Origin of the sequence: Collimonas sp. OK242, from assembly GCF_900107095.1 — a bacterium.
Lineage (GTDB): Bacteria > Pseudomonadota > Gammaproteobacteria > Burkholderiales > Burkholderiaceae_D > Collimonas.
This window is the reverse complement of the sequence record NZ_FNOR01000009.1, coordinates 1-113,116: the sequence shown is the minus strand read 5'-3', so window position 1 is coordinate 113,116 and position 113,116 is coordinate 1. Positions and strand designations below refer to the sequence as shown.

Below are 113,116 nucleotides of genomic sequence, written 5' to 3'. Positions count from 1 at the left end.
TTCCGGCAGCGCTGCGCGCCGCCGGCCTGACCCAGGACCAGCTGGACTGGATCGAGCTGAATGAAGCATTCGCAGCGCAAGCGCTGGCAGTGATTCAGGATCTCGGTCTGGATCCATCCAAGGTCAACCCGCTGGGCGGCGCCATCGCCCTCGGCCACCCGCTGGGCGCAACCGGCGCGATCCGCGCCGCCACCACAATCCACGGTATGCGCCGTCGCAACCAGAAGTACGGCATGGTCACCATGTGCGTTGGTGCGGGCATGGGCGCTGCAGGTATTTTCGAGCGCATGTAATTGTTTGAATCAAGCAGATTGTCATAAGCAATCGTCAGAAACGAAAAAGCCGTACAGCCACCGCCGTGCGGCTTTTTTGTCTTCGAATTCATATGAGGCGCGATAACTGCGTTGCATGGCCTTGCCGTACTGGCGTACTGCCTGCGGCACATGCGCCTTGTTCTCGCACCTCATATGAATTCGAAGGCTAGGGCTTGGCGATTTTTATTTTTAGGTGCACTGTGCGTTATTGACTGGAGTAGCAGATGGATATATTGACTAGTAAAGAGAATGGCATCCTGACGATTGAATTCAACCGTCTCGAAAAAAAGAATGCGATCACCGCAGCCATGTACCAGACCATGGTCGACGCCTTGAAAGACGCAGAGACAGACAGCGCTGTACGCGCCATCCTGTTCGTCGGCAAACCGCAGATCTTCAGCGCCGGCAACGACCTCGAAGATTTCATGAAAAACCGGTCGACCGGCAGCGACAGCCCGGTGTTCCAGTTCCTGTGGCAGATCAGCCATGCCAGCAAGCCGATGGTAGCGGCAGTTGCCGGCGCCGCGGTGGGCATCGGCACCACCTTGCTGATGCATTGCGACCTGGTCTACGCAGCCGACAACGCCCGTTTCTCGATGCCGTTCACGCAGCTGGGCTTGTGCCCGGAAGCCGCCTCCAGCCTGATCCTGCCGCAGATCGCCGGTTATCAGCGCGCTGCTGAAAAACTGCTGCTGGGCGAAGCCTTCACTGCGGACGAAGCCGCCGCCATGGGCCTGGTCAACAAGGTCTTGCCGGCGCAAGAACTGCTGGCGTTTGCGCAGGCGCAGGTGGCCAAGCTGGTGGCTCTGCCTGCGGCCTCGATCCGCATCACCAAGAGCCTGATGAAAGGCGGCCAGACCGCAGCAGTGGAAGCGCGCATGAAGCAGGAGATCGCGCATTTCGGCGCGATGTTGACTGCGCCGGAAGCGGCAGAGGCATTCATGGCTTTTTTCGAAAAACGAAAGCCGGATTTCAGTAAATTTACCTGATGCAAGGTTGTGGCTGGGCTTTGGCAGCGTGAATAAAAAACCCGACGCCAGGTCGGGTTTTTTATTGTCAGAGGAATCCTGCGAAAGCTACGGCAAATTACATTTTCTGTTGCACGTCCTGAGCCGCGTCTTTTACCTTTTCGCCGCCGGTTTTTACGTCCTGGCCCATGCCGGCAACCGTATTGCAAGCTGATAGTGCGCCCAGCACGCCAAACATTGCCGCAATTACCATTATCTTCTTCAGCATCGTGTGCTCCTTAATGGGTTGGTAAGGCAATAATCTTATCACTAGAATTCCGCAGGGCGTAAAAATGAATTAATGTGCTTGCCACAACAGCAGGAGGCCGCTGACCCCGTCCCACAGGATTTGCACGCCTATGCAGAGCAAGATGAACGAAGTCATGCGCTGCATCACAGTGGTGCCGGTGTCGCCCAGCAGGCGTATCAACACGCCCGCAAAACGGTTGCAGAGATAGACGATCAATGCCGCTATGGCGAGGCCGGCGACGGCTGCGATCAGGGACAGCGGCAGCGGCACGTTCGGCACGCGTACGCCGGCGCCCAGGGTGATGGCGACCGAGATCGAACCGGGGCCGACGGTGAGTGGGAACGCCAGCGGATAAAAAGCTTTCTTGGAGGCGAGCGCCTCAGTCCAGAGCGATTCAGGCACGGCCTCTGCCATAGGCATTTCATCGGAGTTCAGCATCTTCCAGGCGGTGGCCACCACCAGCAGGCCACCGGCAACTTTCACCACGGGCAGCGACAGGCCGAAAAAAGCCAGTACGTGGGTGCCGATGAACATGCCTCCCATCAGCAGCAGGAAGGAATTGATGGCTACTCCGCGCGCCAGTGCGTTGCGGGTGGCGTCGGATGCGGTGATGGTCAACGCGTGGAAAATCGGCGCGCCGCCGGGCGGGTTCATGATCGGCAGCAACGCCGCCAGCACGAACAGCACGGTCTTCAGGAAGCTCAGTAAGTGGAATTCCATGTGCGCATGTCGTCAGTAGTCATCGGTGGCCCGATTCTAGACTGACGGCATGGCGGCGGCAAGCAATGCCGCGCATAATGGGGAAGGAACAGGAAGCAGGCTTACCAGCCGAAACGTTCGCAGGCGCGGCGGTAGACCAGGCCGGACAGAGCGATATCTTCGAGGCCGACGCCAATCGCCTTGTAGATCACCAGATCGTTTGGCTGGCGTTGGTAAGTGCTGCTGCCATCGATAATTTGCCCCAGTTCCCATACTTGTTCCCAGGCGAAAGTGCCAGGCTGGCACAGCAGTAGATCGCCGGCTTCCTGCTGTGCCTGCGGTTTCCATTCAACGACCAGGGCGTTGGCGCGGGCAATCGCGCGATCGTCGAGTTCACGCAGATTGCCTTTGCTGGCGCCGACCGCCGCCACGAAAGCGCCCGCTTTCAGCAAATCGCCGGAAAACAGCGGTTCGGCCGAACGCGTTACCGTGACCACGACATCGCCGTCCTGAGCTGCCTCATCGATACTGACGGCGCGCGCCGGAATCCCGGTTTGCTGCGTGATCTGTTCTGCAAACTGCTGTTGGCCGCTGCGGCCCGCAATCAGGATTTCCTTGAATTTGCGCACCTCCAGCAAAGCCGGCACATGTGCATGCGCCTGGACCCCGGTGCCGATTACCGCCAGCGTGGCAGCATCCTGGCGGGCCAGGTGATCGGCGGCGACTGCGGTAGCAGCGGCGGTACGCAAGCCGGTCATGGTGTCGGATTCAATCGCCGCCAGCGGGCGTCCATCTTCGGTAGAAAACAGCACGGTGACAAAATGGAATTTGCCGTTGATCGTGGTGTAGATCTTGTAACCGGCGATGCCGGCGGCAGGCAGCAATGCGCCCATGCTGGACATCATGACGGGGCCGGCGCTGGTGCGGATTCTAGCCTGTTGCGCGCCCTGTCCTATGCCGGCGAAGGCTTGGCGCATGGCGGCTATGGCGTCGCCGGTATTGATCAGCTCGGCGACTTGCTGGTTGGTGATGAGTTTCATGGTTTCATTCCTTTGGGTTTTCGCGAGTTTCCGTTGCTAAGCGCTAAATGAAAAAGGGCTGGCGTCGATGGCGGTGGCCCGGCCTGCAATCAATTGCGTCAACAGGGTTGCGCTGCCATGGGCCAGGGTCCATCCGAGGCTGCCATGGCCGACATTCAGATACAGGTTCTTGACCGGAGTCGCGCCAATCAGCGGCACGCCGCTTGGCGTGGCGGGGCGGAATCCGCTCCATGGCGACAAGCTGGCGCTGTCGGACAGATCGCCGCAACCGGGGAACAATTCACTGACGCCGCGCTTCAATTCATCGATGGCTGCGGCCGGTATGCTGCGATCCATGCCGACCAATTCTACTCGTCCGGCAACCCGCAGGCGCTCGCCCAGCCTTGCGTAAACGATTTTCTTGGCGAGATCGGTGATGGATACCTGCGGCGCGGCAGCCTGATTGGCGCTATCGATTAAGGGCACCGTGATGCTGTAGCCTTTGAGCGGGTAGAGCGGCAATGAAAAGCCGGCGCGCCGTGCAAAATCGGCGCTGGCTGAACCTAGCGCCAGGACGAAAGCATCGGCGTCGATTTGTTCCTGGCCGGCATGCACCGCGGTCAAGGCGCCGTTGCGCATTTCCAGTTGATGGATACGTTGCGAATGCGCGAAGCGGAAGCCGGACTGTTGCGACATGGCGCCTACCAGCTGCCGGCAAAACAGTGCGCAATCGCCCGCTTCCTCGCTCGCGGTGTACACGCCGCCGGCCCAGTCGCGCTTGGCGTTAGCCAGCGCCGGTTCAATTTCCACGCAGCGCGCGGCGTCGATGATTTGCTGCTGGCAGCCATGCTCGGCCTGAAACGCAATTTGCTTGCGGGCGCTGTCCAGACCTTTGGCATCGCCGTACATCACCAGCTTGCCGGCGCTGCGATACTGGAAGTCTAGCGGGACGGCTTGCGTCAGTTGCTGCAATTGTTCGCGGCTGAAGAACGCCAGCCGCAACAGATCGACAGTGGTTTGCCTGACGCGTTTGGTATTGCAGGCGGCCAGGAATTTGAGCAGCCAGCGCCATTGTGCGGGATCCATTTTCGGCCGCAAGGTCAGCGGCGAGTCCGCGCCGAACAAGTATTCCGGCCAATGGCTCCAGACCGATGGATCGGCCAGCGGCGCGACATACGAATAACTCAGTTGTGCGCCGTTGCCCAGGCTGGTCTCGCTGCCTGGCAGCGCCGCAGCGTCGACCAGGGTGACTTGGTGGCCTGCTTCCAGCAGCCGATAGGCGGAAGTGACGCCGATGACGCCAGCACCTAATACGCAAATGTGCATTTGTTCTGTCCTGTTGCGGAAAACGATGTTGCTTGCCGATGTAGCCGATGCGGCCGGTGTCGTGATTTTGCAGTGCAAAAAAGCTTCAAATACTATACGTATGCGCGGGTGTTCTGTCTCATGCTGTTTTGGCATCATCCGGCCTAAGCCCTCGGCCGCAATGAAAAACCGCGAGTTGAGGCCCTCATTGCGGTAGAATGCCGCCTGAAGTAAGCCAGACAGCCGCTGGCCGACGTTGCAATGCGTCGGCGGGAGGAAGGTCCGGACTCCATAGAGCAGGGTGACGGTTAACGGCCGTCCGCCGTGAGGCGAGGAATAGGGCCACAGAGACGAGCGTATTAAGTTACGGTGAAACGCGGTAACCTCCACTCGGAGCAATTCCAAATAGGCACGCGTTGATGTTGCTCGCGGAGCGTGCGGGTAGGAAGCTTGAGCGCTGGAGTAATCCAGCGCCTAGAGGAATGGTTGTCATAACGCGAGGGCGCAAGCTTGAGCGTCGTAACAGAATCCGGCCTATCGGCTTACTTCATTTTCTTTCGGCGAGTTGTCTGCAGTTTTTTCTGCATTTGTACGGTTGCAACCGGCGAATGCTGCTTCGCCAGCCCATTACCACCCCATCGCATTCCATCTTTTGCGTGATGTCGTATCGCTTGAATCCAGTTTTCGGTCAGTCGCGTATATGACTGTGCAGGCTCCGAAAATTGACTCTTTCAAGGAATTATCATGCGCAAACTCAGCTACGCTTTAACTTTATCCGCTGCTCTGATCGCCGCCAGCGCGGCCTATGCAGAAGATACCGTGATGGTCGGCGGACAAAACATGTATCCCAGCAAGGACATTGTCGACAACGCTGTCAATTCAGCAGATCACACCACCCTGGTAGCCGCAGTGAAGGCCGCCGGCCTGGTGGAAACGCTGAAAGGCAAGGGCCCATTCACCGTATTTGCTCCAACCAATGCCGCCTTCGCCAAACTGCCGCCTGGCACGGTGGAAACCTTGGTCAAGCCGGAAAACAAGGCAACCCTGACCAAAATCCTGACTTACCACGTGGTGCCGGGCCGATATGGCTATGCCAAGCTTGAAAACGCCATCAAGCAAGGTCATGGCAAAGCCGAATTGCCAACCGCCAGTGGCGGCATGTTGACCTTTACGCAAAATGGTCCACGCAATATTGCCGTCACGGACGACGGCGGCCATGTTGCCAATATCAGCACCTATGACGTGAATCAGTCGAATGGCGTGATCAATGTGATTGATACCGTGTTGCTGCCTAAATAATATCAGCCAATATCGGCCGCGCAAGCGGTGGTGCCGGTGGCGACATGCAGTCCAGCGGGAGTGAGTCAGGGCAACGTCATTCAATTGACGTTGCTTTTTTTGTCCAAATGGATTGGGTGACGTTTACGTTAACGTCAATTATTGCTATTCTGCGGAGATAGATATTGCCGACAGCAGTAATACAAACTACCCATCAGCATTGGAGACAGACCACCATGGATTTCGAATTATCAGAAGATCAGCGCGCATTTCAGCAGACCGCGCGTGATTTTGCCGCCGGAGAGCTGGCGCCGCATGCCGCCAAATGGGATGCCGAAGGCATCTTCCCTACCGATGTCATCGCCAAAGCTGGCGAGTTGGGTTTCTGTGGTTTGTATACGCCGGAAGAAGTGGGCGGCCTGGGTTTGTCGCGGCTGGACGCCACCATCGTATTCGAGGAGCTGGCGCGCGGCTGCACTTCGACCACGGCCTATCTGACGATACACAATATGGTGAGCTGGATGATTGCCAACTGGGCCACGCCGGCAGTACGCGCAGGCTGGTGCGAGAAACTGGCGAGCGGTCAAAAGCTCGGCTCCTACTGCCTGACCGAGCCGGGCTCGGGCTCGGATGCCGCATCCTTGAAAACCACTGCGCAACTGGTTAACGGCGAGTACGTAATCAACGGTTCCAAGGCGTTCATTTCCGGCGCCGGCGCTACCGATGTCCTGGTCTTGATGGCGCGCACCGGCGCCGGCGGCGCACATGGGGTGTCGGCATTCGTGGTGCCGGCTGATACGCCAGGCATCAGCTACGGCCGCAAGGAAGAAAAGATGGGTTGGAATAGCCAGCCGACGCGCACCATCAGTTTCGACGATGTGCGGATTCCTGCCGATCACCTGCTGGGGCAAGAAGGCGAAGGCTTCCGCCTGGCCATGCGCGGCCTGGACGGCGGCCGTATTAATATCGCCACCTGTTCGGTCGGCACTGCCCAGGCGGCGCTGGATGCGGCACATGCGTATATGGGCCAGAGGCGGCAATTCAACCGGCCGCTGTCGGATTTCCAGGCGCTGCAATTCAAGTTGGCCGATATGCAGACCGAGCTGGTTGCCGCGCGCCAGATGGTGCGCCTGGCAGCCTGCAAGCTGGATGCCAAAGATCCGAATGCGACGACCTACTGCGCGATGGCGAAACGGTTCGCCACCGACATCGGTTTCCAGATCTGTAACGAAGCGCTGCAAATCCACGGCGGCTATGGTTACATCCGCGAATTTCCGCTGGAACGCCATTTCCGCGATGTCCGCGTACATCAGATCCTGGAAGGCACCAATGAAATCATGCGGGTGATCATCGCCCGCCAGTTGTTGAGCAATGCATCCAATGAGGACATCCGATGAACAATGCTACCGGCACTTACACCAACCTGCGGCTGGAAATCATCGGCCACACCGCTGTTGTCACGATGGCCAACCCGCCGGCCAATACCTGGACCGGCGCTGCCTTGCGCGATTTGACGCGGCTGGTGCAGACGCTGAACCAGGATAAAAATATCTATAGCCTGGTGCTGACCGGCGCCGGCGAAAAATTCTTTTGCGCCGGCGCCGACCTGAAACTGTTCGCCGATGGCGACAAGGTCATGGCGCGCGAAATGGCACGTCGTTTTGGCGAGGCCTTCGAAACCTTGTCCAGCTTCCGCGGCGTCTCCATCGCCGCCATCAATGGTTATGCCATGGGTGGCGGCCTGGAGTGCGCGCTGGCCTGCGATCTGCGCATCGCCGAGGAGCACGCGCAGATGGCCTTGCCGGAGGCCGCGGTGGGTTTGTTGCCTTGCGCCGGCGGCACCCAGAATCTGCCGTGGCTGGTTGGCGAAGGCTGGGCCAAGCGCATGATCTTGTGCGGTGAACGGGTCAATGCCGAAACGGCATTACGCATCGGTCTGGTCGAGGAGTTGGTTAAAAAAGGCGAAGCCAGGCAACGCGCCCTGGCGCTGGCCGAACAAGTCGCCAAGCAAAGTCCGTCCAGCGTCACCGCCTGCAAGAAATTGATTCAAGGCGCACGCAGCAATCCTTTGGCGAGCTTGCTGCCGGTGGAGCGCGAATTGTTCCTCGATCTGTTTGACACTCAGGATCAAACAGAGGGCGTGAACGCCTTCTTGCAAAAACGTCCCGCGGTCTGGAGCAACCAATGAAAGCAGAAGCAAAGATGGCAGAAATGAATTTAACCGCAGCTGCAGCGCCGGCCTTGTTTGAAGAACTGACGACCGATAACGGCAAGCGCATCGGCATCGCCACGTTGAATGTCGAAAAGACGCTGAATGCGATATCGCTGGAGATGGTGGATTTGCTGGATCAGCAATTGCGCGCATGGGCCGCCGATCCGCAACTGGCGATGGTGGTGTTGCAGGCGGCCGGCGACAAGGCCTTTTGCGCCGGCGGCGATTTGCAAGGCCTGTACCGCACCATGCTGGATCAGCATGCGGCCGGCCGGCAAGAGGATATCCGGAGCAATCCCTACGCCTGCGATTTTTTCGAACGCGAATACCGGCTGGACTATCTGATCCATACCTATCCTAAGCCGATTCTGGCCTGGGGGCATGGCATCGTGATGGGCGGCGGGATTGGTTTGATGGCAGGCGCCAGCCATCGCGTGGTGACCGAGAAATCACGGCTAGCCATGCCCGAGATCACGATCGGCCTGTATCCGGATGTCGGCGGCACCTGGTTCCTGAACCGCATGCCGGGCCAGATCGGTTTGTTCCTGGCTTTGAGCGGCGCCTCGATCGGTGCTGCCGACGCCATCTTTGCCCGGCTGGCCGACCATCGAATCAACCATGCGCAAAAACAGCCGGTGCTTGCGGCATTATTAAGCCAGCCTTGGGATGGCCGGCAGGACGACGTCCTGTTAAGCAGAGTATTGCAAAATGCCGAGCGCCAAGACGCTCAGACGTGGGTGGCGGGGCCGACACCGTTGCATCAGCATTTTGAGTTGATTAACCAGCTGTGCAGTGCGCCGACCCTGGCCGAGGTTGTGCACAATATCGTTGAATTGAAAACGGAAGATCCCTGGCTGCAAAAAGGAATCGCGACGCTGCTAGCCGGCAGTCCGGCATCTGCCTGGCTGTCGCATGCCTTGCAAAAGCGGGCGCGGCACATGTCGCTGGCGGAAGTGTTTCGGCTGGAATACGTGGTTTCCCTGCATTGCGCCGCCCGTGCAGATTTCGCCGAGGGCATCCGGGCGCTGATTATCGACAAGGATCGCCGGCCGCGCTGGCAACCCGCAACTTTGGCAGCTGTCACCGACGATTGGGGCAACGGCTTTTTCGATAACCCGTGGCCGGAGAAAAATCACCCCTTGGCCGATCTGGTGTAATGTTGATGCGCGATACTGATGCGTGAATACGTCCAGGATAAATCGACTCTATCCTTCGACTCCATCCTGTTTGCTTATTTTTCCAGCCGAGAGCCAATATGCAGCGACGCAACATTCTGTGGACAATGTTTTCATCAATCGGTGCGGCGGCAGTCCTTGCCGGAACCGCGTCACGTGCAAATGCGGCAAATGCTGCGGGCGTGGACAAAGCCAAGGTGGCCTATCACCTGAGCGAACTTGACAGGGTCAATTTCGTGCTCGGCAATATCCAGAGTCATTTCGATGGCATGGGCGGGCCGGACAAGGTGAAAATCAATCTGGTCATACATGGCTCGGCGCTCAAGGCGTTTCACACCGCGCTGGCAAGCCCGGAATTCAGCCAGCATGTCGCCCAGCTGGAAAAAACGGGGCTGGAGATGAGTGCCTGCATCAATACGATGAAAGCGCAGAATATATCGTTAAAAGAGCTGCTGCCGGGTTTTACGGTTGCCGACAAAGGCGCAGTTGTGTTGCTCGCTGATTTGCAGTCGCAAGGCTATGCCTATTTGAGGCCCTGATGGCTGTCTCTTTGAGCGCTTGAAAAACCAATCTGAAAATGTCGGCGGGTTGGTGGAAATAAATCGACTCTGACCCCAATTGATTTTTGTTGGTCGATGGAAAAGCCTTGTCGGGCGAGGGCGGGGCTGGATGGTGGAGTTCGATGTGCATTGTCAATTCGCTACATTTCTGTCAGTTTGATCCCATTTTAGTATGATAAATTTCTTATATGAAACATATAGGGTGAGCGATAACGCGCCGGTACTCCAGAGGGCAAATCGGCGTCGTATAAGGGGAAAAGCGCGGTTGCGCGGGTAGGCGCGGGGCTAGTATGGCGTACTTGATTCTCCTTGATAACATCTTCGGTTACCCCTTATACTTCGAAGGTTTTAGCTTGTGCGTGTAGGCAACTTGCCAGGTGTCGATAGTGCATCATGATTAAGCGAGAATGGGACTTGAGGCGTAACTGCGCAATCGCGCCGCGCCAACTTGGTTTTTTCTATGCAATCCTCTGTGCCACGTCGTTTGCCGTGGCAATCGGCTTTACCTTGCGCGGCGCCTGGTTCGTATTGCTGTTTGCGGTATTGGAAATGTCTGCGGTAGCTATCGCATTCCTGATCTATGCGCGACATGCCACGGACCGCGAGCACATAGCGATGCTGGACGATTATCTGCTTGTGGAATTGATACAGGCGCAGGAAATTCGACAATTCAAGCTGGATTTGCGTTCAATCCGGATTGCGGTGCAAGAGACGAACAAGGGCCTCATCGGTATCGAGGCGCTTGGCACCAGGGTTGAGGTAGGTCAGTTTTTGACGGAATGGAAGCGGCGCGAGTTTGTTCTGGAGCTGCGACAGGAGCTACAGCGCAGCCAAAAGGCTTGTGCTTGACATAATTATAATTTTGGGCTTTTGAGGAAATCATGGAATATGCGAAGCGCCTTATATCGTTGATGCTCGGTGCGTTGCTCTTGTCGGCAGCAATGCCGTCTTGGGCGGTGGTCGATAGCCCGGGTGGTCCAGCGGTACTGGAAATGAACTTTCAACCGCCGATAACGCAGATTGCTCAGCAAATCTATGATCTGCATAACTTGATGCTGATCATTTGCCTGGTGATCTTCCTGGCGGTTTTCGGGGTGATGTTCTACTCCATTCTCAAGCATCGCAAATCGCTCGGCCACAAATCGGCCAGTTTCCACGAAAGCACAGGCGTCGAAATCGCCTGGACCGTGATTCCTTTCCTCATCGTTATCGGCATGGCCCTGCCTGCGACCAAAACGGTGGTGGCGATGAAGGACACTTCCAATGCCGACATCACGATCAAGGTCACCGGCATGCAGTGGAAATGGGGCTACGACTACCTCAACGGCGATGGCTCCGGGATTTCCTTCCTGTCCAACCTGTCGACGCCGCACGAACAAATCGTCGATACGACCAAGGTCAAGAACGACAATTATCTGATCGAAGTCGACAATCCGATGGTGGTTCCGGTCAACAAGAAGGTTCGCATCATTACCACGGCCAACGACGTGATCCACTCCTGGGGCGTTCCTGCATTCGGCCTCAAGCAAGATGCGATTCCCGGATTTGTCCGCGATACCTGGTTCAAGGCTGAGAAGGTCGGTACTTACCGCGGCCAATGCGTTGAACTGTGCGGTAAAGACCACGCCTTCATGCCGATCGTTGTCGAGGTCCTGAGCGAGGCCGATTACAAAGCCTGGGTCGACGGCAAGAAAAAGGAAATGGCTGCCCAGGCAGACGATCCGACCAAGACCTGGACTATCGACGAGTTGAAACAACGCGGCGAAAAGGTCTATACAGCCAATTGCGCAGTTTGCCACCAGGCTACCGGCAAGGGCGTGCCCGGCGCCTTCCCGCCGCTCGATGGCGACCCGGTCGTCAACGGTCCGCGTGCCGAACAGATCAATGTCGTGTTGAACGGCAAGATCACCGGCAGCATGCAAATGCCAGCCTGGAAAGCCGTGTTGTCGGATACCGAAATTGCTGCGGTGATTACCTACACCCGTAACAACTGGTCCAACAAAGCCCAGGAAAATATTGTCCAACCAGCTGAAGTGCTGGCTGCGCGTAAATAAAAACTTTTGGGGGCAGAGTTTAAGAGTCGGCAAGCGAAGCTTGTGACGAATTACTCTGTCCTCCACTGAATCAGGAGATTGAGATGAGCACTACCGCAGTCGATCACGCACACGATCATTCTCACGACGACCACGCGCACCATGACCATCCACACGGCTGGCGGCGCTGGTTGTTTGCAACCAATCACAAGGACATCGGTACCCTGTACCTGTGGTTCTCTTTCACCATGCTGCTGTCCGGCGGCGTGCTGGCATTGCTGATCCGCGCCGAGCTGTTCCAGCCCGGCCTGCAATTCTTCAAGCCGGAATTCTTCAATCAGCTGACCACCATGCACGGTTTGATCATGGTGTTCGGCGCGATCATGCCGGCTTTCGTCGGCTTCGCCAACTGGATGATCCCGCTGCAAATCGGCGCCTCCGACATGGCCTTTGCGCGGATGAACAATTTCTCGTTCTGGCTGATGCCGCCGGCCGCCTTGCTGCTGGCGACTTCCTTCCTGGTTCCTGGCGGCGCAACCGCTGCCGGCTGGACGCTGTACGCGCCGCTGTCGACGCAAATGGGGCCTGGTATGGACATGGCGATTTTCGCCGTCCATATCATGGGTGCATCGTCGATCATGGGTTCTATCAACATCATCACCACCATCCTCAACATGCGCGCGCCTGGCATGACGCTGATGAAGATGCCGATGTTCTGCTGGACCTGGCTGATTACCGCTTACCTGCTGATCGCCGTGATGCCTGTTCTGGCTGGCGCGATCACCATGACGCTGACCGACCGTCATTTCGGCACCTCTTTCTTTAACGCTGCCGGCGGCGGCGATCCGGTGATGTATCAGCACATCTTCTGGTTCTTCGGTCATCCAGAGGTGTACATCATGATTCTGCCGGCGTTCGGCATCGTGTCGCAGATCATCCCGGCGTTCGCCCGCAAGCAATTGTTCGGTTATGCGTCGATGGTGTACGCCACTGCCTCAATCGCGATCCTGTCGTTCATCGTCTGGGCTCACCACATGTTCACCACCGGCATGCCGGTGACTGCGCAGCTGTTCTTCATGTACGCAACCATGCTGATCGCGGTGCCGACCGGCGTCAAGATTTTCAACTGGATCGCTACCATGTGGCGCGGTTCGATGACTTTCGAAACCCCGATGCTGTTCGCGATCGGCTTCATTTTCGTGTTCACCATGGGCGGCTTCACCGGCTTGATCCTGGCGGTAACCCCGATCGACATCCAGATGCAGGATACCTACTATGTGGTGGCGCATTTCCACTACGTGCTGGTGGCCGGTTCCCTGTTCGCCCTGTTCGCCGGCTACTACTACTGGAGTCCAAAGTGGACTGGCTTCATGTACAACGAAACCCGCGGCAAGATCCATTTCTGGAATTCGCTGGTCTGGTTTAACGTGACGTTCTTCCCGATGCACTTCCTCGGCCTGGCCGGTATGCCGCGCCGCTACGCCGATTATCCGGCGCAGTTCACCGACTTCAACATGCTGGCTTCGATCGGCGCCTTGGGCTTCGGCCTGACCCAGGTCTACTTCCTGTTCTTTGTGATCATTCCATCGATCAAGGGTGGCAAGAAGGCCGTCGACAAGCCTTGGGATGGCGCCGAGGGCCTGGAATGGACTGTTCCCAGCCCGGCACCTTTCCATACTTTTGAAACGCCACCGGTCTTTAAATGATGGCAGCGGCGGGTGGCCGGCAAGAGCCAGTCCAGGCCCGCCAATTCTGTGCGATTGAGCAAAATGAGTAACCCGAAAAAGCCTAATAACGTACGTACCGGATTGCTGGTAGGTCTGCTTGCCTTGAGCTTCTTCATCGCGATCTTCGTCAAGATGTTGTGGTTCAAGTAGATGGCCAATCCTGCAGACAAGGGTGCAAATGGAAGCGCCAAGGCCGAATCGAGAAAACTGAATTGGCAGATGCTCGGCAAGCTGACGGTGATTGCGGTGATGATGTTCGGCTTCGGTTATGGCCTGGTGCCGGTGTATAAAAAGATTTGCGAAATTACCGGCGTCAATTACCTGACGCCGAAAGATGCAACGGTGGAAGCGCCGACCAATACCCAGGTCGACAAGAACCGGACGATTACTGTTGAATTCGACGGTAATTCGCAAGGCCCGTGGCGCTTCCGGCCGACAGTCAGCAGCCTGCAGGTGCATCCGGGTGAAATGACGCAGGTGGTATATGAAGTGGTGAACAAACAATCGCGCAAGATGGATGCACAGGCGATTCCGAGTTATGCACCGCAGCAGGCAGCGGCTTTCTTCAAGAAAGTCGAGTGTTTCTGTTTCACCCAGCAAACTCTTGGGCCGAACCAGGCCAAGGAAATGCCGGTGGTGTTTTACATAGATCCTGCTATACCTAAAGATGTGAAGGTAATCACGCTGTCGTATACGTTTTTTGAAATTACGGGGCAGCCGGATAAGCCGACCTGAATAAGCCGGCCTGAATCCGGGTAACCTGGCAGAGCAACTTGGGGTATCAAATGTCGGATCTGAAGGAAGCAAGTCGTCGCAAAGCCTCATTCGGCGCCACCATGAAGGCCGTATTCTGGTCGTTCTTCGGGGTCCGTAAGCGGAAAGATTACGAAAGCGATGCAGCCGGTTTGAATCCGGTGCATGTAGTGATAGCCGGCATACTCGGCGCCTTGATTTTTATTGCGATCCTGATCACGATTGTGAAACTGGTTGTCGCTAAATAAGTGCAGCAAAATATTTTTACTCGGTTGAGGATGGAGTAATTCGGCGCGAAATTTTATCCAGGCGCCACTTACGCTCTGTCCCGCAAATAATGAAATAACTAATTAAATTTGTATCGGGAGATGGAAATGAGTTCTCAACAAGGTAGTGCACCTTACTATTTCGTCCCTGGCCCATCCAGGTGGCCAGTGTTGGGAGGTGCATCGCTATTGGCGACGATGGCTGGCGCCGCAGCGTGGGTCAATAGCGTTGTGTGGGGTCCGGAGCTGTGCGTGATCGGCATCCTGTCTTTCCTGGTCGTGCTATTCAAATGGTTCGGCGACGCCATCCGTGAATCCGAAGGCGGCTTGTACAGTGCCCGCATCGATACCTCGTATCGCTGGAGCATGAGCTGGTTCATTTTTTCCGAAGTGATGTTTTTCGCCGCGTTCTTTGGCGCCTTGTTTTACGCACGCAGCATTTCCATGCCGTGGCTGGGCGACCTCGACAACAAACTGTTGTGGCCAGACTTTGCCGCCCATTGGGGCAATGCCGGCCCGGCCGGTACGATCGAATCCTTCAGCACCATGGGACCATTCCCGATCCCGACTATCAATACCGCTCTGCTGCTGACATCGGGCGTCACGTTGACGATTTCGCATCACGCCTTGCGTTCCGGCCATCGCGCCAAGACTGCATTCTGGCTGTTCGCAACGATTGTGCTGGGCGCCACCTTCATGGGTTTCCAGGCTGCCGAATACATTGAAGCGTATAGCGATTTCAATCTTAAACTGAGTTCCGGCGTCTACGGTTCCACATTCTTCCTGCTGACCGGTTTCCACGGCTTCCATGTGACCATCGGCGCCATCATGCTATCGGTAGTGCTGTACCGCGTACTGAAGGGGCATTTCACCCCGGAACACCATTTCGCATTTGAAGGCGCGGCCTGGTACTGGCACTTTGTGGACGTGGTCTGGCTTGGCTTGTACGTCGTGGTGTACTGGCTGTAATAGTAAAAGCGGATTAGACGGATCGATTAAGCGCATTAAATTAATCAAGCGTGTAAACGAAAGGCCGCACCTCGGTGCGGCCTTTTTTACTGCGGATCCTAAGGAGAGTTCCGGAAATAATGCGCTACAGCAACGATGCGATGCTTAGTGCAGTCCGGTCGGCTGAATATACCCGAATTTGTACAAGACCAGCAGCAGGATGAACAGGGCGACCGAAAAGCCGACACGCATGGTCAAAGCCTGTACCGTACGGTTGCTTTTACCTTTGTCGCGCATCAGGAAAAGCAGTGCCGAGAACAGGCTGCCGATGATCAGGATGAAAGCAATGGCAACGACGATTTTCATTTTATGGGCCAGGAAAATAGAGACTAAGGCGGTATTGTAATGCCAATCAGATTCCGTTTTCGCTTGATTCCGTTTGTAGTGACTGTATTGCTGGTGGTGCTGGGCATAGCGTTGGCACAATGGCAAACGCGGCGCGGCGATCAAAAGCAGGCGATCGAAACCAAGTTGCTGCAACGCGAAGCCGATGCTACTGTCAAATTCGGCGACGGATTGCAGGATATCGATCAACTTGAATATAGACACATGGCGTTGCGCGGTGAATTTATTGCCGGCTGGCCGGTCTATCTCGACAATCGTCCCTTGAACGGCGTCGCCGGGTTTTATGTGCTGATGCCGTTCAAACTTGCGGCGTCGGACACGATGGGTGATAGTTACATACTGGTAGCACGCGGCTGGTTGCCGCGCGATCCGGCGGATCGCAGCAAGTTGCCGTCCTACCCGACGCCGGCCGGCATGATTGAGATAGAAGGGCTGGTCAGGCGCGATTTCGGCCATGTTTTGCAGCTGGGCGATGCGGCCCCGCCGCAGCCTCAGGCAATTATGCAAAATCTGGGAATAAACGAATTTGCAGCGGCCAGCAAGTTGAAGCTGCAGCCGTTCGTAATCGAGCAAACCAGCAACACCGAAGACCATCTGCTGCGCGATTGGCCGCGGCCTTCGCTCGGTATCGAAAAGCACCGCGGCTACGCATTCCAATGGTATGCGCTGGCCGTGATGGCGTTCATTTTTTTTGTTGTGACAGGATTTAGACGTGGATCAGAAAACACCAGCAAGCCAGCCGCTCAACGTCCTGGCTGATAATAATATGGTCGGCAATCAGGCTGAAAATAAGCAGCGCCAGAGCGGCCGCTGGAAATTGTTCGCGGTGATTGCGATATGCGCAGCGCCCATGATTGCCTCCTATTTCACGTACTACGTCATCAAGCCGCAGAGCCGCAATAATTATGGCGCGCTGCTCGATCCGCGCGATTATCCCGTGCCAGAGCTGGGCAGCACCGCGCTGGACGGCAAGCCGCTCGCCCTGGATGCCTACAAAGGTAAATGGCTGATGGTGCAAGTTGATGGCGGCGACTGTCAGAAAGCTTGCCAGGACAAGCTGTTCGAAATGCGTCAGCTGCGCCTGATGCAAGGCAAGGAAATGGAGCGGATTGAGCGCGTCTGGCTGATTACCGATGACCAGCCACTGCCAACCATGGTTATGCGTGAATACGACGGCACCAGGCTGCTGCGGGTGAAGCCGGATTTGCTGAAAGCCTGGTTGCCGACCGAGGCCAATACCAGCGCCGCCGATCATATCTATCTGATCGATCCGCTCGGCCATCTGATGATGCGTTTCCCCAAGGATGCAGATCCAAGCCTGGTCAAAAAAGACCTGTCCAAGCTGCTGCGGGCTTCGGCGATAGGATGAGCCGATGACAACGCCAATGCTAGTTCAGCTCGGCAGCATGGGATTGCTGGTTGCCTTGCTGGCGTTCTGCGTGGTCTGGGTTTCCAGCGACGCCAATAAATATCGCAAGCTGGTATGGGTGACGCTGTTCCTCACGTTTGACCTGATCATGTTCGGCGCCTTCACCCGGCTCACCGATTCCGGCCTCGGTTGCCCTGACTGGCCGGGGTGCTACGGACATTCCAACCCGCTGCAGGCGCATGCGCATATCAGCGCGGCCCAGGCAGCGCTGCCGGATGGCCCTGTGACGGTGATGAAGGCCTGGATCGAAATGACCCATCGTTATTTCGCGATGGGCGTCGGCGTGCTGATCATTGCCTTGATGGTGATCGCCTGGGTGCGGTGGCTCAAGGCCGGGAATTCTGCGACTGGGAAAAATAAGCAGGAAAGCAAGTTTTCGCCATGGTTTCCAACTGTGCTGTTTTTATTCGTCTGTCTGCAAGGCGCTTTCGGCGCCTGGACCGTGACGCAAAAACTGCAGCCCGTGATCGTGACTACGCATCTGTTGCTTGGCCTGACCTTGCTGGCGATGCTGACCTGGCTCGGCGCGCGTCAAAGCGCGCATGCACCGGTGGCCGCCAGCGCCGCCGCCTTGGTGAAGCCGGCCTTGATCGGCATGTTGTTATTGGTGCTGCAGATCGCCCTGGGTGGATGGGTAAGTACTAACTATGCCGCGCTTGCCTGTACCGATTTCCCTAGTTGCCATGGCGCACTGGTGCCGCAGATGGATTTCGCCAATGGTTTTACCTTATGGCGTCATCTGGGCATGACCGCCGACGGCGAGTTCCTGTCGTTCCAGGCATTGACGGCGATACACTGGACCCACCGCAGCTTCGCTTTCGTAGTGATCGCCTTCGTCGTCTGGCTGGCCTGCAAAGCCTTACGCACCCAGGGCTTGCAAAAAACCGGCCGCTGGCTGCTGATTATTGTCGGCTTGCAATTGATTACCGGCTTGTCTACTATTTTTCTGAACTGGCCGCTGGCGATTGCCGTGGCGCACAACGGTGGGGCAGCGCTGCTGCTGCTGTTGCTGGTCATGTTAAACTACAAGGCTAGACTTGCTTTACGCGTATCCCCGGTTTTGGGGGCGCCAAGCCATCCAATTGCTGATCGCCTCAACCCGCAACCATGACCGCATTGACCGTACCACCTAATCGAATTGCCCAGTACTGGGCGCTGACCAAGCCGCGCGTTACGCAGCTGGCGGTATTTTGCGCGGTGATCGGCATGTTCCTGTCCACTCCGGGCTTGCCCGAATGGCAGCGCCTGATTTCCGCCACCATCGGCATCTGGCTGCTGGCCGGCGCGGCTTTTGCCGTCAACTGCCTGGTCGAGCGTGAAATCGATTCGCGCATGGCGCGCACGGCACGGCGGCCTATGGCGCGCGGCGAAATCACGGTGCCCCAGACCCTGGTATTTTCCGGCGTGATAGGCGGGCTCGGCATGTGGGTGCTGTACAACTTCGTCAATCCGCTGACCATGTGGCTGACTTTCGCCACGTTTGTCGGCTACGCAATTATCTACACCATCATCCTGAAGCCGGCGACGCCGCAAAATATCGTCATCGGCGGCCTGGCCGGCGCCATGCCGCCAGCCCTGGGCTGGGCTGCGATTGCCAACGACGTGCCGATGCAGGCCTGGCTGCTGGTGATGATCATCTTTGTCTGGACCCCGCCGCATTTCTGGGCGCTGGCCATGTATCGGCGCGACGACTACGCCAAATCCGGTTTGCCGATGTTGCCCATCACGCATGGCATGAAGTTCACCCAGTTCCAGATCCTGCTGTATACGATTGCCTTGGTGGCCACCACCATGCTGCCGTTTGCGGTCGGCATGAGCGGCCTGATTTACCTGGCCAGCGCGACAGTGCTGGGCCTGATCTTCCTCTGGTACGCATGGCAGATTTATCGGCATTACACCGATTTGATTGCGCGCAAGACTTTCGCTTATTCAATCGTCTATCTGTCGTTGTTGTTCGCCGCTCTGCTGGTCGATCACTATCTCAAATTTTGAAAGCAAACATGAAGCGTGTGACTCCTGTCGCCTCCATTTTCGCGGGCCTGCTGATGGCGCTGTCGTTGTCGGCCTGTGGTGATAAAGCAGGTAGCGGCACGGCAGGCGGCAGCCGGGAGATGACACTGTCGCCGGCTAACAGCGCTTTCATCAACACCGACGTCACCGGGCTCGGCTACGCCCGCGATTTTGCCCTGACAGACCATACCGGCAAGCCGCGCACACTGGCTGATTACAAGGGCAAGGCAGTACTAGTGTTTTTCGGCTACACCCAATGTCCTGACGTTTGTCCGACCACCATGGTTGAGATGGCCGATGTCATGAAGGAACTCGGGCCGCTGGCAAGCAAGGTGCAGGTATTGTTCATTACGGTTGATCCGGAGCGCGATACGCAGGAGTTGCTGTCCAAATATGTGCCGGCGTTCGATCCAAATTTCGTCGGCCTGTATGGCGACCAGGCGGCGACCGACAAGGTGGCCAAGGAATTCCGCGTGTTTTATCAAAAAGTGCCTGGCAAGACGCCAGGCAGCTACACCATGGACCATACCGCCGGCAGCTATGTATTTGATCCGGAAGGCCATATCCGCCTGTTCATACGTCACGGCCAGGGGGCTGACCCGATCGCCCATGATTTGAAATTGTTGTTGAAGTGATCAGCGAAGGCGGCGCCCGATCTTAACGGCGCGCAATGAAAAAGGCAGCCAAGGCTGCCTTTTCCTATTTGCAATCGGATTTAACTGGATCGTCAGGCAAACGCTGCCAGCGAACCCTTCATCTTCTTCAGTGCAACCGCTTCAATTTGCCGTATCCGTTCCGCGGACACGCCAAACTCATCCGCCAGTTCATGCAAGGTGGCGCCGGAACCGTCATCGTTGGCCAGCCAGCGTGCTTCCACGATACGGCGTGAACGAACATCCAGCTTGCTCAAGGCCGATTCCAGCCCTTCCGACTGCATGCGGTCATAGCGTTGCGCTTCCAGCACTTTGCTGGGTTCTTGCGCTTCGGTCGACAGATAGGCGATCGGTGCAAATTTATCGTCATCGTCGTCAGTCGGCGCTTCCAGCGCGATGTCACGGCCGGTCAGGCGCGTTTCCATCTCGATCACTTCTTCACGCTTGACGTTGAGGGTCTTGGCCAAGGCATCCACCTGGCTCGGCGTCATGGCGTCCAGACCTTCTTTGTGGCTGCGCAGGTTGAAAAACAGTTTGCGCTGTGCTTTGGTGGTGGCTACTTTCACCAAACGCCAGTTTTTCAGAATGTATTCATGCATTTCGGCCTTGATCCAATGCATTGCATATGACACCAGCCGTACGCCTTGGTCCGGATCAAAACGTTTGACTGCCTTCATCAGGCCGATATTGCCTTCCTGGATCAGGTCGGCATGCGGCAAGCCGTAGCCGAGATAGCCGCGCGCGATCGACACCACCAGGCGCAAATGCGACAGCACCAGCTTTTGAGCAGCGCCGAGGTCGTTTTTGTCGCGCAATTGTTGCGCCAGTGAAATTTCTTGATCATGTGTCAACATCGGCAGACGATTGACTGCCGAGATATACGCATCGATATTCCCCAGCGTGCCAGAAAAGCCGAGCGCCAAGGCATTGGTGTCGGTAGGCATTAGAGCTGTGTTGACTGATGGATTCTTCATTCTTTCTCCTTGCTGTCCGGTCAGTTAACACTGCCGGTAGATCAACGATCAGACGTTTGACTTGGATATATTAGCACTCTCTATTATTGAGTGCTAATAGGATTTGTTAAAGAGTGTATATAGGCTGTTGCTATCGATATTATTTTTTTGATTGTTCGAAGCGCCTAATTAGAGCGCATAAATCCGTGGAAAGTTGCGTCCTTGCGCAAAAAAATGCTGCATAGCCGCACGATACGATGGAAATAAGTCGGCAATTGTCAGACGACAAGGTCCGGGGTCATCTCGAGGAAAGCGTCGTATGGGGCGTCGGACAGGAAATCACGTAGCTGCGCCAGATGCGTGCTATCGGCGATGCTGATATACAGCCGTGCCGGCGGTTTGCGCAGCAGGCGGTTCAAGGTGACACGCAGAGTCAGGTTGCCAATACAGCAAAAGCAGCCGGGTGCGATCCGTTTAATATCGAGAGCATGCGCGAGTTCGTGTGGTAATTCGGCCGGCTTACCGTCGGCCAGGCCTTCCAGTATGAGTGCCGTGCCGAAGTACTGGCCACTACGTGCCAGATCTTGCTTTATGGCGAGGTTGATGGCGGCCTCGCGCAAATTGGCTGAACCGCCGCTAACCAGAGTGGTGAGGGTCATACGCTTTCTATCGGGTCTCTATCTGCCCGCTATCCGCCTTTTTTCGACAATTTTCCCGGATCAACGCCGAGCTGTTTGAGCTTGCGATACAGATGGGTGCGCTCCAGCCCGGTTTTCTCCGCCACCCTGGTCATGCTGCCGCTTTCGCGGATCAGGTGGTATTCGAAGTAGGCGCGCTCGAAAGCGTCGCGTGCCTCGCGCAGGGGCAGGCCGAACGATGATGAAAACAAACTCTCGGATGCCACCGCAACCGATGGCATGGCAGTAACGTGCGTTGTTTCAGAAGATGTCGGGTTGCTAAAGCTGCCGCCGGCTGCAACCACATCATTCAATTCATTCGAAGCGCTTACCGGCTGCGGATACAGGGTTGGCGCCCGGGCAGTCTTGGGTCCTTGCGACAAGCCCTGTTGAACTGCTTTCAACAGCTTTTGCAAGGCAATCGGTTTTTCCAGGAAATTCAGGGCGCCGATGCGGGTCGCTTCTACCGCGGTGTCGATAGTGGCGTGACCAGACATCATGATGACAGGCATGGTCAGCAAGCCGTCACGCTGCCATTCCTTGAGGAGCGTAACGCCGTCGGTGTCAGGCATCCAGATATCGAGCAGCACCAGATCGGGCACGCCGCCCTGACGAAATTCGCGAGCCTGTTGTGCATTTTCCGCGGCGGTTACTACATGTCCCTCGTCACCTAAAATTTCCGAGAGCAATTCCCGAATTCCCATTTCGTCGTCAACGACTAGGATGTTAGCCATGCGGTTGCCTTCCCATTTCCTGTTGCATCAAATCCCACTGTGTGAACCGTTCAGATAGTCCATTAAATTGTTGATGTCTCGTTGTCTTATTTCCGCGTCCGGATACATCGGATACATGCTATATCACTCAACTGACAATTTGCAGATGTTATGTATCAAATTATGGCTGAATCATGACTTGACGCTAACTTTAACAGCAAAATCAGGATTTTTGCGCCCTTTGTGTCGCTTCGGTTCTGCAGATCGATGCGTCCGCCGTGTTCGTCGATGATTTTTTTCACCATCGGCAAGCCCAGGCCGGTGCCGCGCGGCTTGGAAGTGACGTACGGTTCGAACGCCCTGGCCAGTATCTTGGGCGAAAATCCCGAGCCGTTATCGGTAATCGAAAGCCGCACCGCGGTGCGCGACAAGCCGTCCGAACTCCGGTAGCTGACACGTTCGGTGACCAGGTCGATACGCGGCGGCATGGGGTCGCCGCTTCTATCCATGACGGCATCCTGAGCATTTTGCAAAAGATTGTGGATTACCTGCCGCAGCTGCGTGGCGTCGCCCATGATCTTGGGTAAATCCTCTGCCAGCGATGCATGAATCATATCGCGTTCATCGCCGGCCAAATAGAGATGCAGGATTTCCGCCACCAGCACGTTCAAATCGAGCTCGCTCAGTACCGCCGGCGGTGTCTTGGCGTAATCGCGGAAATCGTCCACCATGCGCTTCATGGCGGCCACCTGGTTGACGATGGTGTCGGTGCTTTTCTTCAGGATGGCAGCATCGTGGGTCATCAGCTTGTCTTCCAGTTTCATCTGCAGGCGCTCGGCCGAGAGCTGGATCGGCGTCAGCGGGTTCTTGATTTCATGCGCCAGGCGGCGCGCCACTTCGCCCCAGGCAATCGAGCGCTGGCCGGAGATGACGTCGGAAATATCGTCGAACACCACCACATAGCCGGTGCGGTTCTCGACCGGCAGGCGCGAGCCGCGCGCCAGCAAGGTGATGTCATCGCTATCGTTGTTTTCGCCGCTGTCGACCCGGCGCGGAATCTCGATCTGCTGTTGCCAGTGCAGCAGCTCGGGGCCGATCTTGCCGGTGGCGAATTGCGCATTCTGTTCAGAAAAGGCGTTGACGATGACTTCCGCGAAATGCGCCAGGCCGTCGATGATGGTGAGCGGCTGGCCGATATGCGGTGAAAAATCGTATTGCAGGATACGCGCTACCGACTGGTTGCTGGTGACCAGGCGGAAATCGCCGTCCAGCACCATCACGCCGGCCGACATATTCGCCAATACCGATTCCAGATAGGCCTTGGCGTTTTCCAGTTCGCTGCGATTTTTTTCAACCGCGGCGCGGGCATCGTACAACTGACGCGTCATCAGGTTGAACGATTGGGTCAGGGTGCCCAGTTCGTCCGAAGTGGCGACAATCGGCCGCGGCGACAGATTGCCCTCGGCCACGGCTTTGGTGCCCTCGGCCAGCAATAACAAGGGCTTGGCCAGGTCGGTTGCAATCAGGAAGGCGCTGGCGATGGCGCCGAACACCGCCAACAGCAAGGTCAGCGTCAACGTCACCAGATAGATCTTGCGCAAGCCGGAGCGGCCCAGCGAGCGTTCCTGATATTCGCTATAGGCAGAGCCGAGCGCTTCGGCATTGGTCGCCAGGTAGGCGGGCACCGGTTGTATCATTTGCAAAAAATGCGTTTCGTTTTGCAAGGTGGAACTCTTCAGCGGCGCGGGGATTTCCACCACCACATGCAGGCGCAGGTCGGTGCTCTCATTGCCGCTAGTGGAGGCGGCACTGTTGCCGGTGGGGTTGTCCTGATCGCTTTCTATGGCGGAAAAGCCGCGCGGCAAGCGGGCCTGCTGCAACATGGCAGGCGATGGCAAATTGGGCACCAATGTTCCCAGGTGGCCGCCGACAGAGGCGATCACCTGGCCATTGGCGGTGACGATAGAGGCTTCCAGGTTCTGCTCGCTGAGCCGCCCCAGCTGGGTTGCCTGTGCCGAATTGGAGAGATCCGACCATTCCGCCGCCAGTGTGCGCGCCCGGGCGCTGAGGTCGCCAAGCGATGATTCAAGCGCAGCATGGCTCAGGTTCAGGCCGGACTGCAATGCCGATTCAACGTGGACGTCAAACCAGGATTCGATCGAGCGCGACACGAATTGCACCGAGACCAGATAAATCACGACGCCCGGCAAGATCCCGATCAGCGCAAACATGAACACCAGCTTGGCCGTCAGCCGGGAACCGAATTTGCCGCGCTTGTAACGGTTATACAAGCGCCCGAGCAGCAGGCAGACCAGCAAAAACAGGGCTACCGCCACCAGCGCATTCATGCCTAGCAGCCATGAATAGTGCTTATCGAAAAAATCTGAATTGGCCGATGCTGAAGAAAGCAGGAATAGCAGGATGCTGACGATGGCGCCGCCGACCACCAGCAAATAGCGTAGTGCGCGCGACACGACTATTCCACCTTGTAGTTGAAACTCTTCCAATCGGAAGAAAAGCGCCAGTCGCTATTGTTGAGGGCGTTGACTTGAAACGGTTTGGACAATAATCCCAGATCGAGGCCCATGCGCACCGCGACCCGGTACACCTCGCCGCTCTTGAGCGCGCTCTTGTCGGCGATCAGCCAGCGGCTTGGCCGGCGGATCAGGGACAGGGCGTCGTCCAGCGTGTTGAAACTCTGTTGCAGACTGCCGTTGATGGCGACGTTATAACGCCGCGTGATGACGTTGTATTGCAAGCGGATGGTCTGGGTTGCAGTGATGGCCTTTTCGTCGAACCAGTACCAACGCGGCCGGGTCAGTTCGACATCGGTCGTGAAATACAGAGTGACGCCGCGATTGACCACGTCTTCCAGGCCGCGATTGAGATCGAATGAAAACGTTGCCGACAACCTGTAGCCGTCGTCGCCGGCTTCGATATGGGCCTGACTCAATTCAACGCCATCTGCTGCAGAGCTGGACGCAGGGCTAAAAGACAATGCCAGCAGCAGGGCCAGCAGCCAGTATCTAATGAATTGAAGCAATGGTCGTGTCACTGGTTTCGGTTATGTTAAAAAGTTATTGCGGAGTGCGTCAGCACTGCGGGTGTAACACTACGCGTGTCAGCATTTCTGGAACAGTGCATAAAACAAGCCGTCATGATCGCGTTCCCCATCGGCGGTTGGCAGCAATTGTCCGGGCGCGGGTAGTCTGCGTGCATTGTTCCGCTCGGCAAAAGCGACTGCCTGGGCCTCTGATTCTTGCGGCCATACGGAACATGTTACGAGTAACAATTTACCATCCGGGCGTAGCATCTGCCAAAGATTGTCCAGAATCTTTGCGGAAAGTGTTGCAAGTTGCTCGGTATCGGTCTTGCGTCGCAACCAGCGTATATCGGGATGGCGGCGCACGATGCCGGAAGCGGTACAGGGCACATCGGCCAGGATCCGGTCGAAGGGCACGCCGTCCCACCAGTCGTTGCCTTGGCTGCCCAGGCTGGCATCGCCCAGTTGCAGTTTGGCTTGCAGTTGCAGGCGCTGCAAATTCTGGGTGATACGTTGCAAGCGTTTCGGGTTGTTGTCCAGCGCAGTCAGTTCGACATCGGCGCACTCCAGGATATGACCGGTTTTGCCGCCAGGTGCGGCGCAGGCGTCCAGCACCCGCATGCCGTCCTGCAGGTCGAGCAGCGGGGCTGCCAGTTGCGCGGCGGCGTCCTGCACCGACGCCAGGCCCTCTTCGAAACCGGGAATCTGAGCCACCGGCAGCGCGCTATCCAGGCGTATCGCATCAGGGCCGATTTGCCGCGCCGTTATAGAGTGGCTTGCCAATGTCTCCAGATAGGCTGCAACCGAGGTTTTACGGCGATTGACGCGCAAGGTTAGCGGCGGCGCCGTATTGCCGGCAGTGAGGATGGCTTGCCATTGCTGCGGATAGGCGGCTTTCATGCGGTCGATCCACCAGACCGGATAGTTCCACAAGCCGAACGGCGTTTTTACGGCAATCGCGACCAAAGCCTGGCGCTCGCGCAGGAAGCGCCGCAGCACTGCATTCACCATGCCCTTGGCATGGGCCATCTGCGGATCGGAAGACACTGCAGTGACGGCTTGATCGACCACCGTGAAATTTTCGTACGCAGGATCGTCGACATCGGCCAGCAGACATAAGGCGGCGCACAGCAGGCAATGCAGCAAGGTCGGTTCCGGCGGACGGCTCGCCAGGTTGGCCAGCAGGGTTTCAGCGCGGCCGATGCCGCGCATGGTGCGATAAGCGATGTCTTGAATCGCGCCGCGCGTCGGCGCCGGCGCGGCCGATTGCGCAAATACCTGGGTCAGCGCCTGCGGCAGCGCCGCACCGTCGCGTACTAATGCAATGGCTTGGGCCGCGCCTAACAGGCTAAAGGCGAGAGAGTCTTTTTTGAGGGGCGAATAAGTCACAAGCGGTTCAGGTCGATTCTGCGGATGATGGTTATAAAAAATTAGTTCTTGGTCAAAGCCAGTTTTATGCCCAAGGCAATAAACGCGGCGCCGACTGTGCGTTCCAGCCAATGCTTGATCTGCGGATTGTTGCCGGCGTGCCGGGTCAGCGTTCCGGCCAGCATGGCGGTGCCGCTGTTCCAGCATAGCGTGACGACGGAAAACGCCGCGCCCAGCAGCAAAAATGCAGCGATCTTATGCGGCGAATCATGGCGCACGAACTGTGGAAAGAACGACAGGAAAAACAAAATCACCTTGGGATTGAGCACATTGGTGATCAGGGCCTGCACAAAGATGGTCTTGTGCGAACGCAGGTCGAGTTGCGGTAACTTCTCGTCTACGCTGGCTTTCTTGCTGAGCAACATCTTGATGCCGAGATAAATCAGGTAAGCGCCGCCCGCCAGCTTGACCGCCATAAAAGCAGTGGCGGAGGCAGCCAGCAGCGCCGTCAGGCCAAAGGCCGACAAGCTTGCGTGGATGCAGCAGCCGGCCGTAATGCCTAGCGCTGACAATAATCCGGCGCGGCGTCCCTGCGCCACGCTGCGGCCGACAATATAAGCGGTATCCGGGCCGGGAGTGGCGTTCAGTAGCAAGACAGCCATCAGGAACAGGCCGAAATCATTTATGCCGAAGGTAGTCATGACGATGCAGCAAGGCAGGATGGTAACAATGCGATTGTAGCGGGGATATGGTCGCTCACCTACAGTTAGGTCGCGATTGTGGCGGGAAAGGTGAAATATCCAGCATTTCTTGACGGCAATATTTGTTTGCCGTAGCGGACCAGCCGGATAAAGACATTCAATATCGAATAAGCAATTTTCGACTAAGATGAAACGATGTCAGTTCGCCAAAGCAGGGGCTGATGCTGCCAGCGCTTGCGGCAAATGCAGAGCATCGAGCCAGCGGCGGACGTCCGCAAAAACCTGCTCGGCGCCGATTTCATTGAAAATTTCGTGATATATGCCGTGGTAGTCGCGCAGCGTGGCAATCGCAGGTGGCAAGGCGGCAAAAAAACGGCGGCTGCCGTCGGGATCTATGATGCGGTCGTCGCCGGCAATCACCATTAGCGTCGGTATTGAAAGGGTGTGCGCCTGGCCCAAGGCGAATTTACCTGCAAGCAGCATACTGTTCAGCAAGCGCGCGCTGATCTTGTTATGCACCAGCGGATCGCCGCCGTAGGCTTGGGCAACTGCGGGGTCGTGCGACAGGAGATTGACATCCAGGCCGTTGGGAAGCGCCAGGCCGGGAGCAAGCACCGACATCATCTTGAGCAAGCCCAATTGGACCCGGCTTAAGCGCAAAGCCAAGCCCGGCGAAGATAAAATCAGGCCGCGCAAGGGCGACATTCCAGCTACCGCAAAGCGAGCAGCGAACAAGCCGCCCATGCTATGGCCGAATAACAAGGGGGCGCCGTTTGCCAGTTCCGGATAGCGCAGCTGCTGCTGGCGGCTGAGATCGTCCAGCACCAGCTTGGCATCACGCAATAAGGCGGTGCCGTCCGGTACGTCGCCGCGAGGACCGCCGGAGCGGCCGTGGCCGCGGTGATCGTAGCTGCGCACCAGCAGGCCGCAGCGATTGAAAAAGCGTACTACATGGGCATAACGTCCGGCATGCTCACCCAGCCCGTGCATCAAAAGGATAGTGCCTGTCACCGGTACTCCGGGATCAGGCAGCCAGTCGGTGACGGAGAGAGCAATGCCGTCTTCGGTCGTAAGCTGTTGCTCAAGACCGCAGGTCATCAGACGCCCCAGAGTACGTCGTTATTGTGCTTGTGCGCTTCGCGCAGCATTTCCAGCAAGGGGTAAATCTTGTTGGCGAAATTGACTGTCTGCACTGGCTCGTGACCGCTGTCGTCGCCGGCTTCGTTGTGATGGGCGGTGATGTCGTGCTGCACGGTGTCGGATATCGGGTGGGCCCGGCTTTCCGATGTTTCCGCTTCCAGCAGGGCAATCGCTGCAGTACCTTCTGCGGCGGTGATCACGCCGATTTTCACGTCTTTATGCAACAGGTCGAGGATGCGCTTTGCGTCGTTTTCGAACATGGTGACTTCGGCCGATGCCTTGGATTTGAATGTAACTAACATAGAACCTCAGAATATTGTTTTTGATGAAAAAAGACATTGTACAGAATACCCCTTTGTTTAGGTGCTCGCCACTGCTGTCACTGCCGGTTGCAGCGTTGGCAAGGCACCCGGGATTCTCAATGTCAATTATGCTTGAACGAAGCAATGAAAGTCTCCGCATTTTCCCGTGAAACGGCGGTTTCCGGCCCCATCACGATGACCTGATAGATTTCCTTGTCCTTGCTGACAAAATGCCCGAACAAGACTTCCGGCTTGCCGCCGGGCGTGGCGCCGACCGCTTCCACGTCGATACTGGCTGACAGGCCCTGTGCATTGTTGGCGGCTGCGTTGGTTTTCTCCGCCTTGACTGTGCCGTTGATATTTTTCACCAGCGCGGTTTTCATCGCGATCAACGCCGCTTGCGCCCTGGCGGCATCGGGCACGGTGGCGCTGCCGACTGCGAATACCGTGTCGTCCACCTTGGCGGCGGTCATGGTCATCGTAACCGGTACGCCGTCGAGATCGATAGGACGGGAAAATGTCGACGGTTTGGCGGGCAGCAATACGCTGTAAGGAGCGTCTTTGCTATGGACTTCGCGCCAGTTGAACTTGGGTGAGCAGGCCAGCAGCGCCAGCAGGGCGCATACGGACAATGAGCGGGTAAACAAACGAGCGGATTGCAAGCGGGCAGATTTCACGAGATAGCGCAGCTGGCTGCGAAAATGGGAACAGCCCCTATGGTATCTGATGCTGAAAGGTGCGCACACCGAAAACTATGCCCAGGCATAGCAGCGCTATTCCGGCCATGACCAGCACGCCCGGGAGCGCATCGCGGAAAATGAAGGCATACAGCAGGGCCGACAAGGTTTCGAACACAATCAGCTGCGCCAGCAGCGCGGTCGGCAAATGCTGGCTAGCCTTGTTCCAGAGCAGGATGCCGATCCAGGAAGCGCACAGGCCGATGACCAGCATCACGCCGATAAATTGCGGCGGCCGCGGGCCGAACGGGAAAGCATAGGAGCCGCCCGACAGTTTCAGGTAGGCGCCATAGCCGAACAATCCGATCAGCGCCAGCGGCAAGGTTGCCAAACCTTGCGCGGTAGCCCAGGTAGAGGAACTGATATGCGGATTGGCGCGCAGGTAGCGGGCATTGACAATCGGATACCAGGTCCAGGCGCCGACCGCGGCCGCTGCAATCAGGCAGCCCAGGACATAGTCGGAAACCGAGCGCGTGTTGTTGCTGCCCGCCAGCCGCATATGCGTCAGTTCGGCGCTGTTCACACACAGGATGCCGATCAGGATGATCAGCAGCGACGGCGCCAGGCGGCGCCAGGCAACGCTTTCCGCCGCGTGTCCCGGCGACCAGTTGGAGAATGCCGAAATCACCACCGGCAGGGTGCCGATCAGCATCGTCGGCAGCGGCGCATCGGCCAGCTGGATCGCGGTCGCCAGCGCAGCGTAATACAACAAGTTGCCGATCAGCGAGAGTTTCAGGGCAACGCGCCAGTCGGCCCGGGTCAGCGCGACTATGCGCTTGCGGTCAAGCACAGCCGGCACCAGCGCGATCAGGCCAAACGCCGCATAACGGCCGAACGACAGCATCAGGCCGGGGTAGTCGGGCAACAGCAGCGGCGCGATGAACACCAGCCCCCACATCAGGCCAGCGCCCAAGGCGCATAGCAGGCCGATCAGCATGGCACGGGTCCTGCAATTAATTGAAGAGATGGCATGGAAAAGTGAAGGTCGAGGTCAAGGACGAGTAATCGCAATTTACTCATCATGCCCGTCTTCAGCTTAGCGGTCTTGTACCAATTTGCTGTTGATACTGCGCCGGCGTAACGCCGTAAGCGCGTTTGAACCAGCGCGTCAGGTGACTTTGATCGGCCAGTCCGACGGCCGCGGCGGCGTCGGTAGGCGTGCTGCGCTGGGCCAGCAAGGTCTTGGCGCGGGCAGTCCGGCGCGCTTGCAGGTATTGATGCGGGGTGGCGTGAAACAGGGCCGAAAACGCCCGCACAAAATGAAATACCGACATGCCGGCCTCGGCCGCCAAAGTGTCGATGTGCAAAGTCTGATCCAGATTCGCCTCGATGCAATCGAGTACGCGCCGCATTGCCAGCATGCGGCGCGGCTGGCCGGCCGTCAGTGTGGGCGTCGGCCGCAGATTCTTGCCATAGCGTCGGATTACCTGGTCGATCAATACCGTGAAATGCGATACAAAAGCAAGGTCGTCCGGCGCCTGCCACATGCGCTTGAACAGCAATTGGAAACTGGCGGCGAGTGCCGGGTCGTGGGCCGTCGCAGCCGGAAAATAAGCCTCGCTGCCGCTCAGTTCGCGCAACAGCTGCGGCTCGATATACAGCATCTGGTAAGTCCAGCCGGCGGCGATCTCGGCATGGCCGTCGTGCAGTTCGTCGGGATTCAACAGCACCAGCGTACCTGCCGGGGCCAGATGCTGGGAACCCTTGTGGCGGAAACGTTCGACCCCGGTTTCAATCGCCCCCAGCGAATACGCGTCGTGTACATGCGGCGCAAATGCGTGATCGACCAGCCGTGCCGAATACAATTCCACGCCCGGCAGATGCGGGCTGGTCTTGAAGGTGACGAATTCGGACGGATGGTGAAACATGTGGCTACCGGGATTCAGGCGAGCCGCGCCAGGTGTCGCCGTACCGACAGCAATGCGCCGACCAGCCCGAGGCCGGCGCTGATCGCCAGCAGCACCAGGCTAGCCAGCCAGTTCAGCGGCAACAAGCGGAACTCGGATGCGTACAAACGGGCGAATTCGGCAATCGCCTGGTTCAGCGGTTGCAAACCAAGCGCCACCGCAGCCAAGGCCAGGCCGCCGGCGCACAGGCCGAGCAGTGCGCCGGTGTAATAAAACGGCCGGTGGATGAACGCGTCGGTAGCGCCGACCAGCTTGGCGACGGCGATTTCTTCGCGTTGGGTCAGCACTTGCAGGCGCACGGTATTGAACACCACGGCCACCACCACCACCGCCAGCGTGCCCGCCAGGAACAGCAGCACCAGGCGCAAGATTCCCAACAGCGCCGCCAGCCGCTTGACCCACTCCGAGTCGACTTGCACGGTATCGACGCCGGGCAAGGCTTTAAGATCAGCGGCAATGGTGTCGATGCGTCCGGCGTCCGGCGCGTCGTGGAAACCGGCCAGCTTCAACACATAGGCATCCGGCAAAGGATTCTGGCCGAGGGTAGTCAGGGCGTCATCCATGCCGGTCTTGTTTTTCAGGCTGATCAGGGCGTCTTCGCGCGGAATGAACAGTACTTTGGCCGAGCTGCGGTGTTGCTGCAGAATCGAAGCAATAGGCTTGGCCAGTGCGGTGGTCTTGTCGCGTGCCGCATCCAGCGCCATGAAGATGCTGATTTCCGGTTCTACCGCCAGTTGTTCGGAGACCGGGCGCACGTTTTCTATCAGGGTCAGGCCGCCAAACGGCAGCGCCAGCGCAATCGCCACCACCAGCACGTTCAGCGCAAAGCCGCCGGGCGCCTTGAACAGATGGGTGAAGGCGTCGCTGATGGCAAACAGATGTTGTCGCAGCCAGCTCTTCATGCTGCACCTCCGCTGTTGCTGCGTACGGCAGAATTCTGCCAGTGGTCGACAATCTGCCCCTGATCCAGGAACACCACGCGGTTGGCGCTGTTCAGGAATTGCTCGTCATGGGTGGAAATCAGGCAAGTCACGCCGACCGCATGAAACGACCTGAGCGCATCCAGGACTTTGTTGGCGTTGTCGCGATCGAGATTGGCGGTCGGTTCGTCGGCCAGGATGATTTGCGGCCGATTGACAATCGCACGGGCGATAGACACACGCTGCTGCTCGCCGCCTGACAGGGCTTTCGGATCGGTCGCCCCCTTGTCCAGCAGGCCGACTTTATCGAGTGCCGCCCGGGCCCGCTTTTCCGCTTCGGCGCGGGTGGCGCCGGTAACCAGCAGCGGCAGCATGACGTTGGCCAGCACGGTGCGGTCCTGCAGCAGTTTTTGCTGTTGCAGGATCAATCCGAGGTTGCGCCGCAGATAAGGCAGGCCGGAAGATTTCAATTTGCCGACATTGGCGCCGCTGACAGTCAAGGTCCCGCTGCTAGGGCGCTCAATTGCTGCAATCAGGTTGAGCAGCGTGGTTTTGCCGGCGCCGGAAGGGCCGGCCAGGAAAATCAGGTCGCCCTTGTTAACCGTCAAAGTGATATCGCGCAGCGCGACCACGTCACGCGCATATTTTTTGGAGACCTGGTTGAATTCAATCATTGCGGTAGACGGCTAGGCTGGTTGAATGGAAATGCATGGAAAACTGTAATTTCTCGCTTGTTTTGCGAGGCCCTACGTTGCTTGATACTCTTGATCTGGTCAGTTGGGGACAGAGTAATTCGCCACGCTGCGGTGGCTCTTAAACTCTGTCCCGCAATTAATCAATTTAGCAGTGCATCCACAAATTCGGCGGCATCAAACGGTTGCAAGTCTTCGATCTGTTCGCCGACGCCGATGAAATATACCGGGATCGCACGCGTGGTGGCGATAGCCGCCAGCACGCCGCCCTTGGCGGTGCCGTCCAGCTTGGTGATCACCAGGCCGGTAAGCCCCAGCGCGTCGTCGAAAGCCTTGACTTGCGCCAGTGCGTTCTGGCCGGTGTTGCCGTCGATGACCAGCAATATTTCATGTGGTGCGGTGGCCATGCCTTTGCCGATGACGCGCTTGATCTTCTTCAGCTCGTCCATCAGATGCAATTGCGTCGGCAGGCGGCCGGCGGTATCGACCATGACTACATTGGTGCCGCGCGCCTGCGCCGAATGCACGGCGTCGAACGCCACCGCAGCCGGATCGCCGGATTCCTGCGAGATTACCGTGACGTTATTGCGTTCGCCCCAAATCGTCAATTGTTCGCGCGCAGCAGCGCGGAACGTATCGCCGGCAGCCAGCAATACCGATTGTCTATGGGCTTGCAGATGTTTGGCCAGCTTGCCGATGGTGGTGGTCTTGCCGGCGCCGTTGACGCCGGCGATCATCATCACCAGCGGCTGGTGCTGATCCAGCACCAGCGGTTTTTGCAGGGGGCTGAGCAAATCGATCAGCAAGCTGCGCAATGCCGCCTTGACCTGGGCCGCTTCGGTCAGCTTGTCTTCCTTGACCTTCTTTTTCAGGGCGTTGAGCAGGAAGTGGGTAGCTTCGACGCCGGCGTCGGAGACCAGCAGCGCCGACTCCAGCTCCTCGTACAAATCGTCGTCGATCTTGGCGCCGACGAACAAGATGCTCAGGTTGGACGAGGTTTTCGACAGCCCGGTTTTCAACCGTGATAACCAGGAGCGCTTTTGTTCAGCGGCCACCGGCGCCGGGATGATTTCGGCCGCAGCTTCGGCTTCAACGGCTGGCGCGGCGCTCTCTGCCGCTGTTTCCAATCTGTCTATCTGCACTAATTCCGTTGGCGCAGAAGATTCTGGCAAGGGCGCAACTTCGGGTTTCGGTTTTTTCTTGAAGAAACTAAACATCTGAGGCCTGATCTGTAAGGCGGTGAAATAGGGCGTTGCAGTAGCTTGTCGAAGCAGGCTGCACAAGAGGTACAATCTCCGGCATTCTATCAGAGCGCAGCCTGCCGAATTAGGGATAGTCCCGTCGATCATGGCAGTTACCGGCATGGCTGGCCTCAGAATCTCGCCGAATTGACGGAATTCCAGCAAATTTCCCCATTTTTATTAAACTTAATGAAAAAACCAAGCAACAAAAAAGCACCGAAGACACCGGTGCATGCCATCAAGCCGCCATTGGTGCGCCAGGTAAGAATCATTGGCGGCGCCTGGAAACGTACGCCGTTGGCGGTATTGGATAGCGAAGGCCTGCGGCCGACGCCGGATAGGGTGCGTGAAACCTTGTTCAACTGGCTGACACACTTGCTTGATGGCAACTGGAGCGCGGTCCGCTGCCTCGACCTGTTTGCCGGCACCGGCGCGCTAGGGTTTGAAGCCGCCAGCCGCGGCGCACTGGAAGTGACGATGATTGAGCACAACACACCGGCCGCACGCCAGCTGGAAGTTACCAAAACCAAGCTGGATGCCAGCCAGGTGCGGATTTTGCGCAGCGATGCGGCAACCTGGTTAAGTAAGGTTAGCGCTCAGGCTGGCACTGAGGCCGTTGCAGATTCTGCGCGCTTCGATCTGATTTTCCTCGATCCGCCGTATCAGCAGGGCTGGCTGGAAAAGGTGCTGCCGCAATGCCAGGGTTTGCTGGCCGAGCATGGTTTGCTGTACCTGGAGTCCGAATTCGCGTTGCAGGAGGACGCTTTACCGCCCTGGCTGGCCGGCTGGCAACTGCTGCGGGCTGATAAGGCTGGTATAGTGTTTTACCACTTGCTGAAAAGGCAAGGGCATTCTGGCTGATGCAAATTCAGGCATAATGCGCGATCTGATTGGGGTGCAAGGGGAAGAAGATGGTCACTGCAGTTTATCCGGGAACGTTCGATCCGCTCACACGCGGCCACGAAGATCTGGTGCGTCGCGCATCCGGGTTGTTCGACAAATTGGTGGTAGGCGTCGCCGACAGTAAAAACAAAAAACCGTTTTTCTCTCTGGAAGAGCGGTTGTCGATTGCGAACGAGGTGCTGGGTCATTATCCCAATGTGCAAGTGGAAAGTTTCTCCGGCTTGCTCAAGGATTTTGTGCGTCAACACGATGCCAACGTGATTGTGCGCGGCTTGCGTGCGGTCTCCGACTTTGAGTTCGAGTTTCAGATGGCCGGCATGAACCGCTACCTGCTGCCGGACGTGGAAACCCTGTTCCTGACGCCGTCGGATCAATACCAGTTCATCTCCGGCACCATCGTCCGCGAGATCGCGACGCTGGGCGGCGATGTCTCCAAGTTCGTCTTCCCTTCGGTCGAAAAATGGCTGAAGGAAAAACTGGACGCACAGCAACCTTAAGGGGCTACGCTGCGGCGAATCTCCAGCGGGATTAAAATAACGGCAAGGCAGTAAGGCGGGATCATTCGATCCCGCGGCAACTTGATTTAAAAGAGTAGTGCAATGGCTTTATTGATCACCGACGACTGTATTAATTGCGACGTATGCGAGCCGGAGTGCCCGAACGGTGCGATTTACATGGGGCCGCTGATTTACGAAATCGACCCGCACAAATGCACCGAATGCGTGGGCCATTTCAATGAGCCGCAGTGCCAGCAAGTCTGCCCGGTCAGCTGCATTCCGCTGGATCCGGCCTGGCATGAATCCAAAGAGCAGTTGCAAGCCAAGTACGAGCGCTTGCAGGCTGAGCTGGCGGCATCATCCGCCGCCAAGACGCAGTAATAACTCCCTAGAACGCCAGTTCCACCTCGATTTCCTGCCCGGTGCGCAGGATTTCGCCATCTCCTTCCAGCAATATCGTATTGATGCCGAAAGTGACGCCGCCATCGACACGCGGATTGGCGCGGTAAGTCATCAGGATATCCATGGGATCGGGGCCGTGTTCAGCGGTGGCCTGATCGATAGACGGCACCGGGCAGCGCGCACATGGCTTGACCGGTTGCAAACATGCTGCCCCCGCCCTGATGGTCGCCAGAAAATCCTCCTCAAACGCTGCTACCCCATCGATCACGATGTTGGGGCGGAAACGGTTCATCGGCAAGGCCGCGCGGCCCTGCGCCTGCAATTTTCGATTCAAATCGTCGAGCGATTCCTGCGATATCAACAGCATTGGAAAGCCGTCCGAAAAACGGGTTGGCGCGTCGCTGTCACCGGTCCATTTTTTACTGGCCAGGCGCTTGCATGCGGGATCAAAGCGCACCAGCCGGCAGGGCAGGCCGATGACACGCGAGAACCAGTCGGCAGCTTGGCCGCCGCAATCGTGCGCGGTGACGCTGTCGTCCCAGATCTGCACTGTCATGGTCGGCAACGATCCGGCAGGCAAGGCCGCAGTCGCAATCTCAAGCGGCGGCATATCCGGCGCATGCACGGTCATCGCATCGGCTTGCAGAAGCGGCACGATCAACGCCATCACGGCGTGGCTGCGCTGCGATAGAAACTGGCCGGCGCTGTCTACCACCATCCATTCGCGGTCATGCACATGCTGATGGCTGAGGCCGGTGGCGGTGACGGTAGCTGCCGGCAGATCTATCCCGGCGCAGGATTTGATCGGGTATAGCGTCAGCGTGGTGATCGTTGGCATCGGTTTCTATTCTTCTGTTGTTGCATCAGACCGGATTGCGCCCAGCCAGTCCTGAAATTCGGTGACGGCCGCCTCTTCCCGGGTATCGAAAGGCCAGAATAAGGATAAAACACTTCGTTGGCGTCTGGTTCTACGGTTTGCAGTTAAATAGGGTCAGATACCTTCTTGAATAGCAAGCCCGTTCTCCGCGCTTTGCTTACGCCGCTACCGAAGCATGAAAGACATGGCCGACAAGCTGTTCAGTATCCGCACTGCGTATTGGACGGACGGCGCAGAAAATGTGAGGTTGACGCCGTCGATACGTTCCAGCATCGGTAATTGACAGAACAGGTCGGCTAACGCCGGGCTGGCGGTTTGCAGCTTGCATGTGACGCTCGGCGGCAGGACAAAGGGACGGCAGGCTGCAATTTTTCCGAGCGCAGCCTTGGCACCCTCACTCAACATAGCCAAAGCGCTTTGCGGCGACAGCGATGTTCCGCTGTTGGCGCCATCCGCGGTCTTGATGCTGACCAGCGTGGCGTGCGGAAACAGCGGCTGGTTCTCGGCCACGAAAACATCGTCGCCGCTGCCGAAAATCACCGGTACGCCGAATTCACCGGCGAGGGCGCCGTAGATGCCCGCTTCGCCTAGTTCCTGATCGTTGAGCCAGACGCGGGAGAAAGCAAAACTGTTGATGGTGTGCGCCAGGATGCCGCGGCTTTGCGAGCGGCCATGGTAGCCGACCATCATCACGCCGGCGACGCCGCTGTCGACGCCGCTCATCATGCCTAGCAGGCGCGGCTTGCCGAGAATGGCGTTGGCAGCAGGATGCAGCAAGTCCGGCAACAGGTTGCGGAAACCGCCATGCGAGTCGTTCACCACGATCTCGGTCGCACCGCCAGCCAGCGCACCTTCGATGACGGCATTGGCTTCGGCTGTCATCAGGCGCCGCGCGCGTTCGTATTCGGGATTGCCGGCGCGGGTTTGTTCCGGATGGAAGACACCGGCGACGCCTTCGATATCAACAGAAATAAGGATTTTCATTGTCGTTTATTTATAAGAGACTAAGGCAGAAGGCCGGCCGCCGCTTCACGCAAAGACTGGCGTTGACGGCCATCGCGTCCGGCCACGGTTTCGGCCGCAAACAGTGCATTGACGATAGCCTGCTCGGTACTATCGGCGACTGCTTCAAACAGCGGATCCAGCAAGTTATCGTACAAGGAAAAGGATCGTCGTAGCACGCTGCCGGCGCGATACGGCACCGTCTGCGCCGTCGAAAAAGCCAGGGCCAGGTCGCCGCTGCCATGGCCGTAGATCGACCCGGTACGGCCCAGGCCCACGCCGCAACGGGTTGCCAGTCGTCCCAGCTGTCGCGCATCCAGCGGGGCATCGGTCGCAATAATCATGATGATCGATCCCATCTCGGGGGATTCGGCAGTCGATTGTCGCAGCCGGATCAGTTCATCGCCGACATGCTTGCCCGCCAGCGTCAGCGCCGCCAGTTTGCCGAAGTTGGCCAGTACCAGCGCGCCAACGCAATATTGCAGGTCGCCGATGGTTGCATGGCGTGAAGCCGAGCCGATGCCGCCCTTGAGGTCAAAACATGACATGCCGCGCCCCGCGCCGACCGCGCCTTGGGCAAACTCAGGCGCGGCATTGGCCAGCGCCTGTTGATAATGCGCGGCGCTGATCGCCATCGCCTGGATATCGTTCAGATAACCGTCATTGCATTCGAATACCAGCGGGTTGACCGTGGGGTCGCTGCGTCCGATCTCCGGGTTGGCCTGGATCGCGGAAATAATCTGGGCCGTCGCCACGCTGCCGACCGATAAGGTATTGGTCAGCGCAATCGGCGTTTCAAGCAGTCCCAACTCCTGCACCTGCACCAGTCCGATGCTTTTGCCGAAGCCGTTGAACACCGTTGCCGCTGCCGGCACCTTGTCGCGAAACGGATCGCCTTGATGCGGGCGAATCACCGTCACGCCGGTTTGCAGCGCGCCCTGCGCCAATGTGGCGTGGCCGACCGTGACGCCGGCGACGTCGCTGATGGCGTTCAGGGGGCCGGCAGGCAGCCGGCCGATATGTGGAAGGGCAAGCATCAGCGGCGGTCGATCTTGGGATCGAGGGCGTCGCGCAGGCCGTCCCCCAGCAGGTTGAATGCCAGCACCGTCAGGAAAATCGCCAGGCTGGGGAAAATCGCAATATGCGGCGCCGTCATCATGTCGGAACGCGCTTCATGCAGCATCGCCCCCCATTCCGGCATCGGCGGTTGGGCACCCATGCCAAGGAAGGACAGACTGGCGGCAGTGATGATGGAAGTGCCGATGCGCATGGTGAAATACACCACTACCGCTGATACCGTGCCGGGAAAAATATGGCGCAGGATGATGGTGCTATCGCTGGCGCCGATGCTGCGCACCGCTTCGATGAAGGTCAGGTGTTTCAGCGCCAGCGTGTTGCCGCGCACCAGCCGGGCAAAAGTCGGGATGCTGAAAATCGCTACGGCGAAGACCACGTTCGTCATGCCGCTGCCGAGAATCGCCACAATGCCGATCGCCAGCAAGATGCCGGGAAATGCAAACAGCACGTCGCAAATGCGCATGATGATGCGTTCGGCCCAGCCTTCGTAATAACCTGCAATCAAGCCGGCCAGGGTGCCGATCACCGCGCCCACCGCCACCGATGAAAAACCGGCGGTGAGGGAAATGCGGGTGCCCATCAGGATCCGGCTGAAAATATCGCGGCCCAAGGAATCGACGCCGAACCAGTGCGCGAGCGACGGCCCTGCATTCAAGGCGTCGTAATCAAAATAGTTCTCGGCGTCGTAAGGCGTCAGCCAAGGCGCGGCAATCGCCACGACGATCAGGAACAACACGAAACAGCCGGCCACGACCGCCAGATGCTGTTTCTTGAACTTGCGCCAGAATTCGCTCCAGGGTGTGCGGATCGTATTCGGCAGCGGCGCGGCAGCAACCGCGGCCACAGGATTGAATGGAGTAGACACAGGCGGCCTCACTTGTAACGGATGCTAGGGTTGATGACGGCATACAGCACGTCAACCACCAGATTGATGAAAATAAATTCCAGCGAGAACAACAGGATCTCGGCCTGGATGATCGGGTAATCGCGCATTTCGACAGCGTCGATCAGCAACCGTCCCATACCGGGCCAGTTGAACACTATTTCCACCACGATCGAGCCGCCCAGCAGGAAGCCGAACTGCAGTCCCATCATGGTGACCACGGGAATCAGGGAATTGCGCAGGCAATGCTTGAGCACCACGATGGTTTCCGACAGGCCTTTGGCGCGTGCGGTCCGGACGAAATCTTCCTGCAAGACTTCGACGAAGGAAGAACGGGTAAAGCGCGCCATCACGGCAGCCACCGCGGCGCCCAGGGCCAGCGACGGCAAGATGTAATTACGCCAGCCGTCGGCGCCTATGGCGGGCAGCCAGCCGAGCTTGACCGAGAACAGTTGCATCAGCAGCATGCCCAGCGCAAACGAAGGAAAAGAAATTCCCGATACCGCCAGCGTCATGCCGAGGCGGTCCGGCCACTCGTTACGCCATACCGCGGAAACGATACCGATCACCAGGCCGAACAGCACCGCCCACACCATGCTGGTGACGGTGAGCCAAAAGGTGGGCCAGAAACGTTCGGCGATCTCGGTGCTGACCGGACGCTTGGTGCGCAGGGAGTTGCCAAAGTCGCCGCGCAGGGCCTTGCTGAAATAGTGGATGAATTGCTGGTGCATCGGCTTATCCAGGCCGAGATCCTTGCGGATCAGTTCGACCGTCTGCGAATCGGCTTCAGGTCCGGCCACCAGCCGCGCCGGATCGCCCGGCAGCAAGTGGACAAACAAAAATACCATGACCGCCACGATCAGCAAGGTTGGTATCAGGCCCAGCAGGCGTTTTAGTACATAAGGAAACATGGCGTGCTCTGGTAGTTGGCTGGACTGCGGTGACAGGTCAGGCCCGGGATTATGTGTCTCACCAGGTCTGTGCCTGGTTTGAGTAGGTTTGCAAAAGCTTTTCTTTGCAAATTAACCGTTTTATCTGGTCAGTTGAGGACAGAGTAATTCGCCACGCTACGGTGGCTCTTAAACTCTGTCCCGCAATTATTTCAACTCAATTTCATCGAAATTGAAAGAACCGTCAGGCATCACATAGACACCCTTCAGGTTCTTGCTGCGTGCATACAACAGTTTTTCGGTCACCAGGAAAGCCCACGGTGCATCTTTCCAGATTTCAGTTTGCGCATCTTTGTAGAGCGCAGTCTTTTCCATGCGGTCGGTGGTGGTCAGCGCCTTGGCGATATCGGCGTCGACTTTGTCGTTCTTGTAATAAGCCGTGTTGAACAGCTTGGGCGGGAACGATTCCGACGCCAGCAGAGGACGCAGGCCCCAATCGGCTTCACCGGTCGAGGACGACCAGCCGGTGTAGTACATCCGTACCGGCGCGTTGGCGGCAACCGGCGCGCTCTCGACTTTCTCTACCCGCTGGCCGGCTTCCAGCGCCATGACCTTGGCTTTGATGCCGACCTGCGCCAGCTGTTGCTGCACGAACTGGATGATCTTCTGCGCGGTAGTGTGGTTATAGGCAGACCACAATTCGGTTTCGAAGCCATTCGGGTAACCGGCTTCAGCCAGCAATTGCTTGGCCTTCTTCGGATCGTACGGCCAAGGCCCTGTCTTCAAGGCGTAATCCACGCCTTGCGGCAGCACGCCATCTTGTGGCATGGCGTAGCCGGTGAAAGCTACCTTGACCAATGCTTCCTTGTTGATTGCGTAGTTGATCGCTTGCCGTACCTTCGGATTGTCGAAAGGTTTTTGCAGCGTATTCATCGAGATGTAACGTTGCACGATGGACGCCGACGAAATCAGGTCCAGATTAGGCTTGGATTTCAGCAGCTCGGCTTGCTCATACGGCAGCGGATAGGCGAATTGCGCTTCGCCTGTTTGCATGATGGCGCTGCGGGTATTGTTGTCGACCACCGGCTTCCAGGTGATGCTGTCGACCTTCGGATAGCCCTTCTTCCAGTAGCCGTCGAATTTGCTGACCTTCAGGTAATCGGTCTGCTTCCATTCTTCGAACTTGAACGGCCCGGTGCCGACCGGATGGAAAGCGATATCCTTGTTGCCCCACTTCTTGAGCGCGGTCGGTGAAATCATCGCTGCGGAAGAGTGCGCCAGGGTATTGATGAAAGGCGAGAACGGCTCTTTCAAGGTGATCTTGACTTCGTAGTCGTTGACGATGTCGACCTTGGAAATGCGGTTGAACAAATTGAAACGCTTGAGCTTGTTGTCCGGATTGATGACGCGTTCCAGCACCATCTTCACCGCATCCGCCTTGAAGTCGGTGCCGTCCTGGAATTTGACGCCCTTGCGCAGACGGATGGTGTAGAGCAGGCCGTCTTTGCTGACTTCATAGCCTTCCGCCAGCACATTGACCAGTTTCAAATCCTTGTCGAAACCGAACAAGCCTTGATAGAAGGACTTGATGGCGGCCTGCGACAGCGTGTCGTTGCTGTCGTAAGGGTCGAGCGTGGTAAAAGTCGAAGCCACTGCCAGCGTGACGTCCTTGGCGGCAAAAGCCTGGCCCACTGCAAACTGGGCCGTCAGTGCGACGGCGGTGCCAGCCAGTACCTTGCCGAAATATCGAGTAGTGCGCATGTGTTACTCCCCTGGTTCAAAGATCGTTGAAGGTAGACAAATAAACAAAGCAAAAAAACGCTTGAAACGAACAATTAAAACGAACGCTTAAAATGCACCGGCAATCCGGTGAGTTGCAACAAAATGTCCCGGTCCCACCTGTTTCAGCGGTTCGACCACGGGCAGGTCGTCTATATTGCGGATCGGGCTGGGAATTTCTTCCGGCAGCATCTCGCGCTTGCGATGACGCTGGTTCGGATCGGCAACCGGTACCGCCGCCATCAGCTTCTTGGTATATGGATGCTGGGGATTTTCAAAGATCGCGCGGCGCGGGCCGATTTCAACGATCTGTCCCAGATACATCACCGCCACCCGATGGCTGATGCGTTCCACCACCGCCATATCGTGCGAGATGAAAATGAATGAAATACCCAGTTCCTGTTGCAGGTCCAGCAGCAGATTGACGATCTGCGCCTGGATCGAGACATCCAGCGCCGACACCGATTCATCGGCGATCACAATCTTCGGATTCAGCGCCAGCGCACGGGCGATGCAGATCCGCTGGCGCTGGCCGCCGGAGAATTCGTGCGGATACCGTTGTGCATGTTCCGGCAGCAGGCCGACCCGTTCCAGCAACGCCGCGACTTTATCTTGTGCGCCTTCCGGCATGCCGTGCACCAGCAATGGTTCCATGATGGAATAGCCGACAGTCAGGCGCGGATCCAGCGAAGCGAAAGGATCCTGGAAAATGAATTGAATATCCCGTCGTAGCGAGCGCAACTCAGACCGTGGCAACTTGGCCAGATCGCGGCCGCCGAACTCGACGCTGCCGCTGGTGATGTCGACCAGCCGCAGCAGCGAACGGCCGGTGGTCGATTTACCACAACCGGATTCGCCCACCAATGCCAGCGTTTCACCCGGATACAGGTCGAAACTGATTTGTTCCACTGCATGCACGCGCTGCTTGACGCGGCTGAAGATGCCGCTCTTGACGTCGAAGCGGGTGGTCAGCTGGCGTACTTTCAGCAACGGCTGTTGCTGCGGGTCGGCGCCTGGGATGCTGCGCACGATCTTGGCTTCCGCTTCCATCTCCGGTGTGATGCTTGCGCCTGCAATGGCAATCCGCTGCGGCAGATCGGTGCCATGCATCGCACCCAAACGCGGCACCGCCGCCAGCAAGGCACGGGTGTAGGGGTGTTGCGGCGCTTCAAAGATCGCGTGCACATTGTTTTCTTCGACCTTCTCGCCGCGGCACATGACCACCACGCGATCGGCGATCTCGGCCACCACGCCCATATCGTGGGTGATGAAGATCACCGCCATCTGCATTTCATCCTGCAGCGCGCGTATCAGTTGCAGGATCTGTGCTTGTATCGTCACGTCCAGCGCGGTGGTTGGTTCGTCGGCAATCAGCAGCGATGGCTTGCAGGAGAGCGCCATGGCGATCATCACGCGCTGGCGCATGCCGCCGGAGAGTTGATGCGGATGACGGTCGAGCATGCGCCTGGCTTCCGGGATACGCACCGTTTCCAGCATGCGCAAGGCTTCGGCGCGCGCTGCCGCCATGCTCTTGCCCTGATGCAGGCGTATCGATTCGGCGATCTGTTCGCCGACCGTGAATACCGGATTGAGCGAGGTCATCGGTTCCTGGAAAATCATGGCGATTTCCGAACCGCGGATATGGCGCATGGTGCTTTGATCGGCATTGGCCAGATCGATAATGCTACCGTCGCGCCGCTGGAAATTCATGCTGGCGCCGGTGATCCGGCCGCCGCCGTAATCGATCAGGCGCATGATGGCTTGCGACGACACCGATTTGCCCGAGCCGGACTCGCCGACGATGGCCAGCGTTTCACCGGCATCGATATGGAAGGACAGATTGCGCACCGCTTCCACCTTGCGTTCGGAAGTGGTGAAGCCGACGCTCATTTGTTCTACCGTCAGTACGCGGCGGCCAATTTGCTTGTTCATAGGATCGCTTTCTGCATCTTACGTATCAATTGCGGCATCATCTTTTGCATCGTCTGTCGCGTCATTTGTAGATTGCGGTCACCGCTGTTTCGCCAACCTTGGCGAAGCCGCGATACATGCCTTCGGTATTGAACGGCAGCACCACGTTGCCCTGGGCATCGATGGCGATCAGGCCGCCGCGGCCTTTATAGCGCGGCAGCAGATCCATCACCACCTGTTCGGCGGCCTCTTTCAGCGATTGGCCCGCATACTCCATGCGCGCCGAAATATCGTAAGCCGCTACCGTGCGCATGAATGCTTCGCCGGTGCCGGTGGCGGAAACGGCGACGGTGCGATTGTTGGCGTAGCAGCCGGCGCCGATCAAGGGCGAGTCGCCGACCCGGCCCACGCGCTTATTGGTAATGCCGCCGGTCGAGGTGGCTGCCGCCAGGTTGCCGTGCATATCGATGGCGACCGCACCGACCGTGCCGAATTTGTCATCCGGATCGATGGGGGCGATTTCAGCGGCCTGGCTGGTGGCGTCGTGATCCAGCAACAGCATGCCCTCCTTATCGCGTGCCCGCAGCCATTGGGCGTGGCGGGCTTCGGTATGAAAGTACTCCGGCTCGACCAGCTCGACGCCATGCTGGGCGACAAATGCTTCGGCGCCTGCACCAACCAGCATGATGTGTTCGCTATTTTCCATTACTGCACGTGCTGCCAGTATCGGATTGCGCACATGTTCGACCATGGCGACGGCGCCGGCGTCCAGCGTGGCGCCGTCCATGATCGCGGCGTCCAGCTCGTGCGTGCCGGCATGCGTGTAGACCGCACCTTTGCCGGCGTTGAACAGAGGGCAATCTTCCAGCATGCTGACGGCGCACGCGACGGCATCCAGCGCGCTGCCGCCGTCCGCCAGGATTTTCTGGCCGGCGCCGAGGATCTCGTTCAGGGCGTCGTGGTAGGCCTGTTCCTGTGCGGTGTTCATGGCGCTACGCAAGATGGTGCCGGCGCCACCGTGGATGGCGATAGCGGCAATATTGGCGGGCTTGGTCACAGTGTTATTCACGTTATTTCACTTTCGCTGCAGGTTTTTTGGTTGCTGTCTTGCCGGCCTTGTTAGGCGTGACTGGTTGGCGGTGTCCGTCCGGGTGATGCAGCCATGGCAGCACGGCTTCAGTCATTTTTGATGCCGCATGCACCGAGCGGTTGGCGCGGTGGGCGACGGCGTCGCATACCGCCTGGATCAAGGCCAGCGCTGCGGCATCCGAGGTTGGCGACAGCAGGCGTTCGGTCTGTGCGTACAAAGTCACGTCCGCCAGCGGCACCAGCGGCGAGGTTGGTGCGTCGGTAAGCGCCAGCAATTGCGCCGAGCGTTCCTTGGCGCGGCCTGACAGCGTGACGGTATCGGTGACATAGCGTGGAAAAGCCATCGCAATCACCAGGTCGCGCTGATCGAGTTTAAAGAACTGGCGGCTGACTTGCGATGCCCCGCCGGGCCCGGCCACCGGCATCACCGTACGGCAATAGGGTTCCAATGCATGCGCCATGAGACCGGCCAGAAAAGCACTGGCGCCGAAGCCGAGTATGAATATCCGGTCGGCGTTCAGAATCATGCTGACCGCCTGGTCGCAATGCGCCGGCGACAATGCGCGTTGCGTGGCTTCCAGGTTCTGCATGTCTGCCATCAGCGCTGCGGCCATGATTTCCGCGCTGCTGGCGGGGCGCAGCACTTGGTCGCGCAGCTTTTCGACCGGCGCCAGCGACGACGCGAAGTCCAGCACCAGGGCTGCCCGGAATGCCGGATAACCGTCGAATCCAAGTGCATGCGCGAAACGGTTGGCCGTCGCCAGCGAAACGCCGACTGCGTCGGCCAGTTCGTCGATGGTCATGGTGGCGGTGTGGAATACATTCGCCAGCACGTAATCGGCCGCCTTGCGGTGTGCTTTCGACAACCCCGGATAGGCTTTACCTATGCGTGCCGCGACTGCACTTTCGCGTTGCCATGCTGTGATTGCGGAATGTTGCACCATCTGCCCCTTGGATTGTTTTTTATAATTTGTGTAAATATATTTTCATTTTCATTTCAAGTAAAGGAAATTTATTTTCTTTTTTGAGATGTGTGGTTTGTGTCATCGCATGCGTGCGGAAGTGGTGCATAAGTGACGAGTAAGTGGCGCGGAAATGCGGCTTTGCACCATTTCTGTCTGGTGATTGTCCGCGACGGTGCACATGAATTTCCGCTGGGAATTACAGCCGGGCGTGCTTGCGTGTATTCTGCTGTGCAGGCTCAGGATCCAGTCCCTGGAGTCGTCAATTTTCGGAGAAAAAATGAATGAGAACGCAGAGAGTTTGAGCCGCCGTTTGATTCGCAACTTCAACACCGTACCGGGCACGCACGACTTGCGCGAGCCTTTATACGATTCAATCGGCGCGCGCCTGGCGCCGGGCACTGCGGCACAGAAGCTGGGCGCCAGCATAGATACTGTCGCGCCCGGCAAGAGGTCGTGCCCGTATCACTTCCACTACGCGCAGGAGGAGATGTTTATTATCCTGGAGGGCAGCGGCACGCTGCGAGTGGCGGGCGAAATGCTGCCGCTGCGCAGCGGCGACGTGGTCTTCATTCCACCTGGTCCGGAATACCCGCACCAGATAGTGAATACGTCGGATCAGCCGTTGAAGTATCTTTCAATCAGCACCAGGGAACAGCCGGAGGTGTGCGAATATCCGGATTCCGGCAAGTTTCTGGCGATGGCGTCTGCCGGCGGCGAACGTGTTTTCGATGTGGTGCAGCGCAGGTCGAACGACCTCGATTATTGGGACGGCGAACCGTGATGCCGCTGCCGTGCTGCGTCAACACGCGGCACGGCAGCATGTGGATCAGGCCGCCGCGTTGCTGTTCTGGTCCAGCCCGACGTCGCTGTTGGCGGCGTTATAAATGTCCAGATCCAGCAAACCTTCTTCCTTGGCCACCAGCACCGGCACCAGCATTTGTCCGGTGACATTGGTCATGGTGCGCATCATGTCGAGAATGCGGTCGATGGCGACCAGGTAGCCGATGCCTTCCAGCGGCAGGCCGGCGGAGCTGAGCACCAGGGTCACCATCACGATTGCAGTGCCGGGTACGCCGGCGGTGCCGAACGAGCCGAGCACCGAGGCCAGCATGATGATGAAGTACTGCGACAGATCCAGCTGCAGGCCGAAATACTGAGCCACGAAAATCGAAGCAATCGCCGGATAGATGGCGCCGCAGCCGTCCATTTTGATGCTGGCGCCGAGCGGTACGGCAAACGCCGCATATTCCTGTTTCACGCCGAGGTTATGCACCACGCTGCGCAAGGCGATAGGCATCGAGGCAAAACTCGATGAGCTGGTGAATGCCACCTGCATGGCGGGAAAGGCGCCGCGGAAAAAACGCATCGGATTGAGGCGATGGCTCAGCAGCAGGCCGCCGTACACCACCACGATGTGCAGCGCGCACGCCAGGTACAGCGTCAACACGAAATTCCCCAGCGGCAGCAGGCGCTCGAAACCGTAAGATCCAACCAGCGCAGCGATCAAGCCAAAGGTGCCGAGCGGAGTCATTTCCAGCACAAAGCGGGTGATCTGGATCATGGCGCTGCTGGCTTCACCCATCAGTTCGCGTACCTGTTTCACCTTGTCGCCCAATTTCACCAACGCCATGCCGAGCAGTCCGGCGAAGAAAATCACTTGCAGGATCTTGCCGTCGGACAGCGCCTTGAAGGGATTCGACGGCACTACGTCCAGCAGCACCTGGATCGGCGTCGGCACTTCATGCACGGTGTAATCGGCAGCAATTGCGAGCTGGCCCAGGTTCCGGCCCGGATTGGTGAAGTTCGCGACCAGCAAGCCAACGCCAACCGCCAGCACCGCCGTAATGGCAAACCACAAGAAGGTCTTGCCGCCCAATGCGGCAACGCTTTTCATGCCGTGCAAACTAGAAATGCTGTTGGTGACGGCAAAGAAAACCAGCGGCACGGCGATCATCTTGATCAGCGTGACATATAGCTTGCCGAGCGGGCCGAACCAGGTTTCGGCGGGTGCGCCTAGCAGCCAGCCGGCCAGCGCGCCGAGCACGAAGCCGCCCAGCACACGTTGCCAAAAGGGGATGCGGAACCAGAAAGAGAAAATGTTCATAGAGTAGTCAGGGAATAAGTATGTGTCTTGCGAGAGCGTGGCAAGCCCGGGACAGGCGCGTAAACCGGATGGCCCGAGAGTATCGCGGCTGGCAGCGCCTGCGTCCAATATATTTTTGCTCTATCGATATGTTTTGTTGTTGTATCAATATCGAAATGGCATGAATAGGAAAGAAGCAGGGTGGGCCCATCGCACCCATTGTGCCCACGCGTTGCCGCGACAAGAAATAACAGGGCTGATTAACCGAAGCACACCGCATAAACCGGCGGCATGGTGTTGGAAATGGTCTGCCAGCTGTCGCCGCCGTTTTGCGACAGCCAGACACTGCCGGTGGTCGAAGCCATCAACAGGGTGCTGCCGTCGTCCGCCACAGCCAGGCCATGGCGATAGATCAGGTCGTAGCAGTGCTGCTGGGGCAGGCCGTGGCGCAAGGAGGTGAAGGATTTTCCGCCGTCGGTGGTGCGCGTCACCGCCAGCGCGGCATCTACGGGGATGCGGGTCTGGTCAGCCTGCGCCGGGGCAAACCAGGCGGTATTGCCATCGCCCGGATGCACGGCCACGGCGAAACCGAAGTTCGACAAAGGCGCGGGGCTGACTTCCTGCCAGTCTGCGCCAAAGTTGCGGGAGCGCCAGATGCCGTTGTGGTGCTGGCACCAAAGCAGATCGGGGGTATCCCTGGCGCCCACAATCCGATGCGGGTCTTGAATATTCTGATCGTCGACGCGCTCCGGCGGCATGTAAGTGGCGCTCATGCCTTTTGCGCACAAGCTCCAGCTGTCGCCGCCGTCATGCGTAACCCAGGCGCCGCCGCAGGAAATGCCGACCAGGACATGGCGGCTGTCGCGCGGGTCGACGCAAATGCTGTGAATCCCGGGTACGTCGTAACCACCGCCAAACCATTCGCTGCGCTCCGGCGCATCCCACAAGGAGCGCATCAACGTCCAGGATTCGCCGCGGTCGCTGGAACGGAACAAGCCGCCCGGCAAGGTGCCGGCCCAGATGACGCCGGGCTGGTCGGCGCCGCCGCAAGCGAGCGACCAGATGAATTTCACGCCCCAGTCGACCGGGTCGCTTGAGTCTTCGGGTTTGAGAGGATAGGCAGGTGCGGCAATTTCAGTCCAGCGCTCCGATGCAGCATCGTTGCGGTGCAGCTTTACGCCGAAATGGCCGAGGTTCAGCGCGGCGTAGACTGCGCCGTCGCGCGGGTCAGGCAGCACCATGGAAACCGGTTCGCCGAGAAAGGCAATCGGGCCCAAGGCCCATCCGCCATCTTGCTTTTGCAATGAAAACAATCCTTTGCGGCTAGCGATCCAGGCGCGGTCAGTCATGGTCAACCTCCGGAGAGAGCTTGCAGAACGTGGACCTTGCTGTGCGCCGCCAGCGGCGCGTTCAGATGCACGTGGTCACGTACGTTATGGCCGTCGATGAAAATCGCGACATTCGGCCGCAGGCAGCCTTGTTCATCGAGCAGATAGGCGCGCAAGCGCGGGTTGGACGCGAATGCTGTTTCCAGGCCGGCGCGCAAGGTGAGGGCGTCGGTGTGAATTTCCGGCGCTGAGATAAAACGGGCAAGTTGCGGTGTGAAAATGAATGTCGCCATAAAAATTGCCAGCATTGTCCAATTCGGGTCGAAGCTGTGCTGCAGCCACTCACTATAGATCGATAGCGTATTTTTGCGATGTTTGTGTAATAACTACTGCTTGCAAGCAAGGGGCCTTCTTGATTTTCACTATAATGAACTCATCCTTGGCCTCTGTCACCGTCCGGTTTGAAAACAACGCGCCTGCCTCTTTATCAACGTTTTGCCGAGCAGATCAGGGCTTCGCTGCGGAATGGCGTGCTGCGTCCCGGTGATCGCCTGAGTTCGGTGCGCCAGGCCAGCCAGCAACAGGGCTTGAGCATCACAACCGTGGTGCGCGCTTATGAATTGCTGGAAAGCTGCGGGGTGATTGAAAGCCACCCGCAATCCGGCTATTTTGTGCGGGCGCAGTTTGGCCGCGATGCTGCGGCGTCATTGCAGGCGTCAGCGTCGGCACAGGCTGCGCCAGCTGAGCCGGACCGATCGCAGCCGCTGCCGGTGTCGGCCGAAGTGGATGTCAGCCGCCATGTACTGGCGACGCTTAAGTCGATTCACCAGAACGATGCGATTCCGCTCGGCTCGCCGTATCCCGATCCGACCTTGTTTCCGGCCCGGCGCATCAGCCAATACAACAGCGCCATCCTGCGCAGCGGCGGCCCGCTGGGCGTGCTGGACGATTTGCCGCCCGGCCATCCGGACCTGATCCGGCAGATCGTCAGGCGCCATCTGGAAACCGGCCTTAGCGTCGGTCCCGGCGATGTGGTGATCACGGTGGGCGCCACCGAAGCCATCAATCTGTGTTTGCAGGCGGTGGCGAAAGCGGGCGATACGATCGCGGTGGAATCGCCGACCTTTTATGCGATGCTGCATGCGATCGAGCGGCTCGGCATGCGCGCCATCGAAATACCGACCGACCCGCGATCGGGAATGGATGTCGCGGCGCTGAAAAAAATCATGCAGAGCCAGCCGGTTGCGGCCTGCATGGTGATGCCGAATTTCCAGAATCCGCTGGGTTTCGAAATGCCGGAAGAAAACAAGCGGCAACTGGTTGAGCTGGGCGCGCGCTACAACATGCCGATCATCGAAAACGGCGTCTGCAACGAGCTGTATTTCGGCACGGCTCATCCGAGTGTCCTGAAGGCTTACGACAAACGCGGCATCGTGCTGTATTGCTCATCGTTTTCCAAGAGCCTGACTTCCGCTTACCGCATCGGCTGGACTTTGCCGGGGCGTTATCGGGAGCAGGTGGAAAAGCTGAAATTCCTCAACACGCTCAGCACCTCGACTTTGCCGCAACGGGCCATCGCCGCTTACCTGACGGCTGGCGGCTACGACCGCCATCTGCGCCGGCTGCGGCGCTCCTTGCAGCAGCGCTGCGACATCATGAGCGCTTTCGTCGGCCGTTTCTTCCCAGCCGGCACGCGCATCACGCGGCCAGCCGGAGGTTATGTGCTGTGGATAGAATTGCCGGCGGCGATCGATTCCATGGCCTTGTACCGGCAAGCGCTGGCGGCAGGCATCACGATTGCGCCAGGCCGCCTGTTTTCCACTTCAGACGCCTATCGCAGTTTCATTCGCATGAATTACAGCTACAACTGGACGCCGCAGATCGAACTGGCAATACGGCGACTGGGCGAAATGCTGGCCGCCATGCTGGAATAGCTCACGCCATCTCGGCGGCCTGGCGTTCATCCAGGGCATCGACAATCGCCATCCCGAACGCGGTCAGGGCAGCGCGGCCGGTGCCGTCCTCGTTGAGAGCGACGCGGACAATTTCAGCGTCTTCCAGGGCGCTAAGATGGCGTCGCAAAGTGCTCATGCGTTGCTCGACCCGCTTGCTGAGTTTCGCCAGCGACATTCCTGGTTCGGCGTAGTTGCTGCGTTGCTTGTGGCCGCGCTCGCAGTTAGCATCGGCATGCAGTGCGGACAAGATCGCCAGCACCGCATCGTCAATCCGATCGTCCCGATTCATCATCGGATCACGCTGCCGTCTGCATGGAGCGCCGCATCAGCACCGGGATCGATTTCGAGGTCGGCGTGCGCGCCTGGTCGGCGAAGCTGTTGAGCGGCACCAGCGGATTGGTTTCCGGATAGTAGCTACTGATGCAGCCGCGCGGAATATCGTATTCAACCAGCAGGAAACGATCGGCGCGGCGCTCGATGCCGTCGTCCCAGACACCGATCAGATCGACCCAGTCGCCGGCAGCGAAGCCCAGCATCCGGATATCGAGCAGGTTGGCAAATACCACGCGCCGTTGTCCGAATACGCCGCGATAACGGTCGTCCAGTCCATAGATGGTGGTGTTGTACTGATCATGCGAACGGGTGGTCATCAATACCATCAGTTCGGGGCCGTATTTGCGGCGCGCCTGGTGAATTGGCGTGTCCTTGGGAATCGCATGCACGATGAACTGGGCCCGGCCGCTGGCAGTTTTCCAGACCCGCTCGCGCGCCGCTACGCCGAGGTGGAAGCCGCCCGGCTGCTGTATGCGCAGGTTGTAATCCTTGAAGGCGTCGTACACTTTTGCTATGTCGTCGCGGATCAGGGCGTAGTCCTTGACGTAGTCCAGCCAGCGTGTGCGGCTCTGTTTCAGCGTGGCGTGCGCCAGGCGCGCAACAATGTCGATTTCCGACAGACAGGTTTTGGCGACCGGTTGGTTGATGCCGTAGGAAATGTGCACCATGCTCATCGAGTCTTCGACGGTCACGCCTTGCGGGCCGCTTTCCTGCAGGTCGATTTCGGTGCGGCCCATGGTCGGCAGGATCAAGGCGTCTTGGCCGTGGATCAGATGGCTGCGATTCAGTTTGGTGGTGATGTGGACGGTCAGCGCGCAAGACTGCAGCGCCTGCCAGGTGCGTGGCGTGTCGGGCGTCGCCATGGCAAAGTTGCCGCCAAGTCCGATGAAGACCTTGACCTCGCCCCGCAGCATGGCTTCAATCGTGCCGACCACGTCGAGACCATGCGCGCGCGGCGGCTTGAAGCCGTATACCTGTTCGATGCGATCGAGGAAAGCGGCGGTCGGTTTTTCGTCGATGCCGACGCTGCGGTCGCCTTGCACGTTGGAATGACCGCGGACCGGGCACAAACCGGCGCCGGGGCGGCCGATATTGCCGCGCAATAGCATCAGGTTGGAGACCATCTGGATCGTCGCGACGCCGTGCTTGTGCTGCGTCAAGCCCATGCCCCAGGTAGCGATGACGTTTTTGCCGCGCACATACACTTGCGTCAGCCGTTCGATATCGTCCCGGCCGACGCCCGATTCGGTGACGATGTCGCCCCAGCTTTCGGCGCGGATGTCGGCCGCGAACTCTTCGAAGCAGGCCGTGTGTTCGGCGATGAAGCGGACGTCGATCACGCGCTCGGTCTGGTCTTGCAGCGCCAGATCGTCCAGTTCCAGTACCCGCTTGATGACGCCCTTGACCAGCGCCAGGTCGCCGCACAGAGTAGGGCGGATAAACATGTTGCTGATGCTGGTGCCGGAGCGCGACAGCATGTCGGACGGATGTTGCGGGCTGGAGAAGCGTTCCAGGCCGCGCTCGCGCAAGGGATTGATGGAGACGATGGCGGCGCCGCGCTTGGCGCATTCGCGCAGTTCGCCCATCATGCGGGGGTGATTGGTGGCGGGATTCTGGCCGAAGATCAGGAAGGTATCGGCCAGGTCGAAATCGTCCAGCGTGACCGTACCCTTGCCGACGCCCACGGTCTGTGGCAAGCCGACGCTGGTTGGTTCGTGGCACATATTGGAGCAATCGGGAAAGTTGTTGCTGCCGTATTCGCGCACGAACAGCTGGTACAGGAATGCCGCCTCATTGCTGGTGCGGCCGGAAGTGTAGAACGACGCCTGGTTCGGATCTTCCAGCGTGTTCAGGTGACTGCTCATCAAGCTGAATGCGTCTTGCCACGAGATCGGCCGGTATTTGTCGCTGGCGGCGTCGTACGTCATCGGTTCGGTCAGGCGGCCGTGCTCTTCCAGTTCGTAGTCCGATTGCTGCAGCAATGCGCTGACGCTGTTTTGCGCAAAAAAATCTGCGGTGACGCGTTTGGAGGTGGCTTCCGCCGCTACCGCCTTGACGCCGTTTTCGCAGAATTCAAAGGTCGATGCATGATCGCGATCTGGCCAGGCGCAGCCGGGACAGTCGAAGCCGTCCGGCTGGTTCTGCGCCAGCAGGGTACGCAGGCCGCCGCCCGGCACTTTCTCTTTCAGCAGGTGCAACGCTACATATTTCAAGGCCCCCCAGCCGCCGGCAGGGTGCTTGTATTGCTGGATTTTCTGGTCGCTCAATTTTATTCCCCGGAGCATCTTGCGCAAACCGCGCAGAGTCCGCGGGAGTGTAATTGGCGCCCGCTTACAGCAGCATGTACAGTCGCTACGATGCTTTTAGAGCACAGTTACAAATTTATATGTAACTGTGCTTGTCATGGTTTTTTATTGCGTTGTCAGCATGAGTTGCCGGGCAGTCTTGCCGGTTTGACTATTTATGACCGCCGCCGCCATGGCCACCGCCGCCGGTAAAGTCATTTCCTCCATGATCGCCGCCGTGTCCTCCCCCATGGCCCCCGCCATGGCGACCGCCATCGCTGCCACCGGAATATAGCGGATTGGCGGCGACATAGACGATGACTCTGTGGTCAAGCATGCCCGGTGGCGCGGTCTGATTCAAGTCGAATTTATCCAGATAATCGGCGCCGTCAAAATTCCAGGCAAATGCTTTGTCGCCCACGACGAACTTAATGATTTCGCCGCCGGTTACATTGACGTAGCTTGTATCTGGAGCGATAACGATGGTTCGCGTGGCGGCGGTTACTACCGCCGGATCGCCCATGAGATCGATTCTGGGTGGTAATGAGCATGCGGCGCATAGCGCCGCAGCAGCAATTGCCGGGATAAGCAATTTGGCGTTCATGGCTCCTCCTGGAACAGATGTGGTGGGAGGGCAACATGCGGATGTCGCGGGCCACATTTTATTAGAGTGCGTCGTGCCCGGCTTTGTTCATCGATGTTTGGTGCAGAAAAGCCCGGCGCTCGTTCCCCGATTTGCAGGGGAGAGGGCCGGGCTTTGCTGTTTTTGAATCGGGCGGCTGCCTGGGGTCGGCAAGTGCCGAATTCCATGAGGGCAGTTAATTTGCCCGTCGTAGCAGATATTAAACGTTAAACAGGAAATTCAAGACGTCGCCATCCTTGACCACGTATTCCTTGCCTTCAGCACGCATCTTGCCGGCTTCCTTGGCGCCTTGTTCACCCTTGTGGCTGATGAAGTCGTCATAGGCGATAGTCTGGGCGCGGATGAAGCCGCGTTCGAAGTCAGTATGGATCACGCCTGCCGCTTGCGGGCCGGTATCGCCGACATGGATGGTCCATGCCCGTACTTCCTTGACGCCGCAGGTGAAGTAGGTTTGCAGGCCGAGCAGCTTGAAGGCGGCGCGGATCAGGCGGTCCAGGCCAGGTTCTTCCATGCCCATGTCAGCCAGGAATTCGTGTTTATCGGCTTCGTCCAGATCGGCGATTTCCGATTCGATGGCGGCGCAGATGGCGACGATAGGGGCATTTTGCGACGCAGCGTAAGCGGTCAGCTGATCCAGCAGCGGATTGTTGGTGAAGCCGTGGTCGGAGACGTTGGCGACGTACATGGCCGGCTTGGCGGTGATCAGGCACAGCGGCTTGATCAGCGCCATTTCTTCGGCGTCGAGACCGCAGGCGCGCACCGGCTTGGCTTGATCCAGTTCCGGCATCAGGCGTTCCAGCAGGGCGACCAGCTTGGCGGCATCCTTGTCGCCGGAGCGGGCTTTCTTGTTTTCGCGATGGATGGCTTTTTCAACCGTGCCCATGTCGGCCAGCGCCAGCTCGGTCTGGATCACGTCGATATCGTCCAGCGGATTGATTTTGCCGGCCACGTGGATCACGTTGTCGTCTTCAAAGCAGCGTACGACGTTGACGATGGCGTCGGTTTCGCGGATATGGGCGAGGAACTGGTTGCCCAGGCCTTCGCCCTTGGAGGCGCCAGCCACCAGGCCGGCGATATCGACAAATTCCACGGTCGCCGGCAGGATGCGCTCCGGCTTGACGATCTCGGCCAGCGCCTTCAGGCGTGGGTCAGGCACCTCTACCATGCCGACGTTCGGCTCGATGGTGCAGAAAGGATAGTTTTCTGCCGGAATGCCTGCTTTAGTCAGGGCATTGAAGAGGGTAGATTTGCCAACGTTGGGTAGGCCGACGATGCCGCATTTAAGACTCATGATATGGACTTTAGAGAGTGAATTATTGGAACTAACCCGCTATTTTACCGGATGCAGCGGCGGCAATCGTATTGGCGGGTTTTTAGCGACGCTTTTTAGTGACTTATTTGGCGGTCTAAGTGGCTTATTTAACGGTATGCAACTGCATGGTCGCAGCCTCGAATTTACCTTCGCACAGCTGCGGAATGATTTTCAGGCTATCGCTGATCGCATCTTCGATCAGCGATTGTTCGTCCTTGCGCGGGCGATGCAGTACGAAGTCGGCGACCACCTGCTGCAGATTCAAGCTGCGAGGATGACCTATACCCAGCCGCAGGCGCCAGTACTCCTGTGTGCCAAGGGCGGCCGTGATGTCTTTTAAGCCATTATGTCCGCCGGACGAGCCGCCTTTTTTCAATTTGGCGCTGCCTGGCGGCAGATCCAGCTCATCATGCACCACCAGGATTTCTTCCGCCGCGATCTTGTAGAAACGCGCCAGCGCACCGACCGATTGACCGGAGCGGTTCATGAAAGTCTGCGGTTCCAGCAGCCACACTTCCTGGCCGGCGATGCTGGTCTTGGCGACGAAGGCGTGGAAGCGTGCTTCCCTGGCCAGTTTGCGGCCGAGCTCGTTGGCAAGATTGTCGACCAGCCAGAAGCCGGCGTTGTGGCGCGTTTGCTCGTATTCCGGGCCGGGATTGCCGAGGCCGACGATGAGGCGAATGGACATAGGTTTGCTTTGTACTTTTCTGGACTTTGCCGGTTTTGACCTTGCCGATTATCGCGGATATTGCGCACTAGCGTCCAATCCTGGCCCGGCGATTTATCTTAAACAGCTTTGCAGCAATAAAAAACCCGCCACGAAGGCGGGTTTTTCGACCAGAAAACCGCTCTGGCGCTTTGACAAATACGATTGCTATTACTTCTTGTCAGCAGCTGGAGCATCAGCAGCTGGTGCAGCTGCCGCGGCAGGCGCTTCAGCTTCAACCTTGCCGGCCGGGATCGATGCAGTAGCGATAGTCAGGTTTTCTTGCGAAACCGCTGTCACGCCCTTAGGCAATTTCAGGTCAGCCAAGTGGATCGAGTGACCGACTTCGATGTTGATCAGATCGACTTCGACGAATTCTGGCAGGTCGGCAGGCAAGCAAGTGATGTCCAGGTCAGCGATAACGTGGCTGATGATGGCGCCAGACAATTTCACTGCAGGAGCTACGTCTGCATTGACGAAGTGCAGAGGCACTTTAACGTGAATTGCTTGTTTTGCATCAACGCGCTGGAAGTCAGCGTGCAATACCAGTTGTTTGTATGCGTGGACTTGGAAGTCGCGCAGCAGAACTTTCTGTACCGCGCCGTCGATTTCGAGGTCGAGGATCGAGGAGTGGAAAGTTTCTTTTTTCAGCGCGTGGTACAGCGCATTGTGATCCAGCGAGATATTCACCGGCGCTTCGGAACCACCATAAACGATACCTGGGGTTTGGCCAGCATTGCGCAGGCGGCGGCTCGCTCCGGTCCCCTGCTCTTTGCGTACAAATGCGATTACTTTCATTTTGAAGCTCCATTGTGTGCCGGATAGAAGTCCGGCGGTAAAAACCCTCCGCGACCAGAGGGTTTTGTTAGCCTGCCGCGTCCGCCTTTCGGCCGACGCAACAGGGAATACGAATTCAGTATGCTAAATAGTTATTCAGCAAACAGCGACATGACCGAATCGCCCTTGGTAATACGCTTGAACGTTTCAGCCAGCAAGCCCGCACATGACAACTGGCGGATCTTGCCGCAAGCCTTGGCTTCTGCCGACAGCGGGATGGTGTCGACCACCACCAGTTCATCCAGCGGCGAGTTGACGATACGCTCGAGGGCAGGGCCGGACAGCACCGGATGTGTACAGTAAGCCACTACTTTCTTGGCGCCGCGCTCTTTCAATACTTCGGCTGCCTTGGTCAGGGTGCCGGCGGTATCGACCATGTCGTCCATGATCACGCAGTTACGGCCTTCGACTTCACCGATGATGTTCATGACTTCAGACACATTCGCCTTCGGCCGGCGTTTGTCGATGATCGCCAGGTCGCAATTCAGGCGTTTTGCCAGTGCACGGGCGCGTACCACGCCGCCGACGTCCGGCGATACGACCAGCAGGTCGTCGTAATTCTTGCTAACCAGGTCGCCCAGCAAAATCGGCGATGCGTAAATATTGTCGACCGGGATATCGAAGAAGCCTTGAATCTGGTCAGCGTGCAGATCCATGATCAATACACGTTCGACGCCGGCTTCCTGCAACATGTTGGCGACGACCTTGGCTGAAATCGCAACCCGCGCCGAACGTGGGCGGCGGTCTTGCCGTGCGTAGCCATAATAAGGAATCGCGGCGGTAATCCGGCCGGCCGAAGCACGCTTCAAGGCATCGACCATCAACATGATTTCCATCAGGTTGTCATTGGTCGGCGCGCAAGTCGATTGCAGCACGAATACATCTTTGCCACGGACGTTCTCGTTAATCTCGACCATTACTTCGCCGTCGGAGAATTTAGTAACGTTGGCTTTGCCTAGCGGGATACCGAGTTGCTTGGCAACTCCAATAGCTAGTTCCGGGTTTGCGTTGCCGGTAAAAACCATCAGGTTTTCGTTTGCCATGGATATCCCTGGATACTGTCGTTAAAAAGTTGAAAAGCCGACAATGCCAGACTGGTGCAGTCTTGCGTTGGCGGCTTATGTGTTCGCTGTGTGCAGTTTTGTATTTCTGATGCGGCGTAATCCGACTGCCGCTGTAAGACCAAATTTCCTGCTGGACATTATTGTCCGTATTTAATGGCAGGGGAAGAAGGATTCGAACCTTCGAATGCTGGAATCAAAATCCAGTGCCTTAACCAGCTTGGCGATTCCCCTACGCAACTTGTTGTCTACCATAAATCCGCGCAATGCTTGTCATGAACCTGCGCTTGAATCTGATGCTAAACCGAATTCTGTACTTCTTTACTACTTCAGCAACCCCGCGAGCGGATGTTCCTGCATCGCCTTGGCTTTCCATGCTTTCCAGTGACGCGGTACCAGTTTCAGTACTTCCTCAGCCTCGTTTTCTTGCGTAAAGCCGCAAAAAATACAGGCGCCGGATCCGGTCATTCTGGCATCTCCATAATTACTGAGCCATTTGATGGCATCGGCAACTTCTGGGAACTGCCTGGCAGCCACAGCTTCCAAATCGTTTTTTCCGAAGAGCTTTTTAGTACCTATCGAAAAGTCCGTCATTTTGACGGGTTTCGTACGCCTTGTCAATTCCGAACTTGAAAAAATTAATGCGGTCGGAATTGTTACGCCGGGCTGAATTATAACGAACCACTGCCCGGGAGTGTCAAGCATTTGTAAGGTTTCTCCGATTCCTTCTGCAAATGCATTCCGTCCGAACAGAAAAAACGGCACGTCGGCGCCCAGCTGCAAGCCTAAAACCATTAATTCTTCGCGCGACAGGCCGCCTTGCCAGAGATGGTTCAGCGCCATCAGCGTGGTGGCGGCATCGGAAGAGCCGCCGCCCAGTCCGCCGCCCATAGGCAGATTTTTTTCGATGCGGATGTTTGCGCCTAATGTGGCCGGGGCGGCGTCAAATCCTGCGGCGCCCGCTTTTTCACGAATCGCGGTTTGCAGCAATCTGGCGGCGCGGACGATCAGGTCGCTTTCTTCCGGCACACCGGCAATCTCGGTGGTGCGGCGGATCTGGTCGTCAGCGCGCACTTCGAAATGCAAAAGATCGCTGAAATCGACCAGCTGGAACACGGTTTGCAGCAGATGATAGCCATCCGGGCGGCGTCCGGTGACGTGTAAAAAAAGATTCAGCTTGGCCGGCGCCGGGCAGTTGTTCAGGATGCGTGTCATTACAAACTCAGTGTGGTCAGTGTGGCTGGCGGCTATCGATGACGATGCGGATCGCGACGTCGCCGGCTTGCGTGGCATTGCGCGCCAGGTCTATCCGTTTCGGATAGCTTTCGGCGCCGCTGTCCAGGTCTTGCCAGTTGGTATAGTGGATCAGCCAGTTGTCGGCGGTCGTAACGCTGAAGCTGTCGGCGGCAGCTGGCGGGGTTGCAGTGAAACGCTGGCCGGCGGCGCTCTGGCCAAAGCCTTGCAGCCAGTCGCGCAGGCCGGCGATCGGCAACGGCCAGCCCAGCGCTTGCACCGTCAGCGCATCGACATCGCTGGCGCTGCGCACGGGCTGGCCGCTTTGCTTGAGCGTTGCCTGGTCAGCCGCAATATTGATGGTGGCCAGGGTTTGTCCCAGCGGCGAGAGCAGGGTGATAATGGTTTCCTGCTGGTCTTGCGACCAGGTAAAGCTGCCGTGCATCGCCTGGTCCTTGCCGTCTTGCTGATAACGTATCGACAGGCGGCCGCTGACGTCGATGGTTTGATGATATTGCCGCGCCGCGCCGCTGCCGCCGGTAGTTGCGGTGCTTGTGTTGGCCGCAGCGGTCGATGTGGATGAGGGCGGCAAAGTGCTGCAGCCGCTGAGCACAACGGCGGCCAAGGCAAGCGCTGCCAGGCCGCTGCGCCGGATCGGCGCCAGCATCAGCCATGCGGTCCTGGTCATATACCTGGTCTTGCCTGACGCTTGCATCATAAGCTGGCGCCCAGCCGCGTCAGCGTGTTTTTCAGCGCGTCGTTTTGCGGATCTTTCTGGCGCACTTCACGCCACAATTTTTGCGCATCGGTTTTTTGTCCTTTCACCCACAGGACTTCGCCAAGGTGTACGCCGATTTCCGGATCGGGCAGCAAGCCGTAGGCATTGCGCAGCCGTGACTCGGCTTCGTTCAGGTTACCCATGCGGTATTGCACCCAGCCCATGCTGTCGACAATGAAGGGATCTTGCGGCGCCAGCGCCAGCGCTTTCTGAATCAGCGCCAACGCTTCCGGCAAACGGATATTGCGCTCCGCCAGCGAGTAGCCGAGCGCGTTATACGCTTGCTGATTCTCCGGCGCCAGCGCGATCAGTTTGCGCAGCGCGGTTTCCATGGCGTTCAGGTTGTTCAGCTTTTCTGCCGCCATGGCGTAGTCGTACAGCAGGTCGGGATTGTCGGGTTGCGTCTTGAGCGCTGTCTCCAGGACTTTGAATGCTTCTTGCGGACGATTGGATTCGCGTAGCAATTGTGCTTCCACCTGGGTTATCTGGGCCTTTTCATGTTCGCCGTTGGTGTCGATCTCAGCCAGCACCCGGCGCGCGCCGGCCAGGTCGCCGCGTTTGGACAGCAACTGGGCGCGCCGCAACTGGGCATCCAGGTAGGCATCGCCCGGCTCGACTTGCGCCAGCCATTTCAGCGCGGTGTCGGTGTCGTTACGATCGGCAGCGATCTGTGCCAGGATCAGCAAGGCCTGGGTGTTGTCGCGTGCTTCGTTTGGATGCTGGTTCAGTTGGTCGACGTAACTGCTCAGGTAGCGTTCGGCAGCCTTGGTGTCGCCGATCTGCGCATTTAACAGGCCGAGCGCCAGCAGAGTGGTGACATCCTGCTTGTCGCTTTTGAGCAGGATTTCAAATTGACTGCGGGCTTGTTCATATTGTTTCTGGTCGATCAGGGTACGCGCGTAAGCCACCCGCACTTCACGCGAACCCGGATATTTCTTGAGGAAATCGGTCAGGATGGGTGCGACGTCCTTACTGTCCGGCGCGACTTGCGCGCTGGTCAGGATCGCCAGTTCAGAATCGGGTTTGAGACCCAGCGCAATTTTCGCTTCCTCCTGAGCACGGATGCTGTTGCCCGAGCCGAACGCTTGCTGCGCCAGCGCCAGATGCGCTTCCGCCATCGCGGTGTAGGGCGTGACCAGTTGTTCCAGCAAGGTGAATGCGGCGGCCTTGTCTTGCGCCCGCGCCAGCAAACGCTGGATCTGCAGCATCATCACGCCACGCGCTTGCAGCGGTGCGTCTTGCAGGCGCTTTTCAAGAATTGGCCTGGCCTCTGCCAGATTGTTGCTGAGCATGATGAAGCCGAGATAATACTGGGTTGCCTCGTCCGAATCGGGGGCCAGCTCACGCCACAGGCGGATGGCGACCAGCGCTTCGTTGGCTTGTTTGGCGCTGAGCGCCATTTCGGCCGCGCGCCGGGCCAGGCGCGGGTCACGTGTTTGCTGGGCCGCTCCCAGCAGGGTTACATACGCGGATTGCCAGTTGCCGCGCTGGAAAGCGATTTCAGAGCTGAGCACTTTGAACAGGAGTTCCTTGGACAACGCTACCGCCGGCAAATGTTCTTCCGGTGGTTTGACCGGCATCACCCTGGGCGCCAGCTTGCGGCTTGTGATTTGCTCAGGACTGGCAGTCGGGGCATCTACAGGGGAAGAAGTGGTAGCGGCGCCAGCGGCAGCATCAGGATTTGCAGCATCGTTGCCGGGTGTTATACCGGCGCAAGCCGACAGCAAGGTGGAGAGCGTTACAATGGCAAGGGTTTTTTTCAAGGGAATATCCTGGCTTGGCATGCATTTGTAGAGACCTGATGTAGGAAATCAAGATTACATTCAGGTTCTTAGTCATTTCCTGAAAACCGGTTTTCAGAGGTAATCTTGATTTTACGCCCAACCAGAGAGCAATGCGCAGCAGCCGCCGCCGGATTTGTTTCAAAAAGTACATAAAAAGCAGTTGAATTGGAAGTTGAGTTGCCGTTAAGTAGACTATGCCGTTTGAGAATTTTCCATCCGAGAACGTATCTGAACCATGCCCGAATTACCTGAAGTCGAAGTGACACGACGCGGCGTTGCGCCGCATCTCGATGGTCGTGCAGTGACTGCCGTTACTTTTCGCCACCGCGGCCTGCGCTGGCCGTTTCCGCTCGATTTGCCGGAACTGCTGATCGGCCATAGGGTAAGCAGTACTGGCCGTCGCGGTAAGTATCTGTTGCTGCGCTTCGATCACGGCACCGTGATTATCCATCTGGGGATGTCCGGGCATCTGCGTATCCTGGAGCTTGGCGTTGAACCGCAAAAGCATGATCATTTTGATCTGGTGGTTGGCCGGCAACTGCTGCGGCTGACCGATCCGCGGCGTTTCGGCGCAGTACTCTGGCACGCCGCTGCCGACGGCCCGGTGGAGCAGCACGCGCTGTTGGCAGGGTTGGGGCTGGAGCCGCTGGAAGATATTTTCTCCGCCCAGATTCTTTATCAAAAGACGCGTAACCGCAGCGCGCCGATCAAGCAGGTGCTGCTGGCCGGCGACATTGTGGTCGGGGTCGGCAATATCTACGCTTCCGAGAGCCTGTTCCGCGCCGGCATCAATCCGAAAACCCCGGCGCATCGCATCAGCCTGGCACGCTATGAACGGCTGGTTGATGCCATTCGGATAATTTTAGCGGCGGCAATTGACAAGGGTGGCAGCACTTTACGTGATTTTATTGGTGCCGATGGTCAATCTGGCTACTTCCAACAGAGTTATTTCGTCTATGATCGTGCTGGGTTGCCGTGTAGAAATTGCGGAACCTTGATTACGCAGATTAAACAGGGGCAGCGTTCGACGTTTTATTGCAAAAAATGTCAGAAATGAATATTAAAGAAAATTAGAGAAGATAGGCGAGAGAGATAGTGAGCAATCTAGTCCAAAAATTCCAGGAATACAGTGAATGGCGTACCGGCGTGGCGGGCGCCTTGCGACGTTATCAGACATGGGCGAGCGCCTCGAAGCTGTCGGATGTCGCCAGCGAGCAGCGCATCAGCCGCGCCTTGGCGCGCCTGACCGACGACAAATTGTCGATCGCCTTCGTCGCGGAATTTTCGCGCGGCAAATCGGAATTGATCAATGCGATCTTTTTTGCCGATTACGGGCAACGCATTTTGCCGTCCGCCGCCGGCCGCACCACCATGTGTCCGACCGAGTTGCTGTATGACGCTTCTTTCCCGTCGTGCATCCGTCTGTTGCCGATAGAAACCCGGGCAGAATCGCAATCGACCAGCGACTACAAGGGTGCACACCATGTCTGGACGGTATTGCCGCTGGATATCTCATCCACCGACGGCATGCTGGAAGCCTTCAAGCAGGTCAGCCTGACCAAATGGGTGCCGGTGGAAGAGGCCAAGCTCTACGGCCTGTACGACGAGGACGACCCGGACGCCGCGATGGCCATCGATGCGCTGGGGCGCGTCGAAATTTCCCAGTGGCGCCACGCCATCGTCAATTTTCCGCATCCCTTGCTGAAAGAGGGGCTGGTGATTATCGATACGCCGGGTTTGAACGCGATCGGCACCGAGCCGGAGCTGACGCTCAACCTGATTCCCAACGCCCACGCAGTATTGTTCATTCTGGCGGCAGATACCGGCGTCACCAAAAGCGATATCGACGTCTGGCGCCATCATATCGGCAGCGGCGCCGGCCGCATGGTGGTGTTGAACAAGATCGACAGCATGTGGGACGAGCTGCGTTCGCCGTTCGAGGTAGAGCAGCAAATCAGCCGGCAGGTATCGAGCGTGGCGCAAACGCTGGGTTTGGCGGAGACGCAGGTGTATCCGGTGTCGGCGCAAAAGGGCCTGGTCGGCAAGATCAACGGCGAGCCGGATCTGCTGAAGAAAAGCCGCTTGCCAGCCCTGGAAAATGCCTTGTCGCGCGAGTTGATTCCCGCCAAGCGCGACATCATCCGGGCCCAATTGATTGGCGACATCCATGATCTGACGGTCACCAAGCAAGCCCTGATGTCGGCGCATATCCGCAGCGTGGTCGAGCAGTTGCTGGAATTGAAGAGCTTGCGCGGCAAGAATACTTCCATCATCAGCCACATGATGAAGCGTATCGATATCGAGAAAAAGGAATTCGACGAAAGCTTGCTGAAATTGCAGGGCACGCGCATGGTGTTTGCGCGCCTGTCGGCGGGCGTGTTTTCGACGCTGGGCATGGGCTTGCTGAAAGAAGAAATCCGCAAAGCGCGGGAGACCATGGAAGGCAGCATGTTTACCGCCGGCTTTCGCCACGCCGTGAAAGATTTTTTTGACAAGGCGCAGGAAAACCTGATGCTGTCGGGCCAGAAGACGGATGAAATTTCGGAAATGATGACCATCATGTACCGCAAGTTCTCGACCGAGCACGGCCTGGCGCTGTCGACGCCGATGCCGTTCTCGCTGGATAAGTATCGCAATGAAATCGGCGTGATCGAAACCGCCTATCACCGTCAGTTCGGCACGGTCACCTTGGTGAAGACCAGCCAGGTGGTGTTGATGCAGAAATTCTTCGATTCGATCGCCTCGCGCGTGAAGCAGAGTTTCTTGCAAGCCAATCGCGACGTCGATGCCTGGCTCAAGGTGGTGATGGCGCCGCTGGAGGAGCAGATCCGCGCGCACAAGTCGCAGCTCAAGCAACGCACCGATTCGATTGAGCGGGTGCATGTGGCGATCGACAGCCTGGAAGAAAAAATCCAGTCGGTGGAAATGCTGCAGAAAGAACTGACTGCACAAAGGAATACCTTGATAGCGTTGGAGAATGATTTGAAGAATGCGCTGGGAAGCGATCTGGCGCCGATGAAAGTTGCGGTATAGATGAAACGTGTAGTTACTAATAGCAGCATCGGCAGTACCGAATCTGCAGATGCGCAGGCATTTGCCGATCCATCTTTTTCCGCTGCAGTGATTCTCTGGCAGAAGCAACACGGCCGCCATGCATTGCCATGGCAGACTTCGCGTGACGCCTATCGTGTCTGGCTGTCCGAAATCATGCTGCAGCAAACGCAGGTGGCCGCTGTGATTCCGTACTACCAGCGTTTCCTGTCGAGCTTCCCGGATGTGCAATCCCTGGCTGCCGCACCAAGCGAAGAGGTGATGGCGCATTGGAGCGGCTTGGGTTATTACACGCGAGCGCGCAATCTGCATCGCTGTGCGCAACGCGTGGTGGCCGAACATGGCGGGATATTTCCACGGGATCCTGTGCTGCTGCAAGATCTGCCCGGCATCGGTCGTTCGACAGCGGCTGCCATTGCGGCATTTTCTTACGGTGTGCAGGCCGCGATTTTGGATGGCAACGTCAAACGCGTGTTCGCCCGGGTGTTCGGCATCGATGGTTACCCCGGCGCCAAGCCGATCGAAGATGCAATGTGGCGCCGTGCCGTCGCCCTGCTGCCGGAACAAGGCGTGGAGTCGTATACCCAGGGCTTGATGGATCTCGGCGCAACGCTTTGCACCCGCAGCAAACCATCTTGTGCGACTTGCCCGCTGGCGTCACGTTGTGTGGCGCTGGCTGCCGACCGGGTTGGACAACTGCCGGTGCGCAAGCCGAAAAAAGCCATTCCCGAAAAACATACCGGCATGCTGGTGATCGTCGATCAGCATCAGGTGTTGCTGGAGCAGCGTCCCGACAGCGGTATCTGGGGCGGCTTGCTGTCGCTGCCGGAAATCGCGCCGGGAGCGGATTTCGAGGCAACGTTACATCGCGCCACTGCGGCGTTCGGCGAAGTGGCATCATGCGAGCCGCTGCAGCCGTTCACTCACGTGTTTACCCATTTTAAATTGCAGATATCGCCGTTCCAGATTGCGCTTAAGCGACGACTGGAAGGTATCGCCCAAGCCAGCTACGTTTGGTATCCGGCTGAAAAACTGGCGGACGCGCCGCTGCCGGCGCCGGTCAAAAAATTGCTGCTGGAAGTCTTACGCGAAGCCGATTTGTTCGCTTGAATTTACGGCTTAGATGATGTTGTGCTGTAGAAGATATTGATGGACTATGCCAAGCCGCTCGCGGCCGTCGGTCAGTTCCAGCAGTTTCTGGCGTGCTTTCAAGGAGATCGGCAGGATTTCGCACCAGCGGTTGGCGACCCAGCCCGCATTGCCGAATTGCGGCGGCAGTGCGAACGGGCTGGCGAAATTTACACCATGCGCCGTCCGGCCTTTCTTGTCGATGTCATCGATCACCAGCTTCAAAGTGCTGGCGCATTGCAGATGTACATCATCGGGACGCGTTACCTGGTCGGCTTCGATCAGCGTTATCTGCGCCTCCAGGCGCTGGTCGGACAGCACCCGCTGCTGCACAATCCGGAACCGCTGGCTGCCTTCGGTGCGCAGCATCATCACGCCCAGGTCCTGCATGTCCCACTCGGTAATCCTGGTCAGGCAGCCTACGCTTTCAGGTTCGGCCGCCTTGCCGACCTCTTGCCCTGATTTGATCAGCACTACGCCGAATGGCTGCTCACTTCTCATGCATTCGCGCAGCATGTCGAGGTAACGCGTTTCAAACACCTTGAGCGGCAGCACGCCACCGGGAAACAATACGGTATTGAGCGGGAACAGCGGAATCCAGTTGTTGTTTTCGGACATGGTAGTAGGTTGGATGTGAGCGGCGCCCGCCTTGAACCGGGAAGCCGGGTTTTCTAGCCCAGTTCGCGATGGCGTCGCACCACGCGTTCGGAAACCTGGAAATATTGCGCCAGCTGTTCGACCATATACACCGAGCGATGCTGGCCGCCGGTACAACCGATCGCTACCGTCAGGTAACTGCGGTTATCGTCCTTGAACGCCGGCAGCCATTTCTCGACGAAGTTGCGGATATCGTCGAGCAGGTCGCTTACCTTCGGCAAGTCTTCCAGGAAGGCGATGACAGGCTGATCGCGTCCGGTCAGCGGACGCAGATTGGCGTCGTAATGAGGATTCGGCAACATGCGCACGTCGAACACCAGGTCGGCATCGAGCGGCACTCCGCGTTTGAAGGCAAACGATTCGAACAGCAAGGTCAGCGGCGCCGGTTCGGTATCGACCAGTTCCTTGATCCAGCCGCGCAGCCGATTGGCGCTGACGTCGGAGGTATCTATCGTAAGGCCGATGCCTTCGATCTCGACCAGCATCTCGCGTTCATTCAAAATGCATTCGGTCAATGTCAGACGGTCGGCCGGATTCTGGCCCGGCAGCAGGCGGTGCGATAAGGGATGGCTGCGGCGGGTTTCGGAAAAGCGGGCGATCAGGGATTCGGTCTGCGCTGTCAGGAAAAACACTTTGACGTCGTGTCCTTCCGCTCGCAATTGCTGGATGTCCGACGCCAGGCCGGTGAGCGAATCGGCGCTGCGAGCGTCGGTAGCCACCGCCAGCATTTGCGCACCCTCATGCCGGCGCGTCGCGACCAGATCCCGCAGCAAGGTCGGCGGCAGATTGTCGACGCAAAAATAACCGGCATCTTCGAGCACGCGAAGAGCGACCGATTTGCCGGAGCCGGAGATGCCAGTGATAAGAATTATGCGCATTATTTAATGATACCGTAAGTACGGCGATCGAGAACACAGGGTGGGGCGCCCACCTTGTATTTTATGACGATGCGGATTTCGGATATTTAAAGATCGCTGTCGCTATCCATCGCAATACGCTGGCGGGCGATGAAATCCTTGAGCGTATCGATGCCGCGCAGTTGCAGGATGGTATTGCGCACAGCGGCTTCCAGCAGTACCGCAATATTGCGGCCGGCGGCGACCGGGATGATGACTTTGCGGATCGGCAGCCCCAGTACTTCCTGGGTGTTAGCGTCGAGCGGCAGGCGCTCGTAATTTTCTTCCAAGGTGGCGCGCCGCACCAGATGTACGATCAGCTTGAGGCGCATTTTTCGGCGTACCGCGGTTTCGCCGAAGATAGTCTTGATGTCGAGCAGGCCCAGGCCGCGTACCTCCAGCAGATTTTGCAGCAGGTGCGGGCAGCGTCCCTCAATCATGTTCGGCGCGATGCGGGAAAACTCGACCGCATCGTCGGCCACCAGGCCGTGGCTGCGCGAGATCAGTTCCAGCCCCAGTTCGCTTTTGCCGAGGCCGGACTCGCCGGTAATCAGCACGCCGACTCCCAGCACGTCCATGAACACGCCATGCATGGTGATCCGTTGCGCCAGTTTTTTCGACAGGTATACCCGCAGGTAATCGATCACCTGCGCTGCCGGCAACGGCGTCGAAAACAGCGGAATGTTCTTTTCGTCGCAGATCTCAAGAATGTTCGGCGGCGTCGCCAATCCTTGCGCGATGATGAAGGCGGGTGGTGCGCCGGCCACCAGTTCAGCGGTCTGATGGACTCGCGAGGAGGCCGAGAGGCGTTGATAGTATTCGGTTTCCTGGTGGCCGAAGACCTGGATCCGGCCCGGATGGATCAGGTTCAGATGGCCGACCTGGTCGGCCGCCGAGGCGGCATCGCCGGAAATCAGGCGTTCGCCGCCGGGGAAACCGGCAAACCAGCCTAGTTGCAACGATTCGCGATTTTCGTCATACAGCTGCTGAATCGATAAGGGCGTGGAAACGGGCATGGTTGGCGTCTGGCTTGGTTAGGTGGCAAAGTAAGATCGCCCGTAGGCGACCCAGACACGATGAGCGCGATCTTGGAAGCGACAGGTTCTTACACCAAATTATGTCGCATTTTCGGTGCCCATGGGCTGCCAGGCGACGATATGGGCGTGCACCGAGGCCGGATCGGGATCGCTGGCCAGAATGGTACGGAAGGCATCGCTGGAAAACATTTCGGCGATTTCCGACAGGATTTCCAGATGTTGCTGGGTGACGTTGTCCGGAATCAGCAAAAACACCAGCAGGCGGACCGGTTCGCCATCCGGCGATTCGAAGGGAATCGGTTCGGCCAGGCGCACAAAGGCGGCCAGCGGCGCTTTCAATCCCTTGACGCGGCCATGCGGCACGGCGACGCCATGGCCGAGGCCGGTAGAACCTAGGCGCTCACGCGCAAACAAGTTGTCGGAGACGGTAGAGCGGGCAATCCCGCAATTGTTTTCGAAGAGTAAACCGGCTTGTTCGAAGGCGCGTTTTTTACTGGAGACTTCCAGATCCAACGCCACATTTTGTGTGGGCAGGATTTTTGCAAGATTAGTCATAATACAAATTGGTATGCGGCACAATACGGGTGGTTGTGTCTAAGTCAGTGTTCAGGTCAGCATGCAAGCAACCATTCAGGCCACCACTAAAACTGCCGCAGCATATCGAAAACAGGCCAATTTCCGGGGCTACCGATCGCAATAATGTGATTGTAGCGGTCATTGCAAGGTCTCCCCCGATCTTGGCCCAAGTCAGCATAACTCAGGCTACGGTGTGATTGCGTTCTGTTTTTACGTTCTGCTTTTGCGTCCTGCTTTTGCGTCCATTAACGGCCTTCATTAATGGCGCCTATCTCAGATTATAGACTTGATTCCAGTCAACAACATCAACTTGCGGTCATCGTCTTAGCGCGATGACCTGAGTTTTTACTTAACTTCAAAGCGCGCAAATACCAGCCAGACGTCGCCATTGCCCTTATTCTGCGACAGGCGAGGCACATAGGATCCCATTAACTTGGCGCCTTTGACGCCTAGCGACACGACCGGCAAGGCAATCGGGAATGGAAAGCCGCCGAAATAATCCTGGCGGCTCATCAACATGGCGGTATAACCGGCGCCGACTTCGACTGGCGTCTTGGGCACATTCCAGATCCATTCATAGGCATAGCCGGCCATGACCTGCGGCTTGAAATGGGAGTCGCGGATCGCAAACAGGTACAGGGATTCGTCATTGCCGCTTTCATTGCGGATGGTGCGGCCGCCACCCAGGCCCCAGGCCTTTTCATTCAATTCCTCTATGCGCTCTTTCGTATAGGTGTGACGGCCATGATAGGAATAACCCGACAGATACACTTCCATGTCGCCGTTTTCGACAATATTGTCGAACCGGTTTTTGGTCTGCGAGAGGGTTTTGCTGAACCAGCCGGTGGTGTCCGGGGTTTCCTGAGCCTGGGCCGGCGTACCCGCAGCGACCAGTGCGGTCATGCAGGAGAGTAAAGCGGTGCGTCTGAGAGCGGTAAAACGAGAAGAAATTGTCATATGCAAAAGGATCCTTTACAGCGAGGTCGTAAGGTAGACGCCGATCCTTTGAGCGTCAATATTCCTGACCAAATAATTGTCATTCAGCTATTTAAGTGCTGTCTTTTTGCCACGATTTGTGGCTAATTGTTAACTATTGCCTTGCCTGGCGCCAATTCAACGGTGGCTGCGAAGTAGAGAAATTGCTGCGCCATGGATTGATATCGAGACCACCGCGCCGGGTATAGCGCGCATAGACAGACAACTTCTGTGGCGAACAGTTGCGCATCAGGTCCATAAAAATACGCTCAACGCACTGTTCATGGAATTCGTTGTGGTCGCGGAAGCTGATCAGGTACTTGAGCAAGCTCTCCTGATCGATGGCGGCGCCGACATAATGGATTTGCACGCTGCCCCAGTCCGGCTGGCCGGTAACCAGGCAATTCGATTTCAGCAAATGCGATAGCAAGGTTTCTTCAACGACAAGCTGGTTCGGGTCGCATTTTAATAAAGATGGATTCGGCTGGTATTCGCTGACTTCAATATCCAGCCGGTCCAGCAGCAAGCCTTGCGGCTCTTGCAGCTTGAGTTCGGAGAATGCATCTGCGGTGCTCAGGGTGACATGTACCGGCGCGCCGAAACCCGCCGACAGGTCTGCGCGCAATAGCTGCAACAGCGCATCGGTGTCAGCCAGCTTGGTCTGGTTGAAGGAATTCAGGTACAGCTTGAACGATTTCGACTCGACGATATTGGGAGAATCCGCCGGGACCGTGAAAGTGGCGATGGCAACCTGCGGCTTGCCGCGCAAATTCAGCCAGGATACCTCGTAGGCGTTCCAGATATCGACGCCGAAAAACGGCAGCGTGCCGCTGATGCCGATTTCTTCGCGCTTGCCCAGGCGGGCAATCGGAAACAGCAGCGATGGCTGGTATTGTGTCTGGTAGGCGGCGGGTTTGCCTAGCGGCGAGGCGTCAGGCGTGTTCGAGATGGTCATGGCTTTTGCATGTGCTTAATAAAGCAGTATTTTGCCAGATGAGGGCATGAAGGGTATTAGTTGGATATTTGGGCGGTCGCAGCCGGATGCGAAGCAAGGCGCCCGGCGCTTGCAGTGCGAGCACTGCAAGCGAGGCAGATCGTCTTAACCAAGAAATAATTTATAGACCGGATTGCTGCTTTCATCCCAATAGCGATAGCCCAGGCCGGCCAGGAATGCGCGGAAAACTTTCATTTCCTTTTTCGGCACTTGCAGTCCGACCAGGATGCGGCCGACGTCGCCGCCCTGGCTGCGATAGTGGAACAGGCTGATATTCCAGTCCGGCGCCATCGAATTCAAGAAACGCATCAACGCGCCCGGACGCTCCGGGAATTCAAAGCGGTACAGCAATTCGTTTTTCGCCAACGGGCTTTTGCCGCCCACCAGATGCCGCACATGGACCTTGGCCAGCTCGTCATGGGTCAGGTCGAGCGTGCTGAAGCCGTGTTTCTCGAAATTCTTGGCGATCAGGCTGGCTTCTTCGGCGCTCGAAGTCTGTACGCCGACAAACACATGGGCGATTTTCTCATCGCTGATGCGATAGTTGAACTCGGTGACGTTACGCGGCCCGACCAGTTCGCAGAAGCGGCGGAAGCTGCCGTGCTCTTCCGGGATGGTGACGGCATACACGGCTTCGCGCAATTGGCCGATATCGGCCATTTCGGCGACGAAGCGCAAGCGGTCGAAATTCATGTTGGCGCCGGACGCAATGGTGATCAGGGTCTGGTCCTTGATCGGCTTGCGGGTGCTCTTGGCGCGTTCGACATAGGCTTTGGCGCCGGCCACCGCCAGCGCTCCGGACGGTTCCAGAATGCTGCGCGTATCCTGGAAAACATCTTTGATCGCGGTGCAGACCGCATCGGTATCGACCAGGATCACTTCGTCCACATACATGCGCGCCAGGCGGAAGGTTTCTTCACCCACCAGCTTGACTGCGGTGCCATCGGCAAACAGGCCGACATCCGGCAGCGTGACGCGGCGGCCGGCCTTCAGGCTGCGCGCCATGGCGTCGGAATCGGTGGTTTGCACACCGATGATCTTGATCTCAGGCCTTACCGTTTTGACATAGGCGGCGATACCGGCAATCAGGCCGCCGCCGCCGATCGGCACGAAAATCGCGTGGATAGGCCCGGCGTGCTGGCGCAGGATTTCCATGCCGATGGTGCCCTGGCCGGCGATCACATGCGGGTCGTCGAACGGATGGACAAACGTCAGCTTGAGTTTCTTTTCCAGCGTCAGCGCGTGGTTGTAGGCATCGGTATAGGAGTCGCCGAACAGCACTACTTCACCGCCGCGCGCGCGGACCGCATCGACCTTGACCTGCGGCGTGGTGGTCGGCATTACAATCACGGCGCGGCAGCCGAGCTTGGCAGCCGACAGCGCCAGTCCTTGCGCATGGTTGCCTGCGGAAGCGCAGATCACGCCGCGCTTGAGCTGGGCCGGGGTCAGGCTGGCCATCTTGTTGTAGGCGCCGCGCAATTTGAAACTGAACACGCTTTGCACATCTTCACGCTTGAAATAAATCGGGTTGCCAATGCGCTGCGACAGGGTCGGCGCAAATTCAAGCGGGGATTCGACCGCGACATCGTAGACGCGGGCGGTGAGGATTTTCTGCAAATAGTCTGTGGTCATGTTGTCGTCAAATTGGGTTGTCGAGAGCACTCGACAAGGGGATCAGGCCGGAAAGAACAGCGGATCATTATAATGGACGGCTTTTAATCGTCACCAGGTTTTGTCGGCCGCAGCGCAATAAACGTTATCAACAACCTCATATGCTGTTGCGCGCACCGCATCTGCCGTCTCTTTGAAGTGCCCCTATGATCGAATCCGCAGTTTTATGGTTGCTCAAGACACTAGCCGTGCCGACGGTCGGTTTAACTTCCGTCTTTATCATCAGTTTTGTCGCCGCTACCTTGCTGCCGCTGGGCTCGGAACCGGCAGTGTTTGCGGTGATCAAATCCAACGGCGCGCTATTCTGGCCGGTGATTTTCGTCGCGACGGCAGGTAATACCCTGGGCGGCGTGGTCGATTACTGGATGGGCTACGGCGCCAAGCAAGCTTTCGCCCGCGAGCGCGGCAGCAACTGGTTTGGCTGGCTGCAGTGCTATGGCGCAAAAACCATGCTGCTGGCCTGGGTGCCGGGCATCGGCGACCCCATCTGCACTGTGGGCGGCTGGCTGAAATTGCCGTTTTGGCCTTCCGTCATGTACATGGCGATCGGTAAATTCGTCCGCTATATGTTGGTGGTCTGGCTGCTGATGCATGTGCCGGACGGCTTTTGGCGAGAAGTTGCGAGCTGGCTCGCGTGAACGGTGAGCTGTGAGCCGTCAGTTGCTTTTTTGAATCAAATTGCGGACAGGCCCGCCCCAAACATCGCCGGTGTAATCAGCAGTAGTATGAGGTATGACAGCATACGCAATGGCCATGCGCGCTCACGCAGCAGATGAGAAATACCGAAATACGGGTTTCTCTTTGATAGCGAGACAGGGGTCATGAGATCGCTCCTGGATTCTGGGAAATCAGCCTTTGCACTGGCCGTAGTCGGCCAACGTGAGGGCAATGCTGTCGAAGATTTCGCTGATGATTTGGCTAAACATGAGAGCTCCTGAAACAAATGGGTAGGGAAGTATTTTAGATAAAAACTATTAATAATTAAAAATTGATTGTTTTTATTGATTTCATTGGATTTGCCTATCCAGGCATGATCAGTCTCTTGCACTGCACAAATCGGCATGTCGCCGTCGCGAAGTAGCGCGATAAGCTAAAATACTGGTCCAGCAGCAGTAGTCAAAGCAGTCAACTTTCCTAGACCAATGAACGCCCCAGTAAAAATCCAGGCATTATTGTCAGACGCGCCACACGGCGCCACTCCTACGCGTTTGCGCGAAATTCCCTATAACTACACCTCGTTTTCAGATCGCGAAATTGTGATCCGGCTACTGGGCGAGGCATCCTGGCGTCTGCTCGACGAACTGCGCAGCAAGCGTCAGACCGGCCGTTCCGCCAGAATGCTGTATGAAGTCCTGGGCGACATCTGGGTGGTGCGGCGCAATCCGTATTTGCAAGATGACATGCTGGACAATCCGAAGCGCCGCCAGGCCTTGATTGACGCGTTGCATCATCGTCTCAGCGAAGTCGACAAGCGCCGTATCGTCACCGACCAAGAGGAGAGTGGCGCGGCGCGCGATAGCGCCAGCGATGAAGAAGCGAAACGGCGCAGCGAGAATGTCGAAGCGCTGCTGGCTGCCGCGCGCAAGGCGATTGCCGCCTTCTCTGACGAATTCCGCCAGACCTACGATTTGCGCAAGCGCACCAATAAAATCCTGGGCCGCTATACCGCCAAGGACAACATCAAGTTCGACGGTCTGTCGCGCGTATCGCATGTGACCGACGCCACCGACTGGCGCGTCGAATATCCATTCGTGGTGCTGACGCCCGATAGCGAAGATGAAATGGCCGGCCTGGTCAAGGGCTGCATCGAACTTGGCCTGACCATCATCCCGCGCGGCGGCGGCACCGGCTACACCGGCGGCGCGATTCCGCTGACGCCTTTGTCGGCTGTCATCAACACGGAAAAGCTGGAGCAACTGGGTGCAGTCGAAATGGCTGTGCTGCCGGGTCTGGATAAAGAATACGCCACGATCTATTCTGGCGCCGGCGTGGTTACCAAACGGGTTTCCGACGCTGCAGAAAAAGCCGGTTTCGTATTTGCGGTCGATCCGACTTCGGCCGAAGCGTCCTGCGTCGGCGGCAATATCGCGATGAATGCAGGCGGCAAGAAAGCCGTGTTGTGGGGCACTGCGCTCGACAACCTGGCCAGCTGGCGCATGGTCGATCCGAACGGCGACTGGCTGGATGTAACCCGTCTCGACCACAACCTCGGCAAGATCCACGACACGCCGTTGGCGCGCTTCCAGCTCGAATGGCGCCACCCGGCTGAAAAAGGCCGTCCAAGCGAAACGCCGTTCAAGACGGAAATCCTGGAAATCGCCGGCCGCGTATTCCGCAAGGAAGGCCTGGGCAAAGACGTGACCGATAAATTCCTGGCCGGTTTGCCAGGGATTCAAAAAGAAGGCTGCGACGGTTTAATTACATCCGGGCGCTGGATTCTGCACAAGATGCCGAAGCACACGCGCACCGTCTGCCTGGAATTTTTCGGCCAGGCGCGCGATGCGATTCCATCGATCGTCGAGATCAAAGACTTTCTCGACGCCGAAACCAGAAAGGGCGGGGCGATCCTGGCCGGCCTGGAGCATCTGGACGAGCGTTATCTGCGCGCGGTCGGCTACACCACCAAGTCGAAGCGCGGCGTGCTGCCGAAGATGGCCTTGTTCGGCGATATCGTCGGCGACGACGAAAACGCAGTAGCGCAGGCGGCATCGGAAGTGGTGCGCATGGCTAACAACCGGGTCGGTGAAGGTTTTGTCGCGGTCAGCCCGGAGGCGCGCAAGAAATTCTGGCTGGACCGCGCCCGCACGGCTGCCATCGCCAAGCATACCAACGCCTTCAAGATCAATGAAGACGTGGTGATTCCGCTCAATCGCATGGGCGAGTACACCGACGGTATCGAACGCATCAACATTGAATTGTCGGTCAAGAACAAGCTGCAATTGCTGGGCGGATTGCGCGATTTCCTGCTCAAGGGAAATCTGCCTTTGGGCAAGGGCGACGATGTTGACGGCGACGACATTCCTGCGGCGGAAATCCTGGAAGACCGCGTGCACCAGGCTGAGCAACTGTTAGCCGAGGTGCAGGCGCGCTGGACTTATCTGCTGGCGCATCTGGATACGCCGCTCAAGGATGCGAAAGAACAGCTGGCCGCACTGGGGCTGGAAAAACTCAGCGCGACATTTGACGAGCGCCTGCTGCAACAGCCTGCCGCCACCGTATTCGACGTGGTGCAGGACCGTACTGTGCGGGTCTCCTGGAAACAGGAAGTACGCGCTTTGCTGCGGCAGATTTTCAACGGCGCTTCGTTCAAGCTGATTCTCGACGAGTTCAACGAGATTCACAAGCAGGTCTTGCGCGGCCGCGTATTCGTTGCCTTGCACATGCACGCCGGCGACGGCAACGTGCACACCAACTTGCCGGTCAACTCCGATCACTATGAAATGCTGCAGGATGCGCATGCCGCCGTAGCCCGCATCATGACGCTGGCGCGTTCGCTGGATGGCGTGATTTCGGGCGAACACGGGATCGGCATCACCAAGCTGGAATTCCTGACGGAAGACGAGATCAAGGATTTCCGCAGCTACAAACTGCGGGTCGATCCGGAAGGCCGCTTCAACAAGGGCAAGCTGCTGAACCTGCCTGGTTTCGAGGCTGACCTGAGCAATGCCTATACGCCGTCGTTCGGCCTGATGGGGCACGAATCGCTGATCATGCAGCAAAGCGATATCGGCGCCATCGCCAACAGCGTCAAGGATTGCCTGCGCTGCGGCAAATGCAAGCCGGTGTGCGCCACCCACGTGCCGCGCGCCAATCTGCTGTATTCGCCGCGCAACAAGATCCTGGCGACTTCGCTGCTGGTGGAAGCCTTTCTGTATGAAGAGCAAACGCGGCGCGGCATCTCGATCAAGCATTGGGAAGAGTTTGAAGATGTGGCCGACCATTGCACCGTCTGCCATAAATGCCTGACGCCATGCCCGGTCGACATCGATTTCGGCGACGTCTCGATGAACATGCGCAACCTGCTGCGCAAGATGAACAAGAAATCGTTCAATCCAGGCACCACGGCCGCCATGTTCTTCCTGAATGCAACCGATCCGGCCACTATCAACATGACACGCAAAGTCATGACTGACTGGGGTTTCAAGGCGCAGCGCCTCGGCAACGACATACTGAAGAAATTCGCCAAGAAGCAGACCAAGAAACCGCCGGCCACGGTCGGCAAGGCGCCGATCAAAGAACAGGTAATCCACTTCATCAACAAGAAGATGCCGGGCAATCTGCCGAAGAAGACGGCGCGCGCCTTGCTGGATATCGAAGACGACAAGATCGTGCCGATCATCCGCGATCCGAAGAGCACCACGGCCGATACCGAAGCGGTGTTTTATTTCCCCGGCTGCGGTTCCGAGCGCCTGTTCTCGCAAGTAGGATTGGCGACCCAGGCCATGTTGTGGGAGGTCGGCGTGCAAACCGTGCTGCCGCCGGGTTATCTGTGCTGCGGTTACCCGCAACGCGGCTCCGGCGATTACGACAAGGCGGAAAAGATCATCACCGACAATCGCGTGCTGTTCCATCGCATGGCGAATACCCTGAACTATCTCGACATCAAGACCGTCATCGTATCTTGCGGTACTTGCTACGATCAGTTGCAGGGCTATCAGTTCGACAAGATCTTCCCCGGCTGCCGGATTATCGATATCCACGAATACCTGCTGGAGAAAAATCTCAAGCTGGAAGGCGTCAGCGGTACCCGTTACATGTACCACGATCCTTGCCACAGCCCGATGAAATTGCAGGATCCGATGAAGACGGTGAATGCCTTGATCACCACTGACGACGGCGCCAAGATCGAGAAGAACGAGCGTTGCTGCGGCGAGTCCGGCACCTTCGGCGTGAGCCGTCCGGATGTCGCGACCCAGGTCCGTTTCCGCAAGGAAGAAGAGATGAACAAGGGCGCGGATAAGCTGCGCGCCGACGGTTTTGGCGGCGACGTCAAGATCCTCACTTCCTGCCCGTCTTGCTTGCAGGGTTTGTCGCGCTACAACGATGATTCCGGCACGACCGCCGATTACATCGTGGTTGAAATGGCGCGTCACCTGCTGGGCGAGAACTGGCTGCCGGATTATGTTGCACGCGCCAACAACGGCGGCATCGAAAGGATCCTGGTGTAGCCATGACAACGCATTCGGTTGATTGCGAATTGTGCAGCGGCGACGGTGGGGAAATTCTCCACCGCGCCGAAAAATTCCGCGTGGTGCTGGTCGATGATGCCATGTATCCGGGCTTCTGCCGCGTCATCTGGCACCGCCACGTCAAGGAAATGACGGATTTGTCGACGGCCGATCGCGCGCTATTCATGGATGCCGTATGGATCGTGGAAACCGCCGTGCGCAACATCATGCTGCCAGAAAAAATCAACCTGGCTTGCCTTGGCAACATGACGCCGCATCTGCACTGGCATGTGATTCCACGTTATCTGGACGACGCCCATTTCCCCAGCCCGGTGTGGGCGCAAGCCCAGCGGCAACCGCTGCCGGCCAGCCTTGCGCAGCGGCAGGCATTGCTGGGCGCGTTGCGCGCGGCGATATCCGAGCAGTTTTAATCTTATTTCAAGCTTATCCAGACCATCCCTATGACCGGCTCCAAACAATCAGCACCTGCGCCCATGCCGGTGTCATTCACAGTGCACAAGCAATCGTGCCAGCTGGAAGTCGCCTTCGATGACGGCGCGGTGTTTTCGCTGCCGTTTGAATTGATGCGCGTCTATTCGCCGTCGGCCGAAGTAAGCGGCCACGGTCCAGGGCAAGAGGTACTGCAAACAGGTAAGCGCAAGGTTGAAATGGCTGCGCTTGAACCGGTTGGCAACTATGCCGTCAAGCCGACTTTTTCGGACGGACATGTCAGCGGCATTTATACCTGGGCCTATCTGTATAAGCTGGGGCGAGATCAAGAGGCGATGTGGGAAGATTACCTGCAGCGCCTGGAAGCCGCAGGCCATACGCGAGAAAGCGGGCGGGATTTGCCGATGACAAGCAAGGCCGCAGGCGGCCACGGTTGTGCCTAACGATCTTGCGTGACCAGGCCGGATTCCGTCTTTACAAAATCCGGCCCGTTTTCTTTCTTTAAACTATCTCTTTAAGAGTAGCTTGCGTTTCTTGCCTTTCCCATCTCGCTTAGCGCATCGCCTATCGCATGCACTGCCTGCCGCATTTCTTCCGCGCCAATCGCACCGATGCAACCCACGCGGAAAGTCTCAACCTGGGTCAGCTTGCCCGGATAGAGAATGAAACCTTTGGCGCGCACCCGGTTGTAAAAATTCTTGAACTCATAATTGGCGCTGTGCGGTGCGTGCATGGTGACGATGATGGGCGCCTGGATTTTTGCCGGTAAAAACGGGATCAATCCCAACTCGCGCATGCCCGCCATCAAGGTGTCGTAGTTTTTGGTGTAGCGCGCCAATCTTGCCGGCTGGCCGCCTTCCGCAAAAAACTGGTTCAAGGCCTGATGGAAGGCAACCACGATATGCGTCGGCGGCGTGAAGCGCCATTGCGTGGTCTTTTCCATGTAGGCCCACTGGTCGTGCAAATCTAGCGACAAGGACCTGGAGTTGCCTGCGCATTTTTCCAATACGTTCTTGCGCGCAATCACAAAACCCATGCCTGGCGGCCCTTCTATGCATTTGCCGCTGGCCGCGATCAGCGCATCGAAACTGATCTTCGCCGCGTCGATTTCCAGCGCGCCAAAGGAACTCATGGCGTCGATGATCAGGCTCTTCTTGTGCCGTGCCACCACCGCGGCGATTTCCTGCAAGGGATTCAAGATGCCGGTGCTGGTTTCGCAATGGATCACGCCGACATGCGTGATGCTGCGGTCGTTGCTCAGCACGCGCTCGACGTCGGCAGCGGTGGTCGGCACGTCCTCGGCGGTTTCGAATACCGTTACCTGGCGTCCCATCATCTCGACGATTTTTGCCATGCGCTTGCCGTAGGCGCCGTTGATCAGCACCAGCATGTGGCCGTTGCGCGGCAGCAGCGTGTTGATCGCCGCTTCTATCGAAAACGTGCCGCTGCCCTGCATCGGCACGCACACATGCGTCTCATGGGCATTGGCGATGTCCAGCAGTTGCTGGCGCAGCTTGCCGGTGATGGCATTGAATGATGCATCCCATGAACCCCAATCCTGCAGCATGGCGCTCTTGGTAGCGAGCGATGTGGTCAGCGGTCCTGGCGTCAGAAGAATCGGGTCGCGGCTTTGCAGGCTCATGCTATTTCCTTTGGTTTGGTGCAGGTATTGGTCAACTATAAAAAGATGCCGGGTGAGCAGATCTGGCGCCAGCTTTGCGCATTCTTCAACAGCAGGCGCGCGGTCTATCTGTTGCAGGGGTCTGCTTGTAATTGCATCATGTTTTATGTATTTTGTTGACAATCTACACGTTGTTAAATTAAAGTGCAATCACCGACTCGAAAAAAAATTGCCATGACTACTAGCCGCACAATGAACACCATCGCCCTGGTCCAGAAAAACTCGCTGCCTTCGCTCGTGCAAAAGGAGCTGGAACGCATGATCCTGGCCGGCGATCTGGTCGCCGGCGACAAACTCAATGAAGTGTCGCTGGCGGACATGCTGGGCGTTTCACGCGGTCCGGTACGCGAGGCGTTCCGGGCGCTGGAAGAGGCGGGGCTGGTCCTGCAGGAAAAGAATTGCGGCGTCTTCGTGCGCCAGATCTCGGTCGAAGAAGCCGACGAAATCTATGAAGTGCGGGCCGTGCTGGATGAGCTGATCGGGCGCAAGCTGGCAGCGACCATCAAACCGGCCCAGGTGCAGGAACTACGCACGTTGCTCGATCGCATGGATGGCATGGTGACGCTGGGCGATATCGACGGCTACCTGAAGTTGAATCTGCATTTCCATGACTCGCTGGTGCAGTTCACCGCCAACAAGAAGTTGTTGCATACCTATCGGCGCCTGGTCAACGAACTCAATTTGTTCCGCCGCTCGGCGCTGGCGCAAAAGGGCAGCCTGCCGACTTCAACCGGCGAGCATCACAAGATCGTCGATGCCATCGCCAATGGCGATGCGCAAGCTGCAGGCGACATCATGCGCGAACACGCAGTCGCCGGACGTAAGCGCATGCATCAGGCGCAAGTGCAGGCCGCTGCCGGCGGTGCCGTTGCGGCGTCCAACTAACTCGCCGCAACTGATAGCATCACAGCGAAAGCAAGCCATGTCCAATCCCAAAAGCCTCAGCGAATCTCTCAGTGAATCTCTCACCATCAACGGCCGCAGCTATCAACCGATGCAGCAGCCGCTGGTAGTGGTTTGCGTCGACGGCTGTGAACAGGAATACATCAATCAGGCGATACAAGCCGGCGTCGCACCATTCCTGAAAAAAATGGCGGAGCAGGGCACGGTGCTTAGCGCGGACTGCGTGGTGCCGAGCTTTACCAATCCTAACAATCTGTCGATCGTGACCGGCGTGCCGCCTTCCGTGCATGGCATCTGCGGTAATTATTTCTATGATCTGGAGACCAGGCAGGAAGTCATGATGAACGACGCCAAATACCTGCGCGCCGGCACCATATTCGAGGCCTTCTCCAACGCCGGCGCCAAGGTCGCGGTGATCACCGCCAAGGACAAATTGCGCAGTTTGCTCGGGCATAAAATGCGCGGCGGCATCTGTTTCTCGGCAGAGAGGGCCGATCAGGCTACGCTGGAGCAGAACGGCATAGAGAATTTGCTGGAACTGGTCGGCATGCCGCTGCCGTCGGTGTACAGCGCGGAACTGTCGGAGTTCGTGTTTGCCGCCGGCGTCAAACTGCTGGAGACACAGCGTCCGGATATCATGTATCTGTCGACCACCGACTATATCCAGCATAAGTACGCGCCCGGTACAGCTGGCGCCAATGCTTTCTACGCCATGATGGATCGCTACCTGACCCGGCTCGATACCTTGGGCGCGGCAATTGGCCTGACTGCCGATCACGGCATGAACGCCAAGACCGACAGCGCCGGCAATGCCAACGTGATTTACTTGCAGGATGTGCTGGACGCCCAGGTCGGCGTTGAGAAAACCCGTGTCATCCTGCCGATCACCGATCCGTATGTGGTGCATCACGGCGCGCTCGGTTCTTACGCCACCGTCTATCTCGGCGGCGGCTCCGATGCGGCCGACCTCGTGCACATCGCTGACAAGATCCGCGCCATTGCCGGCATCGAACTGGTGCTGACGCGCGCGCAGGCGGCACGGCGCTTTGAATTGCCGCCGGATCGTATCGGCGATCTGGTGGCGGTCAGCGAGCGCCTGACCGTGATCGGCACCGCTGCCAGCCGTCACGATCTGTCCGGATTGAAGTTGCCGCTGCGTTCGCACGGCGGCATTTCCGAGCAAAAGGTGCCGCTGATGTTCAACCGCAAATTGAGCGCCATCCCGGCGGATCATCGACTGCGCAATTTCGATGTGTTTTTCCTGGCGATGAATAACGCGCAATAGATTTTCTCCACTCTCTGACAAGCAGATCCGAGGACATGATGCTGACCGAACTGAGCAAGCTCAAGCAAGGCGAACCTTTACATCAAAACATGCGGATCGCCGGAAAACCGGTTGGCAACCCGCGCCGCATAGAGATTCGTAATCCATACAATGGCGTACTGGTCGGTTCGGTGCCGAAAGCGACAGTCGAAGATATCCGCCTAGCCTTTCGTATCGCGCGTCAGTTCAAGTCGGCGCTGACGCGTTTCGAACGCTCCCAGATCATGCTGCGGGCGGCGGAAATATTGCGCGCCAATACCGATGCGATTTCCGACCTGATCACGGCGGAAGCCGGGCTGTGCAAGAAAGACAGCCTGTATGAAGTCGGCCGCGCCTGCGATGTGTTCGTGTTTGCCGCGAACCAGGCGCTGGTGGACGACGGCCAGGTGTTTTCCTGCGACCTGACGCCGCATGGCAAGCAGCGCAAGGTCTACACTTTGAAAGAACCGTTGCTGGGCGCCATCTCGGCGATCACGCCGTTCAATCATCCGCTCAATCAGGTCGCCCACAAAGTAGCGCCGTCCATCGCCACCAATAACCGGATGGTGCTGAAGCCGACTGAAAAGACGCCCTTGTCAGCCTTGCTGCTGGCAGACATCTTGTACCAGGCAGGCCTGCCGCCGGCAATGTTCTCGGTCGTCACCGGCGATCCCGCCGAAATCGCCGACGAGATGCTGACCAATCCCGATGTCGACCTGGTGACATTTACCGGCGGTGTGCCGATCGGCAAATACATTGCCGGCAAGGCAGTGTACAAACGCCAGGTCCTGGAGCTGGGCGGCAACGATCCGATTATCGTGATGGAGGACGCCGATCTGGAAGAAGCGGCGACGCTGGCGGTTTCCGGTTCATACAAGAATTCCGGCCAACGCTGCACGGCGATCAAGCGCATGATCGTGCATCAAGCGGTAGCCGACGAGTTCGTTGAACTGCTGGTGAACAAAACCAAGGCCGTCAAATACGGCGATCCAATGAACCCGCATAACGACATGGGCAGCGTGATCGACGCCCGTTCCGCCAGCGCCTTCGAAGCCAAGGTCAACGATGCGCAACAACGCGGCGCCAAACTCCTGTTCGGCAATGTGCGCGACGGTGCGCTGTATTCGCCCACCGTGCTGGATCATGTGCCGGCCGATTGCCAACTGGTTGCCGAGGAAACCTTCGGCCCGGTATCGCCGGTGATCCGCTGCACCGATATTGCCGAAGCGATCCGCATCTCCAATTCGACACCTTACGGCTTGTCGTCATCGGTATGCACCAACCGGCTCGACTACATCACCCGCTTCGTGCGCGAACTGGAAGTCGGCAGCATCAATGTCCGCGAAGTCCCCGGCTATCGATTGGAACTGACGCCGTTCGGCGGCATCAAGGATTCCGGCCTGGGCTACAAGGAAGGCGTGCAGGAAGCGATGAAGAGCTTCTGCAATACCAAAACCTATTCTCTGCCCTGGAACTGAATCCATGCTGACCATCCCGCAAATTTGCGCACTGTTCGAACGCGGCGGTCACCAGATGTACAGCGGCGAGCCGGTCAACCAGTTGCAGCACGCGCTGCAATCGGCCACCCTGGCAGAGCAGGCCGGCGCTGAGCCGGAGCTGGTTTGCGCCGCCTTGCTGCACGATCTCGGGCACCTGCTGAATCCGCAAGGCGAGACGCCGTCGGCGCGCGGCGTCGACGACACCCATCAATATTTCGCGATACCGTATCTGCGCGGTTTGTTCCGCCCGGCGGTGCTGGAGCCGATTCGTTTGCACGTCGACGCCAAGCGCTATTTGTGCGCCACGGACAGCGCTTATCGGGAGCGCCTGTCCGAGGATTCCAAGCGTAGCCTGGAATTGCAGGGCGGCGTTTTTTCCGCCGCCGATGCGGCGCAATTCATCGCCCGCCCTTATGCCGCCGATGCGCTCAGCCTGAGGCTGTGGGACGACCAGGCCAAGGTGGAAGGAAAGGCGACTCCCGATTTGCGGCATTTCTCCAAATTGATGTCTGCCTGCGCTTTGGCCACTGCTTAGTTGCCGCTTAGTTACTTTTAATCATTGCTCACCCAGGATTGATAACCCATGCGCCCATTCTGGCTGGAAGATGCACTATTCGCCGACGGTGAGTTGGCCCCGGCGCTGCAGGGTCAGCAACAGGCAGACGTCGGCATTGTCGGCGGCGGCTTTACCGGTTTGTGGACTGCGATCCAGCTCAAGCAGCAAAACCCGGCGCTCGACATTGCCATCATCGAAAGCGATCTGTGCGGCGCCGGCGCCAGCGGCCGCAACGGCGGCTGCCTGCTGACCTGGGCCACCAAATTCTTTACCCTGCGCCGTTTGTTCGGCGAAGCCGAAGCCGTACGCCTGGTCAAGGCCTCGGAAGCGGTAGTCGATCACATCGGCAATTTTTGCCGCGAACACAAGATCGACGCTGAATTCCGTCAGGACGGCACTTTGTATACCGCCACCGCCAAGGCGCAACTGGGCGTGCTGGACCCGGTGCTGGAAGAGTTGCAGCGGCAAGGCATCAGCTCTTACCATGCGCTGCCGGATACTGAAGTACAACGTCGCTCCGGCTCGACCCGCAATCTGGCCGGCGTGTTCTCGCCGATGGCGGCGACTGTGCATCCGGGAAAACTGGTGCGCGGCTTGCGCCGTGTGGCGCTGGAGATGGGGATACGGATCTACGAAAGAACGCCGATGCTGTCGTTTACGCCCGGCGCCACGGTCACGCTGCAAACGCCGGCCGGCAGCCTGCAGGTCGGCAAGACGGTGTTGGCCATCAACGCCTGGATGGCCAGCCGCTTCCCGCAATTCGAGCGCACCCTGGCGGTGGTCTCCAGCGATATGGTGATCACTGAAAAATGTCCTGATCTATTGCGCAGCATCGGTCTGACGGATGGCGTATCGGTATTGGATTCGCGTACTTTCGTCTTCTATTACCGCACTACCGAAGACGGCCGCCTGATGCTGGGCAAGGGCGGCAACACCTTCGCCTGGCGCGGCCGCATCCTGCCGGTGTTCGATCAACGCTCGCCCTATGAACAGCAGCTCAAGCGCAGCCTGCACGAATTTTTTCCGGCGCTGGCCGACGTGCCGATCAGCGCCAGCTGGAACGGCGCTTCAGACCGCTCGGTAAGCGGTTTCCCGTTCTTCGGGCGCTTGAACGAGATGCCGAATGTATTTTACGGTTTCGGTTATTCCGGCAATGGCGTCGGCCCCAGTTACATGGGCGGGCAATTATTGTCGTCGCTGGTGCTGGGCCTTGATAATGCATGGAGCCGCAGCCCGCTGGCGGCCGGCCCGCGCGGCCGGTTCCCGCCGGAGCCGCTGCGTTATATAGGTTCGCTGGTAGTGCGCGATGCGATCCGGCGCAAGGAACTGGCGGAAGACCAGGATCGCAAACCGTGGCTGCTGGACCGGATGTTGAGCAAGTTGGCCAACGCTGCGGGCAAAGCCGATAAGGCTTAGTTGTTTTTCCGCCATGTAAAGCTGGGCATGTCGCTGATAAATCGCCTATGGATTATTTGGCAAGCCAGGCAAGCCTTGGCGGGACTTGTATAATGTAAGTCTGCCAAATAAGCTTGCCACCATGACCAACACCACGCATTTCGGTTACAAAACCGTCTCCGAGGACGATAAAGTCCACAAAGTCGCCGAAGTTTTCCACTCGGTCGCGCCCAAATACGATGTCATGAACGATTTGATGTCGGCCGGTCTGCATCGGGTCTGGAAAATTTTCACCATTGCCCAGGCGGCTATCCGTCCCGGCTTCAAGGTTCTGGATATTGCCGGCGGCACCGGCGATCTGGCCAAGGCTTTCGCCAAGCGCGCCGGACCTACCGGCGAAGTCTGGCTGACCGATATCAACGAGTCCATGCTGCGCGTGGGGCGTGACCGCCTCTTGAATACCGGCCTGTCCACCCCCACCTTACTCTGCGATGCGGAGAAATTGCCGTTTCCGGACAATTATTTCGACCGGGTATCGGTGGCGTTCGGTTTGCGCAACATGACGCACAAGGATGCAGCGCTGGCAGAAATGCGGCGCGTATTGAAGCCGGGCGGCAAGTTGCTGGTGCTGGAGTTTTCGAAAGTCTGGGAACCGCTGAAAAAACCTTACGACGTCTACTCGTTTTCCGTACTGCCGTGGCTGGGCAAGAAAATTGCCAATGATTCTGAAAGCTACCGTTACCTGGCTGAGTCGATCCGCATGCATCCCGATCAGGACACCCTGAAGCAGATGATGACGGATGCCGGCCTGGCGCGGGTTGAGTATTTCAATTTAACTGCCGGCGTGGCGGCCTTGCATACCGGCATAAAACTGTAGGAGTTCGCATGAAGAGATTTTTGCTGGTGCTGCTGATGGTCGCAAGCACCTTGTCGTTGACCATATCGAATGCCGATGCGCGCCGCCTGGGCGGCGGCGGGTCGTTCGGCAAACAGTCGTCCGGGATTACCCGCCAGGCGCCAAGCCAGCCGACGCAGAATTTCGGCAACACCAACCAGGCCAAGCCGGCCGCACCTGCCACCACTACGCCGCAAACGATCCCGCCTAAACCGGCCAGCCCTTGGAAGGGTATCCTGGGCGGCGCTTTGCTGGGCCTGGGCCTGGGCGCTTTGATGTCGCACTTCGGCATGGGCGGCGCATTCGGTTCTTTCCTGTTGATGGCCTTGCTGGCGGTCGCGGTAATTTTTGTTGTGCGGCTGGTAATGCGCAAGGCCGGCAATACGCCGGCGCCTGCCGCCTATTCTGGTGCAAGTTCCAGTGTCAATTCGCCGGCCGCCAGTTTCGACAGCAGCGCTTCCGGCTTTACGCCTGAAATCGGCTCGCGCATCAATTCCGCCCCTTCGTTCCAGCCTTCTGCATTGCAGGCGGATTCGGCCGCGGCCGGCCACGGCGCGCCTTGGGGCATTCCTGCCGATTTCGACGTGCCGGGCTTCGTGCGCAGCGCAAAGACCTATTTCATTCGCCTGCAAGCCGCCTGGGACAAGGCCGATATCAACGATATCCGTGAATTCACCACGCCGGAAATGTTCGGCGAATTGCGCCTGCAATTGCAAGAGCGCGGCGCATCGCCCAATAATACCGATGTGGTGCAGCTGGACGGCGAGTTGATGGGTATCGAAACCGTCGGCAACGACTATCTGGCCAGCGTCAAATTCACCGGCCTGATCAAGGAAGCGCCGGAAGCATCGGCGGAACCGTTCACCGAGGTCTGGAACCTGTCCAAGCCGCAATCGGGGCAGGGCGGCTGGGTTTTGGCAGGGATTCAGCAGGTCAATGCATAAATGCTAAGGCCATAGGCAGGTTTTGAGCCTGCTAAACTGATAAACTTGGGACCGCCCGTGAATAGTCACGGGCGGTTTTGTTTTCTGACGATGACTCATCCAATCAATTTCACGCCGATCACCGCCGCCATCAATCATTTGCTGGCGCAAGAACCATGGGCGCAGCGCATCCTGGCCGCGCACGCGGACAAAGTCGCCTGCTTCGATGGCGGCGCAGTCAAACTGCGCTGGCAGGTCAGCGCCGACGGCCTGTTGCAAGCGCCGGCGCCGGACGCCGCCGTGAACGTCACGATTCGGCTTAACCTGGCCGACCTGCCGCTGATTGCGCAGAACCGGGAGCGCGCCTTTTCCTATGTGAAGATCGATGGCGATGCCGATTTTGCCAACGCCATTTCGCAAGTCAGCCAGGGTTTGCGCTGGGACGCCGAACACGATCTGAGCAAGCTGGTCGGCGATATCGCCGCCGTGCGCATCGTGGCCGGCAGCAATGCGCTGATTGCCGGCGCGGTGGCTACCCATAAGAAGCTGGCGGAAAACGTCGCCGAATATTTTCTGGAAGAACAACCGATGCTGGTGCGGCCGCAGGCGGTATCCGATTTTACGAATGATGTCACCAGGCTGCGCGACGATCTGGAGCGGCTCGCCAAACGCATCAACAAACTGAAGAATTCATGATCCTGAAATTGCTACGCCTGTTAAAAATTGTCCGCGTTGCCGTGCGTTACGGCCTGGACGATATCGCGATGTCGGGTTTCGATACGCCGCGCATCTCCAAGCTGATCGATACCCTGATTTTCTGGCGCGACATTTCGGCGCCGCGCGGTGAGCGTTTGCGCAAGGCCCTGGAAGAGCTGGGGCCGATTTTCGTCAAGTTTGGACAGGTGCTGTCGACCCGGCGCGACCTGCTGCCCGGCGACATGGTCGACGAACTGTCGCGTCTGCAGGACCGGGTGCCGCCGTTCAGCTCGGACCTGGCGATCGCGCAGATCGAAAAATCATTGAAGGCGCATCCGGACGATTTGTTTGCGAGCTTCGAGCGTGAGCCGGTGGCCTCGGCCTCGATTGCGCAGGTGCACTTTGCGACACTGAAAAACGGCAAGGAGGTGGCAGTCAAGGTGCTCCGGCCCGGCATGAAAAAGTCGATCGACGAAGATGTGGCGCTGATGCACATCGCCGCCGGCCTGGTCGAGAAATTGTGGGCTGACGGCCGCCGCCTGAAGGCGCGCGAGGTAGTCGGCGAATTCGATAAGTACCTGCATGACGAACTGGACCTGATGCGCGAGGCCGCCAACGGCAGCCAGCTGCGCCGCAATTTTGCCGACTCCCATTTGTTGGTAGTGCCGGAAATGTATTGGGACTATTGCTCATCGTCGGTGATCGTGATGGAGCGCATGCACGGCATCCCGATTTCGCAGCTGGACCGCCTGCGCGATGCCGGCGTCGATCTCGCCAAACTGTCGCGCGATGGCGTCGAGATTTTTTTCACCCAGGTATTTCGCGACGGTTTTTTCCATGCCGACATGCATCCCGGGAATATCCTGGTGTCGGTGGCGCCGGCCACCTTCGGCCGTTACATCGCACTTGATTTCGGCATCGTCGGCACGCTCAACGATTTCGATAAAGATTATTTGTCGCAGAATTTCCTGGCGTTTTTCCAGCGTGATTACAAACGTGTGGCGGAAGCCCATATCGAATCCGGCTGGGCGCCCAGGGAAACCCGGGTGGATGAGCTGGAGTCAGCGGTGCGCGCCTGCTGCGAACCGATCTTCGACCGGCCGCTGAAGGATATCTCCTTCGGCCAGGTGCTGTTGCGCCTATTTCAGACTTCGCGCCGCTTTAATGTCGAGGTGCAGCCGCAGCTGGTGCTGCTGCAAAAAACCTTGCTCAACGTCGAAGGCCTGGGTCGCCAGCTTGATCCTGAGCTCGATCTGTGGAAAACCGCCAAGCCGTACCTGGAGCGCTGGATGAGCGAGCAAATGGGCTGGCGTGGGCTGATCCAGCAGTTGAAGATCGAAATGCCGCGCTACAGCAAGCTGTTGCCGCAACTGCCGCGCCTGGCGCATCAGGCGTTGACGCAGGTGGTGGAGCCGAAGACTGAGCAAAACAATGAGTTGATGTGGCGGCTGATTGCAGAACAGCGCCAGACCAATCACCTGCTCGGCGTGCTGGTGTATGCCGGCGGCGGCCTGGCGGCCGGCGTGCTGTTGACGCTGCTGTATTTCCGCTTCGGTCACATGATTTGGTGGTGAGCATGACCACGCCCGCTTCTAAACCCGATGCCACCCCCAAGTTTGTCCATCGCGATCCCTCCCATCCGGATTTCTGGAGCGAGCGTTTCGAGCAAGATTTCATTCCCTGGGATAAGGGCGGCGTGCCGCAGGCGCTGCAGCAATACCTGAGCCGCAGCAAACCGGTGGCGACCCTGATCCCCGGTTGCGGCAGCGGTTATGAAGTCGCGTTGCTGTCGGAAGCCGGCTGGGACGTGATCGCCATCGATTTTTCCGACGCTGCCGTGAGCGCAGCGCGCACTGTGCTGGGCAAATGGTCGGAGCGCGTACTGCAGGCCGATTTCTTTACCTATCAGCCGCCACAGCCGCTGGGGCTGATCTACGAACGCGCCTTCCTGTGCGCTTTGCCGCCGGCTAAACGCGCCGCCATCGTCCGCCGCTGGGCCGAGCTGTTGCCGGCAGGTGGCACCCTGGCCGGCTTCTTCTTTTTCGACGAGAACCCTAAAGGCCCGCCGTTCGGCATCGGCCGGACCGAACTGGAACGCTTATTGCATGTTGATTTTGAGCTGGTCGATGAACGGGAAGTGAGCGATTCCATCGCCGTGTTTGCGGGAAAAGAGCGTTGGATGGAGTGGCGGCGGCGCGCTTAGCTTGGGTTCCAGCCGGCGTCGGCCAATGTCAGCCAGGGATATGCGCGGTTGCGCTTAAGCTGGCTTTTTTTACATAAATGACGGACGCCTTGCTACAATTGGCGGTTTTTTGCCCCTCAGGACATGATCCTAGATTCGGTAGTTGACCGCTTACTTATGTTTAGCAAGTCCCATGACCACTGATTTTCTTTCGTTCGATACGGCTCATCAATTGGCTAAAAGCGCTACAGGTACGATTGCACACTTTTCCGGCCCTCTGGCGTCGTTGCTCCTCCTAGCGGAATGTAGTCCGCGTCGTCGTCGCGCCTATCCAGAGGACCGGAAAAATGCACACTCGCACCTGTCCAACTACCGAATCTAGGATAAAGACATATGGCGCTGCTCGAAATCCGTAATGTCAGTCGTCGTTTCGGCGACTTTGCCGCAGTCGACAATATCAGCCTGTCGATTGAAGCCGGCGAATTCTTTACTTTGCTAGGTCCTTCCGGCTGCGGTAAAACCACTTTGCTGCGCATGATTGCCGGTTTCGACCTGCCGGATTCCGGCCAGATCCTGCTGGATGGCGTCGATCTGGTGGGCAGTCCGCCGGAGCAGCGGCCGGTATGCACCGTTTTCCAGAACTATGCGCTGTTTCCGCACATGACGGTCTCGGCCAATATCGCATTTCCCCTGAAAATGGCTAAGGTGCCGGCCGAACAGATCCGCGCCCGCGTCGAGGAGGCGCTGGAAGACGTGCGCCTGAGCGGCTTCGCCGCGCGCTTCCCGCACGAATTGTCAGGCGGTCAACGGCAACGGGTTGCTGTCGCCCGGGCGCTGGTGTCGCGTCCCAAGTTGCTGCTGCTGGATGAACCGCTGTCAGCGCTGGACGCCAAATTGCGTGAGCAGATGCAGATCGAGTTGATCAATTTGCAAAAGGAAGTCGACATCACTTTCGTCTACGTCACCCACGATCAGGGTGAAGCGCTGGCGCTGTCGCACCGGATCGCGGTCATGAATCGCGGCAGTGTCGAGCAGCTGGATGAGCCTTCGCGCATCTACAGTTATCCGCGCACCCGTTTTGTGGCCGACTTCATCGGCACCTGCAATTTGCTGGACGGCGCGATCGCCAGTATCGACGGCGCCGCCATGAAGCTGGACGTGCCCGGCCTCGGCCAGGTCAAGAGCGCGCTACCGCCGGATGCCGTAGCCGGCCGTAAAGGCACCCTGGCTTTGCGGCCGGAGAAAATCCACATCAGCGCCGAGATCGGCGCCGACACCGCGGAGAACCACTTCAAGGGTTTCGTCAAAGAGTTGTTGTATCTGGGCGACGTCACCGTCTACATCGTACAGACCGAGGGCGGCACCGCCATCGAGGCCTTGCTGGCGAATTCGGCGGCCGGCCGCGCCAAATTCTTTGAAGTCGGCGATACGGTGGATATCGCCTGGCAATTCGACGCAGGGCATTTCTTGTATGAGTAAGGTTGCCAACCAGGCGGCAAAGAAGCTGTCTGACGCAGCAGCGAAACGCAGCCGCATGGCGCGCTGGCTGATCAGCGGGCCGCCGCTGTTTTACCTGCTGTTGTTTTTTGCTATCCCCAGTCTGATCATGGTGTTCGCCTCGATCCGTTATGCCGGCGACTACGGCGGCCTGGCGCCGGTCTTCGACGAGGCCGGCAAGCTGAACCTGACACTGGAGAATTTTCAACGCTTCACTTCCGATTTCATTTACACGGCGATCTTCCTGAAGTCGCTGATGTATGCGGTGATCACCACCTTCTGCTGCCTGCTGATGGCTTATCCGCTGGCGTTGCTGATTGCGCGCAGTCCCAAGAAATATCGCGATTTGCTGATCCTGCTGGTGATCCTGCCGTTCTGGAGCAACTTCCTGATACGCGTCTATGCATGGATGATCATCCTCGGTCCGCAGTCCGGCCTGACCCAGGCTGTCAACTATGTGCTGGGACTGGCCGGGATCGAACCGGTGCGCTTGTTGTTTACCGGGTTTGCGGTGATTGTCGGCCTGGTCTATGTGCATTTGCCGTTCATGGTCTTGCCCTTGTACGCCAATCTGGAAAAGCACGATCCGGCCTTGGTCGACGCCGCGCAGGATCTGGGCGCATCGGCCTGGCAGCGTTTCTGGCGCATCACTTTCCCGCTATCCTTGCCCGGCGTGTACGCCGGCGCGGCGCTGGTCTTCATTCCGGCGCTGGGGATTTTTGCGGTGTCCGACATTCTGGGCGGCACCGGCAGCGACATGATAGGGAATGTCATCAAGCAGCAATTCCTGGAAACCCGCGACTGGCCGTTCGGCAGCGTGCTGTCCATCGTCCTCACGGTGGCGGCCCTGATCGCCGCCGGCATTGCGGTGCTGGTGGCAAGGCCGAGGAGAGCCGCATGACCAAGATAATAAGGCGTCCGCCGGGCTTGTGGCTGGTAGCGCTGGCCGTGTACGCTTTCCTGTACGTGCCGCTGATCATCGTAGTGGTGTACTCCTTCAACGATTCGCAGCTCAATGCCGAGTGGGTAGGTTTCACGCTGGATTGGTATCGCAAGCTGTTCCACAACGAAGAGATGCTGCAAGCCGCCGGCAATTCCTTGATGATTGCGCTGGTAGCCAGCGCCGCGTCTACCATGCTGGGCACCATGGCCGGTTTTGCGATGCATCGCTACAAGCTGAAATTGCTGCCCTTGCTGGTGCTGACACCGATCGCGATTCCGGAAATCCTGGTCGGCGTGTCGCTGCTGATTTTCTTCGTGATGCTCAATATCACCTTGGGCCTGGTCTCGATCGCCCTGGCGCATATCGCATTCTGCATAGGTTTTGTGGCGATTGTGGTGCGCTCGCGCTTGTCCGGCATGGATGAAAGCCTGACCGAAGCGGCGCGCGATTGCGGCGCCACCCCGCTGCAAGCGTTCCGCCTGGTCACGCTGCCGTTGATCATGCCGGGCGTAGTGGCGGGAGCCTTGATGGCGTTCACCTTGTCGATCGACGATTTCGTGATTACCTTCTTTACCGCCGGCGCCAACGCCTCCACCTTGCCGCTGCAGATCTATTCGATGATCAAGATTGCCGTCACGCCGGAGGTAAATGCCGTCTCTACCTTATTGATGGGGCTGACCCTGCTGCTTATAATCATCGCTTCCAAGCTGGCGCCAAACGCCATCCGTTCCTCGTAATTTCGTCCGCCTATCAGGATTGCCATGAAAAAACTGCTCGCCGTCGCGACTCTCTTGTTTGCCAGCATCTCGGCCCAGGCTGCCGATGAACTGCATTTGTACAACTGGAACAATTACATTGCGCCGGAAACCGTGCAGCGTTTCGAGGCCTTCTGCAAATGCAAGGTGGTGCAGACTTATTATGGCGACAACGAAGAAATGCTGGCCAAGCTGGCCGCCGGCGCCAAGGGCTATGACATCATCGTGCCGACCGGCAATGCGCTGGATGCATTGATCAAGCAGCAAGCCCTGCTGCCACTCGACAAGGGCCAGTTGCCGAATCTGAAAAACGTCAATCCGTCCTATCTGAACACTGATTTCGACAAGGGCAACAAGTATTCCGTACCCTATGCCTACACCGTGACCCTGATGGGTTACAACGATCAAAAGATGAAGGAACTGGGCATCCAGGTCGATAGCTGGGCGGCGATTTTCGATCCCAAGATCCTGGCCAAGATCCAAGGCAAGGTAACGGTGCTGGATTCCGCCAATGAACTGATGGCGGCGGCCCTCAAGTATCTCGGCTATTCCGCCAACGATACCGACGAGCAGCACTGGCAGCAAGCCAAGGATGTGATACTCAAGGCTAAACCCTACTGGGCGGCGTTCAACGGCAGCAGTTATATCAAAGAATTAACGGTAGGCAATATCTGGCTGGTGCATGGTTATTCGAATGACATCTTCCAGGCCGATGTCGATGCCCAAAAAGCCGGCCGCAAATTCCATATCCGCCACGCCATGCCGAAAGAAGGCGCGGTGCTGGCGCTGGATAGCATGGTGATTCACAAAGCGGCGCCGCGGCCCGACCTGGCGCTCAAGTTCATCAATTTCATGCTGGATGGCAAGAATGCCGCCGAGCTCAGCAATCTGATCGGTTCCGGCAATCCGAATGCCGACGCCGCCAAGTACATCAGGCCTGAAATCGCCAATAACCCGGCGATCTTTCCGGACAAGGCAGGTTTCGCCAAGCTGGAGATGCTGAAAGACTTGAACAGCAAGCAACGGCGCGCCGTCAACCGTATCTGGACCGAGATCCGCGCGCGCTAGTTGGCCGGCGCACGGTTTTGTGTAATATAAAATCAACAACGGCGCCGCCAATTCATGGCGTCGCCGCCACAAGCTGTCGGCTAAGCCCGCACTCAGCCCGTATATACTCGAAAAAACCTTTATAATTCAGGGTTTTGTAAGATATTTGCGGAGTTTCACCATGCCGATTTATGCGTATCGCTGCGAAGCCTGTGGTTTTGCCAAAGATGTACTGCAAAAGATGTCCGATGAGCCGCTGACGGTCTGCCCGACCTGCAGCAAAGCCGAGTTCAAGAAGCAGGTGACTGCAGCTGGTTTCCAGCTCAAGGGCACCGGCTGGTACGTGACCGATTTCCGTGGCGGCGCAGGCGCGACAGTGCCGCCGGTAAGCGCGGCTGAGCCGGCATCGGCCGCCGGCACAGCTGCCGCTCCGGCCGCCGCAGTCGCATCGGCGCCAGCCGCAACGCCAGCAACACCTGCAGCAGCGGCTAGCAGCACGCCGGCTGCAGCGACATAAGGTCACTCAAGTAATCCAGCAAGTTGAAAACCAGGCGCACGTACATGGTACGTGTTGTCCCACAAAGAAAGCCATGCGTAAATATTTCATCACCGGTCTGCTGGTTTTAGTCCCCCTGGCTATCACGCTATGGGTGCTGAATCTGATCATTGGCACGATGGATCAGTCGCTGCTGCTGCTGCCGGAGCAATGGCGGCCGAAAGCGCTGCTGGGGCATGATATTCCCGGGCTCGGCACGATCCTGACCTTGCTGGTGATTTTCCTGACCGGCCTGGCGACGCGCAATTTCATCGGCCGCCAGATTGTGTCGATGTGGGAAGCGGTGCTGACGCGCATTCCGGTGGTCAGCTCGATCTATTCCAGCGTCAAGCAAGTGTCGGATACCTTGTTTTCATCGTCCGGCAATGCCTTCCGCAAAGCCTTGCTGGTGCAATACCCGCGCGAGGGATCGTGGACGATTGCTTTCCTGACCGGAATTCCTGGCGGCGATGTAAAAAACCATCTGGCCGGCGATTATGTCAGCGTGTATGTGCCGACTACGCCGAACCCGACTTCCGGATTCTTCCTGATGCTGCCGCGCGCAGACACCATCGAACTCGACATGAGCGTCGATGAGGCCTTGAAGTACATTGTTTCAATGGGGGTGGTCGCGCCCGAGCAACAGCCCGACAGGAAGCTGGTCGTCGACTCGCTGCCTGGCGTTGGCCCGGCAGCCGGCAATCAGCTCTGACCATTGCCGCCACCGGCCACGTGAATGTCCCCGCTTCTAAGCCACACTTATACTTAATTAATATCTACAACATCTGAACTGCGAAAAACTGAATATGTCCATGCGAACCCAATACTGCGGCCTCACCACTGAGGTACTTCTCGGCCAAACCGTCAGCCTGTGCGGCTGGGTGCATCGTCGCCGCGATCACGGCGGCGTCATTTTCATCGACCTGCGCGACCGCGAAGGCCTGGTGCAAGTGGTGTGCGATCCGGACCGCGCCGAAGTATTCAAGAACGCGGAAGCAGTGCGCAACGAGTTCTGCCTGCGTATCACCGGCGTGGTGCGCTTGCGCCCTGACGGCACCGGCAACAGCAACCTGAAATCCGGCAAGATCGAAGTGCTGGCGCACGAACTGGAAGTGCTGAACCCGTCGGTCACGCCGCCGTTCCAGCTGGACGACGAAAACCTGTCCGAAACCACTCGCCTGACCCACCGCGTGCTGGACCTGCGCCGTCCGCAAATGCAAAACAACCTGCGCCTGCGTTACAAGGTGACGATGGAAGTGCGCAAGTTCCTCGATGCCAACGGCTTCATCGATATCGAAACACCGATGCTGACCAAGTCGACCCCGGAAGGCGCCCGCGATTACCTGGTGCCTTCGCGCGTCAACGCCGGCCAGTTCTTTGCGCTGCCGCAGTCGCCGCAACTGTTCAAGCAGTTGCTGATGGTGGCCAACTTCGACCGTTACTACCAGATCGTCAAATGTTTCCGCGACGAAGATCTGCGCGCTGACCGCCAGCCTGAATTCACCCAGATTGACTGTGAAACTTCCTTCATGTCGGAACAGGAAATCCGCGACATGTTCGAAGGCATGATACGCCTGGTGTTCAAGAACGCGCTGGATATCGACCTGCCTAACCCGTTCCCGGTGATGGATTTCGCTACCGCGATGGCGCTGTACGGTTCGGACAAGCCGGACATGCGCGTCAAGCTCGCCTTCACCGATCTGACCGCAGTGATGAAAGATGTCGATTTCAAGGTGTTCGCCGGTGCGGCCAATATGGAAAACGGCCGCGTGGTCGGCCTGCGCGTGCCAGGCGGCGCCGCCATGCCGCGTTCCGAGATCGATGCCTACACCCAGTTCGTGGCGATCTACGGCGCCAAGGGCCTGGCTTACATCAAGGTCAACGAAAAAGCCAAGGGCCGCGACGGTTTGCAATCGCCTATCGTCAAGAACCTGCATGATGCAGCGCTGGCGCAGATCCTCGAGCAAACAGGTGCGGAAGACGGCGACCTGATTTTCTTCGGCGCCGACAAGGCCAAGGTAGTCAACGACGCCATCGGCGCGCTGCGCGTGAAGATCGGTCATAGCGAATTCGGCAAGAAAGCCGGCCTGTTCGACGATACCTGGCGTCCATTGTGGGTGGTCGATTTCCCGATGTTCGAATACGATGAAGACGGCGATCGCTGGAACGCCTTGCACCATCCGTTCACTTCGCCGAAAGACGGCCACGAAGACTTCATCGAAACCGATCCGGGCAAGGCCATCGCCAAGGCCTACGACATGGTCTTGAACGGCTGGGAACTGGGCGGCGGTTCGATCCGTATCCACCGTGCCGACGTGCAGAGCAAGGTGTTCCGCGCCTTGAAGATCGATGCCGAAGAAGCGCAACTCAAGTTCGGTTTCCTGCTCGACGCTTTGCAATACGGCGCGCCACCGCATGGCGGCCTGGCGTTCGGCCTGGATCGTATCGTCACCATGATGTGCGGCGCCGAATCGATTCGCGACGTCATCGCCTTCCCGAAAACCCAGCGCGCGCAATGTCTGTTGACGCATGCGCCATCGGCTGTGGATGAAAAGCAATTGAAGGAATTGCATATCCGTTTGCGCATGCCGGAAGCGAAAGTGGTTTGATTTTCAGGTAAAGAAGCAGGAAGATGCAGCAAGAAAAAAGCGCGGATTTCCGCGCTTTTTTATGTCCGGGCAAAACCGGTTTATAGTGGTGCTTTCTGAAATAGAGTAGCGTGGGTAAAAGAACTTGCTCACCTGACAAGCAATAGCAAAAGAAGCGCATGCATAAAATTCCCGAATCGGTTTTGGTTGTCATTTATACAGAAGATCTTCAGGTCCTGTTGATGGAACGGGCCGATAAGCTGGATTACTGGCAATCGGTAACCGGCTCCAAGGATTTTCCGGAGGAAGCTCTGGACGTGACGGCAGTGCGTGAAGTGCAGGAAGAAACCGGCATCGTGGTGGCCGCCGAACCGGGCGCAGTGCCAGTGTCGAATCTGCACGACTGGGGTGTTGCCAACGTATATGAGATTTATCCGGTCTGGCGCCATCGCTATGCGCCTGGAGTGACAAAAAACACTGAGCATGTGTTTGGTCTGCTGGTGCCGAACGGTATTCCGGTTACCCTCGCGCCGCGCGAACATTTGCAGTATAAGTGGCTGCCGTATCGCGCGGCGGCGGACGCGTGTTTTTCACCGTCGAACGCCGAAGCGATCCTGCAACTGCCGCGCCAGATCAGCAAATAACTTGTATCACCGAAGAGTTCCATGAAACTGCGCATCGCAACCTACAACATCCACAAAGGCGTGTCTTCTCTGGGCAGCCGGCCGCGCGTGCACGCATTGAAACAGGCGCTGGCGCAGATGGAGGCCGATGTGTTTTTCCTGCAGGAGGTGCAGGGCCGGCACGATCTGATGGCGGCCCGCCATGCAGCGCACTGGCCGGATCAGGCCCAGCATGATTTCCTCGCCGGCGATTCGCATCACGCCGCCTACGGCATGAACGCCGTGTACGATCACGGCCATCATGGCAATGCCTTGTTGAGCCGTTTTGAAATCGGTTCGCAAAGCAACCAGGATGTGTCGGATCATGCTTATGAAGCACGCGGCATTTTGCATTGCGTACTGAAAACCGAAACCCAGGATATCCACTGCTATGTGGTGCATCTGGGTTTGTTCGGCGGCGGCAGGCGTCGTCAGACTGCCGCCTTGATCGAGGCGGTGCGCAGCTCGTCGCCGCCGGGGGCGCCGCTGATTATCGCCGGCGATTTCAACGACTGGGGCAATCGCCTGAGTGAGTTGTTGCGAGCACGGCTCGATGTCGCCGAAATATTCGATGAGCAGATTGCCGTCACGAGCGTGATACAAGGTGTCGGCTCCTATCTGCAGCAACTGATAGGGCACACGCCAAAACTGAAGCCGGCGCGTACTTTTCCGGCGGCCTTTCCCTGGCTGCGTCTGGACCGGATTTATTTGCGTGGCTTTACGGTAGAATCAGCTGAAGTCCTGCATGGCGCGGAATGGGCAAAATTGTCGGATCATGCGCCTATCGTGGCGACGCTCAAGCTGCGATAATTGTGGCATCGCCAGCTTCAACCATGACCTCGGAAAGACCGGCCGGATGTCGTCACTCCCTTTGTTCCTCCTTCTTTCTATTGCATGCGCGCGGTAATCTTTAGCGCAGATAACCACATCACGCTGTTGCACAACGGCGCTGCCTTTTTTCCGGCGCTGATTGCCGCCATCGATGCCGCCCGCATCGAAATCTACCTCGAAACCTATATCTTCGCCGCCGATGAGACCGCGCTGCTGGTGCAGCAAGCGCTAACACGCGCGGCACGGCGCGGTGTTGCGGTGAGAGTGATTACCGATTGGCTGGGCACCGGCCGCCAGCGTTCCATGTCGCTGCATCAGGAATTCCTGGCAAGCGGCGTAATGTATCGCGCCTTCAATCCCTGGTTTCGGCGCGGCGTGGCCAGGATGCATCGCAAGCTATGCGTGGTGGACCGGCGGATCAGTTTTATCGGCGGCTTGAATATCATCGACGACATGGTTTCCGACGATGACCAGCGCGTGCCCTTGCCGGCGCCGCGCTGGGATTTTGCGGTGAGTATCCGCGGCCCGCTGGTGAAAGTGATTCACGTCGAACTGGAGGCGCAATGGATGCGTCTGGGCGAGATGAAACTGCTGGCGCGCCTCAGGCAATTCAAACGCACCCGCGCCATCACCGGCGGCGCAGCGCATGGGCCGGCGGCGGCAGGGCTGGTGCTGCGCGATAATCTGCGCAATCGCCGCACCATTCAACGTGCCTATTTATACGCGCTGGGGCATGCCCGGCATAGCGCCTTGCTGACCAGTCCGTATTTTGCCCCGGGCCGGAAATTGCGGCGCGCGCTGGAAGAAGCCGCGCGGCGCGGCGTCGATGTCACCTTGCTGCTGGGCGTTGGCCAATTTCGCCTGCAGGATGCAGTCAGCCAATCCTATTATCCAAAGCTGCTGAAGGCCGGCGTCAAGATTGTCGAGTACCGCAAAACCGCCTTGCATGCAAAAGTGGCGGTAGTCGATGACAACTGGGCCACCGTCGGCTCCAGCAATTTTGATGGCCTGAGCCTGCTGGTGAACCAGGAGGCAAACGTGGTGATCAGGGACGCCGATTTTTCGCGCGCGCTACGGCAACAAATCGAAAGCGGGATCGCCGACGGCACACCGATGGCGGCCAGTGCATTCGACCATCAGTCCTGGCGCGCACGCGCCTGGCACGGCACGGCTTTTTTCCTGTATCGCTTCCTGATGCGGATTATCACCATCGGCAATGGCGAGCGATAAAAGAAGATAGAGGATGATGGGCGACACCCCCCCCATCATCCTCCATCCAGACTGCCGCTATATCTGAACCCAGGGGCCCTTGAACACGATAGGGCCGGTAGGCCCGCCAGGATTGGGCGAGCCGCCTTTCGGCTCCAGCGTCACCGCCAGCAACGGTATCGTTTGCGGCGTAGCGTTGGCCGGCAGCGCCAGGGTGACGCTGCCATCTGCCGCCAGCAAGCCTAGCGAACGTGGCGGCCCGTCTTTCGGTACTGCCCACAATTCCAGGCTCTTGTCGGCCGCAATCGTCTGCGGCGCCACCAGCTTGATCACCAGCCGGCCGCCTGGCGCATCGCCGGTAACCACGGCAATCGGCTGCGCCTGATCGTTGCTCAGCATGGCGATGTAGGAGGCAGTGGGGGCAGCCGGCGCTGCCGGTACCGACAGTTCTTGCCTGGACAGCAGCAGCGAGGTCAATATGATGGCGGCGGTAGTCGAGACCAGGCCCAGCCCGCGCCAGAAGCTCAGGTCTTCGCGCAATTCAAACCAGATTGCGCGCTTGCGCTGCGGTTTGCCATGCAAGCCGAGCTGTGCTTCGATGGACGGCCATACCGCAGCTGAAGGTTTTGCGGCTGGCGCCAGTTGCGCCATCGGATGCAGGCGATCCTGCCATTCGGCGACAGCCTGGCGCAGCTCGGGGTGACGGCGCAGCAAGCTTTCAAAGCGACGGCGCGCACCGCCGCGTAGTGTGCCGAGTACATATTCAGCCGCCAGCTTATCCGCCAGAACGGGGTTACGCTCGATATCCATCAGGCGCTCCCGAGCTTGCCGAGGCAAATTTTCAGGCGCTCCAGCCCGCGCCGGATCCAGCTCTTCACGGTGCCGATCGGCAGTTGCATCTGCGCCGCGACTTCGCTATGCGAGAGATCGTGATAAAACGACAGGGCAATGACCTGCCGATGCATGGCCTCCAGGCGGGCCATGCATGCCGCCAGCGCCCTTGCATCGTCGCTTAGTTGCAGCGCTGCCAACGGCGTCGGGCCGGCGCTTTCCATTGCGTTCATGACTTCCTTGTCAAATGTGTCTGCATCGATCTCGACGGTGCTGTCCGTGCGCCGTAAAAAATCGAATGCCTTGTTGCGTACGATGGCGGTCATCCAGGTCATCGGCGCGGCCAGGCTGGCCTGGTAGCTGTCGGCGTTGTTCCAGATGTTGACGAAGCTCTCCTGCAGGACTTCTTCCGCCCACTCTCGCTTAACCAGTATACGCAGCGCGAAGCCGAACAGTTTCGGCGAGGTCGCGTCGTAGAGCGCGCGGAAGGCGGCAGCATCCTTGCGCGCGGCCGCAGCAAGCCAGATTTTCAGTGGTTCCGGTTGCAAGTCTGTAGAGGGCAATTCGGTTTCCTTTTTAGGCGCCTTCGATACCGTCGACGAATAGGGATGTGTTGTTGCCGAGCCAAGTTGGTGATTCCACAGATTAGCGCATGGTCGCTGCGGCTGCAACAGCCTGGTATCGTCTGCAGCGGCGTTGCTCAAATAAAAAGCCCGCTATGACGAGCGGGCTTTCGGGCGGGGGAGGGAGCGGCAGGCCGATGCTATTTCTTCAGCGAGTCGCGAATTTCGCGCAGCAGCACTGTGTTTTCCGGATCGGCAGCCGGCGCCGGCGGAACTGCGCCGCGCAATTTGTTGATGATGCGGACCATCTGGAAAATCACGAAAGCCAGGATGACAAAATTCAGCGCGATCGTGATGAAATTACCGTATGCCAGCACGGCGCCGGCTTTTTTCGCTTCCGCCAGCGTCAGTTCTGCGCTTTGGCCGTTCAAGGGGAAGTAGTGATTGGCAAAATCAAGGCCGCCAAAAATCTTGCCGACAACCGGCATGATGATGTCCTGCACCAAAGAGTCGACAATTTTGCCGAACGCGCCGCCGATGATCACACCGACCGCCAAGTCCATCACATTGCCTTTGAGTGCAAAGGTCTTGAATTCTCCCATCATGCTCATAGCGCTAACTCTCCAAATCAATGTTGATAGTCGGGAAGATACTGCGATCACGTGCCGATTAAAAGGATAAATTTGTCAAATCTTGTTATTTTTCATCTTTGCTGAAACTTGCTGCGGTGCAAGAACGAGTTTCTTAACGGAATTGTGCCGGATTTAGCAGCAATTTCAACGAAATTGGTTGATTTTGTGCATCGCTGCATGTATTTCCTTTAAAACAGGCTTTAGCTTCGATATAATCTTGGGTTGCTAGAAGTTCCGTGCAAGTTTCGTATTTTGACTGATTGGGGTTGGTATGAGTATCGAAAAGCAGGTCGATTCCGGTCGACGTGGTTTGCTCGTGGCTACGTGTGCGGCGGGTGGCGTGGCTGGTTTAGCCACGGCGGGGGCCTTTGTGTCTACCTTCCAGCCGTCCGAGCGCGCAAAAGCCGCAGGAGCACCAGTAGAAGTGGATATCTCCGGCATCAAGCCTGGCGAAATGCAAGTATTCGAATGGCGCGGTAAGCCAGTCTGGATCATGAGGCGCACCCCGGAACAAATGAAGAGGCTGGAACATACCGCCTCTGAAGTTGCCGACCCCGAGTCACTCAAGCCCTACACCATGGACTTGCCTGACTACTGCAAGAACAAGTCGAACAATCGCGGCCACGTCGGCCATGAAGAAACCCTGGTGTTGGTCGGCATTTGCCCGCATCTGGGTTGTTCGCCATCGTCAAAATTCACCCCGGGCGCGCAGGCTTCATTGCCGGACGACTGGCAAGGCGGTTTCCTCTGCCCTTGCCACGGTTCGACATTCGACCTGGCTGGCCGTGTTTTCAAAAACAAGCCGGCGCCAAACAATCTCGACGTGCCACGCTATATGTACCTGTCCGATACCAAGATCGTCATTGGTAAAGACGAGAAAGGTGAGGCTTAATCATGGCATTCCACGAAAAACAGCTGCCGGCCGATGCTCCTATCGCCGACAAGGCCTTGAACTGGGTTGATGCGCGTTTTCCGCTGACATCCACCTGGAAAGCCCACCTGTCCGAATACTACGCACCGAAGAATTTCAACTTCTGGTACGCCTTCGGTTCGCTGGCGCTGTTGGTGCTGGTGATCCAGATCGTCACCGGGATTTTCCTGGTCATGCATTACAAGCCTGATGCCGCCTTGGCGTTTGCCTCGGTCGAATACATCATGCGCGATGTGCCATGGGGCTGGCTGGTGCGCTACTTGCACTCGACCGGCGCTTCGGCCTTCTTCATCGTGGTCTACCTGCACATGGTGCGCGGCCTGTTGTACGGCTCGTACCGCAAACCGCGCGAACTGGTATGGCTGTTCGGCGTCGGCATTTTCCTGTGCCTGATGGGCGAAGCGTTCATGGGCTATCTGCTGCCATGGGGCCAGATGTCGTATTGGGGCGCGCAGGTCATTGTGAACCTGTTCGGTGCGATTCCTTTCATCGGCCCTGACCTGTCGCTGTGGATCCGCGGCGACTACGTGGTGTCGGATGCTACGCTGAACCGCTTCTTCTCGTTCCACGTGATCGCGATTCCGCTGGTCCTGATCGGCCTGGTGGTTGCCCACATCATCGCTTTGCATGAAGTGGGTTCCAACAATCCCGACGGCGTTGAAATCAAGGAAAAACTGGATGCCAAGGGCGTGCCGCTGGATGGCGTGCCTTTCCATCCTTACTACTCGGTGCATGATGTAATGGCGGTTGCGATCTTCCTGATCGTCTTCAGCGCCGTGGTGTTCTTCGGCCCCGAAATGGGCGGCTACTTCCTCGAGTACAACAACTTCGTCCCGGCCGATTCGCTGAAGACGCCACCGCACATCGCACCGGTCTGGTATTTCACGCCTTACTATTCGATCTTGCGCGCGATCACTTCAGACTTCATGGTTTGGCTAATTGCCGGGGTACTGGCTTATGCTGGTTTGATTTACTTTAAAACCAACTTGAGTCGTATCGTTAAACTGGCGGTTATAGGCATTGCATCGGTCATCGCATTTGTCATGGGTATTTGCCCTGTGCTTGCCGGATTGCTCCATATTAATGTGCCTTTGCCAGCTTTCTTCAATGGTCTTGATGCCAAGTTCTTTGGCGTCGTGTTGATGGGAGCGTCGGTGATTATCCTGGCCGGCCTGCCTTGGCTGGATCACTCCAAGGTCAAGTCGATCCGCTATCGTCCGAGCTGGCACAAATATATCTACATCCTGTTTGCGATTACCTTCGTGGTGCTCGGCTACCTAGGCGTGCAGCCGCCATCGGCAATCGGCGGCTACGTGTCGAAGGTCTGCACCTTTATCTACTTCGGCTTCTTCCTGTTGATGCCATGGTGGAGCGCCGCAGGTACATTCAAGCCGGTGCCGGACCGCGTTGTTTATCATCCGCACTAAGCACCCGCACTAAGCCAGAGGATAAGAGACATGACATTGCTAAAAAGATTGATGGCGACACTGGTGCTGCTTCCTGCGCTTGCTTTTGCCAGTGAAGAGGGCGGCTACCCGCTGGATACCGCGCCGGAGCAGGGCAACAACCTGTCGGCGCTGCAAAACGGCGCCAAGCTGTTTGTGAACTACTGCCTGAACTGCCATTCCGCTTCGTCCATGCGTTACAACCGTTTGCGCGATATCGGCCTGACTGAAGACCAGATCAAGAACAACCTGTTGTTCACCACCGATAAAGTGGGTGGCCTGATGACTATCGCCATGTCGCCGAAAGACGGCAAGGAATGGTTCGGCGCAACGCCTCCGGACCTGTCCGTGATTGCCCGCGCCAAGGCATCCGGCGCCGGCAGCGGCCCGGACTGGCTGTACACCTATCTGCGTACTTTCTACAAAGACGACAGCCGTCCAAGCGGCTGGAATAACATGGTCTTCCCCAACGTCGGCATGCCGCACGTATTGTGGGAACTTGAAGGAATTCGTACTGCCAAATACGAAGACGTGAAAGATCCGCACGAAGAGGGCAAGACCGAACACAAGTTTGTCGGTTTCGAGCAAGTCAAGCCGGGCAAGATGAACAAGGTCGAATACGATGTTGCCGTTGCCGACCTGGTGTCCTATCTTGCATGGATGGGCGAGCCTGCTCAGAATACCCGCAAGCGCCTCGGCGTCTGGGTTCTACTGTTCCTCGGCATGTTCTTCGTTCTGGCATGGCGTCTCAACGCGTCATACTGGAAAGACGTCAAGTAGTTTTCATACCCGCGATTTTGCGGGTATGCGTTTTGGGGTGAGCCGTATCGGGTCTCACCCTTTTGTTTCTAAGGAACTATAAAAATGATGGTTCTCTATTCGGGTACAACCTGCCCATTTTCACAACGCTGCCGTCTCGTTCTGTTCGAGAAGGGCATGGACTTTGAAATTCGCGATGTCGACTTGTTCAACAAGCCGGAAGACATCTCGACCATGAATCCTTATGGTCAAGTGCCGATCCTGGTCGAGCGCGACCTGATTCTGTACGAATCCAATATCATCAACGAATACATCGACGAACGTTTCCCGCATCCGCAACTGATGCCGGCCGATCCGTTGATGCGCGCCCGTGCGCGGCTGATGCTGTTCAACTTTGAGAAAGAATTGTTCATCCATGTGCACACGCTGGAGAACGAGAAGGCCAAAGCGGCAGAAAAGAGCCACGAAAAGGCTCGCTCGGAAATCCGCGATCGCCTGACCACGCTGGCGCCTTTGTTCCTCAAGAACAAATACATGCTGGGCGACGAGTTCTCGATGCTGGACGTAGCCATCGCGCCATTGCTGTGGCGCCTGGATCACTACGGTATCGAACTGTCGAAGACGGCTGCGCCGCTGATGAAATATGCTGAGCGTATATTCTCGCGCCCGGCCTACATCGAAGCGCTGACGCCGTCCGAAAAGGTTATGCGTCGTTAAGATCGTGTAGATAGCCGCTGCGCTCCCGCCTTGGCTTAGGCGGGAGCGCCGGCCCATGCTTAAATTTTGTACCGTTGCTTCCCATGTCAGAAACTTCTACCAAACCGTATTTGTTGCGCGCCATTTATGAGTGGTGCACCGACAATGGCTACACCCCGTATCTGGCGGCCAGGGTTGATGCGCACACGCGGGTGCCGATGCAATTCGTCAAGAATGGCGAAATCGTATTGAACGTCAGTTTCGAAGCCACCAGCGGTTTGAAAATGGACAACGATTTCGTTAATTTCAATGCACGTTTTGGCGGTGTGTCGCGCGAAATTTCAGTTCCGGTAGAAAACGTCATCGCGATTTATGCGCGTGAAAACGGCCAGGGCATGGCATTCGAAGCATCGGCCCCGGCGGCTGAATCGGATATCGAAGTAAGCGCCGAGCAAGAGTCGGACACCGAGCAAACCGCCACGATTACGCCGATTCTGACCTCAGTGCCATCGTCAACCGCCGATGCAAAACAGGGTTCGTCTGATACGGATCCGGAAAAAGATCCGGAACCACCAAAAAAAGGTGGAAGACCTACCCTAACTCGAATTAAATAGGTATAATTGCGGACTTCGCAGTTTAGCTGGCTTAGCTCATCTGGTAGAGCACCTGACTTGTAATCAGGGGGTGGCGGGTTCAAGTCCTGCAGCCAGCACCAATATCTAAAAGGCCCTCAGCAATGAGGGCCTTTTTCTTTTGCTCCGCAATTCTCTACCCGCATTGGATTTTTTCCAGGCGCCACGTCGATAAATTACTGTTTTCCCGCCCGCCAGCAATCCGCGATCGGATAATTGCAGGCATGTCATTGTTGATTTATATTCAAATTGACCAAGCTTCGGACCGGACCCCTGGTCCAGCCGCAAGGGTTCAGCTCAGTCACGCAGGAAAAATCGAGGGCTTAGTGAGCCGGTTTGATGATTTCCATCATGATTGCTTTGCTGATGGCATGGCGGGTGCTGTAGACGCCAAGTTTCATCACGACATTTCTCAAATGGAAATACACGGTGCGTTGCGAAATCCCCAAGATCACTCCGATTTCGAAGCTGGTTTTGCCCTCTGCACTCCAGCGCAGGCATTCAAGTTCGCGTAGCGATAGCAGAGGCGGCTGATTGGGGATGGTTTTGCACCACAGCAGTTCAGCGGCCTCCTGCAGATGGACTCCGAGTAGCAGTGCATTGGCTTGAGCGTTAATGTCCAGTGCCATCGGTCTTGTGACATTGTAGTAAAAGTCAAGGCGACTCACCGCATTTTTTCTATGAGTGGCCAGACTCATCCCATGTGTGATACCCATCGATTTCAACAGCGGGTAGATTTGTCCGCCGTCTAGAACGCACAATTGCTCAACCTGCCAGTTTAAGGGGAGGCTGGAGCGTGATAGATGCTGCTGGATCGGATCTGTTTTTCCATGCGGAGGATTACTGAACAACTGCAGCCAGGAATTTGGCAAGCTGCTGAACTTCTGCGTCGACGGCTTGCCGTTGGCGCAGAAGATGTCCATCTTCAGACAAAAATCACACATCCCGAGTTTCATCAGAACGCGCTGCATAGTTTCACGTAGCTTTTCCCAGTTTGGCGCATGCAATATCTCCAGCAGATCTGGAGCGGATAGTCTGGGAGCGGCTTCGCTTAGTAAAGCTTCGGCGTTTGATCCGGTTTTATTATCTGACATTAGATGTTCGCGAAAAATGAATTCGAAATTTCAAGCCATAGCCATGGAAAGTTTTTTCGTTGCAAGTTGCCCCGCATGGCGAGGTTCACAAAATTCAAATGCGTTTACCAGTAGCACGTAGGAGATGCGCGATATTTTCAGATTTCATGGTGATCGCCTTCTATTTTTGAAGTCATCGAAACGAAGCGGTGTTTGCGGATATTGCCGCTCTGAATTATTATTTATTCCGGCAATCAAGACAATCCAGAGAATTAGAACAACACTTGTGCCGTAGCGGAACAAATGAAATCGTAAGCACCACGCCATTGCCTACCGTCCGCTACAGTGATGACTAAGAATGCCTGGGGCATGTAGGCGGTCCATATAAGAAGAACCGAGCAAGTCGAGAGGCTTCGAGGAGCCTCTCCCCCGAGGCGGCGCCGCTGAAAATGAGATTCAGCATGTCGAGCTGCAGTCGATGGTCGCTCCGTTTATCCTGGATAGTGGTGATCACCGCTGCGAAGCGTCGACCAAGTAATGGTCGAGATCGCTTACTTCAATTTATTTTTGCGGCAATCGCGCGCCACGATCAGGCGCATGAGGAGTCGGCAAGTAATGACAATGGCGAGATGGATGTTGGGTAGGGCGAGATAGCAGGGAAGAGAACTCCATCTTCTGACGGAGGAAACGGCGCTGCCGTTTCCTCGTCCCGGCTGAATTTCGCAGCCGTTCAATCTTTACGTCTCAACTAGGCGAAGCACCCGGCTCAATCATTCGCTACCAGTGTTACGCCGCTAAATGTGGCGTAAGAATTAAGCAGCAGATAATACGTCCCTGCTTTCGGATAGCTGATTGTGATGTTCTCGGAAGTTGTCCAGCCATCGGATACATACTGATATGAACTTGTGGTCGGGGCCGAACCCAGGCTCACGTAGATATCGCAGTCGCCGCTACCGCCGGAAGTCTTGAAGTTGAGGCTGCTACGGCCGGCAGGAACGACGATGGTGTAGAGCTTGCTGGAACCCGCAGGAAGCGCCAGGCCGGTTACCGGAACCCCGTTTGTCAGTACATTGCCTGGTGGCGGCGGAGGCGTGCCGGAACCGATGACTGCCGCAAAATTCGCGACATTTAGACTGCCGTAGCCGCTGGCATAATCCCATCCAGCCTTGGCGCTATAGCCTTGGCTACCCGAGGTGACGTCGTGGAACATGGTGGGATTGGCCGCTGCCTTTTGGTACATTGCGGCTGCCGGGAAAGCCAGGCCATTGTTGTTTTGCGATTGGACGCGAGCCCAGAAGCCAGTGAACAACGGCGCGGCCAGGCTGGTTCCGCCAATCTGGTTATTGACGCCGTTGATCAGGACCAATGCGCCGCTGGCCGGATCGGCATCCAGAGAGATATCCGGGACGCCGCGTTTTGTCGATGAGCCGAGAACGCCGGCATTGACTTGCCAGCTAGGTGCGGCCTCAGTCAGGCTAGGACCGCCGCCGGCGCCACCGCTTGCGCTTTGCTGGCAGGTCTGCCAATCCGTACAGGCCCACACGGTTTCCGAAGACCAGGCATTGTTCGCGCCAGTGCTGACCCGAGTACCGCCTAAAGCCATCACGTACGGCGAGACTGCCGGAAAACTTTGAGCAGTCGAACTGGTGCCGCACTCATAGGCGCCGGAGTCGCCCGATGACACCGAGAACATTTGCCCTTGCGCGACCGCGGTCTGGAAAATCTGGTCATTGCTGGCCATGATGCCGGACGCTTGGGCATCGTTTTCGCATTCACCCAGAGAGACATTGATCGACTTGGCCTGGTTGTCCGTCACCGCCTGGTTGTAGGTGGAGGTCAGGTCGGCATCGCTCAAGGTGTTCGCTACGTACAGGATCATCTGCTTGATGGTCCCGCCCGCTGCAGCCAGTGAACTTTGGGTGTCCATGTTCCACTCGCCGAGACCGGCAGTATCGGTGCTGGCGCTGCCGACCACGACGGTGGAGACATTGGTCTGCGGATAACCGGCATTGGCTGTGAAGGTATTCAAATCCGCAACGGTTTGCGTCACGTCGCCCTGGGTGATGATGCCGATGGTCGCATTGGTCGCGCTAGGCAGGCTGCTGGCGTTGTAGATGGTCGGAAAATCGGTAGGATTGTGACCGCTCACCGCCTGCGTCACGGCATTCGGTTTAGCTTCCAGTTGCTTCAACATGGTGTGATGCAGATGCACCGTTTGCAGACCATGCACCGCCAGCACAATACCGCCTAAGGACTGCGGAACAGCAGCGTCGCTGATGTTGGCGTAGGCATTACGGCCATTCACGCTATAGGTGTGCAGTTCGGTGTTGAATGCGGATTTTACCGAACCTGCCGAGCCGTTGGCGCTGATCAGCAAGTTGTTAGCGGAAACGGTAATGTTGGTAAAGCCGTTTTTTGTCAGATGAGCGACGACAGCTTGCACCTGTTCTTTGGTAGGGGCATACAGGCGCATGAAGTCGGCGCTGGACAGCGTCCTGTTTGAATGCCCTGACATGAGATTTGCCGTGAACCGGTCCAGTTCAGGCTTGTTGCGCAGCTTCAGCGCTACCACCACGTGGGTCAGAGCGCCGGCCTGCATTGCCGCGACATGCGTCACGGCGGTTCGCGCCGTGCTTGCTACAGCGGTTGCCTTGGTCGCGGTTGGCGCCCAAGTCTCCGCTTGCGCGGTTGTGGCGAAAGCAGCAAGCGTCAAGCCTGCGAGCGCCAGCATTTTAAAATTGGATCTGAATGTCATTACTTTACTCCGGTTTTTAAGGGATAAAGTGATCCCGTCGACGGTGGTCAACTGGATCTGCTCAGTGAATGCATTCCTCTGAAATGTAAGGCTCTCAAAGGAAGTCGCAATTTCACGCAACGCCGAACCTCTTGACGGTGCGAAGAAATGCCATATTGCCTGTCACGCACAACCGGCGGACATCACACAAACACCCGGCAGCCACTATCAAGCCGTCTGACTTATTGAACAAATCAGCGAACAGAAAGACTCAATGCGCGCTGCTTTAGAGCGCATAAATTCGTGCTACAAGCTCCACGCTGCATAAATGACGGCGTGTGACGCCTGTCAATCAGGTGCCAGCGATAAATTAGTTGCCTGTGCGCAACCAAAATTACTCGGGTTGGCATATTGTGAATAGCTGCAATAATTGCTAGTTGACAATTGACCTTCAACAGGCTGTTGAAAATTACGCGTGCCGGAAATTGCCGTGATCGACAAGTCGGACCATGACGCAGTCAATTTCGGGCCGTGCTCTTTGAGTAAATGCAGTTCCGCAATTTAATATGGCCCTGCGTCAGCATCATGTTTGCAGAGCGTTGAATTTATTGAATTGCGGAACTTAAAATTTGGCAGGTAGTTGAAAAGAATGATTTGCTCGCTGGACTTGTAATCAGGGAAGGCTAAGTCCTGCAGCCGGCACCAATATCTAAAAGGCCCACAGTCATGTGGGCCTTTTTCATTTATTTGACCCGTCCTGAAATAAGTTGACACTTTTCCGATGAAGAAAGGAAGTGTCAGATGGAGCAAGGGACTAAGCGTAGTCAACGGGATTACAGCCTGGCTTTTAAATTGAGCGTTGTCGAGCAAGTAGAAAAAGGCGAGATAACGTACAAAGAAGCGCAAAAGCGGTATGGAATCCAGGGTCGGTCGACAGTTTTGGTATGGTGTCGCAAACACGGCTTACAGGACTGGACGAGTCCGAGGGGCCGAACTAAGCGGAGAATGACCATGACAAATGAACCGGCCAAGCCGTTAACCCCTGAGCAACGAATCAAAGAGCTAGA

The 113,116-nt window shown here is 57.7% G+C and carries 111 protein-coding genes, 2 tRNA genes, 1 other RNA gene and 1 pseudogene (1 of these 115 cut by a window edge); 58 read left to right on the top strand and 57 right to left on the bottom strand.

Annotation, left to right across the window (positions count from 1 at the left end; translation table 11 throughout):
- Positions 1 to 293, top strand: partial view of an acetyl-CoA C-acyltransferase gene (locus BLV81_RS11700; protein ID WP_092356057.1) — the 3' portion only. It extends 904 nt beyond the left edge of the window; the window shows 293 of its 1,197 coding nt (coding positions 905–1,197); its start codon lies beyond the left edge, outside the window; it ends in the stop codon at positions 291 to 293.
- A 245-nt stretch (positions 294 to 538) separates the two neighbouring features.
- Positions 539 to 1,303, top strand: coding sequence for an enoyl-CoA hydratase (locus BLV81_RS11695; protein WP_092356054.1), 765 nt, complete (start codon positions 539 to 541; stop codon positions 1,301 to 1,303).
- 97 nt (positions 1,304 to 1,400) lie between these two features.
- Here the strand turns inward: BLV81_RS11695 and BLV81_RS11690 are convergent, their stop codons facing one another.
- The 4 genes from BLV81_RS11690 to BLV81_RS11675 form a co-directional block, all read right to left on the bottom strand.
- Entirely contained in the window at positions 1,401 to 1,550 is a 150-nt protein-coding gene (locus BLV81_RS11690; RefSeq protein WP_092356051.1) for an entericidin A/B family lipoprotein, read from the bottom strand.
- Positions 1,551 to 1,619: 69 nt separating this feature from the next.
- Positions 1,620 to 2,291, bottom strand: coding sequence for a MarC family protein (locus tag BLV81_RS11685; protein WP_092356047.1), 672 nt, complete (start codon positions 2,289 to 2,291; stop codon positions 1,620 to 1,622).
- A gap of 101 nt (positions 2,292 to 2,392) precedes the next feature.
- Complete coding sequence (locus BLV81_RS11680; protein ID WP_092356044.1) at positions 2,393 to 3,310, bottom strand: ornithine cyclodeaminase family protein; 918 nt, start codon at positions 3,308 to 3,310, stop codon at positions 2,393 to 2,395.
- Positions 3,311 to 3,346: 36 nt separating this feature from the next.
- Positions 3,347 to 4,615, bottom strand: coding sequence for a D-amino acid dehydrogenase (locus tag BLV81_RS11675; protein WP_092356361.1), 1,269 nt, complete (start codon positions 4,613 to 4,615; stop codon positions 3,347 to 3,349).
- 206 nt (positions 4,616 to 4,821) lie between these two features.
- On the opposite strand from BLV81_RS11675, the gene rnpB reads away from it, so the two are divergent.
- The 12 genes from rnpB to BLV81_RS11615 all read left to right on the top strand — a co-directional run bounded on the left by rnpB (position 4,822) and on the right by BLV81_RS11615 (position 15,567).
- Positions 4,822 to 5,147: RNase P RNA component class A (gene rnpB, locus BLV81_RS11670), an RNA gene on the top strand.
- A gap of 191 nt (positions 5,148 to 5,338) precedes the next feature.
- Positions 5,339 to 5,893 (top strand): fasciclin domain-containing protein, encoded by a 555-nt coding sequence (locus BLV81_RS11665; RefSeq protein WP_092356041.1) that lies wholly within the window; start codon positions 5,339 to 5,341, stop codon positions 5,891 to 5,893.
- 215 nt (positions 5,894 to 6,108) lie between these two features.
- Positions 6,109 to 7,269 carry an acyl-CoA dehydrogenase family protein gene (locus BLV81_RS11660; protein ID WP_092356038.1) on the top strand — a complete coding sequence of 387 codons (1,161 nt, stop codon included), beginning with the start codon at positions 6,109 to 6,111 and terminating at the stop codon, positions 7,267 to 7,269.
- Positions 7,266 to 8,060, top strand: coding sequence for an enoyl-CoA hydratase (locus BLV81_RS11655; protein WP_092356035.1), 795 nt, complete (start codon positions 7,266 to 7,268; stop codon positions 8,058 to 8,060). The genes BLV81_RS11660 and BLV81_RS11655 overlap by 4 nt, the downstream gene beginning before the upstream one ends.
- Positions 8,057 to 9,241 carry an enoyl-CoA hydratase/isomerase family protein gene (locus BLV81_RS11650; protein ID WP_255365146.1) on the top strand — a complete coding sequence of 395 codons (1,185 nt, stop codon included), beginning with the start codon at positions 8,057 to 8,059 and terminating at the stop codon, positions 9,239 to 9,241. Before BLV81_RS11655 ends, BLV81_RS11650 begins: the two co-directional genes overlap by 4 nt.
- Positions 9,242 to 9,366: 125 nt before the next feature.
- Entirely contained in the window at positions 9,367 to 9,798 is a 432-nt protein-coding gene (locus BLV81_RS11645; RefSeq protein ID WP_255365145.1) for a DsrE family protein, read from the top strand.
- 414 nt (positions 9,799 to 10,212) lie between these two features.
- Complete coding sequence (locus BLV81_RS11640; protein ID WP_092356029.1) at positions 10,213 to 10,668, top strand: DUF2244 domain-containing protein; 456 nt, start codon at positions 10,213 to 10,215, stop codon at positions 10,666 to 10,668.
- Between the two features lie 32 nt (positions 10,669 to 10,700).
- Positions 10,701 to 11,873 carry a cytochrome c oxidase subunit II gene (gene coxB, locus BLV81_RS11635; protein ID WP_092356026.1) on the top strand — a complete coding sequence of 391 codons (1,173 nt, stop codon included), beginning with the start codon at positions 10,701 to 10,703 and terminating at the stop codon, positions 11,871 to 11,873.
- 83 nt (positions 11,874 to 11,956) lie between these two features.
- Positions 11,957 to 13,558 carry a cytochrome c oxidase subunit I gene (gene ctaD / locus BLV81_RS11630; RefSeq protein ID WP_092356023.1) on the top strand — a complete coding sequence of 534 codons (1,602 nt, stop codon included), beginning with the start codon at positions 11,957 to 11,959 and terminating at the stop codon, positions 13,556 to 13,558.
- Positions 13,559 to 13,729: 171 nt separating this feature from the next.
- Positions 13,730 to 14,314 (top strand): cytochrome c oxidase assembly protein, encoded by a 585-nt coding sequence (locus tag BLV81_RS11625; protein ID WP_092356020.1) that lies wholly within the window; start codon positions 13,730 to 13,732, stop codon positions 14,312 to 14,314.
- Between the two features lie 50 nt (positions 14,315 to 14,364).
- Positions 14,365 to 14,580: a DUF2970 domain-containing protein gene (locus tag BLV81_RS11620; protein WP_092356017.1), complete on the top strand. Its 216-nt coding sequence runs from the start codon at positions 14,365 to 14,367 to the stop codon at positions 14,578 to 14,580.
- Between the two features lie 120 nt (positions 14,581 to 14,700).
- Positions 14,701 to 15,567 carry a cytochrome c oxidase subunit 3 gene (locus BLV81_RS11615; protein WP_092356013.1) on the top strand — a complete coding sequence of 289 codons (867 nt, stop codon included), beginning with the start codon at positions 14,701 to 14,703 and terminating at the stop codon, positions 15,565 to 15,567.
- Positions 15,568 to 15,711: 144 nt separating this feature from the next.
- On the opposite strand, the gene BLV81_RS11610 is transcribed toward BLV81_RS11615, so the two are convergent.
- The gene (locus BLV81_RS11610; RefSeq protein WP_092356010.1) at positions 15,712 to 15,912 is read right to left on the bottom strand and encodes a twin transmembrane helix small protein; all 201 of its coding nucleotides are present in this window, start codon (positions 15,910 to 15,912) and stop codon (positions 15,712 to 15,714) included.
- 39 nt (positions 15,913 to 15,951) lie between these two features.
- On the opposite strand from BLV81_RS11610, the gene BLV81_RS11605 reads away from it, so the two are divergent.
- From BLV81_RS11605 to BLV81_RS11585, 5 genes are read left to right on the top strand one after another with little or no spacing between them, the layout of a single operon-like run.
- Positions 15,952 to 16,710: an SURF1 family protein gene (locus tag BLV81_RS11605; RefSeq protein ID WP_092356007.1), complete on the top strand. Its 759-nt coding sequence runs from the start codon at positions 15,952 to 15,954 to the stop codon at positions 16,708 to 16,710.
- Positions 16,711 to 16,717: 7 nt separating this feature from the next.
- On the top strand, positions 16,718 to 17,320 hold the full coding sequence (locus tag BLV81_RS11600) for an SCO family protein (RefSeq protein ID WP_092356004.1): 603 nt from the start codon (positions 16,718 to 16,720) through the stop codon (positions 17,318 to 17,320).
- A 4-nt stretch (positions 17,321 to 17,324) separates the two neighbouring features.
- Positions 17,325 to 18,491, top strand: coding sequence for a COX15/CtaA family protein (locus tag BLV81_RS11595; protein WP_092356001.1), 1,167 nt, complete (start codon positions 17,325 to 17,327; stop codon positions 18,489 to 18,491).
- Entirely contained in the window at positions 18,488 to 19,372 is an 885-nt protein-coding gene (gene cyoE / locus BLV81_RS11590) for a heme o synthase (RefSeq protein WP_092355998.1), read from the top strand. The genes BLV81_RS11595 and cyoE overlap by 4 nt, the downstream gene beginning before the upstream one ends.
- Before the next feature lie 8 nt (positions 19,373 to 19,380).
- Positions 19,381 to 20,025, top strand: coding sequence for an SCO family protein (locus BLV81_RS11585; RefSeq protein ID WP_092355995.1), 645 nt, complete (start codon positions 19,381 to 19,383; stop codon positions 20,023 to 20,025).
- A gap of 92 nt (positions 20,026 to 20,117) precedes the next feature.
- On the opposite strand, the gene rpoH is transcribed toward BLV81_RS11585, so the two are convergent.
- From rpoH to ftsY, 15 genes are all read right to left on the bottom strand, one after another.
- Complete coding sequence (gene rpoH, locus BLV81_RS11580; RefSeq protein ID WP_092355992.1) at positions 20,118 to 21,017, bottom strand: RNA polymerase sigma factor RpoH; 900 nt, start codon at positions 21,015 to 21,017, stop codon at positions 20,118 to 20,120.
- A 257-nt stretch (positions 21,018 to 21,274) separates the two neighbouring features.
- A complete protein-coding gene (locus tag BLV81_RS11575; RefSeq protein ID WP_092355989.1) occupies positions 21,275 to 21,655 on the bottom strand; it encodes a GTPase in 381 nt (126 codons plus the stop codon).
- Between the two features lie 29 nt (positions 21,656 to 21,684).
- Positions 21,685 to 22,407 (bottom strand): response regulator, encoded by a 723-nt coding sequence (locus BLV81_RS11570; RefSeq protein WP_092355986.1) that lies wholly within the window; start codon positions 22,405 to 22,407, stop codon positions 21,685 to 21,687.
- 155 nt (positions 22,408 to 22,562) lie between these two features.
- Positions 22,563 to 24,860, bottom strand: coding sequence for a sensor histidine kinase (locus BLV81_RS11565; protein WP_092355984.1), 2,298 nt, complete (start codon positions 24,858 to 24,860; stop codon positions 22,563 to 22,565).
- Positions 24,861 to 24,862: 2 nt separating this feature from the next.
- Positions 24,863 to 25,429 (bottom strand): DUF4390 domain-containing protein, encoded by a 567-nt coding sequence (locus BLV81_RS11560; RefSeq protein WP_255365143.1) that lies wholly within the window; start codon positions 25,427 to 25,429, stop codon positions 24,863 to 24,865.
- Positions 25,430 to 25,507: 78 nt separating this feature from the next.
- Positions 25,508 to 26,818 carry a 16S rRNA (cytosine(967)-C(5))-methyltransferase RsmB gene (gene rsmB / locus BLV81_RS11555; RefSeq protein WP_092355981.1) on the bottom strand — a complete coding sequence of 437 codons (1,311 nt, stop codon included), beginning with the start codon at positions 26,816 to 26,818 and terminating at the stop codon, positions 25,508 to 25,510.
- A 41-nt stretch (positions 26,819 to 26,859) separates the two neighbouring features.
- Entirely contained in the window at positions 26,860 to 27,498 is a 639-nt protein-coding gene (locus BLV81_RS11550; protein WP_092355978.1) for a LysE family translocator, read from the bottom strand.
- Positions 27,499 to 27,696: 198 nt separating this feature from the next.
- Positions 27,697 to 28,596: an alpha/beta hydrolase gene (locus tag BLV81_RS11545; protein ID WP_255365142.1), complete on the bottom strand. Its 900-nt coding sequence runs from the start codon at positions 28,594 to 28,596 to the stop codon at positions 27,697 to 27,699.
- Positions 28,596 to 28,940, bottom strand: coding sequence for a DUF1840 domain-containing protein (locus BLV81_RS11540; RefSeq protein ID WP_092355972.1), 345 nt, complete (start codon positions 28,938 to 28,940; stop codon positions 28,596 to 28,598). Before BLV81_RS11540 ends, BLV81_RS11545 begins: the two co-directional genes overlap by 1 nt.
- Positions 28,941 to 29,062: 122 nt before the next feature.
- A complete protein-coding gene (locus BLV81_RS11535) occupies positions 29,063 to 29,617 on the bottom strand; it encodes a hypothetical protein (RefSeq protein WP_255365141.1) in 555 nt (184 codons plus the stop codon).
- A gap of 37 nt (positions 29,618 to 29,654) precedes the next feature.
- Entirely contained in the window at positions 29,655 to 30,614 is a 960-nt protein-coding gene (locus BLV81_RS11530) for a DMT family transporter (RefSeq protein WP_092355969.1), read from the bottom strand.
- A gap of 94 nt (positions 30,615 to 30,708) precedes the next feature.
- On the bottom strand, positions 30,709 to 31,545 hold the full coding sequence (locus BLV81_RS11525) for an AraC family transcriptional regulator (protein ID WP_092355966.1): 837 nt from the start codon (positions 31,543 to 31,545) through the stop codon (positions 30,709 to 30,711).
- Positions 31,546 to 31,559: 14 nt separating this feature from the next.
- Positions 31,560 to 32,486: a permease-like cell division protein FtsX gene (ftsX, locus tag BLV81_RS11520; RefSeq protein ID WP_092355963.1), complete on the bottom strand. Its 927-nt coding sequence runs from the start codon at positions 32,484 to 32,486 to the stop codon at positions 31,560 to 31,562.
- Positions 32,483 to 33,178 carry a cell division ATP-binding protein FtsE gene (locus BLV81_RS11515; RefSeq protein ID WP_092355961.1) on the bottom strand — a complete coding sequence of 232 codons (696 nt, stop codon included), beginning with the start codon at positions 33,176 to 33,178 and terminating at the stop codon, positions 32,483 to 32,485. Before BLV81_RS11515 ends, ftsX begins: the two co-directional genes overlap by 4 nt.
- A 161-nt stretch (positions 33,179 to 33,339) precedes the next feature.
- Entirely contained in the window at positions 33,340 to 34,413 is a 1,074-nt protein-coding gene (gene ftsY / locus BLV81_RS11510) for a signal recognition particle-docking protein FtsY (protein ID WP_092355958.1), read from the bottom strand.
- A gap of 213 nt (positions 34,414 to 34,626) precedes the next feature.
- Between ftsY and rsmD the strand changes: the two genes are divergently transcribed.
- From rsmD to BLV81_RS11495, 3 genes are all read left to right on the top strand, one after another.
- A complete protein-coding gene (gene rsmD / locus BLV81_RS11505) occupies positions 34,627 to 35,298 on the top strand; it encodes a 16S rRNA (guanine(966)-N(2))-methyltransferase RsmD (RefSeq protein ID WP_092355955.1) in 672 nt (223 codons plus the stop codon).
- A gap of 50 nt (positions 35,299 to 35,348) precedes the next feature.
- A complete protein-coding gene (gene coaD, locus BLV81_RS11500; RefSeq protein ID WP_038485166.1) occupies positions 35,349 to 35,837 on the top strand; it encodes a pantetheine-phosphate adenylyltransferase in 489 nt (162 codons plus the stop codon).
- Between the two features lie 102 nt (positions 35,838 to 35,939).
- Positions 35,940 to 36,218 carry a YfhL family 4Fe-4S dicluster ferredoxin gene (locus BLV81_RS11495; RefSeq protein WP_092355952.1) on the top strand — a complete coding sequence of 93 codons (279 nt, stop codon included), beginning with the start codon at positions 35,940 to 35,942 and terminating at the stop codon, positions 36,216 to 36,218.
- Between the two features lie 7 nt (positions 36,219 to 36,225).
- On the opposite strand, the gene BLV81_RS11490 is transcribed toward BLV81_RS11495, so the two are convergent.
- The 9 genes from BLV81_RS11490 to BLV81_RS11450 form a co-directional block, all read right to left on the bottom strand.
- Positions 36,226 to 37,077, bottom strand: a complete 852-nt coding sequence (locus BLV81_RS11490; protein WP_092355949.1) for an MOSC domain-containing protein — start codon at positions 37,075 to 37,077, stop codon at positions 36,226 to 36,228.
- A 204-nt stretch (positions 37,078 to 37,281) separates the two neighbouring features.
- The gene (locus tag BLV81_RS11485) at positions 37,282 to 38,100 is read right to left on the bottom strand and encodes a M55 family metallopeptidase (RefSeq protein ID WP_092355946.1); all 819 of its coding nucleotides are present in this window, start codon (positions 38,098 to 38,100) and stop codon (positions 37,282 to 37,284) included.
- Between the two features lie 20 nt (positions 38,101 to 38,120).
- Positions 38,121 to 39,158 (bottom strand): DmpA family aminopeptidase, encoded by a 1,038-nt coding sequence (locus BLV81_RS11480; RefSeq protein WP_092355943.1) that lies wholly within the window; start codon positions 39,156 to 39,158, stop codon positions 38,121 to 38,123.
- Complete coding sequence (gene gsiD / locus BLV81_RS11475; RefSeq protein ID WP_255365140.1) at positions 39,155 to 40,060, bottom strand: glutathione ABC transporter permease GsiD; 906 nt, start codon at positions 40,058 to 40,060, stop codon at positions 39,155 to 39,157. The genes BLV81_RS11480 and gsiD overlap by 4 nt, the downstream gene beginning before the upstream one ends.
- Before the next feature lie 8 nt (positions 40,061 to 40,068).
- A complete protein-coding gene (gsiC, locus tag BLV81_RS11470) occupies positions 40,069 to 40,989 on the bottom strand; it encodes a glutathione ABC transporter permease GsiC (RefSeq protein WP_092355937.1) in 921 nt (306 codons plus the stop codon).
- A 186-nt stretch (positions 40,990 to 41,175) separates the two neighbouring features.
- The gene (gene gsiB, locus BLV81_RS11465) at positions 41,176 to 42,729 is read right to left on the bottom strand and encodes a glutathione ABC transporter substrate-binding protein GsiB (protein ID WP_092355934.1); all 1,554 of its coding nucleotides are present in this window, start codon (positions 42,727 to 42,729) and stop codon (positions 41,176 to 41,178) included.
- 87 nt (positions 42,730 to 42,816) lie between these two features.
- The gene (locus BLV81_RS11460; RefSeq protein WP_092355931.1) at positions 42,817 to 44,679 is read right to left on the bottom strand and encodes a dipeptide ABC transporter ATP-binding protein; all 1,863 of its coding nucleotides are present in this window, start codon (positions 44,677 to 44,679) and stop codon (positions 42,817 to 42,819) included.
- A 61-nt stretch (positions 44,680 to 44,740) separates the two neighbouring features.
- On the bottom strand, positions 44,741 to 45,727 hold the full coding sequence (locus tag BLV81_RS11455; RefSeq protein ID WP_092355928.1) for an isoaspartyl peptidase/L-asparaginase family protein: 987 nt from the start codon (positions 45,725 to 45,727) through the stop codon (positions 44,741 to 44,743).
- Between the two features lies 1 nt (position 45,728).
- Positions 45,729 to 46,691, bottom strand: a complete 963-nt coding sequence (locus BLV81_RS11450; RefSeq protein WP_092355925.1) for a MurR/RpiR family transcriptional regulator — start codon at positions 46,689 to 46,691, stop codon at positions 45,729 to 45,731.
- A gap of 298 nt (positions 46,692 to 46,989) precedes the next feature.
- Here BLV81_RS11450 and BLV81_RS11445 point away from each other — a divergent pair, with 298 nt between their 5' ends.
- The gene (locus tag BLV81_RS11445) at positions 46,990 to 47,493 is read left to right on the top strand and encodes a cupin domain-containing protein (RefSeq protein ID WP_092355922.1); all 504 of its coding nucleotides are present in this window, start codon (positions 46,990 to 46,992) and stop codon (positions 47,491 to 47,493) included.
- A 45-nt stretch (positions 47,494 to 47,538) separates the two neighbouring features.
- Here the strand turns inward: BLV81_RS11445 and BLV81_RS11440 are convergent, their stop codons facing one another.
- The 3 genes from BLV81_RS11440 to BLV81_RS11430 all read right to left on the bottom strand — a co-directional run bounded on the left by BLV81_RS11440 (position 47,539) and on the right by BLV81_RS11430 (position 50,416).
- Complete coding sequence (locus BLV81_RS11440; RefSeq protein WP_092355919.1) at positions 47,539 to 48,816, bottom strand: dicarboxylate/amino acid:cation symporter; 1,278 nt, start codon at positions 48,814 to 48,816, stop codon at positions 47,539 to 47,541.
- Between the two features lie 239 nt (positions 48,817 to 49,055).
- The gene (locus BLV81_RS11435; protein ID WP_092355916.1) at positions 49,056 to 50,144 is read right to left on the bottom strand and encodes a sialidase; all 1,089 of its coding nucleotides are present in this window, start codon (positions 50,142 to 50,144) and stop codon (positions 49,056 to 49,058) included.
- 2 nt (positions 50,145 to 50,146) lie between these two features.
- Positions 50,147 to 50,416 (bottom strand): MoaD/ThiS family protein, encoded by a 270-nt coding sequence (locus tag BLV81_RS11430; protein ID WP_092356349.1) that lies wholly within the window; start codon positions 50,414 to 50,416, stop codon positions 50,147 to 50,149.
- 183 nt (positions 50,417 to 50,599) lie between these two features.
- Here BLV81_RS11430 and BLV81_RS11425 point away from each other — a divergent pair, with 183 nt between their 5' ends.
- Positions 50,600 to 52,057, top strand: coding sequence for an aminotransferase-like domain-containing protein (locus BLV81_RS11425; RefSeq protein WP_092356346.1), 1,458 nt, complete (start codon positions 50,600 to 50,602; stop codon positions 52,055 to 52,057).
- A 1-nt stretch (position 52,058) separates the two neighbouring features.
- On the opposite strand, the gene BLV81_RS11420 is transcribed toward BLV81_RS11425, so the two are convergent.
- The 11 genes from BLV81_RS11420 to BLV81_RS11370 all read right to left on the bottom strand — a co-directional run bounded on the left by BLV81_RS11420 (position 52,059) and on the right by BLV81_RS11370 (position 63,029).
- Positions 52,059 to 52,370 (bottom strand): helix-turn-helix domain-containing protein, encoded by a 312-nt coding sequence (locus tag BLV81_RS11420; protein WP_092355913.1) that lies wholly within the window; start codon positions 52,368 to 52,370, stop codon positions 52,059 to 52,061.
- A 4-nt stretch (positions 52,371 to 52,374) separates the two neighbouring features.
- Complete coding sequence (locus BLV81_RS11415) at positions 52,375 to 54,696, bottom strand: FdhF/YdeP family oxidoreductase (protein WP_092356343.1); 2,322 nt, start codon at positions 54,694 to 54,696, stop codon at positions 52,375 to 52,377.
- A 172-nt stretch (positions 54,697 to 54,868) separates the two neighbouring features.
- Positions 54,869 to 55,300, bottom strand: coding sequence for a CzcE family metal-binding protein (locus tag BLV81_RS11410; protein ID WP_092355910.1), 432 nt, complete (start codon positions 55,298 to 55,300; stop codon positions 54,869 to 54,871).
- 238 nt (positions 55,301 to 55,538) lie between these two features.
- A complete protein-coding gene (ychF, locus tag BLV81_RS11405; RefSeq protein WP_092355907.1) occupies positions 55,539 to 56,630 on the bottom strand; it encodes a redox-regulated ATPase YchF in 1,092 nt (363 codons plus the stop codon).
- Between the two features lie 124 nt (positions 56,631 to 56,754).
- On the bottom strand, positions 56,755 to 57,339 hold the full coding sequence (gene pth, locus BLV81_RS11400) for an aminoacyl-tRNA hydrolase (protein WP_092355904.1): 585 nt from the start codon (positions 57,337 to 57,339) through the stop codon (positions 56,755 to 56,757).
- A 189-nt stretch (positions 57,340 to 57,528) separates the two neighbouring features.
- Positions 57,529 to 58,155: a 50S ribosomal protein L25/general stress protein Ctc gene (locus BLV81_RS11395; protein WP_092355901.1), complete on the bottom strand. Its 627-nt coding sequence runs from the start codon at positions 58,153 to 58,155 to the stop codon at positions 57,529 to 57,531.
- Between the two features lie 131 nt (positions 58,156 to 58,286).
- Positions 58,287 to 59,237: a ribose-phosphate pyrophosphokinase gene (locus BLV81_RS11390; protein WP_092355898.1), complete on the bottom strand. Its 951-nt coding sequence runs from the start codon at positions 59,235 to 59,237 to the stop codon at positions 58,287 to 58,289.
- A 175-nt stretch (positions 59,238 to 59,412) separates the two neighbouring features.
- Positions 59,413 to 59,489, bottom strand: a tRNA-Gln gene (locus BLV81_RS11385).
- A gap of 90 nt (positions 59,490 to 59,579) precedes the next feature.
- On the bottom strand, positions 59,580 to 60,470 hold the full coding sequence (gene ispE / locus BLV81_RS11380; RefSeq protein ID WP_092355895.1) for a 4-(cytidine 5'-diphospho)-2-C-methyl-D-erythritol kinase: 891 nt from the start codon (positions 60,468 to 60,470) through the stop codon (positions 59,580 to 59,582).
- A gap of 16 nt (positions 60,471 to 60,486) precedes the next feature.
- Positions 60,487 to 61,176, bottom strand: a complete 690-nt coding sequence (gene lolB, locus BLV81_RS11375; protein WP_255365139.1) for a lipoprotein insertase outer membrane protein LolB — start codon at positions 61,174 to 61,176, stop codon at positions 60,487 to 60,489.
- A 26-nt stretch (positions 61,177 to 61,202) separates the two neighbouring features.
- Positions 61,203 to 63,029, bottom strand: a complete 1,827-nt coding sequence (locus BLV81_RS11370; protein ID WP_255365138.1) for a tetratricopeptide repeat protein — start codon at positions 63,027 to 63,029, stop codon at positions 61,203 to 61,205.
- Between the two features lie 256 nt (positions 63,030 to 63,285).
- Between BLV81_RS11370 and mutM the strand changes: the two genes are divergently transcribed.
- Genes mutM through mutY form a run of 3 tightly spaced genes read left to right on the top strand, consistent with a single transcriptional unit; the run spans position 63,286 to position 67,211 of the window.
- On the top strand, positions 63,286 to 64,107 hold the full coding sequence (gene mutM, locus BLV81_RS11365; protein WP_092355889.1) for a bifunctional DNA-formamidopyrimidine glycosylase/DNA-(apurinic or apyrimidinic site) lyase: 822 nt from the start codon (positions 63,286 to 63,288) through the stop codon (positions 64,105 to 64,107).
- Between the two features lie 38 nt (positions 64,108 to 64,145).
- Complete coding sequence (locus tag BLV81_RS11360) at positions 64,146 to 66,083, top strand: dynamin family protein (protein WP_092355886.1); 1,938 nt, start codon at positions 64,146 to 64,148, stop codon at positions 66,081 to 66,083.
- Complete coding sequence (mutY, locus tag BLV81_RS11355; protein ID WP_092355883.1) at positions 66,084 to 67,211, top strand: A/G-specific adenine glycosylase; 1,128 nt, start codon at positions 66,084 to 66,086, stop codon at positions 67,209 to 67,211.
- 9 nt (positions 67,212 to 67,220) lie between these two features.
- Here the strand turns inward: mutY and BLV81_RS11350 are convergent, their stop codons facing one another.
- From BLV81_RS11350 to ilvA, 7 genes are all read right to left on the bottom strand, one after another.
- A complete protein-coding gene (locus BLV81_RS11350) occupies positions 67,221 to 67,847 on the bottom strand; it encodes an LON peptidase substrate-binding domain-containing protein (protein WP_092355880.1) in 627 nt (208 codons plus the stop codon).
- Positions 67,848 to 67,900: 53 nt separating this feature from the next.
- Positions 67,901 to 68,764 (bottom strand): RNase adapter RapZ, encoded by an 864-nt coding sequence (gene rapZ / locus BLV81_RS11345; protein WP_092355877.1) that lies wholly within the window; start codon positions 68,762 to 68,764, stop codon positions 67,901 to 67,903.
- A gap of 86 nt (positions 68,765 to 68,850) precedes the next feature.
- Positions 68,851 to 69,798, bottom strand: a complete 948-nt coding sequence (gene hprK / locus BLV81_RS11340; RefSeq protein WP_092355874.1) for an HPr(Ser) kinase/phosphatase — start codon at positions 69,796 to 69,798, stop codon at positions 68,851 to 68,853.
- A 99-nt stretch (positions 69,799 to 69,897) separates the two neighbouring features.
- The gene (locus tag BLV81_RS11335) at positions 69,898 to 70,374 is read right to left on the bottom strand and encodes a PTS sugar transporter subunit IIA (protein WP_092355871.1); all 477 of its coding nucleotides are present in this window, start codon (positions 70,372 to 70,374) and stop codon (positions 69,898 to 69,900) included.
- A gap of 366 nt (positions 70,375 to 70,740) precedes the next feature.
- Entirely contained in the window at positions 70,741 to 71,352 is a 612-nt protein-coding gene (locus BLV81_RS11330; RefSeq protein WP_092355868.1) for a hypothetical protein, read from the bottom strand.
- Between the two features lie 133 nt (positions 71,353 to 71,485).
- The gene (gene queF / locus BLV81_RS11325; protein ID WP_092355865.1) at positions 71,486 to 72,325 is read right to left on the bottom strand and encodes an NADPH-dependent 7-cyano-7-deazaguanine reductase QueF; all 840 of its coding nucleotides are present in this window, start codon (positions 72,323 to 72,325) and stop codon (positions 71,486 to 71,488) included.
- Between the two features lie 144 nt (positions 72,326 to 72,469).
- Positions 72,470 to 74,026, bottom strand: coding sequence for a threonine ammonia-lyase, biosynthetic (gene ilvA / locus BLV81_RS11320; RefSeq protein WP_255365137.1), 1,557 nt, complete (start codon positions 74,024 to 74,026; stop codon positions 72,470 to 72,472).
- 155 nt (positions 74,027 to 74,181) lie between these two features.
- Between ilvA and BLV81_RS11315 the strand changes: the two genes are divergently transcribed.
- Positions 74,182 to 74,673, top strand: a complete 492-nt coding sequence (locus tag BLV81_RS11315) for a YqaA family protein (RefSeq protein WP_092355859.1) — start codon at positions 74,182 to 74,184, stop codon at positions 74,671 to 74,673.
- Positions 74,674 to 74,708: 35 nt separating this feature from the next.
- On the opposite strand, the gene BLV81_RS23630 is transcribed toward BLV81_RS11315, so the two are convergent.
- Positions 74,709 to 75,098: a hypothetical protein gene (locus BLV81_RS23630; RefSeq protein WP_143036323.1), complete on the bottom strand. Its 390-nt coding sequence runs from the start codon at positions 75,096 to 75,098 to the stop codon at positions 74,709 to 74,711.
- A 79-nt stretch (positions 75,099 to 75,177) separates the two neighbouring features.
- On the opposite strand from BLV81_RS23630, the gene BLV81_RS11310 reads away from it, so the two are divergent.
- Genes BLV81_RS11310 through BLV81_RS11300 form a run of 3 tightly spaced genes read left to right on the top strand, consistent with a single transcriptional unit; the run spans position 75,178 to position 80,096 of the window.
- A complete protein-coding gene (locus BLV81_RS11310; RefSeq protein WP_092355856.1) occupies positions 75,178 to 79,203 on the top strand; it encodes a DUF3683 domain-containing protein in 4,026 nt (1,341 codons plus the stop codon).
- Positions 79,204 to 79,205: 2 nt separating this feature from the next.
- Positions 79,206 to 79,634, top strand: coding sequence for an HIT family protein (locus BLV81_RS11305; protein ID WP_092355853.1), 429 nt, complete (start codon positions 79,206 to 79,208; stop codon positions 79,632 to 79,634).
- A gap of 30 nt (positions 79,635 to 79,664) precedes the next feature.
- Positions 79,665 to 80,096 carry a gamma-butyrobetaine hydroxylase family protein gene (locus BLV81_RS11300; protein WP_092355850.1) on the top strand — a complete coding sequence of 144 codons (432 nt, stop codon included), beginning with the start codon at positions 79,665 to 79,667 and terminating at the stop codon, positions 80,094 to 80,096.
- Between the two features lie 71 nt (positions 80,097 to 80,167).
- Here BLV81_RS11300 and BLV81_RS11295 read toward each other — a convergent pair whose 3' ends face one another.
- Positions 80,168 to 81,295, bottom strand: a complete 1,128-nt coding sequence (locus BLV81_RS11295) for a 2-aminoethylphosphonate--pyruvate transaminase (RefSeq protein ID WP_092355847.1) — start codon at positions 81,293 to 81,295, stop codon at positions 80,168 to 80,170.
- Between the two features lie 213 nt (positions 81,296 to 81,508).
- On the opposite strand from BLV81_RS11295, the gene BLV81_RS11290 reads away from it, so the two are divergent.
- The 20 genes from BLV81_RS11290 to clsB all read left to right on the top strand — a co-directional run bounded on the left by BLV81_RS11290 (position 81,509) and on the right by clsB (position 101,774).
- Entirely contained in the window at positions 81,509 to 82,219 is a 711-nt protein-coding gene (locus tag BLV81_RS11290) for a phosphonate utilization associated transcriptional regulator (RefSeq protein WP_092355844.1), read from the top strand.
- Between the two features lie 37 nt (positions 82,220 to 82,256).
- Positions 82,257 to 83,522 (top strand): phosphonoacetate hydrolase, encoded by a 1,266-nt coding sequence (gene phnA / locus BLV81_RS11285; RefSeq protein WP_092355841.1) that lies wholly within the window; start codon positions 82,257 to 82,259, stop codon positions 83,520 to 83,522.
- Positions 83,523 to 83,560: 38 nt separating this feature from the next.
- Positions 83,561 to 85,018, top strand: coding sequence for a phosphonoacetaldehyde dehydrogenase (phnY, locus tag BLV81_RS11280; protein ID WP_369823867.1), 1,458 nt, complete (start codon positions 83,561 to 83,563; stop codon positions 85,016 to 85,018).
- Between the two features lie 4 nt (positions 85,019 to 85,022).
- Positions 85,023 to 85,574, top strand: a complete 552-nt coding sequence (locus tag BLV81_RS11275; protein WP_092355835.1) for a phosphonate degradation HD-domain oxygenase — start codon at positions 85,023 to 85,025, stop codon at positions 85,572 to 85,574.
- A 48-nt stretch (positions 85,575 to 85,622) separates the two neighbouring features.
- On the top strand, positions 85,623 to 87,011 hold the full coding sequence (locus BLV81_RS11270; protein ID WP_092355832.1) for an FAD-dependent oxidoreductase: 1,389 nt from the start codon (positions 85,623 to 85,625) through the stop codon (positions 87,009 to 87,011).
- Positions 87,012 to 87,132: 121 nt separating this feature from the next.
- Positions 87,133 to 87,867, top strand: coding sequence for a bifunctional demethylmenaquinone methyltransferase/2-methoxy-6-polyprenyl-1,4-benzoquinol methylase UbiE (gene ubiE, locus BLV81_RS11265; RefSeq protein ID WP_092355829.1), 735 nt, complete (start codon positions 87,133 to 87,135; stop codon positions 87,865 to 87,867).
- A gap of 8 nt (positions 87,868 to 87,875) precedes the next feature.
- Complete coding sequence (locus tag BLV81_RS11260) at positions 87,876 to 88,829, top strand: Tim44 domain-containing protein (protein ID WP_092355825.1); 954 nt, start codon at positions 87,876 to 87,878, stop codon at positions 88,827 to 88,829.
- Positions 88,830 to 88,919: 90 nt separating this feature from the next.
- Positions 88,920 to 89,504: a ubiquinone biosynthesis accessory factor UbiJ gene (locus tag BLV81_RS11255; protein WP_092355822.1), complete on the top strand. Its 585-nt coding sequence runs from the start codon at positions 88,920 to 88,922 to the stop codon at positions 89,502 to 89,504.
- Positions 89,501 to 91,078, top strand: a complete 1,578-nt coding sequence (ubiB, locus tag BLV81_RS11250) for a ubiquinone biosynthesis regulatory protein kinase UbiB (protein WP_092355819.1) — start codon at positions 89,501 to 89,503, stop codon at positions 91,076 to 91,078. The genes BLV81_RS11255 and ubiB overlap by 4 nt, the downstream gene beginning before the upstream one ends.
- A 2-nt stretch (positions 91,079 to 91,080) precedes the next feature.
- Positions 91,081 to 91,707: a methyltransferase domain-containing protein gene (locus BLV81_RS11245; RefSeq protein WP_092355816.1), complete on the top strand. Its 627-nt coding sequence runs from the start codon at positions 91,081 to 91,083 to the stop codon at positions 91,705 to 91,707.
- A 372-nt stretch (positions 91,708 to 92,079) separates the two neighbouring features.
- The gene (locus BLV81_RS11240) at positions 92,080 to 93,165 is read left to right on the top strand and encodes an ABC transporter ATP-binding protein (protein WP_092355813.1); all 1,086 of its coding nucleotides are present in this window, start codon (positions 92,080 to 92,082) and stop codon (positions 93,163 to 93,165) included.
- Complete coding sequence (locus BLV81_RS11235) at positions 93,158 to 94,084, top strand: ABC transporter permease (protein ID WP_092355810.1); 927 nt, start codon at positions 93,158 to 93,160, stop codon at positions 94,082 to 94,084. Before BLV81_RS11240 ends, BLV81_RS11235 begins: the two co-directional genes overlap by 8 nt.
- Positions 94,081 to 94,863 (top strand): ABC transporter permease, encoded by a 783-nt coding sequence (locus BLV81_RS11230; protein WP_092355807.1) that lies wholly within the window; start codon positions 94,081 to 94,083, stop codon positions 94,861 to 94,863. The genes BLV81_RS11235 and BLV81_RS11230 overlap by 4 nt, the downstream gene beginning before the upstream one ends.
- Before the next feature lie 24 nt (positions 94,864 to 94,887).
- Positions 94,888 to 95,949: an ABC transporter substrate-binding protein gene (locus BLV81_RS11225; RefSeq protein ID WP_092355804.1), complete on the top strand. Its 1,062-nt coding sequence runs from the start codon at positions 94,888 to 94,890 to the stop codon at positions 95,947 to 95,949.
- A 160-nt stretch (positions 95,950 to 96,109) separates the two neighbouring features.
- The gene (locus tag BLV81_RS11220; RefSeq protein ID WP_092355802.1) at positions 96,110 to 96,445 is read left to right on the top strand and encodes an FmdB family zinc ribbon protein; all 336 of its coding nucleotides are present in this window, start codon (positions 96,110 to 96,112) and stop codon (positions 96,443 to 96,445) included.
- A 73-nt stretch (positions 96,446 to 96,518) separates the two neighbouring features.
- Positions 96,519 to 97,175: a DUF502 domain-containing protein gene (locus BLV81_RS11215; protein WP_092355800.1), complete on the top strand. Its 657-nt coding sequence runs from the start codon at positions 96,519 to 96,521 to the stop codon at positions 97,173 to 97,175.
- Positions 97,176 to 97,269: 94 nt separating this feature from the next.
- Positions 97,270 to 99,072: an aspartate--tRNA ligase gene (aspS, locus tag BLV81_RS11210; protein ID WP_092355797.1), complete on the top strand. Its 1,803-nt coding sequence runs from the start codon at positions 97,270 to 97,272 to the stop codon at positions 99,070 to 99,072.
- Positions 99,073 to 99,230: 158 nt separating this feature from the next.
- The gene (gene nudB / locus BLV81_RS11205; RefSeq protein ID WP_092355794.1) at positions 99,231 to 99,695 is read left to right on the top strand and encodes a dihydroneopterin triphosphate diphosphatase; all 465 of its coding nucleotides are present in this window, start codon (positions 99,231 to 99,233) and stop codon (positions 99,693 to 99,695) included.
- 21 nt (positions 99,696 to 99,716) lie between these two features.
- Complete coding sequence (locus BLV81_RS11200; protein ID WP_092355791.1) at positions 99,717 to 100,523, top strand: endonuclease/exonuclease/phosphatase family protein; 807 nt, start codon at positions 99,717 to 99,719, stop codon at positions 100,521 to 100,523.
- A gap of 84 nt (positions 100,524 to 100,607) precedes the next feature.
- A complete protein-coding gene (gene clsB, locus BLV81_RS11195) occupies positions 100,608 to 101,774 on the top strand; it encodes a cardiolipin synthase ClsB (RefSeq protein WP_092355789.1) in 1,167 nt (388 codons plus the stop codon).
- 57 nt (positions 101,775 to 101,831) lie between these two features.
- On the opposite strand, the gene BLV81_RS11190 is transcribed toward clsB, so the two are convergent.
- The 3 genes from BLV81_RS11190 to mscL all read right to left on the bottom strand — a co-directional run bounded on the left by BLV81_RS11190 (position 101,832) and on the right by mscL (position 103,758).
- The gene (locus tag BLV81_RS11190; RefSeq protein WP_092355787.1) at positions 101,832 to 102,563 is read right to left on the bottom strand and encodes an anti-sigma factor; all 732 of its coding nucleotides are present in this window, start codon (positions 102,561 to 102,563) and stop codon (positions 101,832 to 101,834) included.
- On the bottom strand, positions 102,563 to 103,147 hold the full coding sequence (locus tag BLV81_RS11185) for a sigma-70 family RNA polymerase sigma factor (protein WP_092356337.1): 585 nt from the start codon (positions 103,145 to 103,147) through the stop codon (positions 102,563 to 102,565). Before BLV81_RS11185 ends, BLV81_RS11190 begins: the two co-directional genes overlap by 1 nt.
- A gap of 200 nt (positions 103,148 to 103,347) precedes the next feature.
- Entirely contained in the window at positions 103,348 to 103,758 is a 411-nt protein-coding gene (gene mscL / locus BLV81_RS11180; protein ID WP_092355784.1) for a large conductance mechanosensitive channel protein MscL, read from the bottom strand.
- A gap of 292 nt (positions 103,759 to 104,050) precedes the next feature.
- On the opposite strand from mscL, the gene petA reads away from it, so the two are divergent.
- From petA to BLV81_RS11150, 6 genes are all read left to right on the top strand, one after another.
- Positions 104,051 to 104,671, top strand: coding sequence for a ubiquinol-cytochrome c reductase iron-sulfur subunit (gene petA, locus BLV81_RS11175; RefSeq protein WP_092355781.1), 621 nt, complete (start codon positions 104,051 to 104,053; stop codon positions 104,669 to 104,671).
- On the top strand, positions 104,671 to 106,137 hold the full coding sequence (locus BLV81_RS11170) for a cytochrome b (RefSeq protein WP_176992827.1): 1,467 nt from the start codon (positions 104,671 to 104,673) through the stop codon (positions 106,135 to 106,137). The genes petA and BLV81_RS11170 overlap by 1 nt, the downstream gene beginning before the upstream one ends.
- A gap of 30 nt (positions 106,138 to 106,167) precedes the next feature.
- On the top strand, positions 106,168 to 106,935 hold the full coding sequence (locus BLV81_RS11165; RefSeq protein ID WP_092355775.1) for a cytochrome c1: 768 nt from the start codon (positions 106,168 to 106,170) through the stop codon (positions 106,933 to 106,935).
- Positions 106,936 to 107,019: 84 nt separating this feature from the next.
- Positions 107,020 to 107,631 (top strand): glutathione S-transferase N-terminal domain-containing protein, encoded by a 612-nt coding sequence (locus tag BLV81_RS11160; protein WP_092355772.1) that lies wholly within the window; start codon positions 107,020 to 107,022, stop codon positions 107,629 to 107,631.
- Positions 107,632 to 107,714: 83 nt separating this feature from the next.
- A complete protein-coding gene (locus BLV81_RS11155; protein ID WP_092355770.1) occupies positions 107,715 to 108,224 on the top strand; it encodes a ClpXP protease specificity-enhancing factor in 510 nt (169 codons plus the stop codon).
- Positions 108,225 to 108,249: 25 nt separating this feature from the next.
- Positions 108,250 to 108,325 (top strand) — tRNA-Thr (locus BLV81_RS11150).
- A gap of 240 nt (positions 108,326 to 108,565) precedes the next feature.
- Here BLV81_RS11150 and BLV81_RS11145 read toward each other — a convergent pair.
- Both BLV81_RS11145 and BLV81_RS11140 read right to left on the bottom strand, forming a co-directional pair.
- Positions 108,566 to 109,336: a helix-turn-helix transcriptional regulator gene (locus tag BLV81_RS11145; RefSeq protein ID WP_092355767.1), complete on the bottom strand. Its 771-nt coding sequence runs from the start codon at positions 109,334 to 109,336 to the stop codon at positions 108,566 to 108,568.
- 745 nt (positions 109,337 to 110,081) lie between these two features.
- Entirely contained in the window at positions 110,082 to 112,070 is a 1,989-nt protein-coding gene (locus BLV81_RS11140) for a protease pro-enzyme activation domain-containing protein (protein WP_092355764.1), read from the bottom strand.
- Between the two features lie 780 nt (positions 112,071 to 112,850).
- Between BLV81_RS11140 and BLV81_RS11135 the strand changes: the two are divergent.
- A pseudogene (locus BLV81_RS11135) lies at positions 112,851 to 113,116 on the top strand (IS3 family transposase); the annotation flags it as partial.

Bases quoted from the DNA above. Each gene is read 5' to 3' on its own strand.
- BLV81_RS11240 (WP_092355813.1), top strand. From the start codon at position 92,080: ATGGCGCTGCTCGAAATCCGTAATGTCAGTCGTCGTTTCGGCGACTTT.
- petA (WP_092355781.1), top strand. From the start codon at position 104,051: ATGAGTATCGAAAAGCAGGTCGATTCCGGTCGACGTGGTTTGCTCGTG.
- BLV81_RS11605 (WP_092356007.1), top strand. From the start codon at position 15,952: ATGCCAATCAGATTCCGTTTTCGCTTGATTCCGTTTGTAGTGACTGTA.
- BLV81_RS11270 (WP_092355832.1), top strand. From the start codon at position 85,623: ATGCGCCCATTCTGGCTGGAAGATGCACTATTCGCCGACGGTGAGTTG.
- BLV81_RS11650 (WP_255365146.1), top strand. From the start codon at position 8,057: ATGAAAGCAGAAGCAAAGATGGCAGAAATGAATTTAACCGCAGCTGCA.
- lolB (WP_255365139.1), bottom strand. From the start codon at position 61,176: ATGACCAGGACCGCATGGCTGATGCTGGCGCCGATCCGGCGCAGCGGC.
- BLV81_RS11680 (WP_092356044.1), bottom strand. From the start codon at position 3,310: ATGAAACTCATCACCAACCAGCAAGTCGCCGAGCTGATCAATACCGGC.
- mutM (WP_092355889.1), top strand. From the start codon at position 63,286: ATGCCCGAATTACCTGAAGTCGAAGTGACACGACGCGGCGTTGCGCCG.
- BLV81_RS11430 (WP_092356349.1), bottom strand. From the start codon at position 50,416: ATGGCGACATTCATTTTCACACCGCAACTTGCCCGTTTTATCTCAGCG.
- BLV81_RS11290 (WP_092355844.1), top strand. From the start codon at position 81,509: ATGACTACTAGCCGCACAATGAACACCATCGCCCTGGTCCAGAAAAAC.
- BLV81_RS11420 (WP_092355913.1), bottom strand. From the start codon at position 52,370: ATGATGAATCGGGACGATCGGATTGACGATGCGGTGCTGGCGATCTTG.
- clsB (WP_092355789.1), top strand. From the start codon at position 100,608: ATGCGCGCGGTAATCTTTAGCGCAGATAACCACATCACGCTGTTGCAC.
- nudB (WP_092355794.1), top strand. From the start codon at position 99,231: ATGCATAAAATTCCCGAATCGGTTTTGGTTGTCATTTATACAGAAGAT.
- BLV81_RS11310 (WP_092355856.1), top strand. From the start codon at position 75,178: ATGAACGCCCCAGTAAAAATCCAGGCATTATTGTCAGACGCGCCACAC.
- BLV81_RS11530 (WP_092355969.1), bottom strand. From the start codon at position 30,614: ATGCTGATCGGCCTGCTATGCGCCTTGGGCGCTGGCCTGATGTGGGGG.
- ispE (WP_092355895.1), bottom strand. From the start codon at position 60,470: ATGACACGCATCCTGAACAACTGCCCGGCGCCGGCCAAGCTGAATCTT.
- BLV81_RS11440 (WP_092355919.1), bottom strand. From the start codon at position 48,816: ATGAACATTTTCTCTTTCTGGTTCCGCATCCCCTTTTGGCAACGTGTG.
- BLV81_RS11450 (WP_092355925.1), bottom strand. From the start codon at position 46,691: ATGGTGCAACATTCCGCAATCACAGCATGGCAACGCGAAAGTGCAGTC.
- BLV81_RS11300 (WP_092355850.1), top strand. From the start codon at position 79,665: ATGACCGGCTCCAAACAATCAGCACCTGCGCCCATGCCGGTGTCATTC.
- coaD (WP_038485166.1), top strand. From the start codon at position 35,349: ATGGTCACTGCAGTTTATCCGGGAACGTTCGATCCGCTCACACGCGGC.
- ubiE (WP_092355829.1), top strand. From the start codon at position 87,133: ATGACCAACACCACGCATTTCGGTTACAAAACCGTCTCCGAGGACGAT.
- BLV81_RS11165 (WP_092355775.1), top strand. From the start codon at position 106,168: ATGACATTGCTAAAAAGATTGATGGCGACACTGGTGCTGCTTCCTGCG.
- ctaD (WP_092356023.1), top strand. From the start codon at position 11,957: ATGAGCACTACCGCAGTCGATCACGCACACGATCATTCTCACGACGAC.
- BLV81_RS11410 (WP_092355910.1), bottom strand. From the start codon at position 55,300: ATGAACGCCAAATTGCTTATCCCGGCAATTGCTGCTGCGGCGCTATGC.
- ubiB (WP_092355819.1), top strand. From the start codon at position 89,501: ATGATCCTGAAATTGCTACGCCTGTTAAAAATTGTCCGCGTTGCCGTG.
- pth (WP_092355904.1), bottom strand. From the start codon at position 57,339: ATGTCCATTCGCCTCATCGTCGGCCTCGGCAATCCCGGCCCGGAATAC.
- BLV81_RS11230 (WP_092355807.1), top strand. From the start codon at position 94,081: ATGACCAAGATAATAAGGCGTCCGCCGGGCTTGTGGCTGGTAGCGCTG.
- aspS (WP_092355797.1), top strand. From the start codon at position 97,270: ATGTCCATGCGAACCCAATACTGCGGCCTCACCACTGAGGTACTTCTC.
- BLV81_RS11690 (WP_092356051.1), bottom strand. From the start codon at position 1,550: ATGCTGAAGAAGATAATGGTAATTGCGGCAATGTTTGGCGTGCTGGGC.
- BLV81_RS23630 (WP_143036323.1), bottom strand. From the start codon at position 75,098: ATGCCGATTTGTGCAGTGCAAGAGACTGATCATGCCTGGATAGGCAAA.
- BLV81_RS11660 (WP_092356038.1), top strand. From the start codon at position 6,109: ATGGATTTCGAATTATCAGAAGATCAGCGCGCATTTCAGCAGACCGCG.
- queF (WP_092355865.1), bottom strand. From the start codon at position 72,325: ATGACCATCTCGAACACGCCTGACGCCTCGCCGCTAGGCAAACCCGCC.
- BLV81_RS11695 (WP_092356054.1), top strand. From the start codon at position 539: ATGGATATATTGACTAGTAAAGAGAATGGCATCCTGACGATTGAATTC.
- BLV81_RS11415 (WP_092356343.1), bottom strand. From the start codon at position 54,696: ATGCTCCGGGGAATAAAATTGAGCGACCAGAAAATCCAGCAATACAAG.
- BLV81_RS11610 (WP_092356010.1), bottom strand. From the start codon at position 15,912: ATGAAAATCGTCGTTGCCATTGCTTTCATCCTGATCATCGGCAGCCTG.
- coxB (WP_092356026.1), top strand. From the start codon at position 10,701: ATGGAATATGCGAAGCGCCTTATATCGTTGATGCTCGGTGCGTTGCTC.
- BLV81_RS11435 (WP_092355916.1), bottom strand. From the start codon at position 50,144: ATGACTGACCGCGCCTGGATCGCTAGCCGCAAAGGATTGTTTTCATTG.
- BLV81_RS11595 (WP_092356001.1), top strand. From the start codon at position 17,325: ATGACAACGCCAATGCTAGTTCAGCTCGGCAGCATGGGATTGCTGGTT.
- BLV81_RS11220 (WP_092355802.1), top strand. From the start codon at position 96,110: ATGCCGATTTATGCGTATCGCTGCGAAGCCTGTGGTTTTGCCAAAGAT.
- BLV81_RS11540 (WP_092355972.1), bottom strand. From the start codon at position 28,940: ATGTTAGTTACATTCAAATCCAAGGCATCGGCCGAAGTCACCATGTTC.
- BLV81_RS11575 (WP_092355989.1), bottom strand. From the start codon at position 21,655: ATGACCCTCACCACTCTGGTTAGCGGCGGTTCAGCCAATTTGCGCGAG.
- BLV81_RS11645 (WP_255365145.1), top strand. From the start codon at position 9,367: ATGTTTTCATCAATCGGTGCGGCGGCAGTCCTTGCCGGAACCGCGTCA.
- BLV81_RS11515 (WP_092355961.1), bottom strand. From the start codon at position 33,178: ATGATTGAATTCAACCAGGTCTCCAAAAAATATGCGCGTGACGTGGTC.
- BLV81_RS11145 (WP_092355767.1), bottom strand. From the start codon at position 109,336: ATGTCAGATAATAAAACCGGATCAAACGCCGAAGCTTTACTAAGCGAA.
- rapZ (WP_092355877.1), bottom strand. From the start codon at position 68,764: ATGCGCATAATTCTTATCACTGGCATCTCCGGCTCCGGCAAATCGGTC.
- BLV81_RS11685 (WP_092356047.1), bottom strand. From the start codon at position 2,291: ATGGAATTCCACTTACTGAGCTTCCTGAAGACCGTGCTGTTCGTGCTG.
- phnY (WP_369823867.1), top strand. From the start codon at position 83,561: ATGCTGACCGAACTGAGCAAGCTCAAGCAAGGCGAACCTTTACATCAA.
- BLV81_RS11445 (WP_092355922.1), top strand. From the start codon at position 46,990: ATGAATGAGAACGCAGAGAGTTTGAGCCGCCGTTTGATTCGCAACTTC.
- BLV81_RS11305 (WP_092355853.1), top strand. From the start codon at position 79,206: ATGACAACGCATTCGGTTGATTGCGAATTGTGCAGCGGCGACGGTGGG.
- BLV81_RS11615 (WP_092356013.1), top strand. From the start codon at position 14,701: ATGGAAATGAGTTCTCAACAAGGTAGTGCACCTTACTATTTCGTCCCT.
- gsiC (WP_092355937.1), bottom strand. From the start codon at position 40,989: ATGTTTCCTTATGTACTAAAACGCCTGCTGGGCCTGATACCAACCTTG.
- BLV81_RS11225 (WP_092355804.1), top strand. From the start codon at position 94,888: ATGAAAAAACTGCTCGCCGTCGCGACTCTCTTGTTTGCCAGCATCTCG.
- BLV81_RS11525 (WP_092355966.1), bottom strand. From the start codon at position 31,545: ATGTTTCACCATCCGTCCGAATTCGTCACCTTCAAGACCAGCCCGCAT.
- BLV81_RS11640 (WP_092356029.1), top strand. From the start codon at position 10,213: ATGATTAAGCGAGAATGGGACTTGAGGCGTAACTGCGCAATCGCGCCG.
- BLV81_RS11160 (WP_092355772.1), top strand. From the start codon at position 107,020: ATGATGGTTCTCTATTCGGGTACAACCTGCCCATTTTCACAACGCTGC.
- BLV81_RS11490 (WP_092355949.1), bottom strand. From the start codon at position 37,077: ATGCCAACGATCACCACGCTGACGCTATACCCGATCAAATCCTGCGCC.
- hprK (WP_092355874.1), bottom strand. From the start codon at position 69,798: ATGCCCGTTTCCACGCCCTTATCGATTCAGCAGCTGTATGACGAAAAT.
- gsiB (WP_092355934.1), bottom strand. From the start codon at position 42,729: ATGCGCACTACTCGATATTTCGGCAAGGTACTGGCTGGCACCGCCGTC.
- BLV81_RS11675 (WP_092356361.1), bottom strand. From the start codon at position 4,615: ATGCACATTTGCGTATTAGGTGCTGGCGTCATCGGCGTCACTTCCGCC.
- mscL (WP_092355784.1), bottom strand. From the start codon at position 103,758: ATGAGCATGATGGGAGAATTCAAGACCTTTGCACTCAAAGGCAATGTG.
- BLV81_RS11550 (WP_092355978.1), bottom strand. From the start codon at position 27,498: ATGACTACCTTCGGCATAAATGATTTCGGCCTGTTCCTGATGGCTGTC.
- BLV81_RS11235 (WP_092355810.1), top strand. From the start codon at position 93,158: ATGAGTAAGGTTGCCAACCAGGCGGCAAAGAAGCTGTCTGACGCAGCA.
- BLV81_RS11200 (WP_092355791.1), top strand. From the start codon at position 99,717: ATGAAACTGCGCATCGCAACCTACAACATCCACAAAGGCGTGTCTTCT.
- ychF (WP_092355907.1), bottom strand. From the start codon at position 56,630: ATGAGTCTTAAATGCGGCATCGTCGGCCTACCCAACGTTGGCAAATCT.
- ftsY (WP_092355958.1), bottom strand. From the start codon at position 34,413: ATGTTTAGTTTCTTCAAGAAAAAACCGAAACCCGAAGTTGCGCCCTTG.
- BLV81_RS11620 (WP_092356017.1), top strand. From the start codon at position 14,365: ATGTCGGATCTGAAGGAAGCAAGTCGTCGCAAAGCCTCATTCGGCGCC.
- rsmD (WP_092355955.1), top strand. From the start codon at position 34,627: ATGAAAAAACCAAGCAACAAAAAAGCACCGAAGACACCGGTGCATGCC.
- phnA (WP_092355841.1), top strand. From the start codon at position 82,257: ATGTCCAATCCCAAAAGCCTCAGCGAATCTCTCAGTGAATCTCTCACC.
- BLV81_RS11665 (WP_092356041.1), top strand. From the start codon at position 5,339: ATGCGCAAACTCAGCTACGCTTTAACTTTATCCGCTGCTCTGATCGCC.
- BLV81_RS11655 (WP_092356035.1), top strand. From the start codon at position 7,266: ATGAACAATGCTACCGGCACTTACACCAACCTGCGGCTGGAAATCATC.
- BLV81_RS11255 (WP_092355822.1), top strand. From the start codon at position 88,920: ATGACTCATCCAATCAATTTCACGCCGATCACCGCCGCCATCAATCAT.
- BLV81_RS11245 (WP_092355816.1), top strand. From the start codon at position 91,081: ATGACCACGCCCGCTTCTAAACCCGATGCCACCCCCAAGTTTGTCCAT.
- BLV81_RS11390 (WP_092355898.1), bottom strand. From the start codon at position 59,237: ATGGCAAACGAAAACCTGATGGTTTTTACCGGCAACGCAAACCCGGAA.
- BLV81_RS11570 (WP_092355986.1), bottom strand. From the start codon at position 22,407: ATGGCTAACATCCTAGTCGTTGACGACGAAATGGGAATTCGGGAATTG.
- BLV81_RS11190 (WP_092355787.1), bottom strand. From the start codon at position 102,563: ATGGATATCGAGCGTAACCCCGTTCTGGCGGATAAGCTGGCGGCTGAA.
- cyoE (WP_092355998.1), top strand. From the start codon at position 18,488: ATGACCGCATTGACCGTACCACCTAATCGAATTGCCCAGTACTGGGCG.
- BLV81_RS11315 (WP_092355859.1), top strand. From the start codon at position 74,182: ATGATCGAATCCGCAGTTTTATGGTTGCTCAAGACACTAGCCGTGCCG.
- BLV81_RS11460 (WP_092355931.1), bottom strand. From the start codon at position 44,679: ATGAACAAGCAAATTGGCCGCCGCGTACTGACGGTAGAACAAATGAGC.
- BLV81_RS11585 (WP_092355995.1), top strand. From the start codon at position 19,381: ATGAAGCGTGTGACTCCTGTCGCCTCCATTTTCGCGGGCCTGCTGATG.
- BLV81_RS11275 (WP_092355835.1), top strand. From the start codon at position 85,023: ATGCTGACCATCCCGCAAATTTGCGCACTGTTCGAACGCGGCGGTCAC.
- BLV81_RS11350 (WP_092355880.1), bottom strand. From the start codon at position 67,847: ATGTCCGAAAACAACAACTGGATTCCGCTGTTCCCGCTCAATACCGTA.
- BLV81_RS11600 (WP_092356004.1), top strand. From the start codon at position 16,718: ATGGTCGGCAATCAGGCTGAAAATAAGCAGCGCCAGAGCGGCCGCTGG.
- BLV81_RS11545 (WP_255365142.1), bottom strand. From the start codon at position 28,596: ATGACCTGCGGTCTTGAGCAACAGCTTACGACCGAAGACGGCATTGCT.
- BLV81_RS11155 (WP_092355770.1), top strand. From the start codon at position 107,715: ATGTCAGAAACTTCTACCAAACCGTATTTGTTGCGCGCCATTTATGAG.
- mutY (WP_092355883.1), top strand. From the start codon at position 66,084: ATGAAACGTGTAGTTACTAATAGCAGCATCGGCAGTACCGAATCTGCA.
- BLV81_RS11335 (WP_092355871.1), bottom strand. From the start codon at position 70,374: ATGACTAATCTTGCAAAAATCCTGCCCACACAAAATGTGGCGTTGGAT.
- BLV81_RS11625 (WP_092356020.1), top strand. From the start codon at position 13,730: ATGGCCAATCCTGCAGACAAGGGTGCAAATGGAAGCGCCAAGGCCGAA.
- BLV81_RS11395 (WP_092355901.1), bottom strand. From the start codon at position 58,155: ATGAAAGTAATCGCATTTGTACGCAAAGAGCAGGGGACCGGAGCGAGC.
- BLV81_RS11485 (WP_092355946.1), bottom strand. From the start codon at position 38,100: ATGAAAATCCTTATTTCTGTTGATATCGAAGGCGTCGCCGGTGTCTTC.
- BLV81_RS11295 (WP_092355847.1), bottom strand. From the start codon at position 81,295: ATGAGCCTGCAAAGCCGCGACCCGATTCTTCTGACGCCAGGACCGCTG.
- BLV81_RS11330 (WP_092355868.1), bottom strand. From the start codon at position 71,352: ATGACAATTTCTTCTCGTTTTACCGCTCTCAGACGCACCGCTTTACTC.
- BLV81_RS11495 (WP_092355952.1), top strand. From the start codon at position 35,940: ATGGCTTTATTGATCACCGACGACTGTATTAATTGCGACGTATGCGAG.
- BLV81_RS11140 (WP_092355764.1), bottom strand. From the start codon at position 112,070: ATGACATTCAGATCCAATTTTAAAATGCTGGCGCTCGCAGGCTTGACG.
- BLV81_RS11260 (WP_092355825.1), top strand. From the start codon at position 87,876: ATGAAGAGATTTTTGCTGGTGCTGCTGATGGTCGCAAGCACCTTGTCG.
- rpoH (WP_092355992.1), bottom strand. From the start codon at position 21,017: ATGAAGAATCCATCAGTCAACACAGCTCTAATGCCTACCGACACCAAT.
- ftsX (WP_092355963.1), bottom strand. From the start codon at position 32,486: ATGAAGAGCTGGCTGCGACAACATCTGTTTGCCATCAGCGACGCCTTC.
- BLV81_RS11215 (WP_092355800.1), top strand. From the start codon at position 96,519: ATGCGTAAATATTTCATCACCGGTCTGCTGGTTTTAGTCCCCCTGGCT.